Genomic DNA, 111507 nt, shown 5'->3' with positions numbered 1-111507 from the left:
GGTGATGTTCAGGCGTGTTGTGTGCGGAAGTGGCGGTGGAGGTCGCGTGTCTCCGTGACCAGCTCCGGCACCGGGCTTTCCACGGTCACACCGGGTGCGACCTCGTGGACGGCCGGTGGCCGCACCGGTGCCTGCGGGGCGTCCGACGCGTCCTCGGGTGGTCAGTTGTGCGGACGAGGTGATGTGCACGATACGGCCGAGACCCACCCAGGCGTGTGCCGCCGCGCACATGGGGCAGTGCTCACCGGACGGGTAGACGGTCGCCGCCGGCCGCTCCCCGGCATTCAGGTGCGCGGCCGGCCAGCGGGCCGGCTCGAACTCGGGGTGCCGGGTGCGGTCTCCGCCGGCCACCCGGTTGCGGTCCTCCGCGAGCACCGTGCCGTCCGCCCCGACGAGCACCGACCCGAAGGGCTGGTCACCGGCCTCCGGCGCCTCGACCGCCGGCTGCACACAGCGGCGCAGACACCGCAGCTCATCGCCCCTCACCATCGGCCACCGGCCTCCTCGCGTCATGATCTCCGGCCGCGCAGGCCACGGCCACCGGGGCCGGACCGGCCAACGGCCCTGCCGCACGGGCAACGGCGCGCCGGGCCGCCGGGAAGGCGTGCCGGCGGCCCATCGCGACCGTCGCGAGCGCCAGCAGCACCGGGGGCAGCGCCGTCCAGGGCAGGGCCCCCGCGCCCAACGCGTCGAGCGCCACGCCGCCGGTGAGCGAACCGGCGGCGATGCCCGCGTTGTACACCGTGGTCTGCAACGAGGTCGCCACATCGGCGTCGGCCGGTCCTGAGGCGTCGACCAGCGCCGTCTGGATCAGCGTCGGCGCCCCGCCGAAGGCGACACCCCACAGGGCGACGGCACCGACCAGCAGCGGGTGCACCCCGGCGCCCGGGCCCAGCGCCGCCAGCACGCCGGCGAACAGGGCGAGCGCCGCGAGCAGCGTGCGCCGCAGCTGCCGGTCGACCAGCACCCCGGTGACCCAGATCCCGGCCACCGTGGCGGCCCCGAACACCGCGAGCAGCAGGCCCGTACGGCCGTACCCGGCATGCGCGGCGAACGGGGCGACGTACGTGTACATCACCTGGTGCCCCAGCAGCAGGAACAGGGTCACGGACAGCACCGGGCGGATACCGGGGCGGCGGGCGACCCGGGCGAGGGGCACGCGCGCGTGCGCCGGTTCGCCGGGGAAGTCCGGCACCCGCAGCCGTATCCGTAGCGCGAGCAGGACGGCGAACCCGGCCAGCCCCCCGAAGACCGCCCGCCAGCCCACCGCGCCGGCGAGCGCGGTACCGGCGGGCACCCCGAGCGCCAGGGCCAGGGTGATCCCGGCGAGCACGATCGCGATGGCCCGGCCGCGCCGCTCGGCCGGCACCATCCGGGCGGCGTGGCCGACCAGCATCGCCCACAGCGTGCCGCCCGTCGCACCGGCGAGCAGCCGGGCCGCGAACGTCAGCGGGTACGACGACGACAGCGCCACGATCGTGTTGCTGACGGCGAAGCCCAGCAGGGCGCCGCACAGCACCGGGCGCCGTGGCAGCCCGCGCAGGGCGGCGGTGACGGGGACGGCGGCCAGGAAGGAGGCGGCCGCGTACGCGGTGACCAGGAAGCCGATCCGGGACTCGGCGACCCCGAGCGGGTGCGCCATCGCGGGCAGCAGGCCGGCCGGCAGGAGCTCCGTCATGACGGCGGTGAACGCGGCGCAGGACAGGGCCAGCAGCCCCGGCCACGGCAGCGCACCGCCCTTGACCTGGGAAGAGGGGGAGGACACGGTCATGCGACCATGGTCGGAGCCTGACATCAGTGTGAAGGTCAAGCGCGGACGCGGAGGCGGGCATGCGGATCGGAGAACTGTCGCACCGCACGGGCGTCCCGGCCCGGCTGCTGCGCTACTACGAGGAACAGGATCTCCTGCACCCCGAGCGGCGCGACAACGGCTACCGCAGCTACCCCGAGTCCGCGGTCGCGGACGTCCAGCAGATCCGCGGCCTGCTCGACTCCGGCCTGACCACCGAGATGATCCGCGCGATCCTGCCGTACCTCTCCGGCCCGGGCGAGCTGCACCCGCCCGCCGCGTGCGTCTCCCCGGAGACGGCCGCCCTGCTCCAGGGGCACATCGACCGCATCCAGTCCCGGATCGACTGTCTGGCCCGCAACCGCGACCGGCTCAGCGCCTACCTGGCCGCCGTGCGTCCCGAGGCGCGATAATCCCGTTGCCGGCCGGGTGCGTTCCTGCTGAGCTGGGCCCATGGATCACACGGCGGTACTCGCCCGCTACGACCGTGAGATGCGCGAGCACGCGGCTCCCGACGGCCCCGGGGCCCGGATCGAGCGGGCCGGCGCGGTGGTGCGCCAGGTCGCGGACGCCCAGGGCTGGAACGGTGTGCTGTGGTCCGATCTGGACCCGGCGCGCGCGGACGGGGCGATCGCCGAGCAGATCGCCCGTTTCAGCTCCCTCGGCCGCGACTTCGAGTGGAAGCTCTACGGCCACGACCGGCCGGCCGATCTCGGCGCCCGGCTCACCGCCGCCGGATTCCGGGCCGAGCCCGAGGAGACGCTCATGATCGGCGAGGCCGGCCGGCTCGCCCTGGACGCCGGGCCGCCCGCGGGCATCCGTCTTGTGCAGGCCACCGACCCGGCGGGCGTCGACCTCGTGGTGGAGGTGCACGAGCAGGCCTTCGGCACGGACGGCACCCGGCTGCGGCACCGGCTGCTCGCACGCCTCGCCGCCGCCCCCGGCACGGTCGTCGCGGTGGTCGCGCTCGCGGGGGACGAACCCGTCGGAGCCGCCCGGACGGAGCTGGTGCCCGGCGCCGGGTTCGCCGGACTGTGGGGCGGCGGCACCGTCGAGGCCTGGCGGGGCCGGGGGGTCTACCGCGCCCTGGTCGCCCACCGCGCCCGCATCGCCGCCGCCCACGGCCACCGCTACCTCCAGGTCGACGCCTCTCCCCTGAGCCGCCCGATCCTCGAGCGCCTCGGCTTCCATCCGCTGAGCACCACAACCCCCTTTCTCCACGGGAGTTGACCGAGACGTCAGCGGCGTGCCCGGGCCCGGTCCAGCGCCGCGATGCCCAGCGCGGCCAGGGCGATCTGGATGAACCACTCGATCCAGTCGGGCCCCTTGGTGTTCGCGACCCCGAACCCGGCGGCGACGGCCGAGCCGAGCAGGGCGGCCACGATGCCGACCAGGATGGTCCACAGGACGCCGATGTGCTGCCGTCCGGGGACGACCAGCCGGCCGAGCACACCGATGATGAGCCCGATGACAATGGCACTGATGATGCCCGAGATTTCCATGTCCACCCCTTTTCGACAGGATCCCATTCAGCATCTGCCCGCTGTGAGCGGAGGCAGTCCGATCCGCTGGTTGCCGGGAGATTCTGTTCACCCCCCCTTCATGCCATGTACCTTTCAACCAATCGACGCGTGTAGAACTCTCAACCATGCTCTACGCGCGCAGACTTGGCGCCCCCACCGCCTCTCCCCACCCCTCATGGAGGTTCGCCGGATGCTTGGATCCAGGAGATCCCGCCGCAGACTCACCACCGCCCTGGCCGGATTCGGGCTGCTCCTGACCGGAGCCGCCGTCCAGGTCGGCAGCGGCACCGCCGCCCACGCGGCGACGACGCACCGCATCCTGTTCGACAACGCCCATGCCGAGACGGCCGGCAACGCCGACTGGATCATCTCCACCAGCCAGCCCGACCCGCTCGGCCAGGATTCCTCCCCCTCCGCCGAGACCGACTGGACCGGTGCCCTGTCCTCCTGGGGCGTGGCGCTGCAGAAGACCGGCGACTACAGCCTGAAGACGCTGCCGTCCGGCTCCAGCCTCAGCTACGGCGGCTCGTCCTCGACCGACCTGTCGAACTTCGACACGCTCGTCCTGCCGGAGCCCAACACGAAGTTCACGACCGCCGAGAAGACGGCGATCATGAACTTCGTGAAGAACGGCGGCGGTCTGTTCATGATCTCCGACCACACCGGGGCCGACCGCAACAACGACGGCTACGACGCGGTCGAGGTCCTCAACGACCTGATGACCACCAACAGCGTCGACTCCACCGACCCGTTCGGCTTCTCCATCGACTCGCTCGACGTCGGCTCCGGCTACCCGGCCGCGATCAGCGACAGCAGCGACCCGGTGCTGCACGGCTCGTTCGGCACCGTGACCAAGAGCCTGATCGCGGACGGCACCACCGCCACGCTCAAGCCGTCGGACAACTCGAGCGTCAAGGGGCTCGTGTACCGCTCCGGTTACTCCGGCAACACCGGTGCCTTCTTCCTCACCAGCACCTTCGGCAGCGGACGGGTCGCCTTCTGGGGCGACAGCTCGCCGGTCGACGACGGCACCGGCCAGTCCGGCAACACCCTGTACGACGGCTGGAACGACTCCGGCGCCACCAACGCGCCCCTCGCCCTCAACGCCACCGCCTGGCTGGCAGGCGCGGGCACCGGCAGCGGCGGCGGTGGCGGCACCGGCACCTGCACGGCCGGCCAGCTCCTCGGCAACAACGGCTTCGAGTCCGGAAGCACCGTGTGGGGCGGGACCAGCGGGGTCATCACCAACTCGACGGGCGAGGCGGCCCACGCGGGCTCGTACTACGCCTGGCTCGACGGCTACGGCACCGCCACGACCGACACGCTCTCCCAGTCGGTGACCGTCCCCTCCGGCTGCTCGACGGCCAAGCTCAGCTTCTACCTGCACGTCGACACGGCCGAGACCACGACCAGCACGGCCTACGACACGCTCAAGGTCCAGGTCCTGAACAGCTCGGGCACGGTCCTCGGCACCCTGGCGACGTACTCGAACCTCAACGCGGGCTCCGGCTACACCCAGCGCAGCTTCGACCTCAGCGGCTACGCCGGGCAGACCGTCACCCTGAAGTTCACCGGTACCGAGGGCTCGAAGTACCAGACGTCGTTCGTCGTGGACGACACCACGCTCGACGTGAGCTGAACCGGCCGGGGGCGGGCCGCCGGGCCCACCCCCGTACCGTCACGCCGCCGGGAGCGTCCGCTCCGGCGTGTTCCAGCCGGAGACGCGTACCCGGGGCGCCGATCCGCGCAGGTCGGCCGTCCGGTAGGTGGCGGTCAGCGTCACCGACTCGCCCGGCCACAGGCTCACCTCGTTGTCCGACCAGCGCACCGGCAGGACCGGCGCGCCCCGGCCGTCGACGAGGTGCACGTCCGTCAGCAGCGCCGGGGTCCGTGCGCTCCCGGTGTTGCGCAGGGTCACGGTCGTGGTCGACGTACCGTCCGCCGACGTGGTCGCCGCCGTCGCGGACACGGGGACCTGTGCCATCGAGGCGAGCCCTGTGAGGTCGGCGTAGCTCGTCGTCGGCGTGTAGTACCAGGTCGTGCCGCTCCAGTCGAGCATGTCGGGCCGGGTGGACAGCCAGTAGACGTTCCGGCTGACCTCCTGGCCGGCCGGGTCCGTCAGCACCAGGCGGAGCAGGTGGGTCCGCGCCGGCCCGCTCACCGAGGACGGCAGGGTGAGAGCGGTGGTGTGCGCGCCGTCTCCGTCCACCGTCACGGCGGGCACGGCCCTGTCGTACCGCTGCGTGCCGTCGGGGTCGTACAGGGTGGCCCGTGCGGTGAGGCCCTGCGCGGGCGTGTGCCGGCGGTTCACCACGACGACCGAGCGGTCGTCGTAGGAGTACTGGATGTGCAACGGCTCGTTCGCCTTCTTCGCGCCGAAGTAGGAGCCGTTCTGGTCGAGGTAGCGGTCCGTCAGCTGCCAGTGCAGGGACGTCCAGCCACTGTTGAACATCCAGTGGATCACCCCGGTGGCGGGCCGGCTGGCGTCCGTCGCGTTGCGCCCGTACGCCTCGAACTGGGCCCGGACGTTCTCGTACTGGGCCAGCTGGGCCTTGCGCACGTAGTCGGTGAGGCCGGTGGGGGTGCCGTAGCGCCCGGCGAGGGCCTTGTCGTAGATCTTGAGCGTGCCGAAGACGGAGGACGGCGAGCGGTGGTACTGCGGGGCGTCCGGGTCCTTCCAGAGCGAGTCGAGCTCGGCGGGTGTCATCATCCGCCGCAGGGTGTCCAGGGTGGGGATGCTCGGGCCCGCGCTGGTCTCGGAGTTGAAGCCGGTCGCCCCGCCCTCGCGCTTGGCGTACCAGTAGTCGGGCGGCACCCACTCGTAGGGGCCGGTCATCTTCATGCCCGAGCCGCCGAGCTGCGGCGAGGATTCCTCGGAGGCGGCGGGGACCACGGGGGTGGGCCAGTCGGCGGCCTTCAGTGCGTCCAGGTAGTCCTTCTCGATCCGTGCGTCGGGGGCGGCGTCGCTGCCGATCAGGAAGGAGAGCACGCTCGGGTGGTCGCGCAGCCGGGCGGCCTCTGCGGCCATGGACGCCTTCGCGACCACATGGTCGGTCTCGCTCCACTTCTCCCCGGAGCCGTCCGCGTTGACCTCGCCCTCCCACTTGTCGCAGCACTCCCAGCCCGGCAGCGTGAGGACGCCGTGGCGGTCGGCCAGGTCGAAGAACTCGTCGGGCTCCAGGTGGCCTTCCAGGCGGATGGTGTTCAGGCCCAGGTCGACGGCGTACTTCAGCCGGTCCTCGACGTAGGAGCGGTCCCAGCGCAGGAACTCGTCCGGGGACCAGCCGCCGCCCTTGACCAGCAGCGGGCGGCCGTTGATCCGGTACTGACGGGCGCCGTCGGCGTTCAACGGTGCCCGCACGTCCCGGATGCCGAAGGTGGTGTGCGCGGTGTCCGACGTCGTACCGGCGACGGTCGCGGTGAGGTCGAGGTCGTACAGCGGCTGGTCGCCCATGCCGGCCGGCCACCACACCTGCGGCGAGGTGAGATGCAGGCCGGGGACGTCGGCGGGGGAGAAGGTGACGGTCTTCGTCTCGTGGGCGGCCAGCGGCACGGCCTTGGTGAAACGCGTGCCGGCGACCCGGCCGGAGATCTCCGCCGTGACACCGGTGCCGGAGTCGTTCCGGGCCCGGGCCCGCACCGTCAGGTCGGCGGTGGCCAGCGACGGCATGGCCAGGCCGGTGACCACGTGCGCGTCGCGCAGCGCGACCGGGCCGCCCCTGCGGACCACGACGTCACGGACGATGCCCATGTTCCGGTCGGGCGGTGGCTGGAGCCAGTCGAGCCACCCCATGGTGAGGTCCTTGTTCGGATCGTTCGGCCGGATCCGCAGGGCCACCGTGTTGGTGCCGGCCCTGACCAGCGAGGTGATGTCCAGCTCGTGCCGGGTGTAGGCGCCGGTGACGTCCGACGCCCGGGCCACCTGCTGCCCGTTGACGTACACGTCCGCCGCCGAGATCACGCCGCTCACGTCGAGGGAGGTGCGCCGGGCGGTGTCCTCGACGGTGAAGTCGGACCGGTACCACCAGGGCACCTCGAAGTCGGCGCGCGGGATCTTCTGCAGGTTCGTGGAGTGGAACGGGTCGGCGTACACGCCGTCGGCGAGCAGGGCGGCCAGGACCGTGGACCGGGGGCCCGCCGGGTGCCAGTCCGTCGCCGGATAGCCGGGGGAGGAGATGGCCCGAGGGGAGTCGCTCACCTTCGCCGAGGACTGGATCGCGTAGCCGGCGAGCGGGGTGGCGGTGCCGGCGGCGGAGGGGACGGTGGTGATCCGGGCCGGCCGGTGCCGCGGTGCCGTGTCCCAGGCGCCGGCGGTGAGCGGGGCGAGCAGCCCGAAGGTCACGGCGGCCGTGACGAGCCTGCGGCGGTGGGCGGGGCGACGGAACACGGCGGTCTCCAGCCTCGTAAAGTTAGGAAACTTTACTAACCGGCTTCACGCTAGGGCGCGGTACCCAGAGTGTCAACGACCGTGGCCGTCAGGGCCGGTGACCCGCCGCCTGCTCGGCCGTTCGGCGTGCGAAGACCAGCTCCCTGGCCGTGTCCAGGGCCGTGGCGACCGCCCCGAGCAGCACCGCGTCCTCGCCGAGCCGGCTCGGGGCGATCCGCGGACGCAGCGGGGTGAGGGCGCGCAGCCGGTCCTGGACCGGGCCGAGCAGCAGGTCGACGCTGTGGCCGACCCCGCCGCCGAGCACCACGAGGTCCGGGTCGAGCACGGCGGTGGCCGCCGCCACGGTGTGCGCGATCCGCTCGCCCTCCAGCTCGACCGCCCGCACCGCGGCCGGGTCGCCCTGGCGGGCCGCGTCGAAGACGGCCTTCGCCGTGAGCTGCCCGCTCATCCCGAAGTGCCGGGCGGCCTCCACCACGGCCACCCCGGACACCGCGCCCTCCAGATGCTCGGGCTTCCGCCGCCCCGGCCAGGGCAGGAAGCCGATCTCCCCGGCCAGCCCGTGCGCCCCGGTGAACAGGCGGCCCTCGCTGACGACCCCCATGCCGAGACCGGTGCCGATCAGCAGGTACGCGAACAGCCGGCTGCCCGCGCCGACGCCGTACGTGTACTCGCCGAGCGCCGCCAGATTGGCGTCGTTGTGCACCTCCAGGGGCACTCCCAGCTCCTCGCGTATCCGGTCGACGAGTCCGGCGCGCCCCCAGCCCGGCAGGTGCATCGCGTACCGCACCCGCCGCCGCTGCTCGTCGTACACCCCGGGCGTGCCGACCACCCCGTGGACCACCTCCGCCGGGTCCACGCCCGAGTTCGCGATCACCTGGCGGGCGGTGTCCACGACCAGGCCGGCCAGGGCGGCGGAGGCTCGGGCCCGGTTGCGCACGTCGGCCCGGGCGACGACCGTGCCGTCCAGGTCCACCACCGCCACCCGCAGCCAGCCCCGGCCGATGTCCACGCCCAGCGCGTGCCCGGCGGCCGGGTCGGGGGCGTAGAGCACGGCCGTGCGTCCGCGCTCCGGGGCGTGGGTGCCGACCTCGTGCACCAGGCCGGCCGTCTCCAGCGAGGCCAGGGCGCTGGAGACCGTCGGCTTCGACAGGCCGGTCTCCCGGGCCAGTTGGGCGCGGGACGCGGTGCCGAGGGTGCGCAGCCGGTCCAGCAGCAGCCGCTCGTTGGTGCTGCGCAGCCGCCTGCGGCTCCAGGGCTGTTCCTGCTGATCCATGACGTCACCGGCGGCCATCGCACCATTCTCGTGCATTCCCCGCGCATACTTGACGCGTCTAGTAAGGCTCCTTAACTTTATCGGCCAGTCGGCCCCGCCGGGTGCCGCCGAGCGCCCGTCGCGTCAGGAGACCCCATGTCCGGTAGCCCGCCACCCACGGGTGGATTCGTCCGTCGCGTCGGCCTGTTCCAGGCGACGGCCATCAACATGAGCCAGATGTGCGGCATCGGCCCGTTCGTGACCATCCCGCTGATGGTCGCCGCGTTCGGCGGTCCGCAGGCGGTCATCGGCTTCGTCGCCGGCGCGGTCCTCGCCTTGTGCGACGGACTGGTCTGGGCCGAGCTGGGCGCCTCGATGCCCGGCTCCGGCGGCAGTTACCTCTATCTGCGCCAGGCCTTCCAGTACCGCACCGGCCGCCTCATGCCGTTCCTCTTCGTGTGGACGGCGATGCTCTTCATCCCGCTGATCATGTCCACGGGCGTGGTCGGCTTCGTCCAGTACCTGGGCTATCTCGCCCCGGGCCTGGGCCGCACGGAAGGCGACCTGATCGGACTGGGCGTCATCGCCCTGGTCGTCCTCCTGCTCTGGCGCGGCATCGAGCACATCGCCCGGATCACCGCCGTGATGTGGACCGTGATGATCGCCTCCGTGCTGCTGGTGATCGTCGCGGCGGCCACCGACTTCAGCCCGCACCTGGCCTTCACCTACCCCGCCCACGCCTTCGACCTGGCGAGCGACCACTTCTGGCTCGGCTTCGCCGGGGGCCTGACCATCGGCATCTACGACTACCTCGGCTACAACACCACCGCCTACATGGGCGCCGAGATCAAGAACCCGGGCCGTGCGCTGCCCCGCTCGATCCTCTTCTCGATCCTCGGCATCATGGCGATCTACCTGCTGTTGCAGATCGGCACCCTCGGCGTCGTCGACTGGCACCGGATGGCGGACCCGCACGACATCGCCTCCACCTCGGTGGCCTCCGCGGTGCTGGAGGAGACGTGGGGCAAGGGGGCCGCCGACACGGTCACCGTGCTCATCCTGGTCACCGCGTTCGCCTCGGTGTTCACCGGGCTGCTGGGCGGCTCCCGGGTGCCCTACGACGCCGCCCGCGACCGGGTCTTCTTCCGGCCGTACGAGCGGCTGCACCCGAGGCACCGGTTTCCGATGCTGGGCCTGGCCACCATGGGCGTGATCACCGCCGTAGGGTTCCTCATCGGCCGCCACACCGACCTCGCCACCCTGATCCAGCTGCTCACCACGGTGATGGTGATCGTCCAGGCGCTCGCCCAGATCATCGCCCTGACGGTCCTGCGCAGGCGGCAGCCGGACATGCCCCGCCCCTACCGGATGTGGCTGTACCCCCTCCCCGGCATGGTCGCCTTCGCCGGCTGGTGCGTCATCTACGGGTACGCCGACAAGAACTCCCCGGGCCGCCATCCCATCGAGTGGTCCCTGGCCTGGCTCGCCCTCGGCTGTGTGGCGTTCCTGGTCTGGGCACGGCTGGAGAAAGTGTGGCCGTTCGGCGCGAAGGAGGTCAGCGAGGAGTACAACGTCGTCGCGGTGAGCTAGAGTGACGCCTGTACGTGCGATCCTCCCCGGCCCGGAACCTGTCCGCCGGGGAGGATCCGTTTCATGACCGACATACGCACTCCCGACGTCTCCGTCCGCCTCGCGACCGCCGAGGACCGGCCCACCGTGGAACGGTTGTGGCTGATGTTCCGGCACGACCTGTCCGAGTTCTACGGCGTGCTGCCCGGCGCCGACGGCACCTTCCGCAGCGACCGCCTCGAGCACGCCTTCACCGCGCCTGGCTGGCTGCCGTACCTGCTGGTCTGCGGCGAGCGCCCCGCCGGACTCGCCTTCGTGCGCGGGCTGGACGGCCCGGTGCGCGTGCTGAACAGCTTCTTCGTGGTGCGCGGGGCGCGGCGCCGGGGCATCGGGCTGCACGCGGTGCGCGAGGTGCTCGGGCGGCACCCCGGGCCCTGGGAGATCGCCTTCCAGGAGGACAACCGGGCGGCCGTGCGCTTCTGGCAGCGCGTCGCCGATGACGTCGCCCAGGACGCCTGGACGCGCGAGCTGCGACCGGTGCCGGAGCGCCCGGAACTGCCGCCGGACGCGTGGATCTCCTTCGTCGTGACGGGCTGAGCCGATCCCCCGAGTGGCAGGTGGTCGCGCAGCCGCGGTTCGACGTGCAGGCGGCCCGGCTCGCGCTGGGAGCACGTCCGCACCGACGGCTCCGGCCTCGCCGACGTGGTCGGCCGGGTCGTCACGAGCGAGCCGCCGACCCGGCTGGTCACCACCTGGGCCGCGCCCGACCGGGAGGGGCAGGAGGACCGGCACTCCCGGGTCACCTTCGCCATCCGGCAGCACGAGGACATCGTCCGGCCCGCCGTCACCCATGAGGACCTCGACGACGGGGGCGAGCGCTCGTACCTCGCCTCCGGCTCGCCGGCCGTGCCGTCGAACCCGAAGTCGTCGCTGGAGACCGGCCGGGCGCTGCCGCAGGAGCCGTGGACGGTGCCGGGCCGCGGAGGGCGGGGAGGGCCGTCCGCCGGGCGGGCGCGGGGAAGGGCCGGTCCGCCCAGGCGGACCGGCCCTTTCCGTCGTTCCTGTGTCCGGTGCTTCCTGTGCTTCCTTCCTCGCGTCTCCTCCTAGGGCCTGGGTGCGCTCCTCGCCGCCGTGCCGGCGCATACGAGTCCGAGGACGATCGCCAGTCCGCCGATGACGACGTTGTTGACGACGACGCCCACGTCGGGGCTGCTGCCCACGATCCAAGGAGCGATGATCATCCAGATGCCCAGGGCGCACATGGCCCAGCTGAGGCCGTACATCCGCTCGGGTGCCCTGGTGAATCCCAGCGCCAGCAGGCCTATCGCGATTCCCATGATCAGGTTGTGGGTCGCGAGGGCCGGCTGGCTCGCCGCGTAGTGAACGATCCACGGCGATGCCGCGCAGTACAGGCCGAGCAGGAACACCGGCCCGTCCACGAGCGCCACGTCGCGCCCGCCGAGCATGCGGGCGTAACGGTCGCGCATTTCGGAGACATCAGGGTGGCTGGAGATGTCACCCCTGTGGAGGTTGGCCATGACTCGTCTCCTTTGACTGTGCAGGCCAGACCGCGTCTGGTGCGGAGTGCGGTAAGCGCCGCTTCATTCAGTTTGCTCTTATTTCTTCTTTATGTGTAGAGGTGTGCGCGGGTGCGGACGCCTTCACGGCGTGCCGTGCATCGTTCGTGCAGCGTCTGTGCGTCCGCGGTCCGCTCAGAGGGTCTCGTCGTCGGCGGCGCACAGGTTGCGCCGCAGTCGGCGCAGGCCCCGGCGGGTGTGGCTCTTGACCGTGCCCAGCGGCCACCCGGTGCGCTCGGCGATCTGGCTCTGGGTCAGATCCTCGAAGTAGGCGAGGCGCAGCACGCGCTGTTGGTCCGCCGGGAGCCGCGCCAGCTCGTCGCGCACGAGCACACGGTCCAGGACGGCCTCGGGCCGGTCGGCGTCCCGCTCGGTCCGCGCCAGCACCTCGGTGGCAGCGGCGGCCAGCTCGCCGCGGCGGGTCCGCGCGGACAGGGCGTCGGCGATCCGGTGCCGGGCGATGCCGACGATCCACCCGGCCGGTGCGCCGCGCTCGGGCCGGTAGCCGGCGTGCCCGCGCCAGGCGCCGAGGAACACCTGCTGGGTGACGTCCTCGGCCTCCCCGGCGTCGCCGAGCGAGCGACGGGCCAGTGTGTGCACCAGGCCCGACCAGCGTTGATAGGCCGCGGTGAGACAGGCGTCGTCGCCGGCCGCCAGGCCCCGGGCCAGTTCCTCGTCGCCGACGGTCGTCAGCGGGCTCATGACGACGGCTCCTTCCCGCGGGGGCGTGGGTGCGGACGGGGCGACGTGACGGGTCTCGCCCCGGTCCCTTCCTTGGGCCCCATCGTCGGAGCTGGTCCGTCATGCCCTCAACCCGCATCGGTTGTGCGTCGTATAGTCGTCGCATGGGCACGTCCGAGAGGGCCGGGGAGCCGGGGCTGACCACGGGTGCGCTCGCCCGCAGGCTCGGCGTCTCGCCCACCACGCTGCGGTCCTGGGACCGCCGTTACGGCATCGGCCCGGCCGCCCGCACCGACCGCCGGCACCGCCGCTGGGCGCCGGGCGACGTGGCCGTGCTGGAGGCGATGTGCCGGCTGACCGCGTCCGGCGTGCCGCCCGCGGAGGCCGCCCGCGCCGCGCGGGAGCGCACGAACCAGGGAACTGTGGGGGGTGACACCGCCGGACCCCTGCCGGCCGCGCGACCGCGCACGACCGGCACCGGCACCCCTTCCCCGGCCTCCCCGGGCCGGCACGGCCGAGGCCTGGCCCGTGCGGCCGTGCGGCTGGACGCACCCGCCCTCGAGGAGGGGCTGGAGGCCGTCGTCACCGCGTACGGGGTGGTGGCCGCCTGGCAGGACGTGATGGCGCCGGCACTGCACGCCGTGGGCCGCAAGTGGGCCTCGTCGGGCGATCGGTACGTCGAGGTGGAGCACCTGCTGTCCTGGCACGTCTCCACGACCCTGCGCCGGCACACCCGCCGGCCCGGGCCGGCCGACGACCTCGGCGGCCCGGCACCCGTCGTCCTGGCCTGTGTCCCCGGCGAGCAGCACACCCTCCCGCTGGAGGCGCTCAACGCCGCGCTGAGCCATGTCCCCGTCCCGACGCGCATGTTCGGCGCCGCCGTCCCGGCGGAGGCGCTCGTGGCGGCGGTACGGCGCCTGGGGCCGGCCGCCGTGCTGCTGTGGGCGCAGGCACGCTCCACGGCGAGCCTGCCGCTGGCCGAGCACATCGCGGCCATGGAGTGGGGAGTCAAGGGCGCCCGCACGGGGCCACTGGTGCTGCTCGCCGGCCCGGGCTGGGCCGGCCGGCTCACTCGCGGCATGCCCCGCCCGTCCGGACTGCGCGAGGCACTCGACCTCCTGACGGCGGCACAGCACTCCCGGACCGCCCCGAGCCCGGGACCGGCACACCCCTGACGCCGGGAGACGGCCGTCGGCCCAGCACCGGGGGTGGGCATCGTTCCGCCGTCCGCCGGGGGAGGGTGGCGCGCCGCGGGCGCGCCGTCGTGGTCGTTCGGTCAGTCCCGGCCCCGGGCGTGTCTGAAGCGGGCCAGGCACTCGGTGAGGTCGACGATCGGGTCCGGGTAGCCGGTGAGGCGCTCCCGGGCCGGGGCCGGGAGCTTCCACGGCTCGTGCACCGCGCCGCCCGCCACCCCTTCCAGCTCGGGCACCCAGCGCCGTACGTACGCACCGTCGGGGTCGTACCGCCTGGCCTGGGCGAGGGGGTTCAGGACCCGGTGCGGGCGGGTGTCCGTGCCGGTGCCCGCCACCCACTGCCAGTTCAGCTGGTTGTTGGCCACGTCCCCGTCCACCAGCCAGTCCAGGAAGTGGCGGGCGCCGACACGCCAGTCGACGTACAGCGTCTTGGCCAGGAAGCTCGCGGTCAGCAGGCGCCCGCGGTTGTGCATCCAGCCCTCGTGCCGCAGCTGGCGCATCGCCGCGTCGACCACCGGATAGCCGGTACGGCCCTCCCGCCACGCCTCGATGTCCGCACGGGCGGTCTGCTCGGACCGCCAGCGGTCGTGCCGGGTGCGGTAGTCGGCGCGGGCGGCGGCGGGCCGGGCCGCGAGGACCTGCCGGTGGAAGTCGCGCCAGGCGAGCTGTCGCACGAACGCCTCCGCGCCCGGGCCACCCGTCCGGCGCGCCCGGTGGACGAGTTCGACCGGGGACAGGGTGCCGAAGTGCAGATGCGGCGAGAGCCGGGAGGTCGCGTCCCCGGCCAGGTCGTCGTGCCCGTCCGCGTAGCCGGCCGCGCCCGAGCGGAGCCAGGCGGTGAGCCGCTTCCTGCCCTCCCGCTCGCCGCCCACGGCCAGCCCCGGCGAGACCCCCGACGGCGCGGTACGGGACGGCAGGTCCTCCGAGCCGATGCCGTCCGGCACGCGCACCGCACGGGGGGCCGCGAGCGGGTCCCGCAGCCGCTGCTCCGACCACCTGCGGAAGTACGGGGTGAACACGGCGAAGTGATCGGAGGCGGCCGGGGTCACCGCGCCGGGCGCCACCGCGGTGGTCACCGTGTCGTGGACGTGCAGCCGCCGCCCGTCCGTCTCCAGCGCGCGCCGCAGCCGCCGTTCCCGTCGCCCGGCGTAGGCGCTGACGTCGGCCGCCAGGTGCACCTCGTCGGCATCGGCCTCCGCGGCCACCTTGCACACCTCCTCCACCACGTCACCGGAGCGCACCACGAGCCGCCCGCCGCACTCGCGCAGCTCCGCGTCCAGATCCCGCAGACAGTCGGCGAGGAAGGCCAGCCGGTTGGGCGCGGCGAACCCCGCTTCCGCCACGGCACGGTCACGCACGAAGAGGGGGACCACCTCGCGGGCCCCGCCCAGCGCGGCCCGCAGGGGCGGGTGGTCGTGCAGACGGAGGTCGGCGGTGAACAGGACGACCGAGACGTACATGGTGCGGCTCCGGGAGCGGGAGGTGGACGGCGGACGACGGCGGCTCAAGGGCTCCGCGAATGCCGACTTCAACCGTTCCGGCCCGGCGCGCCCGGCGGATGCAGGCGTCAGCCGTTCCGGCCCGGCGGGGCCCCGCGGACGGGGTGTCATCGGGCGGACGCGGTGTCCGGGGTGCGCCGGGCCGCCGCCCGCGCGATGTTGCGGGCCATCCCGCCGAACACGACGGCGTGGAAGGGCGAGACGCCCCACCAGTAGGCCTGCCCGAGCAGGCCGTGCGGGTGGAACAGGGCGCGCTGGCGATAGCGGCTGCGCCCGTCGCCGTCCGGCTCGGCGTACATCTCCAGCCAGGCGAGGCCGGGCAGCCGCATCTCGGCCCGCAGCCGCAGCAGCCGGCCCCGCTCGATCTCCTCGACCCGCCAGAAGTCCAGGGAGTCGCCGACCCGCAGCCGCTGCTCGTCCCGGCGGCCCCGGCGCAGGCCGACCCCGCCGACGAGCCGGTCCAGCCAGCCGCGCAGGCTCCAGGCGAGCGGGAAGGAGTACCAGCCGTTCTCACCGCCGACGCCCTCGATCACCCGCCACAGCTCGCCCACCGGGGCGTCCACGGCCGCCCCCCGGTGGTCGGTGTAGAGGCTGCCGCCGGCCCAGTCGGGGTCGGTGGGCAGCGGATCGCTCGGCGTCCCGGGCACCGCCGCCGACGACCAGCGAGTGATCACCTGTGCCTCGCGGACCCGCCGCAGGGCCAGCCGTACCGCCTCCTCGAAGCCGAGCGGATGCCCCGGCGGGTCCGGCACGTACCGGGTGATGTCCCGCTCGTGGCAGACCACCTCGTGCCGCAGCGACTCGGTCAGCGGCCGGGCGAGGGACGCCGGGACCGGGGTGACCAGGCCCACCCAGAGGCTGGACAGGCCCGGCGTGAGGACCGGCACGGGCAGGATCACCCGGGGCGGCAGGCCCGCCACGCGCGCGTAGCGGAGCATCATCTCCCGGTACGTCAGGACCTCCGGGCCGCCGATGTCGAAGGCCCGGTTGACGTCACCGGGCAGCCGCGCGCAGCCCGCGAGCAGGCGCAGCACGTCGCGTACGGCGATGGGCTGGATCCGGGTGTGCACCCAGCTCGGCGTGATCATCACCGGCAGCCGTTCGGTGAGGTGGCGCAGCATCTCGAAGGAGGCGGAGCCGGAGCCGATGACGACCGCGGCCCGCAGCACGGCGGTCGGTACGCCCGACGCCAGGAGGACGCGGCCGACCTCCGCGCGGGAGCTCAGGTGCGGGGAGAGATCCTCCTCGGGAACACCGGCCGGGGTGAGACCGCCCAGATAGACGATGCGGCGCACGCCGGCCGCCCGCGCCCGGTCGCCGAAGATCCGGGCCGCCCGGCGGTCGGCCGCCTCGAAGTCCTTGCCGGTGCCGAGCGCGTGCACCAGGTAGTAGGCGACGTCGACGTCGCGCATCGCCTCGGCGACCGAGCCCGCGTCGGTCACGTCGCCCCGGACGGTCTCCACCTCGTTCGCCCACGGATGGTCGCGGAGCTTGCCCGGGGAGCGGGCCAGGCAGCGCACCCGGTGTCCGGCGGCCAGCAGCTCCGGCACCAGCCGCCCGCCGATGTAGCCGGTCGCGCCCGTGACCAGACAGCGCAGTCGTTCCGTCGGCTCGTGGTCGTTCATCGCTCAGGTCCTCCGCGTCGGTGGTTCCGCCAAGCCCTTCCCGCCGCGCACCCCGGGCGGATGCACGGCCGCCGTGTCTCCCTCTCCGGGGGCCTCCGCAGGCCCGGCCGGGTGACATGTCCGCCGCTGTCCGGGGCAGGCGAGAGGTACAGGACGTACCTTCCGTACGACGAGATCGGTGGAGGTGACCGGCAGTCATGGCTGCGAAGGTGTTGGAGCGGTTCCCCGCCGGGGCGCCGCGTGGGTCCTGGCCGGCCGAGGAGTACGCGGCGGCCCGCCGTGCCGAGGGACAACCCGCGACCGTGGTGATGGACCTGAGGTCCGACGCCTTCCTCGTCGTGGTCGACCGGCAGGACGACGACGGCCGTGCCTGACCTCGCGGGCCTCAGCGGTCCGCCGGCTCCCGCGTCCGGCGGACGAAAGCCGCGTGGAGATCGCCGCCGGCCCGCGGCACCGACTCCGCCCGCCGCCGCTGGAGCGCCGGCAGCACCCGGGGCGACCCGTCGGCGAGCGGGCGGCACGTGAGGGTGCCGGACCGCTCGGGCGGGTCGCCGACGATGCTGAAGTCGGGCAGGACGGTCGCCTCCAGCCCCTCGGCCACCATCGGCTCGCCCGTCTCCGCGCCGTCGGCGGGGTACGAGAAGACCGGGATGCGGCCGGCCGGCAGCCGGTGCACGTAGCGGTGCACCCCATACCCGGTCCGGGTGGTGTGCGTGCGCCGCCTGGTCGGCGTGCCCGCGATGCCGTGGTGGCGGCCGAGGGAGCGGACTGCCGGGGCCGCCCGCGCAGCAGTTCGGCCGGAGTCCAGGCCCGCGGGCACGTCGTCGCCGTCGAGACGGTTGATCAGCCCCAGGTCCCACCCGCCCTCCGCCGGTGAGCGTGGGATGTCCGCCTCCACTTCCACCCGGTTGACTGGGTGCGCGGCCCGGAACGCCCGCAGCACAGGGGTTTCGCCGGGGCGCTCACCCCGACCGGCGCCCGGAGGAGGCGTACTGGTTCGGCGAGGGCGTCTCGCCGCGGCTCGCGGCACAGGGGCTGTGGACGCACCCCGACGGTACGGCGGCCGCTCCCTCGGGACAGGTGCCGTCCGCGTGATGCGCAACCTGCCCTGGCAGACTGCGGGTTCATGGAACGAGAGTCGAACGAGCTGCCCGGGGCCGTCACTTGGGGCCTGCTGGCCGCGTGGGCCGTGCACGACACGGAGGAACTGGTCATGCTGCCGCGCTGGCTGCGAACCCATGTGCCGGAGCTGCGCAAGCGGTTCCCCCGGGTGCCCGGGACGGTGTGGCGGCAGATGGAGGCCGTGGACGGCCGCGAGTTCAGCACCGCGGTCGCCGCGATGGGCGTCGTGGTGGCCGCGGCGGCTGCCGACGGCCGGCGCACCGGGGGCCGCTCCGCCGCCTACCGGACGGCACTCAACGGCTTCGGCCTGCACGGCCTGGTCCACCTGGCCCAGGCCGCGACCGTGCGCGGATACACCCCGGGATCCGTGACCACGCCCCTGGTGGTGCTCCCCTTCACGGTGTGGGCCCGCGCCCGCCTGCGCCGGGCCGGCGCCCTGCCTCCCGCACGCCCCCGCGACCTGACCGAGGGCCTCGCCTTCGCCGCGGTGGCGGCGGTGGGCACCCACACCCTGGCCCGCGCTCTACTGCGGCGGCGCTGAGCGCGACGCCTCGCCGTGCGCCAGCGCCCGCAGATGCGCCTCGCGCGACTCGGCGGTCTGCCCCTGCACCAGCAGGAACAACCCCTCCCGGGCCAGCCGCTGCGCCCGGCTGGTCAGGGCCATCGAGCGGCCGCCCCCGGCCACCACCGCCGCGGTGGTGGCCGTCCGCAGCATCTCGTACGCCTCCGCGCGCACCGCCAGCCGCTCGTCGGCCCGCTCCTGCGGCACCGGATGGTCGGCCAGGGCGTAGGCCCGGCGGCGGACGTCCGCGAGCCGGGACCGCAGCGGGCCGGCGGTCTCCTCGTCCAGCAGCGACAGGGCGGCCTCCGCGATCCCGAAGACCGCCGGGCCGGCGTTCAGCGTCCGGGCCCGGTCCCCGGGTGCCCAGGCCGCGTACGGTGCCCGCAGTGCCACGGCCTCCTCGGGCAGCCAGAGCCCGTCCAGGTCCAGCGACACCGTACGCGCGGCGGTGAGGGCCGCCAGCCGCAGCGGCGTCGACGCCCGCAGCCCCGGCTGGTCGCGCGCCTCGGTGAAGGCGAACAGCACCTCACCGGCGGCGGTCATGCCCGCCAGCATCATCACGTCGTTCAGTCCCCACCCCGTGTACCAGGGCACCGTCCCGTCGAACCGCCAGCCGTCCGCCTCCCGGTGCACCCGCACCGGGACGTGCGGATACGCCCGCAGGTGCGCGTAGGCCACCCCGGACAGCAGCTCGCCGCGGGACAAGGGGCCCAGCAGCCGTTCCCTCACCGGCAGTTCGCTCTGCGCCAGGGTCTGCACCGGCGTGTGGTGCTGGGTCTGCACGAACCACGTCGCACAGCACGCCCCGGCCAGGATCTCCGCCGTCTCCCGCAGCACGGCGGGCGGCGCCCCGGAGCCGCCGTACGCGACCGGCGCGACCACCCCGAGCAGCCCTGACCGCTTCACCGCCTCGATGTGGCTGCCGGGCACGCCCTCCTGGTCGACCCACTCGGCCTGGGGGGCGAGCAGCTCCGTGGCGAGCCGGCGGGCGCGGACGACGAGCGGATGCGCGGTGGTGGTCATGCCGAAGATTCTTCCGAAGATTTCCCGGGGCGCGGTGTCGATCCGGGGGCGCGCCGTTCGTGTAGGAGGTGACAGGCACCCGAGAGACCCTGAAGACACCAAGGAGGACGTCATGAAGCACTATCTGCTCAGCGTGGTCCAGCCGGCCGACGGCACGCCGCCCGCCGCGGACGCGCTCGCCGAGATCATGCACAACGTCGAGGCCTTCAACGACGAACTGCGCGCCGCCGGCGCCTGGGTCTTCGCGGGCGGCCTGCACGGCCCGGAGACCGCGACCGTGCTCCGCCCCAAGGACGGCGACGTGCTCATCACCGACGGCCCCTACGCCGAGGGCAAGGAGTACCTGGGCGGGCTGTGCCTGATCCGCGCCGCCGACCTGGACGAGGCCCTGGAGTGGGGCCGCAAGGCCGCCCTGGCGACCACGCTGCCCATCGAGGTACGGCCCTTCGTGGACCAGCACTGAGGGTCGGCACCGTGCACGACAGCGCCGGCGTCGAGGCCGTGTTCCGCGCCGAGTACGGGCGCGCGGTCTCCGTCCTCGTCCGCTTCCTCGGCGACATCGACCTCGCCGAGGAAGCGGTGCAGGACGCATTCACCGCCGCAGTCCGCAGCTGGCCGGAGACCGGCGTGCCGCCGGGGCCGGCCGGCTGGATCATCACCACCGCCCGCAACCGGGCCATCGACCGGCTGCGCCGCGAGTCCACCCGGGACGCCCGGCACGCCGAGGCCGCCCGGCTGCACGCGCCCGCCGCACCGCCCGAGGAGGGCCCCGTGCGCGACGACCGGCTCCGCCTGATCTTCACCTGCTGCCATCCCGCGCTCGCCCCGCAGTCCCGGGTCGCCCTCACCCTGCGTCTGCTCGGCGGCCTGAGCACCGCCCGGATCGCCCGCGCCTTCCTGGTGCCGGAGGCCACCCTCGCCCAGCGGCTGGTGCGGGCCAAGGCCAAGATCCGGGACGCGGGGATCCCGTACCGCGTGCCCCGCGACGCCGATCTGCCCGACCGGCTCGGCGGTGTCCTCGCCGTCGTCTACCTGATCTTCAACGAGGGCTTCACCGGCGACGCCGCCCTGTGCGCGGAGGCCCTGCGCCTCGGCCGGCTGCTCGCCGACCTGATGCCCGACGAACCCGAGGTCACCGGACTGCTCGCGCTGATGCTGCTGACCGAGTCCCGCCGCCCCGCGCGGCAGGCGACGGACGGCGAACTGGTCCCGCTGCCCGCGCAGGACCGGGGGCTGTGGGACCGGGCGCTGATCGCCGAGGGCCAGGACCTGGTACGCCGCTGTCTGCGCCGGGGCCGGCCGGGGCCGTACCAGATCCAGGCCGCGATCCACGCGGTGCACAGCGACGCGCCCACGGCCGAGGCCACCGACTGGCGTCAGATCCTGACCCTCTACGACCAGCTCATGGCCGTGGCCCCGTCCCCGGTCGTCGCCCTGAACCGGGCTGTCGCCGTGGCGGAACTCGAAGGACCGGCCGTGGCCCTCGCCCTGGTCGACGCCCTCACCCTCATGAACTACCACGTGCTCCACGCCGTCCGCGCCGATCTGCTGCGCCGGCTGGGCCGGACCGCGGAGGCGGCCGGGGAGTACGGCCGGGCCGCCGAGCTGGCCGGGAGCGAGGCCGAGCGGGCCCTCCTGGAGCGGCACCGCCGGGAGGTCGCCCCGGGGACGCCCTGACCGCCGTCACCGCGTCTCGCTCCAGGTCCGACCGGCGACAGCGGACGTCACCCATGCGTGACCCACGTCACGCAAAGCGGCCGGAATTAACTTGAGGACCTGAAAGGTTGGCATTTACATCCGACGTATCGAGACCTAGGCTCGGGCCGAACCGCCCGTGCGCCATCAGCGAGGCCCCCGTGATGCACCCCGCCCCCGAGCAGCCCGCCGACACCGTGACCCGGCTGCGCGCCACGTTCCGCACCGGCCGCACCAAGTCGGTCGCCTGGCGCACCGACCAGTTGCTCCGCCTGCGCTCGCTGCTCACGGAACGCGGCGCCGACCTCGCCGCCGCCCTGCACGCCGACCTCGGCAAGAGCAGCACCGAGGCCTACCGCACCGAGATCGACTTCACGATCCGCGAGATCGACCACACGTCGGCGCACCTGGCGGACTGGCTGCGGCCCGAGCCCGCGCCCGTCCCGGCCCACCTCGGCGCCGACGCGACGGCCTGGACGCAGTACGACCCCCTCGGCGTCGTCCTCGTCATCGCGCCCTGGAACTACCCGGCGCAGCTCCTGCTCGCCCCCATGGTCGGCGCACTGGCCTCCGGCAATGCGGTCGTCGCCAAGCCGAGCGAACTGGCCCCGGCGACCTCGGCCGCGCTGGCCGAGCTGATCCCGGCCTACCTCGACACCGACGCGGTCGCCGTGGTCGAGGGCGGTGTCCCGGAGACCACGGCCCTGCTGGCCGAGCGCTTCGACCACATCTTCTACACCGGCAACGGCACCGTGGGCCGCATCGTGATGCGCGCCGCCGCCGAGCACCTCACCCCGGTCACGCTCGAACTGGGCGGCAAGTCGCCGGTGTTCGTGGACCGGGGCACCGACCTGGACGTCGTGGCGGACCGGCTCGCGCGCGGCAAGTTCCTCAACGCCGGCCAGACCTGTGTCGCCCCCGACTACGTCCTCACCGACCCGGAGACCGCCGCCGCGCTGGAGGCCGCGCTGGTCCGCGCGGTCGATGCGCTGTTCGGCACCGACCCCGCGGCCTCGGCCGAGTACGGCCGGATCATCAACGAACGGCACTTCGACCGGCTCTCCGGACTGCTCGGCTCCGGCCGGATCGTGGTCGGCGGCGCGAGCGACCGCGCGGCCAAGTACATCGCCCCCACCGTCCTCGCCGACGTCGACCCCGCTTCGCCCGTCATGCAGGAGGAGATCTTCGGCCCCATCCTGCCGATCGTCACGGTCGCCGGCCCGGACGAGGCGATCGGTTTCATCAACGACCGTGACAAGCCCCTCGCGCTGTACGTCTTCTCCGAGTCCGAGCAGACCCGGGCGCGGATCGCCGCCGAGACCTCCTCCGGCGGCCTCGGCCACGGCCTTCCCCTCGCCCATCTCACCGTCTCCGACCTGCCGTTCGGCGGCGTCGGGGAGAGCGGCACGGGCAGCTACCACGGCCGGTACTCCATCGAGACGTTCAGCCACCGCAAGGCGGTGCTGCACAAGCCGCTGAGCTGACCCCCCTGTCCTGGAGCCGTATGTGCGACACTCCGCTGAATGACCGCCGAAACGATCACCGCGGACGCCTCCGGCACCTGGAAACTCGGCGACCTGCCCGTCCACCGCATGGGCTTCGGCGCGATGCGGCTGACGGGCAGCGCCGCCTTCCACCACGGCACCCCGAGCGACCGCACCCGCTCGATCGCCGTGCTGCGCAGGGCCGTCGAACTCGGTGTGAACCACATCGACACCGCCGCCTTCTACTTCTCCTCCCTGCGCTCCGCCAATGAACTGATCAACACCGCCCTCGCGCCGTACCCGGACGACCTCGTCATCGCCACCAAAGTGGGCCCCGTCCGCGACCACGACGGCGAGTGGGGGACTCCGGCCCGGCCCGACCAGCTGCGCGGCCACGTCGAGGAGAACCTGCGTCAGCTCGGCCGCGATCACCTCGACGTCGTCCATCTGCGACGGATGGACCAGGACTCGATCGCCGAGCACTTCGGCGCCCTCGCCGAACTGCGCGAGGCCGGCCTGATCCGGCACCTGGGCGTCTCCGGCGTCGCGCCCCGCCATCTCGCCGAGGCGCTGGAGATCGCCCCGGTGGTGTCCGTGCAGAACCGGTACGCCGTCGACCGGACCGCTCCCGTCGACGACGAGGTGGTGCGCATCTGCGGCGAACGCGGCATCGCGTTCGTGCCGTTCTTCGCCGTCGCCGGTGCGGGCGGAGCACGGGCGGCGACCGCCACCCACGACGACGCGGTGCTCGCCGTCGCCCGCGCACACGGCGCGAGCCCCGCGCAGATCCGCCTCGCCTGGACCCTGCACCAGGGCCCGCACGTCCTCGCCATCCCCGGCACCGGCAACCCCGACCACCTGACGGAGAACGTCGCGGCGGGCGCCCTGCGGCTCACCGACGAGGACCTGAGGCGACTGAACGCGGCGCGCGGCGGCCCGAGCTGACGACGGCCCCCACGTCCGCGGCGTGGGACCGTGCCCGTCGGACCTCGCCGCCGCCCGCCCCGTCGGCGTCGTCTTCTGCTGCCCGCACCGGCGCTGCTCGTGCACGTCACCGCGTGGCGCGGAGCGAGAGCCGCCACCGGCGGATACGGCCCGCTGCCGGAAGCCCCCGCATGTCTGCCCACCTCGGGGTCGCGTACCGGCTCGGCCCGCGGACCGACGCCCTGCCGAGACGCCGGACCGGCCGGGCTTTGCTGCCTGGTCCAGGGCCGCAGTGGGCCGATCCCGCCGACGGACGGCACCACGGGGCCTGTGCCCCTCCTACGAGGCCCTCCCGTCATGGACGTGCGGCCGCACAGCCGTACGAGCGCCCGTTGACTACTATCGTGTAGACGGTTGCCCTGACCGCAGACCACCTCGGGGGTGAGGAACGTACCCATGACCGACGCGAAGGACGAACGCCGGCCTGCCGGCGAACTCGAAGCGAGCGTCCTGGCCGCCCTCTGGGCCGCCGACGCGCCCCGGACGGCCGGGCAGGTCCAGCAGAACCTCGGCGCGGACCTCGCCCGCACGACCGTGACCACGATCCTCACCCGGCTGCACGACAAGGGAGTCGTCGAGCGCCGGCGCCAGGGCCGCGGCTACGCCTACTTCCCGGTCCGGGACGTCCAGGACGCCCAGGGTCTCACCGCACGCCGGATGCACAGCGAACTCGACCGGGACGGCGACCGCGAGACCGTCCTCGCCCGGTTCGTCGCCCAGCTCAGCCCGGACGACGAACGCATCCTGCGCGACCTGCTCGAGTCCGACGACCGATGACCGCCCTGCTCCTGCTGCCCCTGCTGCTGCCGTTCGCCCTGCCGGCCCTGGCCCGCCGGACGCTGGCCCGGCTGACCCCGGTCGCCGCGCTGTGGGCCGTCACCGTCTGCACGGTCGTACTGGCCGGGTGCTCGCTGGCCGCGCTCGGCGCGTTCGTCCTCATCGGGCTGCTCAAGCTCCCGCTCTTCGCCGCGTTCGGCGAGCTGGTCCACCCGCTGCACACCGCCTCCGACCTGGTCGTCCTGCCCGCCGCCGCGACCTCCGTCGGCGCCCTGGCCGTCTGCTGCTGGACGCTCGTCCGCTCGGTGCTGCACCAGACCCGCGCCTTCCGCGCGGCCCGTACCGTGGCCGGACGCGGGCCCGCCGCCGGCGACCTGTGCGTGGTGGACTCGCCCCGCCCCGACGCGTACGCCCTGCCCGGCCGCCCGCACCGCATCGTCGTCACCACCGCGATGCTCCGCAGCCTGGACGCCCCCGAGCGAGAGGCCCTGTTCGCGCACGAGCGGGCGCACAACGAGGGCGGCCACCACTACTTCCTCGCCGCCGCCGAACTCGCCGCGCACTGCCACCCCGCGCTGCGCCCGGTCCGCGACACCATCCGCCTCGCCGCCGAGCGCGCCGCCGACGAAGCCGCCGCGACCTCGGTCGGCGACCGCCGGCTGACCGCCCGGGCCATCGCCCGCGCGGCCCTCGCCGGCCGGTCGGCCGCCTCCGAACGCCCCGGCTTCGCCGCCGCGGCGACCACGGGCCCCGTCCCGATGCGCGTCCAGGCCCTGCTCGCCGCCCCCCGCTCCCGGCGCACCGGCCGGCCCGTCGCCGCCCTGCTCATCACCTGCACCGCCGTCTCGTGCGTGGCCTCCGTCACCGGCATGGCCGACTTCCACCACCGGGTCGAGGTCGCGCAGGGCGACGAGCGACCCTGACCGCCGGGCACTCGCCGCCACCGCAGGACAACGCGCGTAGAACGGGACTGGCGCCGACCGGGTTTTACGTATAACCTCACCCGCTAACCACCCCCACCGGAAGGTCCCGATGCGACGCGTCGCCCTGGTCGCCCTCGTCGTCGACGACTACGACGAGGCCATCCGCTTCTACACCGAGGCCCTCGGTTTCCGCCTGGCCGAGGACGCCCCGCGTCCCGACGGCTCCCGCTGGGTCGTCGTGGAACCCGGCGGCGACGCCACCGGCACCGGCCTGCTGCTGGCCCGCGCCAAGAACGAGGAGCAGAGGGCCCGCGTCGGCGACCAGACCGGCGGGCGCGTCGGGTTCTTCCTGCACACCGACGACTTCGCCCGCGATCACGCCCGCATGGCCGCCGCCGGCGTGACCTTCCTGGAGGAGCCGCGCCACGAGCCGTACGGCACCGTCGCGGTCTTCCGGGACCTGTACGGCAACCGCTGGGACCTGCTGCAGCCCGCCGACTGAGCGCTCCCTCCCGCCGTACGCCCCCTCTCGACGCCCGCTTCTCCCGCCGTTTCGAACCGCCTGTTCAAGGAAAGACACGCCATGACTGCTACGCGCGTAGACGCCGAAGTGATCCGCCGCCTCCCCAAGGCCGTGCTGCACGACCACCTCGACGGCGGCCTGCGCCCCGCCACCGTCGTCGAACTCGCGGCGGCGATCGGCCACACCCTGCCCACCACCGACCCCGACGAGCTGGCCGCCTGGTACTTCGAGGCCGCCAACTCCGGCGACCTGGTCCGCTACATAGCCACCTTCGAGCACACCCTCGCCGTCATGCAGAACCGTGAGGGCCTGCTGCGCGTCGCCGAGGAGTACGTGCTCGACCTCGCCGCCGACGGTGTCGTCTACGCCGAGGTGCGCTACGCCCCCGAGCTGAACACCCAGGGCGGGCTGTCCCTGAGCGAGGTCGTGGAGACCGTGCAGGAGGGCCTCGCCGCCGGCATGGCCAAGGCGGCCGCCGCCGGCACCCCCGTCCGCGTCGGCACCCTGCTGTGCGGCATGCGGATGTTCGACCGGGTCCGCGAAGCCGCCGACCTGGCCGTCGCCTACCGGGACGCCGGTGTCGTCGGCTTCGACATCGCCGGCGCCGAGGACGGCTTCCCGCCCGCCGACCACCTGGACGCCTTCGAGCACCTGCGCCGCGAGAGCGTGCCCTTCACCATCCACGCCGGTGAGGCGCACGGCCTGCCCAGCATCCACCAGGCCCTGCAGGTGTGCGGCGCGCAGCGCATCGGCCACGGTGTCCGCCTCACCGAGGACATCGTCGACGGCAAGCTCGGCCGGCTCGCCTCCTGGGTGCGCGACCGCCGGATCGCCCTGGAGATGTGCCCCACCTCCAACCTGCAGACAGGCTGCGCCACCTCGATCGCCGAGCACCCCATCACCGCCCTGAAGGACCTGGGCTTCCGGGTCACCCTCAACACCGACAACCGGCTGGTCTCGGGGACGACGATGACCCGGGAGATGTCCCTGCTGGTCGAGGAGGCGGGCTGGACGGTCGAGGACCTGCGCACGGTCACGGTGAACGCCCTCAAGAGCGCGTTCATCCCGTTCGACGAGCGCAAGGCCCTCATCGAGGACGTGGTCCTGCCGGGCTACGCGGCAGCGCTCTGAACCAGCCCCCTGAGGTAGGCGGCCTGTCCGACGTGCTGAAGGTCGTCGGACAGGACGCTCACCAGGCGGACGCCCAGGGTGACCGGGGGGTCCCAGCGCTCGTCCACGATCCGCTCGAGATCCTTGGCGGCGAGAGCGCGCAGGGCGCCGAGCGTCTGCTCGTGGACGGCGTCGTGGTAGCCGGTCAGCAGGTCGGCCGACTCCACCCGCACCTTCGCGACCTTGGCCGGGCTGTGCCCGTAGCCGGTGTCGTGCCTGGGCAGGTCGAGGCCGAAGCGCTTCTCCCAGTCCTGGGAGAGCCACACCTGGTCGAGGTCGAAGGCGTCGGCGATGTGGTCGTCCTGCACCCGGGTGAGGTGCCAGACGAGCCAGGCGACGGAGTTGGCGTCGGGGGCCGGGCGGTGGTGCAGTGCGTCCGGTCCGAGGCCGTCGAGGGCGGCATGGACTTCTTCCTGGATGCGGCCGAAGCCGTCGATGAGGATGTCCTTTGCATGCATACCGTCCACGATCCCAAAGAGTCGGCGCTCACGCGTCCGCAATCCAGCTGCCGTGGAAACCGAGCGGCACCCGCCCCGGCAGATGCACCCGGGCGACCGGCTCGCCGGTGAAGTCCTGCGCGGCGAGGATCACCAGGTCCGCCGCGCCCCGGCCGGGGTCGTGGACGTACGCCAGCGCGTACCCGTCGTCCTCGGCGGCCCGCGCGTCCCCCGGATCCCGCGGCACGAAGACGGCCTCGCCCGCCGCCGCCCCTGCGGGCAGCCGGTGCACCTGGGCCGTCCCGCGCGACAGGTCGTGCTTGATGAGGGCGTCAGCGAAGGCGCGTTCGGGCGGCGTGGCGTCCGGGGGCAGATACGCGCGCGTCATCTCGGCCGCCGCCGCGGCATACCCGTACCGGTGGCGCCGGGACACCGACGACTCGTTCACGCGTGGGAACTCCTGCGGCCGGTCGTCCAGGACCCGCTGCCGCACGTGCCCGTGCCGCAGGTCGACCGTCCAGCGTTCGAGCCGGGGCGTCCCCACGGCCCGTGGGTCGTCGGTCCCCGGCCCGGCGACCTGGAAGGGCGCCGGGTAGGCCGTCAGGTCGACCACCACGCGGTCGCCCTCGTCGTAGGCGTTGAGCGTGTGGGAGTAGAACACCGGCTCGATCCCGAACCAGCGCACCGGGCCTCGCCCGGAGCGGGGCATGACGCCCACGCGCGTCGGGTGCCTCCGGTTCCAGACGTACGGCACCGGCGCACCGCGCCCGGCGGCCTCCGGGTCGAAGGTGACGGGGAGGTCGAAGACGACGACATACCGTTCGGTGAGCGCGAAGTCGTGCATCATCGGCGCGTCGGCGACCGGGATCCGTGTCGTGCGCGCGATGCGTCCCGCCGGGTCCACGACCAGGTGCCGCACATGGTCCCAGGCGGGATAGTAGGCGATCGCGTGCAGCTCGCCGGCGTGCGCGTCGAACTTGGTGTGCGCGGTGAAGGCGCCCTCCAGGGTGCCCCCGAAGTCGTGGGTCCCCCGGGTGTTCAGCTCACCGTCGAGTTCGTACGGCAGCGGGCCGCTCTCCTGCAGGGCGAGGATCCGCCCGCGGTACGCGATCACATGCGTGTTGCACGCGAAGTCGTCCGGCGGGACCGGACCCGGGCGGGACTCGCCCAGCTTCCGCGCCACCTGCGAGGAACGCACCCAGCGGTTGCGGTACCACTCGGCCCTGCCGTCGCGCAGCCGGACGCCGTGCACCATGCCCTCGCCGAGCATCCAGTGGTGGGCCCGGGGGTCCTCCAGCCCGAGCACGTTGGGTCCGTTGCGCAGGAAGCGGCCGTTCAGCTCCCGCGGGACACGGCCGGTGACCGGCAGGTCGAATGCGGTCAGTTCCTCGGTGACGGGCTCGAACGCCCCTTCCAGGAAGGGGAAGTGACGGGGCGTCGGGTGATCGGCCCGGGCCGCCGTGGCCCGGGGTGAGGAGGCGCCCGCCAGTGCGCCCGCCGCCGCGAGCCCGGCCGCGCCGCGCAGCACGGTCCGCCGTGTGTGTTCCGCCATGTCGCCTGCTCCTGACCGTCGTTGTGGTGGCCGACGGTCATGAGTCTGCGGCGGCGGACGGCCGGAATCAGGAGGGCTGGGCCCCGTACGGGGGTGGTGCCAGGCCCCCGGTCTCCAGGAGGGTGACGAGAGCGCGGGCGGCGGGACTGGTGGCCCGGTCCGGCGGCAGCAGCGCCACGGTCTCGTACTCCGTCGCGCCCGCGCCCTTCACCGGCAGCGCCGTGAGCGAGGGCCGCTTGTGCCGGAAGTGCCGGGGTACGACCGCGATCCCCAGGTTCTCGTCGACCAGGTCCAGCAGGCTGTGCACGTCGTTGACCTCGAGCGCGACCGTGCGCCGGACACCGGCCGCGGCGAAGGCGGCGTCGGTGGTGCGGCGCGGGCCCCAGTCCGGGTGGAAGTCGACGAAGACCTCCCCGGCGAGGTCGTCCGGGGAGAGCACGGCCGCGGCCGGGGCGAGGCGGTGGCTCGGATGGCACAGCACGGTCATCGGCTCGCTGGTCAGCGCCACCGACCGAAGCTGGTCGCTGTCGGCCTGGGTGCGGTACGCGAAGGCCAGGTCGAGCCGCCCGGCCGCGACCTCCTCGGCCAGCGCGAGGGAGCCCGCCTGCCGCAGCCGGATCTCCACGTCCGGATGCCGGCCCCGGAACGCGGCCAGCAGCCGGGCCACGTGCACCCCGGCGATGCACTGCTCGGTACCGAGCGCCAGCGTGCCGCGCAGCACGCCCTGCACCGCCGCCACCGCCTCGTGCGCCGAACGCACCTGCGCCAGGATCCGCTCCGCCTCCACCAGCAGTGCCCGGCCCGCCTCGGTGAGCGTCACCCGCCGGGTGGTGCGGACGAACAGCGGTGCCCGCAGCTCCCGCTCCAGCGCCCGGATGGACGCCGACAGGCCCGACTGGGACACCATCAGGCGTTCCGCGGCCCGGGTGAAATGCTGGTCCTCGGCGACCGCGACGAAGTGCTGGAGATGGCGCAGTTCCATGATTGAGAAGCCTAACCGCACAATTCCATCGGATTCTTCTGTTGGACCACTGCCCGCGCTCCGGGGAAGAGTGGAAGCGGTAGATCGTCTGCCCACCCCTCTGGAGTCGCGTTGTACACCGCACACCCCGACCGCTACGCCGACATGCCCTACCGGCGCACCGGCCGCAGCGGACTGAAGCTGCCCGCACTGTCGCTCGGCCTGTGGCACAACTTCGGACCGGACCGGCCCGTCGAGACCCAGCGGGCCATCCTGCGCCGCGCCTTCGACCTCGGCATCACCCACTTCGACCTGGCGAACAACTACGGCCCGCCGCCCGGCGCCGCCGAGTCGGCCCTCGGCGAGGCACTCAAGGCGGACCTCGCGCCGTACCGCGACGAGCTGGTCGTCTCCACCAAGGCCGGCTACCTGATGTGGCCGGGCCCGTACGGCGAGTGGGGCTCGCGCAAGTACCTGCTGTCCTCGCTGGACCAGAGCCTCGCCCGGATGGGCCTGGACCACGTCGACATCTTCTACTCGCACCGCCCCGACCCGGACACTCCGCTGGAGGAGACGATGGGCGCGCTGCACTCGGCGGTGCAGCAGGGCAAGGCGCTGTACGTCGGCGTCTCCAACTACTCGCCGGAGCAGACCCGCGAGGCCGCGCGCATCCTCGCCGACCTCGGCACCCCGCTCCTCGTCCACCAGCCGCGCTACTCGATGCTCGACCGCCGGCCCGAGGAGCAGGACCTCCTCACCACCCTGGACGAGCTGCAGGTCGGCTCCATCGTCTACTCCCCGCTGGAGCAGGGCCTGCTCACCGGGCGCTACCTCGACGGCATCCCGGAGGACTCCCGGGCGGCGAGCGACAGCCCCTTCCTGAACTCGGAGGCGGTCACCGAGGACCTGGTCGCCCGCCTCCGCGCCCTCGACGAGGTCGCAAAGTCCCGCGGTCAGACCCTGGCCCAGCTGGCGCTGGCCTGGGTGCTGCGCGGCGGCCGGGTCACCTCCGCGCTGATCGGCGCGAGCAGCCCGCAGCAGGTCGAGGACAGCGTCGGCGCCATCCGGAACCTCGACTTCGACGCCGAGGAGCTGGCCCGGATCGACGCGATCGTGCGGCCGTAGGACCGGCCCCCGGGGCAGACCCCGAGGAGGGCCCTAGGAACGGAGCCGTTGCCGCAGGTGCACGGTCACCGTGTCCCCCTCCTCCTTGCCGATCGCCCAGCGGATCTCGGTCCGCACCGGCAGCTTGTGGGTGCCGTCACCCAGGGCCATGAAGGAGCTGCGGAACGGATGGCCGTCGATCGTTCCGCGGACCTTGACCACTCCCCGGGTGCCGAAGAACTCGGCGGACCGCGGCCAGACGACGTAGGTCCAGCCGCCGTGCTGGTGGCTCTTGCACAGGACGGCGGTGAACTTCACGTCCACCCGTTCGCTCGTCCGTTGGGTGTCACTCATCTCGTCCCTCCGCGCGCGGTGCTCTCGGCCGGTGCTCTCCGCACTCACCGGAAGAGACCGCCGCGCGCGGCGAAACTCATCGCGGATGCCGGATCTCAGGCGCCCGCCGGCACCCGGTCCAGGAAGCCCAGCACCTGACGGATCCGGCCCTCCTCGTCCAGCGTGACGACGTCGAAGCCCGCCACGGGTGCCGTACCGTCGGCCTCGTTCACCAGCTCCCAGCCGAACCGGGCGGTGTCGTGGTGCCCGTCCACCGCTCCGAGCGGGCGGAAGACGAATCCCGGGAACTGCTCGTGGGCCGCGGCGATCACGGCAGCGATGCCCTCGTGCCCGCGGACGTCGGCGAGCGGGTCGGTGTAGCCGCCGTCCACGGTCCACGCGGCGGCGACCGCCTTCTTCAGCGCCTCCGGCTCGGTGGCGTTCCAGGCCTCGAAGTAACGGGCGGCGGCGGTCTCGTGACGGTCGGTGTTCGCGGACATGGTGAATCAGCCTCCATCGGGGTCGTCTCAGCTGGTCAGGGCCCGGATCCTGGCGTTCGCCGATCCGGTGTGACCACCATGCCGGAAGGCTGTGGGGCGGGTCGATTACCTCCCTGGTCATGCCCGGACGGTCCTGCGTCCCGGTGCATTCCGGCCAGAACGGGCGGTGAATATGCCAACAGACTGGCCGGAAAGTCATGGTGACAGTGTTTCGGGAGTGGCGATACTCGAACATCAGGGGCACTTCACCGCACAGGAGCCGCACGGAGAGCGAGGTACCGCCCGGCACACCGGCGAGGCGACGGGGGAGTGAGACGTGCACGACGAATTCCTGTGCCATGTCACGGCGTACGGCATGTGCGACGGCCGGCGCATCGGCGTACCGCTCGGCACCTATCGCGCGCCGACGCTGGCCCTGGCCCTGTGGTGGCTGCGGGACCGGGCGTCCTGGATCGCCGAGCGGCTCGACCCGAGCCCGGAGGATCCCGCCTTCCCGGCGGGTGCGCTGGCGCCGGTCGCGGAGACGGTGGCCGACGTGCCCGCCCTGCTGCGCGCCTGGTGCGCCGACGACGTCCGGCAGGAGCTGGTCGCCGAGAAGCTGGCGGACGGACGGCTGGTGCGGATCGCGGCGAGCGACGACACCACCGAGTACGAACTGCTCGCCGAGTCGGTCGACGCCCTCCGTATGCAGCGCACGCTCCCCGTCCTCGTCGTACCCGTCGCCTGACACGTGTCGATGTGCGCCCGCACGTCCGCACGCAAAGGACTGAGCGGGCGCACATGTGAACGAATCGGTACAATTTTGACCATGGCGGAGCGGCCGGTCGCCCCGACGGCACCCGAACTCGTCCTGGAGACCGACTCGGGCTCCACGGTGATGAGCCCGGGGCACGACTACCACGTCGGACGCGATCCGTTGAGCGACATCGTCCTCGACGATGACCGGGTCTCGTGGCACCACGCCGTGCTGCGCTGCGACCACGACCGCTGGACCCTGACGGACCGGGACAGCACCAACGGCACCTACGCCGACGGCCGCCGGATCGCGGAGTGGGGCGTGCGTCCGGGCAGCGTGATCCGGTTCGGCAATCCGGCCGACGGCCCCCGGGCCGTGCTGGTCGGCGCCCCGAGGCCGGCCCCGGACCGCCCCGCCGCGGTGTCGCTGCCCGAACTGACCGGCGCCTTCCGGTGTCCCAGCAGCGTCCGCCCGCTGCCCGCACGCACCGTTCGCATCGGCCGGGCCGCCGACAACGACCTCGTCGTGGACGACCTGTCCGTCTCCCGCCGGCACGCCGAACTGCGCGCCCGCGCGGACGGCACGTACGAGATCGTCGACCTCGGCAGCCACAACGGCACGTACCTCAACGGCCGGCCCGTCACCCGTGCCCCCGTCGGCCCCGGCGACATCGTCGGCATCGGCCACTCCGCCTTCTGCCTGGCCGGAGACGAACTCCAGGAGTACGTCGACACCGGCGAGGTCTCCCTCGACGTCCAGGACCTCACCGTCGCCGTCGACCGGGGCCGCACCGTGCTCCTCGACCACGTCTCCTTCCCGGTGGGGGAGAAGTGCCTGCTCGCGGTGGTCGGACCCAGCGGCGCCGGCAAGTCCACCCTGCTGAACGCCCTGACCGGACAGCGGCCCGCCGACCGCGGCACCGTGCTGTACGACGGCCGCGACCTCTACCACGACTACGCCGAGCTGCGCCGGCGCCTCGGCCTCGTCCCGCAGGAGGACATCCTGCACCCCCAGCTCACCGTCCGCGCCGCCCTCACCTACGCCGCCGAACTGCGCTTCCCGGAGGACACCGCCCCGGCCGAGCGGCGCGCGCGGGTGGACGAGGTGATCCAGGAACTGGGCCTGGAGCAGCGCGCCGGCCAGCCCGTGCACAGCCTCTCCGGCGGCCAGCGCAAACGGGTCAGCGTGGCCCTGGAACTGCTCACCAAACCCTCGCTGCTCTTCCTGGACGAGCCGACCTCAGGACTGGACCCCGGCATGGACCGGTCCGTGATGCACATGCTGCGCGGCCTTGCCGACGACGGCCACACGGTCATCGTGGTCACGCACAGCGTCCTCAGCCTCGGCGTCTGCGACCGCCTCCTGGTCCTGGCCCCCGGCGGCAAGGTCGCCTACTACGGCCCGCCCGGCGACGCCCTGCCCTTCTTCGGCCAGGAGCACTGGCCGGAGGCCTTCGAGGCCTTCGAGCGCGACCAGGGACGCGACTGGGCCCGGGAGTACCACGAGTCACCGTTCCACCGGCACTACATCGCCCAGGCCACCAGTCGGCCCCAGCACCCCGGCCCGGCCCCCGTCGCCCCCGTGCCCCCGCCCCGTCCGCGCCGGACGCGCGCCCAGCTCACCACCCTGGTCCGCCGCTACACCGCCGTGCTGAGCGCCGACCGGACCTTCCTGCTCGTCATGGTCGCCCTGCCGTTCGTGATGGGCGCCATGGCCCGGGCCCTGGCGGGCGGTCGGCTCACCCGCGACACCACGCTGAACGCGCTGCTCATCCTGTGCGTCGGCGCCGTGCTCACCGGCGCCGCCAACGCGGTCCGCGAACTGGTCAAGGAACGCACCGTCTACCGGCGCGAGCGCGCCGTCGGCCTGCCCAGATCCGCGTACCTGATGTCCAAGGTGGTGGTGCTCGGCACGGTCACGGTCGTCCAGGCCGTCGTCCTCACCCTGGTCGCCCTGCTCGGTGTCGACCTGAACGCCCCCGGCGGCAACGGCGTCCTGCTGCCGCCGCTCGCCGAGATCACCCTGGCCGTGGCCCTGCTGGCGTTCACGGCGATGATGCTCGGCCTGCTCGTCTCCGCCCTGGTGCGCAAGGAGGAGGTGACGATGCCGCTGCTGGTGCTCCTCGCCATCGTCCAGGTCGTCTTCTGCGGCGCCCTGCTCAAGCTGAACGGCGTCCCCGGCCTCGAGCAGCTGTCCTGGCTCGTGCCCTCCCGCTGGGCCTTCGGCGCCATGGCCGGCACCGTCGGGCTGTCCCGCACCGTGCCCGGCACGCTGACCGCCGACCCCCTGTTCCGCCACACGACGGGCGTCTGGCTGCTGAACCTGGCCATGCTGCTGGTGCTGTCCGCCGGTTACGGATTCGCGGTCGCCCGGCTGCTGCGCCGGCAGGAGCCGGCCGTGATGCGGAACTAGGCGGCGCCGTGAAGAACTCCGAGTTCCGCCCCACCCACGTGGTCCCGCCGCAGGGGATGCCCGCCTGGGAGGCCCCCGACCCGGACCGGCCCACCGTGCCCCTCGATCCGCTGCTGCCGGTGCAGCTCGTGGAGCGGCGCGGTGACTGGGGGCACATCCGCTGCTCCAACGGCTGGACCGCCTGGGTGGACGGCCGCCGGCTGGTCGCCGTACCCGAGGACCCGCCCGCCGCCGACGGCCCGGACGCCACCGCCGATCCACGCCCGCTGCTGGCCCGCGCCGAACAGGCCCTGGCCGCCTACCGGGCCGCCGTGGAGGAACTGGCCGCCGGCACGCTGGACGGCGAGGACTTCGCGGACCGCACCCGCGACCTGCGGATCGGGCTCGTCGTCGACGGCGAGTCGATGTGGCTGTACGACCCCGAGGAAGGCCGGTGGGTGTACGGCGACGGACGGCGCCTGACCACGTACGCCACCGACCGGACCGTCACCGGCACCCAGGAGACCGGCCACGCCCCGACGCGGCAGGTCGTGCCCGAGAGCGAACGCCGATGACGGGCGGGAGCGGCCTCTTCTCCGGCCGCACCTCGGAACCCATCGGCCGCCGCGTGGCCAACTACCTGCTCCAGAGCGAGGTGGGGCGCGGCGGTATGGCCGTGGTCTACCGTGCCCGAGACCTGCGGCTGGACCGTACGGTCGCGCTCAAGCTGCTGGCCCCGGAACTGGCCCGCAACGACACCTTCCGCCGGCGCTTCATCCACGAGTCCCGGGTGGCCGCGGCGATCGACCATCCGCACATCGTGCCGGTATTCGACGCCGGCGAGACGGACGGCGTGCTCTACATCGCCATGCGCTACGTCTCCGGGAGCGACCTGCGCCACCTTCTCGACCTGTACGGAGCGCTGCCCCTGCCGGACGCGGTGCGGATCGCCGCACAGGTGGCCTCCGCCCTCGACGCCGCCCACGAGCACGGGCTGGTCCACCGGGACGTGAAGCCCGGCAACATCCTGGTCGCCGAGGGCATCGACAGCGACCACCCCGAGCACGTGTACCTCACCGATTTCGGGCTCACCAAGAAGTCGCTGTCGCTGACCGGCTTCACCAGTGTCGGCCAGTTCGTCGGCACCCTCGACTACGTGGCCCCCGAGCAGATCTCCGGCCGCCCGGTCGACGGCCGCTGCGACGTCTACGGCCTCGCCTGCGTCGTCTACGAGGCCCTCACCGGCCGCCCGCCGTTCCGGCGCGAGGACGACATGGCCCTGCTGTGGGCCCACCAGTTCGACGAGCCGCCCCCGCCGAGCGCGGCACGACCCGGTCTCACCGCGGCCGTGGACGCCGTCTTCGCCAAGGCCCTCGCCAAGCGCCCGGACGCCCGCTACGACACCTGCCTGGCCTTCGTCACCGCCTTGCGCACCGCCGTACCCACGGCCCCCGGCCCACCCCCCGCAACCAGCCCGACGACGGCGGCCCCGGGTCCTCCGCGCTGGGCCCGGCCGGTGATCCACGGCGGCCGTTGAGAGGCGAGGAGTTCCGGGGGCCGCTCATGTCGCCCCGGCGGAGCGCCGGGCGGGCCAGCAGGCCGCCCAGGAAGCCGGCGACCAGCCCCCACAGCGCGCCGAGGCCCACCGCCTGCCACAGCTGCGGCGTGAGGAGCACCTCGCCGGACAGCCCGCCGCCGAGATCGCCGATGCCGAGCAGGGACAGCCCGTAGTGGGCCGAGACGCGGCCCAGCAGACCGATCATCAGCACCGTCAGGGCCAGCGCGACGGCCAGCTGCACGGCGTGCTGCCAGGGCCGGACCCGGGCGGGCGAGCGGGCAGCCATCCGGACGGCCACGGCGAGCAGCAGGACGGCGTCCACGACCACCAGCCACCACCAGCGGCCGTCGTACGCGGTGAGGGTGCGCAGGTTCAGCTCCGAGACGTCCGGGGTGCGCAGGATCGCGTCCAGGACGTGCGGCAGCGGCAGCCCGAACGGACCGTCGACGCGACCGTTCCAGGTCGCCCCGAGGCCGACGGTGAGGCTCAGCCAGGCCAGATTGGGCAGACCCAGCAGGATCAGCGCGAAGACCGCGCGCGCGTTTCCGCGGACGGCCGCCGTGATCAGCGCGGTGACGAGACCGATGACGACGTAGGCGAGGAGCAGCACCACCATCGCGTGCGCCGCCGGCCGTACCGACTCCTGGCGGCGCAGCAGCCGCCCCGGCAGCGGCGCGCCGCGCGCGACCAGCAGGGCGAGCACCAGCACTCCGGCCAGCCACAACAGTCCGAACAGCACGGTCAGCGGCACGTCCGTGGTGAACCCGACCCGCGGGGAGACGTCGAACAGTCCGGTGAGGTCGCTGAGGATGCCGTTGCCCACGTCGACGGCGAAGGTCTGCCGGGCGACGAGGGCCAGACCGATCAGCACGAGCAGCCACAGCACCGCGATCCGGGCGGCCCAGCCGGCCAGTTCCCGGGCCGACGCGACCGCCCGGTGCCGCAGCGGACGCAGGAACCCCGCGCCGATCAGCAGGGCCCCGGCGAGCGTCACCGAGAGCGGGACGACGGTGAGGCCGGCCCGGCTCTCCGCCAGGGCGCCCGCGTTCCCGGCGAGCTCCACGCTGCCGCCGACCGCCGCGACCACGGTCGCCGCCACCACCCTCGGGAACGCGCCGTCCGGCAGATCCGCCGCTCCGGCCGCCCACAGCCCCAGCGCTGCCACCAGCACCATGACGGCCACCCCGGTCAGCACGGTGGACACGGCCCGCGCCCAGCCGTGGCGGGCGACGGGCCGCGCGGAGACGGGGGGAGGGCTCACGCCTGCCACGCTAAGCAGAGCCGGGGCACCGCGCCCGCCGGGAGGGCCGTCCGCGTCGGCTTGCGGGCCCGTTCACCCTGCGGCACACAATGGGATCAATGTGTATCTCTATGAAGCAAACGGGACTTGACTGAGCAAAGCCGCGCATCGCGACGATCGCGACGGGAAGAAGTGCTCGTGAGCGTCGAACCTCCGTTCCCCGGCCGCCCCACGGGGCCGCCCTCCGGTCCGCTGTCGGGGTCGTCCCGCCCGCCGGCCGGACCGCCGCCCGCGCAGCCGCCGGGCGGCAGCCCCGGAGCGCAGGGGCCGCAGGGGCCGTGGTGGAGGTCGGTACCGCGCATGGCGGCCCTCACCGTCGCCGTGGTCGCCGCCGTCGTCCTCGCGATCGTCTTCACCCGTCCGGGTGGTGGCGGCTCAGCCGGGGGCGGCGAGGTCTTCCTGCAGCCGGCCGGCAGTGCCGGCCGGGATCCCTTCACGGAGTCGACCGCGCGACGAAGTTCGGTCCCGCCGCCGCCCTCCGCCTCGGCCGTTCCCTCGGGGCCGGCCAACGCGCTGCAGGGGGTGCAGGGCGGTGCCCCCGGCCTGTACGGCGGAGTCCAGGACACCCCCGCCTGCGATGTGGAGAAGCAGGTCGAGGCCCTGCAGGGTGATGCGGCGAAGACCCGCGCGTTCGCCTCCGTGGCCGGCGTCCAGCCGTCCGGGGTGCCGGCCTATCTGCGCTCGCTGACGCCGGTCCAGTTGCGGGTCGACACCCGCGTCACCAACCACGGCTACCGCGACGGGACCGTCACCGCCTACCAGTCCGTCCTGCAGGCGGGCACCGCCGTCCTGGTCGACGGGCACGGCATGCCGCGGGTGCGCTGCGCCTCCGGCAGCCCGCTGACCCCGCCGGTGGCCCGGCGGACCGCGCCGAAGCCGGTCGGCCCCCGCTGGTCGGCGTACCGGCCCTCGAACGTGGTCGTGGTGACCCCCGCGCCGACGGTCGTCGACGTCTTCGTGCTCTACGACCCCCACCACCAGGCCTGGTTCCACCGCCACCGCGGCGACGCCACCGGCCACCGAGACCAGCACGCCCGGCCGCCGGCGAACCCGCACCCCTGGACCCGCCCGACGGCGTCGCCGTCCTTCGACGGGACGAGTCCTTCCGCGCCCACCGCCAGGACGAGCCCGTCCTCACCCCCCTCGCCGGCCACGTCCCCGCCGGCCTCACCGTCCGGTTCGCCCTCTACGCCCCCTTCGTCGTCTCCCTCTTCTCCGTCCTCCCCGTCCTCGGAGGAGCCGAGGACGCCGTCGAGTCAGTCGTCCCCCGCCGGGCCGTCCTCGCCGGCGCCGGGCTCGCCGTCGGGGGAGACGTCCGGCTCGGCTCCGCGGTCCTCGGCCGGCTCCTCGCCCGGGTCCGCACCCGGTCCCGCCACCTCCGGGACGCCCCAGCAGTCCCCTCGGACCTCGTGACTCTCGCCACTGTGCGCGGTGGGCGAACGCTCCGGGGGACTGGCGGGCCCAGCTCTGGGTACGAGGACTGGTGCAACTGGCGACCGGCCGCACCGGGCTTTCCGAGAGAGACAGCATGACCGAGTACCTGGGCGGGGCAGTGATACCGACTGGTTTCGACGTACCCGTGGAGCCGCTACGACGCGCGGCGCACTACACCGGCGAGCCCGGCTGCATCGCGGAGGCGCGCACCTTCGCGGCGCGGTTCCTGGAGCAGCTGCGCACCGAGTGGTGCGCGGCCGCCGACAGTCGCGCCGACGGCGAGCTGCTCCTGCTCGTGAGCGAGCTGGTCACCAACGCCGACCGGCACAGCAACGGCCCCTACATCCTGGAGCTCGAGGGCACCGACAGCGCCGTCACGGTGTCCGTGTACGACAGCAGTTGCGCCCTGCCCCGCCGCTATCCGAAGAACCCCGAGCGCGTGGGCCGGCACGGCCTGGAGATCGTGCACGCGCTGGCCTCCGAGGTCACGGTGGAACGCGTCCCCGTCGGCAAGCGGGTGCGGGCCCGCTTCGCACTGAAGCACTGAGCGGCGGGCCCGAGCACTGGGGCCCGCCGCTCCGTTGCCGTCAGGCGCAGCCCAGCTCGCCGAGCATCCCCTGGCGCAGCCGGGAGATGATCCGCTTGATCAGCCGGGAGACGTGCATCTGGGAGCAGCCCAGCCGCTCCCCGATCTCCGCCTGGGTGGCCTCCTCGACGAACCGCAGGTGGATGATCTGCCGGTCGCGCGCGCTCAGCTCGGCCATCAGCGGCGCCAGCGCGTGGAAGTCCTCGACGAGCCGCAGCCCCTCCTCCTCCACGCCGATGAAGTCGGCGAGCACCGCCTCGCCGTCCTCGGGCCCGTCGCCGGTGAGCGCGGCGTCCAGGGACGAGGAGTTGTAGCCGTTGGAGGCGAGCTGGGCCTCGACGACCTGGTCCTCGGAGATGTTCATCAAGGTGGCCAGCTCGGCGACCGTCGGGTTCCGGTCCAGCCGGCTGGACAGTTCCTCGCGCGCCCTTGCCAGCTCCACCCGCAGCTCCTGCAGCCGGCGCGGCACGTGCACGGCCCAGGTGGTGTCCCGGAAGAACCGCTTGATCTCGCCGACGATGTACGGCAGCGCGAAGGAGGTGAACTCGACCTCCCGCGACAGCTCGAACCGGTCGATGGCCTTGATCAGGCCGATCATGCCCGTCTGGACGATGTCCTCCATGTCGTCGCCGCGGCCCCGGAACCGACCGGCCGCGAACCGCACCAGCGACATGTTCATCTCGATGAGGGTGTTGCGCGCGTACTGGTGCTCGGGCGTGCCCTCCTCCAGCTCGGTGAGCCGGCGGAAGAACTGGCGGGACAGCTCGCGTGCGTCACGCGGCGCGACGGACGTGGGGTCCGCGATGCCAGGCAGTGATCCCTCGCCCGTCCTGCCCTGCTCGGCCCTCTCGACGACCTCTGCTTCCGACCGGATCCCGGCGGTGTTCATTGCCTCTCCCACGAAAGTCACGGTTCGACGTCTGCCGCCTCTCCCTCTCGCGGCAGCTCCTTGTCCGTTCCTTGCTGTTCTGTGCGCTCCGCCGGGTACCCGGCATCCGGTGTTTCATGCGCCCGCACGGAGCCGCTCACCGGGCGGGTACCCCTCGTCACGGGCCGCATGCACGCACGGACGCGGCCTGGCGGGAAACAGCCGCTCCCCTCGATGCGGCCCGCTGACCTGCCTCGGCCTCCGATTTCCCTCAGGGCGCAACGCCGGCCCCTTGTCCCACCGCACCCGGCTCCTAGGCTGACGGGGATGAGCAACCAGGTGAGCAACGAAGCCCGAGTGGTCCCCCTGCGACCCGCGCCCGCCCGCACGGACGGGCGGCAGTCCGAGCCCGGGGAACCCCTGTGGCGCGATCTGGTCGGCGAGGTGCTGCGCCGCGAGCGGCAGGCGCAGGAACGCACGCTCAAGGACGTCGCCGACGCGGCCCGGATCTCGCTGCCCTATCTGTCCGAGATCGAACGCGGCCGCAAGGAGGCCTCCTCGGAGCTCCTCGCGGCCGCCGCCCACGCCCTCGGCCTGGGCCTGGGCGATCTGCTGTCGCTGGCGCACGGCGAGCTGACCCGGCGTACGACGGCGACGACCGCCGTACGCCGTCCGGCCGTCGTGCGCCGCCCGGCCGCCCGGCCGCACAACGGCCTCTGCCTGGCCGCCTGACCCCCGGCGGTCAGCCCGCGCCCGGCTCCCGCAGCTGCCGGAAGAACGCCCGGACGTCGCCGACCAGCAGATCCGGTTCCTCCATGGCCGCGAAGTGCCCGCCCCGGTCGAACTCCGTCCAGCGCACGAGGTTCTCGGTCCGCTCCGCCTTGTGCCGCAACGCGATCTGGGGCTCTGCCGGGAACAGGGCGAGGGCGGTCGGCACCGAAGACGGCTCGGCGGGCCGGGCGGTACGGCCGGTGGCGTGCGCCCGCTCGTAGTAGATACGGCCGGACGAACCCGCCGTACCGGTCAGCCAGTACAGCATCACGTTGGTCAGCAGCCGGTCCCGGTCCACCGCCTCCTCCGGCAGCTCCGCGGAGTCGGTCCACTCCCGGAACTTCTCGACGATCCAGGCGAGCTGGCCGACGGGCGAGTCCGTCAGGGCGTAGGCCAGGGTGTGCGGGCGGGTGGACTGCAGGACGGCGTACCCGGTGCCTTCGCGCGACCAGTCCGCCCAGCCGCGCCAGGACCGCAGCGTCCGCTCCCGCTCCTCGGGGTCCAGCGCGGCCAGCTCCTGTGCGGTCGGCTCGGTGGCCGCCTGCGCGCCGGGCAGCAGATTGAGGTGGACGCCGATCACCCGGTCCGGGTGGGCCCGGCCCAGCTCGCGGGAGATCGCCGCACCCCAGTCGCCGCCCTGCACACCGAACCGCTCGTAACCGAGCCGCCGCATCAGCTCGGCCCAGGCGTCGGCGACCCGGCCCGCCTCCCAGCCCGGCTCCGCGGTGGGCCCGGACAGCCCGAAGCCGGGGATGCTGGGCACGACGACGTGGAAGGCGTCCGCCGCGTCCCCGCCGTGCGCCACCGGGTCGGCGAGCGGCCCCACCACGTCCAGGAACTCCACGATCGAGCCCGGCCAGCCATGGGTCAGCACCAGCGGGGTGGCGTCCGGCTCGGGGGAGCGCACATGCGCGAAGTGGACGTTCGCTCCGTCGACCGTGGTGGTGAACTGCGGCCACGCGTTCAGCCGCGCCTCGGCGGCTCGCCAGTCGTACGTGTGCCGCCAGTACCGCGTCAGTTCCCGCAGATAGCCGGCCGGGACGCCGTACTCCCAGCCGGCCCCGGGCAGTTCGGCGGGCCAGCGGGTGCGGTCCAGGCGGTCGTGGAGGTCGTCCAGGTCGCTCTGCGGGACCGACAGCCGGAAGGGCTCGATGCGTTCAGCGGGTGTGGAAGCCATGATCGGGATGCTAGGCGGGGCCGCCGTTCACCCGTGGGGATTATTCGGCGGTCCGGCCGATGAGTTTCGCCGCGAGGATCGGTCGACAGAGGAGACCGCGCTCCCCGCCCCAGGAGGTACTCATGACCACCGACGGATTCATCACGTGCCTGTGGTTCGACGGCCAGGCCGAGGAGGCCGCGGAGTTCTACGTGTCCGTCTTCAAGAACTCCAGCATCGGCCGCGTCAGCCGCTACACCGACGCGGGGCCCGGCCGGACCGGTTCCGTGCTGACCGTCGAGTTCACGGCCGACGGCCAGAAGTTCGTCGCGCTCAACGGCGGCCCCCAGTTCACGTTCAACGAGGCCATCTCCTTCCAGGTCCCGTGTGCCGACCAGGCGGAGATCGACCACTACTGGACGAAGCTCACCGAGAACGGCGGCGAGGGCGGCCCCTGCGGGTGGCTCAAGGACCGGTACGGCGTCTCCTGGCAGGTCGTCTACGACCGGCTGCCCGAGATGATCAACGACCCCGACGGGGCGAAGGCCGACCGTGCCATGAAGGCCATGATGGGCATGGGCAAGCTGGAGGTCGCCGCGCTGGAGAGGGCGTACGCGGGGGAGTAGCGCACCCTCGGCCCGCACCGGCCCCCGCACCCTGCGCCCTGCGCTCCGGACCCTGCTTCCCTGACCCGGACCCCCACCGGCGCACCCGTGTGCACCGGCGCGCACGGGCCGGCTCCCGGGCGGCCGGGACCGCGTCGGCCGGGTCCCGGCCGACGCGGTCCCGGCAACGGCCGCACGGGTGGGCTCGTCCCGGTCCCGCAGGGTGCCGCCCCGGTGACCGGGCGGAGCCCCCTGCCCCTGCGGGCCGGTCCGGCGCAGCGCGCGCACGAACGCGCCGGGGTCCCCGGCGAGCCGCTCCGGTGGCGCCACGGTCCCCGCCACCGGGAAGCCCCCCAGCCGGCGGCGGACGGACCACGGCCACGGTCAGCCCTCGCCGGGCTCGCCCACCCCGGCCGGCACGGTCACCGGCAACAGGGGCGAGCCGGGGCAGCCGGCGCCGCTCATGGGCCGGGGCTCGTCACAGCGCCTCGACGCCCCCGCCGTCGACGGATTCTCCGCCGCCGCTCAGACCCGGTCGGCCGCGATCAGCAGGTACTGGAAGCTGCCGTTGCGGTAGGCGCTCAGGAACGTGTCCTCGATGCCGGTGACCAGGTGGTCGGCCTCCCTGCGCAGGTCCCAGTACGGGATCGTGGCCTCGGTCAGATCCTCGACGTGCACCGGCACCAGGCGGTTGCGGGCCATCGCCTTGAAGTACTCCGAGCGCGGGTGGATGTCGCAGATGTAATGGGCGTTGATCAGGGACACCTCGCGCGAGGCCTGCCCGTAGGTGTCGTTGTAGCAGCCGGTGATCACCACATAGCGTCCGCCCCGGCGCAGCAGCCGGGCGTGCTCGGCGAACAGCAGGTCCAGCTCGACGTACATGGTGGACTCGTTGTTCCAGGACGCCGCGTACGCGCCGGTCTCGAAGCCGGTCTCGAGCATGTTGCGGTGGTGGTAGCGCACCTTGTCGTCGATGCCCCGCGAGCGGGCCTGCTCGTTCGCGAAGTCGGCCTGCTTGGTGGAGAGGGTGACACCGTCGGCGTGGCAGCCGTAGCGCAGATGCGCCACCACACTGCCGCCGCCCCGGCCGCAGCCGGCGTCGAAGACGCGATCGGTGGGGGAGAGCGGACCGAGGTGCGAGGCGAGCAGCTCGGCCTGTGCGTGCTCCAGGCGGTGCAGTTCGGCGGTGACGCGCTCCCGGCGCAGTTCCGGATCGGGCTCGTCGAGCACCGAGCGGTCGGCCGCTCCGATGCCGTAGTGGTGGTGGTACAGGTTGTCGATCCTGCCGAGTTCGAGGTTGACCGGGTTCTCCTCGGCGTTCCAGTAGTCCGCGATCCGGCTCTGGTAGGTCGACTGGGCCGGGACCGGCAGAGGCGTGGTCCGGGCGACGGGGGCGGTGGTCAACGGTGGCTCCTCGCGGTGCATGTGAACGGCGTTTCCATGGAGGGCGGTTACCAGTAGTCGGGCAGGTGGTAGCGGTGGGTGTTGGTGGCGTGCCACTCGTGGTTGCCGGACACCCAGGCGGCAAGTCCCCGGGCGTAGCGCTCCACGAGCGGCGAGCCGGCGGACAGCCGGGCCGACTCCTCCTCGAAGGCCTGCATGACCCGGTTGTGGATCTCGACGGACTTCAGATACGCGGCCTTCAGCCCGCACCGCTCGTTGGCGGCGACGACCTGCGGCAGGTTGAGGTGGTCCGGGTCGCTGGCCAGCTCCTTGGTGAAGGAGTACAGGTCGTTGACGATCGTCGTGGCGTTGCAGGCCAGGGCGGTGATCCGCTGGATCTCGGGGCGGGCGTAGATCTGCTCGGGCAGTTCGTAGCCGTCCACGGCGTCGACGAGCGACAGGCACGGCCGGAAGTTGTTGAACTGCCGCATCACCAGGTACTCCCAGACCCGCGGCACGTACTTGGTCTCCATCCAGGCGGCCTCGCCCAGGTAGCCCAGGTGCAGCCGGGCGACGTCATGGACGAACCGGTCGGTCTGGCTGGGCGTGGCGAAGGTCGCGTAGTCCGCGAGGGCGAAGTGGTACGAGCGCAGGGGGCCGTCGGCCTGGATGCCCTGCCGCCACTCCACCTCCAGCTCCGGGATGCCGTGATAGGGGTCGAGCGCCGACTGGGCGATGATCAGCGGACCGCCCAGACCGCGCCGCGACCCGCCCCTGCCTTCGTCCTCCTCGCAGTAGCAGGAGTCGACGATGTTCTCGGCGAGCAGCAGCTTCCCGGCGGCGGTGAGCCGGTCCAGGTCGAGGCCGCCCGGGTGCTGGAGCACGACGGCCCGGCCGAACTGGAAACCGGAGAAGTCGCCTTTCCAGGCCGTGGGGAACAGGTCCAGCTCCCGGGCCCACTCCTCCAGCCGGCGGTCGATCTCGGCCGCCTTCTCCGGGTCGGCGGGCACGGCGGGCCGGTGGTGCAGCCCGGGGACCGCCCCGGTCCGCCGGGGCCGGCGCAGGCTCTTGGCGATGTCGGGCGGTCCGGGCAGCGTGTACGAGGGTGTGGATGTGCTCATGGCGCGCTCCAGGCCGTCAGTCGGCGGTCCGGCCGAGCTGGACGTTCTCCAGGACTCCCGCCGCGTCCGGGACCAGGATGGCCAGCGAGTAGTAGGCGGTGACCAGGTAGTTGATGATCGCGGCCGTGTCGATGCCCATGAACCTCACGTTCAGGCCCGGCTGGTACTCGTCGGGGATCCCGGTCTGGTGGAGGCCGATGACGCCCTGGTCGGCCTCACCGGTGCGCAGCGCGATGATGCTGGTGGTGTGATCGTCGCTGATCGGGATCTTGCTGCACGGGAAGATCGGCACGTTCCGCCACGCCGGTACCTCGTGGCCGTCGACGCTCGCGGTGCCGGGCACCAGTCCCTGCCTGTTGCACTGCCGGAAGAACGCGGCGATCGCCTTCGGATGGGCCAGGAAGACCTTCGTCCTGCGCCGCATCGACAGCAGTTCGTCCATGTCGTCCGGGGTCGGCGGGCCGGTGAAGGTGCTGATGCGCTGGCCGTAGTCGATGTTGTGCAGGAGCCCGAACTCCCGGTTGTTGACCAGCTCCCACTCCTGGCGCTCGCGGACCTCCTCGACCGTGAGCCTGAGCTGCTGCTGGGTCTGGTCCATCGGGTCGTTGTAGAGATCGGCGACCCGGGTGTGCACCCGCAGCACGGTCTGGGTGAGGGACAGCTCGTACTCGCGCGGGGCGAGGTCGTAGTCCACGAAGCCGCCGGCCAGCGTCGGCTCGCCCACGTGACCGGCCTGCACCGGCACCTCGGCCTCGCCCTTGCGGTTCATCGGCCGGCGCTGCCGCTCGACGTACGCCTGGAGATGCGCGGCGAGGGACGGCACCCGATCGGTGAACTCCTGCACCACGGTCCAGGGCAGCGCGAGCACCACCCCGGCGGTCTCGGCGCGCACCGAGGTCAGCCACAGCGGGTCGGACTGGCCGACCGCCTCGTCGCCCATCTGGTCGCCGGCGGTGACGACCCCGATGATCTCCTCCTCGCCGTACTTGCCGGAGGTGTAACGGGTGAACCGGCCGTGCACGACCAGGTACGCCTCCGTCACGGGCTGCCCGGCCTCGTACAGCACCTGCCCGGCGCGCACCTCCCGCGGCTGGAACCGGCCGGCGATCTCCCGCAGCACGTCGGTGTCGGGGTAGCCGCGCAGGATCGGCAGTTCCGTCAGCGTCTCGGGGACGACCCGGATGTCGTCGGCGCCGTTGTGCTCGAAGTGCACCCGGCCGCGTCCGGTGCGCAGCGTCAGGCGCCGGTTGACGCGGTAGGCGCCGCCCTTGACGTCCACCCACGGCAGGGTCTTCAGCAGCCATCGCGAGGTGATGGCCTGCATCTGCGGTTCGGACTTGGTGGTGGTGGCGAGCCGGCGTGCCGCCCGGGTGCTCAGACTGGTGAGCTGGCCGTCGGCCGAGGGATCGGGGACGGGTTCGTCGACGACGGAACCAGTGGCGCTGTCCGGTGTGGACACATTCCCTCCAGCAGAGAGGAACGGGGGTGACGGGAACGATCGGTGATGTGCCAGGTGGTGGTGCGCACAGACAGCCAAACAGGCTGCATGATCACCGGGAAAGGCGCGAAGAGGGGCGCTTTCCTCCCAGGTGGTGCAAACCCCTCCATCGCGTCAGCGGGGCAGCGTGCGGATGCGGAGTGCGCCGGTCGCATGCCTCCGGAGCCCGGTTTGCGAGGGATTCGCCCCTTCGGCGCGCGGCCCGGGGGCGGGATGGCTAGCGTGAGGTCCGGGACTGAACGCCTGTGCGGCGCAGCGCGTCCGGTAGAGACCGCAGAGACCAGGAGGGCCGTGATCATGGCCGTGCAACCCGAGGGAACGCCCTGTTGGGCCGATGCGATGTTCGGCGACGTCGAGGGGGCCAAGCGGTTCTACGGCGACGTGCTCGGCTGGACCTTCGGCGAGTCGTCGTCGGAGTACGGCAACTACACACAGGCCTATGCGGACGGCAGGTCGGTGGCCGCCGTCGTCCCGCCCATGCCCGGGCAGGAGGGCCAGTCGCAGTGGTGCCTGTACTTCGCCTCGCCGGACGCGGCCGCCACCGCCGAGCGGATCCGGGAGAACGGCGGCGAGGTGCTGATGGAGCCGATGCAGGTCGGCGAGTTCGGCACCATGTGTCTGGCCCGTGAGCCCAGCGGGGCGGTGTTCGGGATCTGGCAGGCGGGCGTCCACGAGGGCTTCGAGGCGACGGCGACCCCCGGCGCCTACTGCTGGGCCGAGGTCTTCACCCGTGAGCCGGAGAAGGCCGACAGCTTCCTCTCATCCGTCTTCCCGTACCGCATGAAGGAGATCGAGGACGACGCCGTCGACTTCCGGATGTTCGACATCGGCGAGGACACCGTCCTCGGCCGGATGCGGATGACCGACGACTTCCCGCCCGAGGTGCCGTCGTACATCAACGTCTACTTCACCGTGGACGACTGCGACGAGGCCGTGTCCCGGGCCGTCGAACTCGGCGGGGTCCTCCGCTTCGGGCCGATGAGCAGCCCCTTCGGCCGGTTCGCGGCACTGAGCGACCCGCAGGGCGCCAACTTCTCCGTGATCGACATCACGACCACCGAGGGCGAGATGCCGAAGGTCAGGGACGTCTGACCGGTCCCGGACCGGGGGCCGCCGCACCCATGGCATGATCGAGCGTATGCGTGAACGTGTGGTGGCCGCGTGCGACGGGGCTTCGAAGGGAAACCCCGGACCGGCCGGATGGGCGTGGGTGGTCTCGGACGACGACGAGCGGACCCCGGCCCGCTGGGAGGCGGGCCCGCTCGGCCGGGCCACCAACAACGTCGCGGAGCTCACCGCACTGGAGCGGCTGCTCACCGCCGTCGACCCGGACGTGCCGCTGGAGATCCGGATGGACTCCCAGTACGCGATGAAGGCCGTCACCACCTGGCTGCCCGGCTGGAAGCGCAACGGCTGGCGGACCGCCGCAGGCAAGCCGGTCGCCAATCAGGAGCTGGTGGTCCGCATCGACGCCCTCCTCGACGGCCGCACCGTCGACTTCCGCTACGTCCCGGCCCATCAGGTCGACGGCGACCCGCTGAACGACTTCGCCGACCGCGCGGCCAGCCAGGCCGCCTCCGTCCAGGAGGCGGCGGGCAGCGCCCTCGGCTCCCCGACGCCGCCGCCCTCGCCGGACACCGCGAAGACGGCTGCCCCGCGCCGCAAGGCGACGTCCCGCCGCTCCGGCGGCGCGGCCTCCGCCCGCACCCTCAAGGCCAAGTTCCCCGGCCGCTGCCTGTGCGGCCGCTCCTACGCGGCCGGCGAGTCCATCGCCAAGAACGCGCAGGGCTGGGGCCACCCGGAGTGCCGGACCGCCGAGGCCTGACCGGGACCCGGCGCGCTCAGCTGTCGAAGGTGTAGAACCTCGTGTGGTCCAGCAGGTCGGCCGGGCGCACGTCGTTCCACGGCTTCATCGTCTCGTCCAGGTCCACGACGTCCGGTGTGCCGCCGGTCGGCACGTAGCCCGCGTCCGGGTGCCGGCGCTGCCACTCCGCCCAGAGCTTGTCGACGAAGGCGTGGTGCAGCCAGAACACCGGGTCGTTGGGGGACACCCCGGTGGCCATCTGCCCGCCGACCCAGACGTGGACCCGGTTGTGCAGATTGACCCCGCGCCACCCCTCCAGGTTGTTGCGGAAGCCGTCCGAGGCGCTGTTGTACGGCGCCGTGTCGTACGTCGGGATGGACAGCACCGACTCGACCTCCGCGCGCGTGGGCAGCTCGCGCACGGCCGTCCCGAGCGAGCGGCGCAGGAAGGTGCGGCCGTCGACGCGTATGTTCATCGGCCAGTTGCCGGCGGAGGCGGCGAACGGGCCGTCCGTCACCCGGCCGTCGCTGCTGCGCCCGGTGCCGCCGAGGAAGTCCGGTGCCCACAGCGCGGCACGCACCGTGCGGTCGGTGCTCCAGTCCCAGTAGGGCAGCGCGACCGAGGAGTCCACGGACTGCAGCGCCTGCTCGAAGTCGAGCAGGAATCTGCGGTGCCAGGGCAGGAAGGACGGGGAGCGGTGGCCGGTCCGCTCGCCGCTGTCGGTGTCCGACATGATGAAGGCGTTGTGCGTGCGGACGAACGCGTCGTAGCGCCCGTCGCGCTTGAGCTCGAGGACGGCGGCGACGAAGCGGCGCTTCTCGTCGGCGGTCAGGGCGGCCTGGTTCTTGCGTACGGTCATGGTGCGGGGTGCTCCGGAAGTCCTTGCGGGGGCGGTCAGTTGGCGGGGAACGGCAGCAGCGGGGCGCCCTGCAGCTCGTCGACCGCGGTACGGGCGGCGGCGCGCGGGGTGGGCACCGGGTCGTAGTGGCTAACGACGCTGATCCAGCTGCCGTCGGCGTTGCGCATCAGGTGCAGCTGCACGCCGTCGACGAACACCTCGTAGCCGCCGCCGTGTTCGTGGTGGTGGCCACCGTCCATCGCCGCGCGGCCCTGTATCCGGCGGCCCTTGTAGACCTCGTCGAAGGACTCCGGCATGGAGTGGTCGTGGCCGCCGGCGGCGAGGGCGCCGGGTGCGGCGAGGGCGGCGGCCGAGGCGGTCGCGGCGAGGGCTGCCGTCGCGGTGAGCGCGCGGCGACGGGTGATGCCGGGCATGCGTGTCCTCCTGGAGGGGGAATCGGTGGTGACGAGGCATGCCTATCGGGCGGTCCCGGAGCGCGGGAAATCGCCGCGAGTTGGTTGGCTGCGATCCGGACAATTGGCTACATGTCGTACAGGGTTGAACGAAGATGATCTTGCTCCGGCGGGCGGCCGATCTGCTACGGAACGGGGAATTCCTTGCCGGGCCGCCCCGGTTCCGGGTGGACCTTCTCGCCCGCCGCCCGTCCGGGTGGCGCGGCTCACCGCGCGATACTGACGCGATCGGGCGGCTGCTCACGGCTGCTACCCTGCGGTGCCGTTCGGACACTACGGGTGACTGTCAGGGGTGTGTGTGAAGGTCGTCTGCGTCGGAGGCGGGCCCGCGGGCCTGTATCTCGCCATCCTGCTCAAGCGGCAGAACCCCTCCCACGACATCAGCGTCCACGAGCGCAACCCCGAAGGCTCGACCTACGGTTGGGGCGTCACGTACTGGCGCGGCCTCCTCGACAAGCTCCGGGCGTACGACCTCGCCTCGGCGCGCGCGATCGAGGAGCACTCCGTGCGCTGGACCGACGGAGTGGCCCACGTCGGTGATCTGACGACCCGGCACCACGGCGACGAGGGCTTCGGCATCGGCCGCCACCGGCTCCTCGGCCTGCTCACCGACCGGGCCCGCACCCTCGGCGTGCGCCTGGAGCACGAGAGCGAGCTCACCGAGCCGCCCGCCGGCGCGGACCTCGTCGTCGCCGCCGACGGAGTGCACAGCGCCCTGCGCACCCGGCACGCCGGACACTTCGGCACCCGGATCGCCGCGGGCCGCAACCACTACATCTGGCTCGGCACCACCAAGGTGTTCGACGCCTTCACCTTCGCCTTCGCCGAGAACGGCCACGGCTGGATCTGGGCCTACGGCTACGGCTACAGCGGCGAGCACAGCACCTGCGTCGTGGAGTGCTCACCGGAGACCTTCACCGGCCTCGGCCTGGACCGGGCGGACGAGAGCGAGGGGCTCGCCCTCCTGGAGAAGCTCTTAGCTCCCGTCCTCGACGGCCACCCCCTCATCGGCCGCCCCGGCGCCGGCTGGCTCAACTTCCGCACCGTGACCAACCGCAGCCGGCACCACGGAACCCTCGTCCTGCTCGGCGACGCCGCCCACACCACCCACTACTCCATCGGCGCCGGCACCACCCTCGCCCTGGAGGACGCCATGTGCCTCGCCGACGCCCTGCACGAGCACACCACCCTCCCCCCGGCCCTCGCCGCCTACGAGAGCCGGCGCCAGGCCGAACTGCTCAGCGTGCAGAGCGCGGCCCGCTACAGCGCCCAGTGGTACGAGAACCTGCCCCGCTACATCCACCTGCCCCCGCACCGCATGTTCGCCCTGCTGGGCCGGCGCCACTCGCCGCTGCTGCCGTACGTCCCGCCCCAGCTGTACTACGGCCTGGACAAGGCCGCCGGGCAGCTGGACGTGCTGCGCCGGTTCAAGCGGTGGCTCGGCCCCAGGGCGGCGCGGGCTCTGCACGCCCGCTCCTCGGGCCGCTGAGCCGCCCGCCCCCCGTTCTTCTCCCCCCGCCTCGAAGGATCCCGTTCATGGCCGTGCCCGTCGCGTTCGACCAGACCTCGTCCGGCTACAGCCTGGAGCGCGCCTACTGGCTGGCCCGCGCGGCCGACCTGGCCTACCAGGACCGCTCCGTCATCGAGGAGCAGGCCGCCCAGTGGGGCTTCGGCCGGGTACGGCACCACGAGACCCGCTTCACCCCGCCCTTCCCGCTCCAGGACACCCAGGCCTGCACCCTGGTGAGCGACCGGATGATCGTCACAGCGTTCCGGGGCACCGAACCCGGCCGGATCGAGGACTGGCTCTCCGACACCACCACCCCGCCCACCCCGGGCCCCGGCGGCAACGGCTACGTCCACCACGGCTTCGCCGAGGCCCTGGACTCGGTCTACCCGGCGGTCCACGACGCCCTCACCGAGCTGCGCACCTGCGGCCAGAGCGTGTACTTCACCGGGCACAGCCTCGGCGGCGCCCTCGCCATGCTGGCCGGCGCCCGGCTGTACCTGGAGGAGCCGCACCTGGCGGCGGACGGCGTCTACACCTTCGGGCAGCCGCGCACCTGCGACCGGCTGCTCGCCGAGGCGTTCCACCAGGGGTTCGGCGGACGCATGTACCGCTTCGTCAACAACAACGACATTGTCGCGCAGCTCCCGCCCGAGCCCGCCTTCACCCACGTCCGCGCGCTGCGCTACATCGACTCCCGCGGCAAGCTGCACGAGAGCATGCCGACGTTCTCGGTGCTCGCCGACCGGGCGAAAGGCGTGACCGCGGACGCCTTCGCGCCGGCCTCCGACGGCATTCGCGACCATTCCATGCGCAGCTACCTCACGGCCCTGGAGAGGAACCTGGCCTGACGGAACGACGGCTGCCCGCCGGGCGTGGTCAGCGCAGCAGACGGTCCAGGAAGGCGTTGCCGAACACCCGGTGCGGGTCCAGGCGGTCCAGGATGGCGACCGCCTCCGCCCACACCTGCGTTCCGAAGGAGGCGGGCACGGTCGTGTCCAGCACCTCCGGGTCGCTCCACACGGCGTCGCCCGTGTACGCCCATCCCTTGGACCACTCCACGCGGGCCAGGGCGTCCCCGCCGTCGTAGGCGGTGAAGAGGAACCGCTCCAGCTCGCGCAGGAACGCCTCCGCGTACGGTGTGCCGGGCAGGGTCAGCACGTCCAGCCACACCGCGGTGTCCCACTCGGGACGGGCCGCGCTCGGCCGCAGCGCCGACAGCAGCGGGGCCCGGGCGCCCGGGACGCCGGTGCCGGCGGGGTCGTCCAGGCCGGTGACCCGGATCTCCACCGAGCCGTTGACCGGGAAGCGGCCCCGTGCCGCGTACGCCTCCAGCAGGGTGCGGTAGCGGCTGGTGAACTCGTGCACGACACGCTGCACCCCGGCCCGCGAGGTGAGCACCGCGTACCCGTTCGCGGTCACCCGCAGCGTGGTCGGCCGGAGATACAGCAGTGTGTTCTTCGACGGCCCCCACAGGTCGGCCGAGGCCGTGGCCGCGAGCCCGGCGGAGGCCGCCTCCAGCTGCGCCGCGCCGAGCACCGGTGCCAGGTACCAGGCCGCGCCCCCCACGATGCGCCCCAGCAGGTCGGCCACCGGCGTCGGCACGCTGTCGGAGAAGGGGTAGTTGTACGGCGAGGTGACATGCCGTGAACCGGGCGGCCGGACCGGGGCGACGCTCCACTCCTTCAGCCATGGGTGCTCGGTGAAGGCGAACCAGATCGCCTCGACGCGGCCCGAGCGGCGCAGGAAGCTCTCCAGCGTGCGCCCGCCCGCGCCGGGCCGCGCGAACAGTTCGCGGGCCGGGACGTCGGTGCGGCTGACACAGCGCAGACCGGTGTCCGGCCCGACCCGCAGGACCACTTCGGTGACCAGGGCCCGCCCGAGATGGGTCAGCAGCGCCGCGGCCTCCGGGTCCTCGCGACGGAACGTCCGCAGGACGTACCCCTCGCTGCCCGCGTCCCACACCACCGCCGTCAGCTCCAGCACCCGGTTGCTCAGCGAGCCGTACAGGGCTCCCGGCGCGGGACGTTCGCCGTCCGCCGGTACGGCGGTGCCGTGGGCGTCGATCGCCAGGGCGCCGCCCAGCGTCAGATCGCCGGGCGCGGGCGTCGTGGTCAGACCCAGGCCGTGCCCCTCCAGGAAGGTGAGCAGGGCTTCCAGCGTGACCCCGGCGCCGGCCCGGACCGCCGTGGCGGACTCCAGTCGCAGCCCGGTCAGATGAGGTGCCGTGTCGAGCAGCAGGACCGGGGTGGCCGCCGTCGTCCCCTCGGTGACCGTGAGCGGCGACCAGCCGTGCGAGCAACCCCGCGCCCGCACCCGCCGGCCGCTGCGCCAGGCCCAGTCGACGACGGCGAGCACCTCTTCCGGCCCGGCCGGGGCGCAGGCCCACAATCCGTCGGCGGTGATCTCACCCACCCAGTTGCGGTACGCCGAACGGTAGAGCGCCACCTGCTCCGGAAACCCGGGGAGTTCGGCCGCGGCCACCGCCGGGTCGGCCGCGAGCGACACCGGTACGGCGGCCAGCGCGGCGGCCGCCCGCAGGAAGGCGCGACGGTCCGGCCCCGAAGAGCGCGGCGCGGAAGGGAAGTTGTCCGTCGAACGATCGATCACGTGAGCACGCTAGGCGCATGCTCCGCACCGTGGCTCCCCCGCCGGTCGCTGTCACCCGTGTGGGTGAGAGAACCACAGGCCGCCCACCGGAGCGGCCCGTTCCGCGGGACGCGGCGCCGGATGACAGACTGACGCCATGGACGAACGCGTAATCGGCAGGTCGGGGCAGTGGGCGTCGGTGGTCGGTCTCGGCACGTGGCAGCTGGGTGCCGACTGGGGTGACGTGGACGACAAGGAGGCACTGTCCGTCCTGGAGGCGGCGGCCGAGGCGGGAGTCACCTTCTTCGACACGGCGGACGTGTACGGCGACGGGCGCAGCGAGGAGACCATCGCCTCCTTCCTGCGCGGCCGGCCCGATCTGCACGTGCTGGTCGCCACGAAGATGGGCCGCCGGGTCGAACAGATCCCGGAGAACTACGTCCTGGACAACTTCCGCGCATGGAACGACCGCTCCCGCCGCAACCTCGGCGTCGACCGCGTCGACCTGGTGCAGCTGCACTGCCCGCCCACCGCCGTCTACTCCTCCGACGCGGTGTTCGACGCCCTGGACACCCTGGTCGAGGAGGAGCGGATCGCGGCGTACGGGGTGAGCGTGGAGACCTGCGCACAGGCGCTGACCGCGATCGCCCGGCCGCACGTGGCCAGTGTGCAGATCATCCTCAACCCGTTCCGCATGAAGCCCCTGCGCGAGGTGCTGCCCGCCGCCCGCGAGGCCGGCGTCGGCATCATCGCGCGCGTGCCGCTCGCCTCCGGGCTGCTGTCGGGCAAGTACACCAAGGACACGGTGTTCGCCGCCAACGACCACCGCACCTTCAACCGGCACGGCGAGGCCTTCGACCAGGGCGAGACCTTCTCCGGCGTGGACTACGAGGCGGGTCTCGCGGCGGCCGCCGAGTTCGCCGCGCTCGCTCCCGAGGGCTACACCCCGGCCCAGCTGGCGCTGCGCTGGATCATCGAACAGGACGGCGTCACCACGGTGATCCCCGGGGCGCGCAACCCGGAGCAGGCCCGGGCCAACGCGGCAGCCGCGAAGCTGCCGCCGCTGCCCGGGGAGACGCTCACCGCGATCCAGGACCTGTACGACCGCCGGATCAGGGAGCAGGTCGAACACCGGTGGTAGCGGTCACGGCGCACACCGTTTGAAGGCACGGGCGGGCGGTTACACGCACCGCATGACGCAGGAAGGACCGCGCAGAGGGCGGAACGAGACCGAGGAGGAGCGGGCCGACCGGATGTGGGTCGAGCTCATCCAGGAGGTCCGGGTGGCCCAGACGGGTGTGCAGATCCTGTTCGGCTTCCTGCTGACCGTCGTCTTCCAGCCGAAGTACGTCACGCTGCCCGACACCGACCACGTCATCTACATCGTCACCGTCGTCCTGGGCGCCTGTGCGACCGGCGCCCTCATCGGACCGGTGTCCCTGCACCGCCTGGTCGCCGGGCGCCGGGTCAAGCCGCAGGCGGTCCGGCTGGCGTCCTGGATGACGTTCGTCGGGCTGGTGCTGCTGCTCGCGACGATGACGTCCTCCCTGGTGCTCATCCTCCGGGTGGCCACCCATGGCAGCGCGACGGCCTGGCTGGCGGCGGCCGTCGTCGCCTGGTACCTGGTCTGCTGGTACGGCCTGCCCCTGTGGGCCCGCCGCAGGCACAGCACCCGGCCTGGCGACTAGACGCGCCCGCGGCGGCCGGCCGGCCGGGCACCCTCCAGCGCGGCGAGCTGACGGTCATGGACCCGGCTGAGCAGGAGCACGCCGAGCACGGCGCCGATCAGGGCACAGAACATGTCCCACTGGGTGTCCCACACATCGCCCTGGGTGGCGAGGAACGCGTCCGCGCCGTGGCCGCCGATCTCCGCCGCCAGCCACTCCAGCAGTTCGAAGCAGGCGCTGAAGGCTAGGCACACGCACACGGTGAGCGGCGCCAGCCAGCGGCTGCCGCGCAGCGGTGAGGTGCGGCTGAGCAGTTCCCGGACCAGCACGGCCGGGACGAAGCCCTGCATCAGATGACCGAAGCGGTCGTAGGGATTGCGGGACAGGCCGAAGACGTCCCTCACCCAGTCGCCCACCGGGACCTGTGCGTACGTGTAGTGGCCGCCGACCGCGAGCACCAGCGCGTGCACGGTGAGCAGCCCGCACAGCAGTCCCGTGAGCGGGAAGCGCCGCCACGTCAGCACAGCCAGGGGCAGCCCGGCCAGCGCCCACACCGTCTCCAGGAACCAGGTGGTGCGGTCGCGGGCGCCCCACGCCGAGGCGGCCAGCCCGACGGCCACCACACCGGCGAACACGGCGGGCGGCACACGGCGCGGCGCGGGGCGCAGGGCGGGGTGCACTGCGGTCACGGCGGGGCTCCTTGCCTCGAGGTGTCGTGGAGGCCCATCGTGCTGCCCGCCCGGGGGAGCGGGCATGAGTACGGCTACTCAGCCCCGGAGAGGATCTCCGCCAGCAACTCGTCGACAGGGACGCGCTCCTGGCCCGGCGCGACGATCCGGTGCGTCTCGCGCAGGAACGCGGCGATCGCGGGCGCCCACGCGAACACCACCGCGTGGTGCCTGCCGCCGTCCGGCCGGACGTCCCCGAGGAACTCCATGCGCAGCTCGTGCCACATGCCGGTCGCCGCCGGACGCAGTCGTACGTCCCCGAGGCCGACCGGCTCGACCAGGCCGTCGGAGAGCATCTCCCGGTCCAGCCGCCACCGGGCCAGCACATGGCCGTCGTGACCGAAGACGGCGGTGACGGCGAACGGGTCGTCCGCGTCGTAGCTCAGATGCACGAGCACGGGACACCGGTCGGTGTCTCCCGCTCGGAGCTCGACCACCAGCGTCGTGTGCACGAACGAGTTCACGCGAGGGCCTCCCGGAAAACGGCGTAGGGCCCTCTAGTACCCCGAGAACGCCCGGGATGCTCACCCGTGCGGCTGATTCCCGCCGGCTCCGCGCAGCGCGGCCAGACAGGTGCCGATGGCCTGCTGGAGCTCCTCGAGCCGCTGGACCATGTCGTCCTCGTAGAAGTCCTGCGCGTCGTCGAAGGTCAGCTCCTCGAACGCCCGGGTCGCCTTGTGCAGGCTGTTGTAGAACCTGGTCCGCCGCTCCTGCACGCGCAAGGACGGGTCGGCCTCGACCGCCTCGACGACGAGCGACTTCATGGTGTCGTAGGCCTCGGTGGCCCACTCGCCGGTGTCCTCGCCCTCGTCCAGCTCGTCGATCAGCGACAGATGCCGCTCGGCCTCCTCACGCAGCTCGGCGGGGGCTTCGACGGTCTGCCCCGCGGGGGTCCTGATCTGCCCGGACTCGGCGATCTGACGGACGTAGCCGATCCGGTCGGCGGCCCGGCTCTCGGTGGCCACGGCCTTCTTCAGCTCGTCGGTGCGGACGACGTCTCGGGCCAGCTCCGCCTGCAGGTCCGGGTCCTGGCCGAGCCGGTCCAGCAGGGCGGCGCGGGCCGCACGGGCGGTGGAGGGGTCGGCGAGGATCGCGGCGCGCAGGGCGGTCGGGTTCTCGGCGACCTCCAGGGCCTTGGTGGGGCGGATGCCCTCGGCCTCGGCGGCCTCGGCGATCGCGGTTCCGCGCTCGGAGGTCGCGCTGTTGCGGGAGACGTAGTAGCTCAGCCACACGTCCGCGTCCGGGAGGTCCACCTGCTGTCCCGGCTCCAGGACCTCGAAGTGCGGCACGAGCCCGTCGTCGGCGGCCCGGTCCCAGGCCTTGTAGTAGCGCATGACCCGCTCCGGGGAGCAGCCGGCCAGCTGCGCGAACTCCTTCGCCGAGACCTTCGGGGTCTCGGCCGCGGCCTGGCCTCCCGGCCGCACGCTGCGGGCCACCATCAGCGCGAAGGCCCAGCCCCCGGTGCGTGCGTACACGCCGAATTCCCGGGCGTCGCGCGCCACGAGGTCGGACAGCGGCGGCACCGTGGGGGCGGACGACTCGGACGGCTCGATGACCACGGTCACGGATGGCTCTCCTGCACAGACGGCTCGAGGGACCGCGCCCGGGGCCGGGCGCGGACAGGACAGCCTATATCGGTCCATTGGCCGTCTTTGCCGGGCCCGCTCCCGGGCCCGGCACCCGCAGGGTCCGTCTCCCGGATCCCTCTCCGAACGGCCGGGGCGGGTCAGCCGAACGCCTCCCGCAGCGCGGGCAGCAGGGTCTTCCCCGACCAGTCCAGGAACTCCGGCTGCGAGTCCCCGCCGATCTGCACCAGGGCGACCTCCCCGAACCCGGCCTCGGCGTAGGGCCGTACGGCCTCCACGAAGGCGTCCGGGTCGTCGCCGCACGGGATCGCGGAGGCGACGTCGTCCGGGGTCACGAACTGGGTGGCGGCCTCGAAGGAGTCCGGGTGCGGCAGTTCGGCGTTCACCTTCCAGCCGAGCCCGAACCAGCGGAACTGGGAGTGGGCCCGTTTGACCGCCGTGTCCCGGTCGGGGTCGTAGCACACCGGAAGCTGGCCGACCCGGGGCTTGCCGTTCCCGCCGTGCCGGTCGAAGGCCTCCAGCAGGCCCGCCTTCGGCTCGGTCGCGATCACCAGGTCGGCGTGGTGCCCGGCGAGCTTGCAGGACTGCTCGCCGGAGACGGCGATGCCGATCGGCGGCGGCTGGTCCGGCAGGTCCCACAGCCGGGCGGACTCCACGTCGAAGTGCCGGCCGTGGTGGGTGACGTGGCCGCCCGCGAACAGCGCGCGGATGACCTGCACGGCTTCCTCGAGCATCTCGTGGCGCACGTCCACCGGCGGCCAGCCGCCGCCCACGACGTGCTCGTTGAGGTTTTCGCCCGCGCCGAGCCCGAGGCGGAACCTGCCCTCGGACAGCAGCTGCACGGTGGCCGCCTTCTGCGCCACGATCGCCGGGTGGTAGCGGACGATCGGGCAGGTCACGTACGTCATCAGCGGAATCCGCGAGGTGGCCTGGGCAGCGGCGCCCAGCACGCTCCACGCGTACGAGGAGTGCCCCTGTGCCCGTAGCCACGGAAAGTAGTGGTCCGAGATCACCGAGAAGTCGAACCCGGACTTCTCGGCCTGCACCAGGTGGTCCACCAGGTCCCGGGGGCCTGTCTGCTCGGTCATCATCGTGTATCCGATTTGCACCATACGGGGCGAGTCCCCGGGGCGGCGGACCGAAAACGGCCGACGGGGTCCGGGTCAGTCCTTCGGCGCCCGGAAGGTCCGCAGGAAGGTTTGCAGTGCCAGCCGGTCGGCGGAGTCGTCCCACTCCCCGGCCGGGGTGGTGAAGCGCAGCGAGAAGCCGTGCCCGCCGTCCAGCAGGAATCCGCGCCCGAAGGTGTGCACCCGGGCGTCCCCCGTTCCGGCGAGCCACTCCAGGTCGGCGGCCCGGTGTCCCTGGTAGGTGGTGGCCCGGACGGTACCGAGCCGGCGGTAGCCGGGCAGCCGCTGCAGGGACGGCTCGACGTCCTGCTGCCAGACGGCGACCGGGTCGTCCGGGCCGACGTGTTCGCTGTGGGTGACGGCGAGGGTGGGGGAGGCGCCGTCCGTGCCGAAGGTGACGCGGTAGGCGTCGCTCGCCCGCGACGTGGTCAGCCGCTTCCAGCCCTCCGGCAGCGCGACGGAGAAGCCCTCGGGGGCGGTGTAGCGGTGGTATCCGGCCGGCAGGGCGGCCGGGGCGCTCGGGGTGGGGCTGGGCCTGGCGGTGCCGCCGGTGTGCCCGTCGGTGGAGGTGGAGGTGGCGGAGGCGGAGGCGGAGGCGGCCGGGCGGGCCGGTGCGTCGGCGGTAGTGGTGCTCAGCAGGTGGGTCGCGAGCAGGGCGGCGGCGACGGTGAGCACGGTCAGCGCGGTACCCGCGGCCAGGACCCGGTTGCTTCGCCCGCGCCCGGCATGCCGGACGCCGGCGTACGCCCCGCGCAACCGGGGCACGGGGGCCGGCTGCCGGTCAGCGTCGGTGTCCTCCCGCAGGGCGCGGGTCAGCGCCTCGCGGACCACGGGCCGGGTCAGCCGCTCGCGGGAGTTCTTCCGCAGCAGCCCCTGCACGGCCTGGGTGAGCGGCCCCGTGCGCAACGGGGTGCGCAGCGGCAGCCGGTCCACGGCCTTCAGAGTGGCGTCGGGCCGCCCGCGGTCCCGGAACGGCGGCCGGCCCTCGACCGTCGTGTACAGCAGCGCGCCGAGCGCCCACAGATCGGCGGCCGGGCCGATGCGCTCGTCGCGGGCCTGCTCCGGGGAGGCGTACGACGGTGCGGTGAGCCGCGGCACGAGGGTCGCGCCCGCCAGCCCGAACCCGGTGACGACGACCGGTCCGCCGTCGCGTACGAAGACCTGGCCGGGGCTCAGCTCGCCATGGGTGATGCCCTCGTCGTGCGCGGCACCGAGCACGTCGAGCAGTTCCAGGCCGAGCCGGGCCGCCCGCACCGGGTTGAACGTGCCCTCCTGGTCCAGGAGGCGGCACAGGGGCGTGCCGTCGATCCACTCGGTGACCGTCCACAGCGTGCCCCCCTCGACCACGGCGTCGACGACCGTGGCGACCTGCCCGGGGCGCAGCAGCCGCATGGTCTCGGAGGTCCGGACGACACGGGCCGTGACGAGGCGCGCGGTGTCCTCGGCGGTGGGTTCCGGCAGGACGGTCTGCGCGATCAGCCGGGGCTGCTCCACGGTGACGTCCTCGGCGTACCACCACAGGCGGTTCGTCTCGCGGGCGAAGACCTCCAGCAGCCGGTACCGCCCGGCGACCAGCTCGTGTGCGGAGACGTGCGCCTTGACCATGGTCATCCTTCGCTGGAACCCCTGCCTGGTGTTTCCCTGAGGTACGCGGGGCGCGCGGGGGAGCGTTCAAAGGAACCGTGACTCGGGCGCCGTTCCTGCCTTTCGTTCAACCAGTGGAAAGGGCTTGTGAGTTGGGGATGGATGCTCCCGGAGGGGTTCGACCTGTGGGTAACCGACGGTAAAGGGCCGCCTGCGGCCCTGCCTCACAGCAGTCCGAAGTCCGCGGCCCAGCCCGTCAGTTCCCGTGGTGTCGTATTGCCCCCGCACACCACGAGTCCGAGGCGGGCGCCGTCGCCGACCCGGGCCAGCACCTGCCGGGCGGCCGGGAGCAGACAGCCCGCGGCCGGCTCGGCCCACACCTTGGCGTGCTCGGCCAGCTCCAGGCAGCCCTGCACGGCGTCCCGGTCGGGGACCACCAGGACCTCCTCGACCAGCGCGTCGACATGCTCGTACGTCAGCCGCGACACGGAGGGCGCGCTGAGCGTGGTGACCAGCGACGACAGCGGTACCGGCACCGGGCCGCCCGCCTTCAGCGCGCCCGACATGGCCTCCGCGCCCCCGGTCTCCACGCCCCACACCCGCACCCCCGGCCGCAGGGCGTGCAGAGCCGTTGCGACGCCGGCGATCAGCCCGCCGCCCCCGATGCTGACGAGCACGTCCGTGACGTCACCGGCGTCCTCGGCGAGCTCCAGTCCCACGGTGCCCTGTCCGGCGATCACGACCGGGTCGTCGAACGGGTGGACAAGGGTCAGCCCCTCGTCCCTCAGCCGCGTCACCAGCTGGAACGCGCTGTCCATGTCGTCGGTCAGCCGCACCGACGCTCCGGCCTCCTCGGCGAGCGCGAGGGAGCGCGCGGGCGCGGTCCGGGGCATCACCACGGTCGCCTTCACATCCAGGGCCGCCGCCGTCACCGCGAGGGCGATGCCGTGGTTGCCGCCGCTGACCGCGACCACGCCCGCCGCCCGCTCGGCCTCGCTGAGCGACAGCAGCTTCGCCGTGGCCCCGCGGGCCTTGAACGAGCCGGTGCGCTGCAGCAGTTCGAGCTTGGCGGTGACCGGGACGCCGAACCGCGCGGTCAGGCCGGGGCTCGGGACGGTCGGCGTGCGCACGACGTGTCCGGCGATCCGTGCCGCGGCGGCTTCGATGTCCGTGATGCCGATCAAGGTGCTTCACCCCTCCGGCGCGGGGAGTCGAAAACCGCGCCGCTCGCACCTTCACCCGCCGGGACACGGGAGGTCAACGCCGTTTCGGAGCGTGGCTACAGCTCACGGTCCACCAGGAAGTCCAGCAGCCGCAGCAGTTCCCCGCCGGCTCCCTCGGCCAGGGGCGCGCCCGCGAGCAGCGCCCGCGCGGCGGCCGTGTGCGTCCGGGCCTCGGCGAGCGCAGCCGTACGGCCCCCGGCCGCCTCGATCAGCGCCGCGGCCTCCGCGCGCCGGCCCGGCGAGTCGAGCAGCGCGGGCAGCTCGCGGGCCGCCGCCGGGTCGCCGAGCGCGACCAGCACCGGGAACGTCTTCTTGCCCTCCCGGAGGTCGCCGCCGACCGGCTTGCCGGTGACCGCCGGATCGCCCCAGATGCCCAGCACGTCGTCGACCAGCTGGAAGGCGACGCCGAGATGGCGCCCGGCCCGGTCCAGCGCGTCGACCGTGCGTGCGGGCGCCCCGCCGAGCACGGCCCCCAACGCGGCGGCACAGCCGAGCAGCGCCCCGGTCTTGCCCTCGGCCATCGCCCGGTACTCCTGCGGCGTCACCCGCTCGGGTCCACCGCACGGCCGGGAGGTGAACAGCAGGTCGTCGGCCTGTCCGCGCACCAGGTCGGCGAGGGCCGCCGACAGCAGCCGGACCGCGCCGGGGCCCTGCGGCACGGCGGCGAGGGTCTCCACGGCCAACGCGAACAGGGCGTCCCCGGCGAGCACCGCCGGGCCGGTGCCGTACGCCTTCCACACGGCCGGGCGGCGGCGCCGGGTCGCGTCTTCGTCCATGATGTCGTCGTGCAGCAGCGAGAAGGCGTGCACCAGCTCCACCGCGACGGCGGCCGGGATCCCGGCCCGTCCGTCGGCGCCCGCCGCCTCGGCGCCGAGCACGGCCAGCGCCTGCCGTACGCCCTTGCCGCCCGGCGCGGCGGCCGGTGCTCCGCCGACCTCGCACCAGCCGAAGGAATAGGCGGCCATCTCGGCCACCCACGGGTGCAGCCGCCCCACCGCCTCCTCCAGCGCGGGCCGTACCGACTCACGGCAGCGGGCCAGGACTTCGGGAGCGGAGAGCGGCGCCCGCACCGGCGCCGGGAGCGCGGTCATCGCACGGCCTCCGGGTGCACACCGAACTCCTCCTGGGCCCGGGCCACCATCTCCCGCGCGTGCTTCAGTCCGCTGCGCTCCAACGTCTTTGCCAGATCCTCCAGTTCGGCCGCCGTCTCGGCCCGGTCCCGGCCCAGCCGGGCCAGCGACTTGGCCAGACCGAGCCGGGACAGCGCCTCGCCGCGCGGCTCGCTCATCGTGCGGAACTCCCGCAACGCCAGCTCGTACAGTCCCCGGGCCTCGGCGTAGCGGCCCGCGCGGTACAGGACGTTGCCGCGCATCTTGTGGTTGTAGGCGAGCGCGCTGGAGAGGTCCATCGCACGGCAGCCGGCCTCCGCCCGGGACAGCAGCTCCAGGGCCCGCTCGGTGTCCTGGTCGCGCACCGAGAGGATGTCGGCGAGTCCGCGCAGCGCCCAGGCGTGCCCGCGCCGGTCCTCGGCCCGCTCGGCTATCTCCGCCGCCTCCTCGAACAGCGCGTACGCCGTGTCGTAGTCCCCGGTGTTGCGGTGCATCTGCGCGATGCCCTCCAGGGCCCACACCGTGTGCCGGGCCTCCCCGCGCCTGCGGGCCTCGGCGAGCAGCTGTTCGTGCAGCCGGCCGACCGCCGCGTAGTCGCCCTGGATCCGGCCGGTCTCCGCGAGGCCCGCCAGCGAGTAGCCGCGGACGACGATGTCACCGCCCCGCTCGCCGAACTCGGCCGCGAGGCCCAGCAGGCGCCAGGCCAGCGGGAACGCACCCCGCTGCCGGGCCAGGGTGCCGCCGCTCCACAGCGCCCAGGCCATGGCTGCGGTGTCACCGGCCTCCCGGGCGGCGCGGTAACTCGCCTTCCAGGCCCGGTCGGCCTCCTGGACATGGCCGAGCCTGCGGTGCGCCTCGGCGACGGCGAGCCCGCAGCGGGCCGCCTCACCGGGGCTCCCGGATCGCTCGGCCTCGCGCAGCCGCTCGGTGCCCTCGGCCAGCACGTCGACCAGCGAGGAGTTCACGGACAGGGTGGTCAGGGAGCCCTGGTACTCCGGGGCGAAAGCCTTGCCGTACATGCGTACCCTTCTATACACGGAGCGTATACATGTGGCGTATACATGACGTGTATAGCGTCTTGGAAACACGCCCTGGCCCGAGGGGCCAGGGCTCGGTCTGTTGTCGATCAAGACGCGGGTACGGCGACCCGGGTTGCCCGCGCGGCGCGGATCAGCGTGTGAAGATTCAGTGCTGCTGGTTCTTCTGCGGGGTCAGCTCGCTCGGCCGCACCACGACGTACCCCTCGCCCTGCAGCATCAGCTGGACGGCCTCGCCGGAACCGCCGCGCAGCATCGAGCCGATGGACTGGGAGCGGTGCAGCGAGGTCTGCAGACGCGCGGTCCAGCCGACCACCGCGTCCGTGTCGACGTACACCGGGGCCTGCGGCGACACCGGTATGACCAGCGGGTTGCCCTCGCAGACCAGGCCGAGCCGGCCGTGCCCGCTGAACACGCTGTTGAACAGGCCGCCGCCCGCGATGCCGGACCCCTTCACGGTCTTGATCTCGTACGACAGCGAGGCGTCGAAACACAGGACGTTGCGGCCGTTGACGGTGAACTGGTCGCCGGCCTCGACCTCCACGACGAAGCAGTTCTGCGCCTCGTGCGCGAACCAGGCCTCGCCCTGCCCGCGCACCACCATGAGGGGCAGCCCCTCCCCGGTGACCGCGCGCTTGAGCATCCCGCCGACGCCCTGCCCCTTGCGCTCGAACGCCAGGTTCCCGCGATAGGCGACCATCGCGCCCTGGCGAGCGTACATCTCGCTGTCGACCGTGTACTTGATGCACTTGGCGTTCTCGACGGACATGCCCGGCTCCACGGCCGGCTGCACCATGTGCTGACTTGAGAAAAGATCACCCTTCATGTGGGGCATGGTGTCCCGGAGGATGTCGTTCCGCCAAGATCACGGACAGTGCCCGGTCAGCCACCGAACAGCTGCGCCCAGTACGTGCCCGCCCTGCCGCCGCCCGTGAAGCCGATGCCGAGGTGGCTGAACTCCCGCTTGAGGATGTTGGCGCGGTGACCGGGGCTGCGCATCCAGCCGTCCACGACCTCGGCGGGGGAGCGCCCGCCGCAGGCGATGTTCTCGCCGACCGTGCGCCTGCGGGAGCCCGCGGCGGCGGCCCGGTCCCACGGCTGGCAGCCGTCGGGGGAGGTGTGGTCGTAGAAGTCGCGGGCCACCATGTCCGCGCAGTGTGCCTGCGCGGCCGCCGTGAGCAGCGGGTCGAGCGCCAGCGGGCGCAGCCCGGCCCGGCCGCGCTCTGCGTTGGTGAGCGCGACGACCTCGGCGGTCGTGCGCGACAGCTCCGCCGGGGTGAGCGGACTGGCCCACAGCGCGGTCCAGTAGTGGTCGCCCGCGTCGGCGTGTCCCAGTGCTGCATGGCGGAACGCGGGGTCGAGCAGGGTGGCCCGGGCCCGGTCCGACCGCAGGCAGTGGTCCACGAACTCGGCGTGGCCGCGCGGACCGGAGACGAGGTGCTCGCCGACGGTGACGTACGCGTATCCGGCGGCCGTGATCCGCTGGTGCACGGAGGTGCCGTCCCGCCCCTCGCCGGTCGGCCGGCCCACCTCGGCCATGGCCCGGGCATGGTCCCGCGCGGCGGACAGCAGCCGCCGGTCGAGGGCGACGGGAGGGCAGCCGACGCGGGCGCGGGCGGAGTTGACCAGGGCGAGGAAGGCGTCGGGGGTGGTGCGGCCGGTGTCGGCGGGAGGAGTGGCCGTCAGGACGGGTGGTGCGGCGGGGACGCCCGTCCGGCCGGAGGGACGGGGAAGTGGGGGCCTGCGGCGGGGGCCCGAGGGAGGTGCGGGCGTGCGGCCGGGGGCCGCGGTCGTCGTCCGTCCGCCGCCGTCGGCGACCCGTACGCCGAAGTCCCGGGCCAGTCCGGCCAGCCCGTCGGCGTACCCCTGCCCGATCGCCCGCAGCTTCCAGCCGGTATCCGGACGCAGGTACAGCTCGGCCAGGAGCAGCACCGTCTCCGGGCCGGGGTGCGGTGGTGCGAACCGGGCCACCGTGCGCCCCGCGTGGTCGGCGACCTCGAGCCGGGGAACGGGCAGCCGGCCGAGCGGAGTGCCGGGCGCGGCCGCGCTGACCGCGACCGTGACCCGGCAGGCGCCGGGGCGCAGCCGGGCGGGATCGACGGCCAGGGTGTCCGCGCGCAGCCGGACGCCGGGCGCCTCCGGCTGGTTGTAGAACACGAAGTCGGCGTCGGAGCCCACCTTGCCGTCCGCACCGACGACCAGGGCGGACACATCGAACGCCCCGGGCACCCGCAACCGCACCGCGCCGCCCGGCAGGGCGACATTGCCCCCGGGAACCAGCTCGCTCGTCACGCCATGGACGACGCGGGCCGGGTGCGAGGAGGTTCCCGGCGACCCACCCGCTACCTCTTGGCCGTCTTCCCGCAGAAGGCGGACTCCAGCACACCCCCCAGCGTGTCGAGAACCGCCCCGTTGTTGGACGTGTTGGCCACGGCGGTGACGCTCCTCGCCCCGTCCTTCGTGGCGAAGGCGTAGGTGTAGTAGCCCTGCACCGCTCCCGTGTGCCCGTACACGGAGATCCCGCAGGACAGGTCACGGCGCCGCAGGCCCAGCCCGTACGCCGTGGTGCTGTTGACCGGGGTGAAACGCTCCATCTCCGCTAGTCGTGCGCGGGACAGCAGCCGGCCCTCGAGCAGGGCGGAGTAGAAAATGTTCAGGTCCCGCGCGCTGGAGATGATCGCGCCCGCGCTCTGCGCCCACGAAACGGTCTGGTCGGTGGCGTCGACCAGCGGCTCGCCGGCCCGGTCGGGGGTGAGGTAGCCGCGTGCGAACGGACCGGGGATCGTGGTGTCCGGGTGGACGTAGAAGGTGTCGCGCAGGTTCAGCGGCTTGAAGATGCGCTCCTGGTACGCGGTCCGCACCGACTGCCCGGTGAGCTTCTCGATGAGGAGGCCCGCGACCACGAAGTTGGTGTTGGAGTACGCGTACGCGGCGCCGGGGGCGTTGGTGCGAGGTTTGCGCAGGGAGAGCGCGACCAGCTCGCGGTAGGTGAAGACCTTGTTCCGCACCGCCTCGAAGCCGGAGACGCTGTCGGCGAACAGGTCGTTGGTGTAGTCGTACAGGCCGCTGCGGTGGCTCAGCACCTGGCGCACCGTGATGCGGTCGTCGGGCAGCAGGCCGGGCAGATAGAGGTTGACCGGTGCGTCGAGCGAGAGCCGGTGCTCGTCGGCCAGTTGGAGCAGCACCACGGCCGAGAAGGACTTGGTGACACTTCCGATGCGGAACCGGTCCTCGGTCGCGAGGGGCCGCAGGGTGCTCCGGTCGGCGAAGCCGTCGGTGGCCCGGTAGCTCGCGTTGCGGTCGTCGATCCGGGCCAGTGCGCCCGGTGCGCCCCGGTCCACGGTCGCCCGCAGCGCCGCGGCCAGGCCGGCGGTGTCGGGCGCCGGAAGCGCCGTCGTGGCGGGGGCGTTCGCCGCCGCGGTCGCGGCCCGGGCCGGGACCGCCAGGAGCGACAGTACGACCGCTCCGAGGACCGCACCCCGCCCCACCGTTGCTGAGACCATCCGGCATCCACTCCCATGTGTTCGACGCATGATGCGATTTCGGTCACATTCCGGCCCTGGAACCTAGGCGATGGAGGCAACGTCTCCACAGTCGACACACAGTTGGTCACTCGCGATCACTCTCTGGCACGCATTCGTAAAGGATTGCCATAGAAGGTCGCGAAATGGATCATTCCGTCTTTACGTGCACATGACTGATCCGTAAGGGTTACCCCCCGGGGCCCGACCAGCCCCCGTGGCGCCCAACTGCGCCATGCCTCAAGGCGGTTGGTGATCCCGGCCGCCTTTGAACGAAGGAACCCTGATCAGTGCGTAGACCGCACATACGCAGCGTGGCCGTCGCCGTCGCGGTGACGACCGCTGCCACGGGCCTGGCCGGTACGGCCTTCGCGGGTCCCTCCACGGGGGTGGAGCGGTCCGCCGCCTCCACCACGGACGCCACGGCGGTGGTGGAGGCGGCGCGCACCGCGGCCTTCGCCCACGCCTCGGCGACCGGCGTCTCCAAGGGCGACGAACTCCACGCCCAGGACGTGATGATCGACCCCGAGGGTGCCCGTCACGTCCGCTTCGTCCGGACGCACGACGGTATGCCGGTCCTCGGCGGTGACCTCGTCGTCCACCTCGACCACAAGCTCGCCTACACCGGCGCGACCAGCGCGGCCGACCACGCCGTCAAGCCCGAGGCCACCCAGGCCAAGCTGACCGCCGGTCAGGCCGCGGCCAAGGCCGCCGAGGCCGCCAAGGGCGACGCGGGCACCGCCCGGCTCGTCGTCGACGTCCGCGGCGGTTCCGCGGCCCTCGCCTACCAGGTGACGGTGACCGAACAGGGCACCTCCAGCACCGTCGTCATCGACGCCGTCACCGGCAAGGTGCGCAGCAACACCCCGAACAGCGACGAGTTCCTCTCGCCGAAGCTGATCGACACCCTGCGCAAGCGCGGCGAGACCATCGACCCGGCGACCGGCACCGCCACCGCCGCGCCCTCGGGTCTGCTCGGTTCGGGCCTCTCCGGCGTCACGCACTACCCGACGTCCGCCAAGGGCACCGGCAAGACCCTCTTCGTGGGCAGCGTCGGCCTGACCACCACGGCCACCTCGAAGGGCCACTACCAGCTCAAGGACCCGAGCCGGTACGGCACCGAGACGCGTGACGCGAAGGGCTCGAAGTCGGAGAAGTTCAGCTCCGGCGCGAAGTTCACCAACACGACCAACGTGTGGGGCAACGGCAAGACCACGAGCCGTGCCAGCGCCGCCGCGGACGCCCAGTACGGCATCACCAAGACGCTGGACTTCTACAAGGGCACCTTCGGGCGCAAGGGCATCGCGAACAACAGCAAGCCCGCCCAGGGCATGGTCCACTGGGGCAGGAAGGTCGCCAACGCCTTCTGGGACCCGGACTGCAACTGCATGCTGTACGGCGACGGCGACGGCCGGATGTTCAAGAAGCCGCTCGTCGTCCTCGACGTCACCGGTCACGAGCTGACGCACGGCGTGGTCGAGGCGACCGCCGACCTGCAGCCGAGCTACGTCGACCCGGACGGCAACCAGTACGGCGAGGCCGGCGCGCTGAACGAGTCGCTCGCGGACATCTTCGGCTCGAACGTCGAGTTCTACGCCAAGAACGCCAAGGACACGCCGGACTACCTGATCGGCGAGAAGCTCGGCCTCGCCCAGAAGTTCCTGCGCCGCCTGGACCACCCCTCGCTCGACAAGCTCGAGGGCACGATCGACTACTGGTCGCCGGAGACCGAGATCACCGAGGTCCACGCCGGCTCCGGCGTCTCCTCGCACGCCTACTACCTCCTCGCCGAGGGCAGCGGCAAGAAGAAGATCGGCAGCGTCACCTACAACTCGCCGACCTACCACAACGTCTCGGTCAAGGGCATCGGCCGTACCAAGGCCACCGCCATCTTCTACCGTGCGCTCACCCGCTACATGGTCTCCACCACCTCCTTCCACGACGCGCGCGTCGCGACGCTGAAGGCGGCCAAGGACCTGTACGGCGCGAACAGCACCGAGTACAAGACGGTCGACAAGGCGTGGGCCGCGGTCAACGTCACCGTCGCCAACACGCCGGCCGCCCACCACTGACGGACGCCGACGCACACCGCACCACCGGATGCCCCGCGCCCCGCGCGGGGCATCCGCCCGTCCGGGGCCGGACGCCGCTTCGGCAACTGCCGTACCCCTGCGGCACAGTGGGAGAGGGACGCCGAGGACAGCGCCGGCCGTCGGCGACCCCGCGCGCGGCCGTACCCGGCCGTGCCGAGCCCGACGACCGGCCGGCTGGAGGAGCGGATGTCCCCCGACGACCCCCGTCGCCGTTCTCGGCGGCCCGAGCCGGCAGGGCGGAACGCCGCCGCAGGTGCGGAACCGCGGCATCGGCGGGATCATGACGACCGTGGGGTACGCAGTCACGTCCCGGACGGCGGGCGGACGGCCCGGGAGGTCCGTCACACGCCGGGATCCCGCCTCATGACCGGTCGGCTCGGACGCGGCTGCCGCGTCGCCGCCGCCCTGGTGACGGCCGTCGCCTGTCACTCGGGGCCCGCGCGGGCCGCCACCCACCCGCCGCCGTCCGCCTCCCGGCCCTCCGGCGTCGTCACCTGGGCGGCGAGCGCGGACCGTATCGGGGAGGGCACCGCGGACCAGGGCTACCGGATGATCGTCCACACCAGCGTCGGAGGCAGCGACCTGCGGGTGCGCCTGACCAACGCCTTCGGCGACCGCCCGCTGACCCTGGACGGCGTCCACGCCGGCCTGCGCCGCCGGGGCCCCGCGCTGCGACCGGGCAGCAACCGGCCGCTGACCTTCAAGGGCGCCCGCACGGTGACCGTCCCGGCGGGCGCCGTCGCCTGGAGCGACCCGCTGCCCGGCAGGATCCCGGCCGGCACCGACCTCGTCGTCAGCCTCCGCACCCCCGACGCGGCAGGCCCGGCGAGCGGCCACGGGATGGCGCTGCAGACGTCGTACACCGCGCAGGGCGGCCACACCGCCGAGGAGGGCGGCGCCGGCTGGACGCGGACGACCGACTCCTGGTGGTACCTCGACGCCGTCGCCGTACGACCGTCGAGCGCGGCCACCGGAGCCGTGGCCGCGCTCGGCGACTCCCTGACCGACGGCCGGCAGTCCACCCCCGACCTCGACCACCGCTGGCCCGATTACCTGGCCCGGCGTCTCGACGGCTCCGGCACGGACGTCAAGGGGGTCGCCGACGAGGGCATCGCGGGCAACAAGGTCCTCGCGGACGGCGCCGGACAGAGCGCCCTGCACCGCCTGGACCGGGACGTCCTCTCCCAGCCCGGTGTGCGGACCCTCTTCCTCTTCGAGGGGGTGAACGACCTCAAGGCCCACACCGGCGTCACCGCGGCCGACCTGATCGCCGGGTACCGGAAGATCATCCGGCGGGCGCACGCGGCCGGCATCTGCGTGGTCGCCGCCACCGTCGGGCCGTTCAAGGGGTGGCCGGAATGGGACCCGGCCGCCGAATCCGTCCGACAGGAGGTCAACCACTTCCTCCGCACCGGCCGGGACGCCGACGCCGTCACCGACTTCGACCGGACCCTGCGCAGCCCGCACGACCCCGAGCGCCTGTCACCGGCCTTCGACGGCGGCGACCACATCCACCCGAACGACCGGGGCATGCGCGCCCTGGCCGACGCCGTGAACCCGAACACCCTGCACTGCGCCCGCTGACCTCGCCCCGCCGGGCTCCCCGTGCCTCAGCCGACCTCGTCCGGCCCTGGGGCGCGTGGCTCGTGTCACGGTCGGTCTCGTCCTGCCCTGCCGGGGCTCCTTGCACCGCGGCGGGCTTTCTCGGCCGCGACCGGGTTCCTGGGCCTCGCCGGGCCCATGCCCACCTCGTCCGGCCCTGGGGCGCGTGGCTCGTGTCACGGTCGGTCTCGTCCTGCCCTGCCGGGGCTCCCTGCACCCCGGCAGGCTTTCTCGGCCGCGACCGGACCCATCGGGCCTCAGTCCGGCCAGCTGGCCTCGCGCGACTCGTCCCCGCCCTGCCTGACTCCCCGCGCCCCGGCCGCCGCCCCTCCACCCGGCCGGCTTCCTCCACCCGGCCCCGCTCCCCGCGTCCCGCCCGGCCCATCCCGCCTCGTCCGGCCAGCGGGCCCGCCCAGTTCGTCCCACCCCGGCTGGCTCCCCGCGCCCCGGCTGGCTCCCTCCGCCCGGCACGGCCCGTCCGGCCTCGTCCGGCTCACCCCGCTCTGCGGTCTCCCTCGTGGCTCACCCCGGTCTGCGGTCTCTCGCGTGGCTCACCCCGCCCTGCCGTCTCCCCGCGCCCCGGTCGGCCTCGGACCCGCCCGCGTCACCCCGAGCCGGGTGTCTCCGGTGCGATCAGCCCCGTGCGGTGGGCGATCGCCACCGCCTCCGTACGGCTCGCGGCGCCGAGCTTGGCGAGGATGTGGGACACGTGCACGCTGGCCGTCTTGCCGGTGATGAACAGCTCCTCGCCGATCTGCCGGTTGCTGCGGCCCCGCGCCAGGAGCCGCAGGACGTCCCGCTCCCGCGCGGTGAGCGATACGGCGGGGGAGGCCGTGAGGCGGCCCTGCCGGGTCAGCTCCTCGATCCGCTCCAGCAGCGGGGCCGCACCCAGCCGGACCGCCGTCTCCCGGGCCAGCCGCGCCTGCTCCGTCGCCTCCGTACGCCGCTCCGTGGCCAGCAGCGCCTGCGCGTACCGCACCCGGCACCGCGCCAGCTCGTACACGTCGCCGTACTCGAACGCGGCGACCGCCTTCTCCCACGCGGCCGGATCCGGACCGGAGACGACCGTCGCCCACTCCGCCTCCGCGCGGGCCAGCCACGCCTGCCCCTCCGGGCCCTGCACCCGCCCCTCATGGTCCTGCCCGGCGGTGGCCCGCGCCAGCTCCACCAGCTCCGCCGCGGTGTCCGTCCAGCGGGCGAGGTCACCGTCGCCGCCGGGGTGCCGGCCGGCCGTCCGGTCGGCTATCCCCGCCAGGCACAGCGCGGCGAGCCGGACCGTCACGCCCGGCTGCCGCGCCGTACCGTCGGCCAGCGCCCCGGTCGTCGCCCGCAGATGCCCGAGGGCCCGGTCCGGATCCCCCTGCCGCGAGGCGATGTCGGTGAGGACGACCCCGGCGACGAGCGTGCCCATCCAGTCGAAGGGGCCGTCCAGCAGGGCCCGGGCCCGCGCCCCCGCGCTGTCGTCACCGCGGCCCAGCGCCACGTACAGGACGGGACCCGTCGCACAGCCCGCGCCCGCAGGAGGGAGCGTGGCCGCCGCCTCCGCCGCGGCACGCAGACACTCCTCCCAGTGGCCCAGCGAGTACAGCACCAGCAGCTGCAGATAGCGCATCCCCAGCGGATACGCCGAGGACAGCAGGCCGGCCCGGCGTGCCCGCTCCAGGCCCTCGGCCAGCACCGGCAGGCACCCCTGCCGGTCGCCCGCCTCGAAGGCACCCATGGCCAGGTTGAACAGCGCCCGCATCTCCACCGGCGCGTCCTCGGCGGCACGGGCCAGTTCCCGGGCCCGGCGCAGCAGCTCCAGGCCCTCCCGACTGCGCCGGCCACCGCCCTCCAGCCCGGCCAGCGAGATCAGCACATCGGCCCGGGCGGCGCGCAGACCCAGCTCCTCGGCGACGGCCAGGGCCCGGCGGGCCACGCGCAACGCCGTCTCGTCCTGGCCGACCTGACGGGCCGCCATCACATGCGTGGCCGCCGCCCACACCCAGGTCCGCGAGGGCGGCTCGGCGGGAATCATCTCCAACGCCTCGCTGCTGTGCCGGAACGCAGCCGTCAGGCTGTCCACGGTCAGCAGGTTCCCGGCGAGCGTGTACCGCACCCGGGCCGCCAGCTCCGAGTCGGAGTCCGGGCCGATCCCGGCGAGCGCCGCGCGGGTCAGCGCCACCGCCCGGTGGCCGTCCCCGGCGTGCGCGGCCGCCGCCGAGGCGCGCAGGGTCAGCGTGATCCGGTCCAGCCCCTCCGACTCGGGCCGCACCGGCACCGGCACCGACGGCCACAGGTCCAGGGCGGTCTCCAGATGGCGCAGCTCCTCGGCGGGGGCGCCGAGCCGCCGGGCGTGGTCGGCGGCCTCCAGGCAGGCCGCGAGCGCCTCGGGCAGGTCATGGCTCTCGCGGGAGTGATGGGCGCGCTCCGCCGCGGTCTCGGGAACACGGCCGCGGGCGGTGAGCAGCCGGGCGTACGCGCCGTGCAGCCGGGACCGCTCACCGGGCAGCAGGTCGGCGTAGACCGCCTCGCGGGTCAGGGCGTGCCGGAAGGCGTACGTCCCGCCGTCCCCGGGGACGAGCAGCTGCCGCCCGACAGCCTCCCGCAGCGCCGCCTCCAGCCCGTCCTCGGGCAGTCCTGCCGCGTCGCGCAGCAGATCGTGCTCCACCCGGCGTCCGGCCACCGCGGCGGTCCGCAGCACCTGCTGGGCGGTCTCCGGCAGCTGCTCGACCCGGATGAGCAGCAGCTCGGCGAGCCCGCTGGGCACCCCGCGGGCGTACTCGCCCGCACTCTCCGCTCCGCTCGCACCGGAGGCGTCCCCGTCGGCCGCGGCGAGCAGCTCCTGCGCGTAGAACGCGTTGCCCTCCGCGCGGGCCACGATGCCGCGCACGACGGCTTCCGGCAGGGGCTGGTCCTCCAGGGCCCGCACCAGCCGGGCGACCTGCGGATCCGGCAGCGGGCGCAGCTCCAGCCGCTCCACGGCCGGCAACCGCACCAGTTCGGCCAGGAGGGGCCGCAACGGGTGGCGGCGGTGCAGGTCGTCGGCGCGGTAGGAGGCGAGGATCGCGAGCCGCCGGTCCGGTGTGCCGGCGCCCGGCCGGTGCGGCACGCCGCGGCTGAGCAGGAACCGCAACAGATCACGGGAGGACTGGTCGGCCCAGTGCAGGTCCTCCAGGACGAGCAGCAGCGGTGCCACGGCTGCCAGATCGGCCAGCAGTCCGGCCACGTCCTCGAAGAGCCGGAGCCGCGCGTCGGGTCCGCCCACGGCGTCCGCGCCCCCGCCGAGCAGCCGGTCCACCGCGGGGTGCGCGGCCAGGACGCCCGTGAAGCGCTCGTCGGCGGCGAGCACGCCAAGTATCTCGGTGAACGGCAGGTACGGCAGGCCGACATCGCCGAGGTCCACACAGTGGCCGGTGACCACGGTGGTCCCGGTCCGCGTCGCCCGCACGGCGACCTCGTCCAGCAGCCGCGTCTTGCCGACCCCCGCGTCCCCGGCGAGCAGCACCGCTCGCGCCTCGCCGCCCCGGGCCCGTTCCAGCACGCCCGTCAGCCGGGCCAGTTCCTCGTCCCGGCCGATCAACGGCGATGTGGTGAAGGCGGTCTGCGACACGCCTCCATCCTGGCACGCGCCACCGACAGCCCCGGCCCGAGCCTGCGCGGACGGTTCAGCGCAGGATCTCGGCCCAGTTCGCCGGCACCCGTCCCGCCGGACCGGGGACCGGCTGGTCGGCGGGATGGCCGGCCGGAGCGGCGAGTTCGGGACCGGAGGCGTACATCTCGTCGGTGGCGTAGTTCCAGAACCAGCCCTCGCCCGGCTCGAAGCTGCGGATGACCGGGTGCCCGGTCGCCCGGTAGTGGGCGGTGGCGTGCTTGGCGGGGGAGTCGTCGCAGCATCCGATGTGCCCGCACTGGGCGCAGCGGCGCAGATGGAACCACCAGCCGCCCGCCTCGTCGCACTCGACGCAGCCGGTACCGCTGGGCGGGACGCTGGGGTCGATTCCGTCGGCGGTGCTCATACGGTCTCCTCCGGTTGCTCTTCGGGCGAGCGGGGCGAGCCGGGCGTCTCGGCCGACTCGAGTGCCTCAGCCGTCTCGGGTGTCTCGGGCGTCTCGGCGGTCAGTGGCAGCAGCACCTGGAAGCGGGTGTCGCCGGGCACCGACTCGAGCCGCAGGGTGCCGTGGTGCTTGTTGACGACGATCCGCCAGGAGATGTCCAGGCCGAGCCCGGTGCCCTCGCCGACCGGTTTGGTGGTGAAGAACGGGTCGAAGATCCGGTCCTTGATCTCCGGGGGCACGCCGGGACCGGTGTCCCGGAACTCCACCAGCGCCCGCTCGTGGTCGATCGCGGTCCGGACCGTCACCGTGCCCTGTCCGCCGGCGCTGCCGATGGCGGAGACCGCGTTGTCGATGAGGTTGGTCCACACCTGGTTCAGCTCCGCCGGGTAGCCGGGCACCGGCGGCAGCGCGCGGTCGTACTCCTTCACGACCTCGATGCCGGGCCCGATCTTCCCGGACAGCATCAGCAGGGTGCTGTCGAGGAGTTCGTGCACGTCCACCACCTGGTAGGGCGCCCGGTCCAGTTGCGAGTACTGCTTGGCCGCGTCGACGAGGTGCGAGATACGGGTGGTGGAGTCCTCGATCTCGGTCATCAGCAGCTCGGTCTCGACGGTGTAGTTGAGCCACCCGACCGCCCCCGGCAGGATCTCCTCGCCCACGGCCGCGGCGACCTGCTCCAGCCAGTCGACGTCGAGTCCGGCCTGCACGAAGGTGGGGGAGATCTGCCAGCCGTGGTCGATGCCGTGGTCCTCCAGCCAGTCGGTGAGCAGGTCCTCCCGGTCGGCGGCCTCCAGCGGACTGAGCACCGGTGCCTTGGCGACCCGCTCGGCGGTCCGCTCCTGGATCTCGACCAGGTTCGCCAGGACGTCCCGGGTGAACGGCCCCTCGGCGATCACGGCCAGCTTGTGCCGCATCTTGGCCACCCGCTCGCGCAGCGTCGCGGTGGCCCGGACGGCAGCCGCCGCGGGGTTGTTGAGCTCGTGCGTGAGCCCGGCCGACAACGAGCCGAGCGCCAGCAGCCGTTCCCGCTGCCCGACGGCGGCCTGGGTGTTCTTCACGCCGAAGAACAGGCCCTCCAGCAGGTGTACGGCCATCGGGAACCACTCGCTCATCACGTCCGCGAAGATGTCCGCCGGCAGCACGAAGAAGCGCGTCGGCTCCGTCACCCGCATCGAGTTGGTGTACACCTGCCGCACCCGGTCGCCGAGGTACGCCTGCATCGCCCCCGCGTACGCCCCCCGCTGCGAGGTGCGGGACACCTCCACGTCGTCGCCGCCGACCCGGCGGGAGAGCACGACGGAGCCCTCGATCATCACGAAGAAACAGGTGGCGGGGTCGCCCTCGGTGTACACCGGACCGGGCTGGAACAGCTCCACCCGCCCCTCGCAGCACAGCCGCCCGAGCTGCTCGGGGCTCAGCTTCTCGAAGAGGAACAGCGAGCCGATCTCCTTCGGGCTGCACGGCACGACCTGCCCGCTCATGACTGCTCCAGGTACCGGTGGACGAGCATGACGGCCATGGCTCCCTCTCCGACGGCGGACGCGACACGCTTGGCGGACTCGGCGCGGGCGTCGCCCGCCACGAACACGCCGGGGACGCTGGTCTCCAGGTGGTACGGGGGACGGTCCAGCTCCCAGCCGGCCGGCGGCCGCCCGTCGGTGGTCAGGTCGGGTCCGGCCAGGATGAACCCGCGCTCGTCACGCAGCACGCTGTCGCCGAGCCAGTCGGTCAGCGGGGCGGCGCCGATGAACACGAACACCCACTGGGCGTCGACCACTTCGCTCTCTCCGGTCACGGTGTGGCGCAGCGTCAGCCGCTCCAGGCGGTCCGTACCGTGGGCCGCGTCCACGACCGTACGGCTGCGCACGGAGATGTTCGGGGCCTCGGCGATCTGCTGGATCAGGTAGTACGACATGGACGCCGACAGGTCCGGTCCGCGCACCAGCAGCGTCACCGACTTGGCGCCCCGGGACAGGTACATCGCCGCCTGGCCCGCCGAGTTGGCGCCGCCGACGATGTAGACGTCCTGCCCCTGGCAGGAGGCCGCCTCGGTCAGTGCCGAGCCGTAGAACACCCCGCAGCCGGTGAGGTCCCTGCAGCCCTGCGCCTCCAGCTGCCGGTACTGCACTCCGGTCGCCAGGATGATGCTGTGCGCGGCGATCGCCGAGCCGTCCGCGAACCGTACGATCCGGGCGGCGCCGTTGACCTCCAGACCGGTCACCTCGCGCGCGGTCAGGATCTCGGCGCCGAACTTCGCCGCCTGCCGCCGTGCCCGGTCGGTGAGCTGGGCGCCGGAGACACCGTCGGGGAAGCCGAGGTAGTTCTCGATCCGGGAGCTCTGCCCGGCCTGCCCGCCGGTCGCCGACCGCTCCACCAGCACGGTCCTGAGGCCTTCCGAGGCGCCGTACACGGCGGCGCCGAGTCCGGCGGGGCCGCCGCCGATCACGACGAGGTCGTAGAAGTCGGCCGTCGGTGTCGTCGCGAGCCCCACCCGCGCGGCCAGCTCCGGCGCCTCGGGCTCGACCAGCGCCGCGCCGTCCGGGGTGACCACCACCGGCAGCCGCTGCCCGTCCTGCCCGGCGGCGGCCAGCAGCCGCCGGCCCTCCGGCTCGTCCACCGAGTACCAGCGGTACGGCACCTGGTTGCGGGCCAGGAACTCCCGGACGTCCGAGGACCGCGCCGACCACCGGTGCCCCACGACCTTGGTGCTGGGCACGGGCTTGTAGGCGCTGCTGCGCCACGCCTGGAGCAGGTCGTCCACGACCGGGTAGAGCTTCTCCTCCGGCGGGTCCCAGGGCTTGAGCAGGTAGTGGTCGAGATCGACCACGTTGATCGCGTCGATCGCCGCGTTGGTGTCCGCGTACGCGGTCAGCAGCACTCGTCGGGCCCCCGGGTACACGTCGAGCGCCTGCTCCAGGAATTCGATGCCGTTCATCTGCGGCATCCGGTAGTCGGCCAGGATCACCGCCACCAGGTCGCCGCGCAGCTTCAGCTCGCGCAGCGCGTCCAGTGCCGACTCCCCGGACTCCGCGCGCACGATCCGGTACGACTCGCCGTAGCGCCGCCTGAGATCCCGGGCGACGGCGCGGGAGACCCCCGGGTCGTCGTCCACGGTCAGAATGACGGTCCGCGCTGTGTCGGCGGCCTGTGCCATGCCTCTCCCACCCCGAGCGGTTGGATCCACGGGACGGTGCCGCCGGCACCGCACCGGTTCGAAGCCATCGTATGTTCGATCGCCGGGCTTCGCTCTCCGCTCGAAAGATCGTCGTGCCCGTGCGCGACGTGCTCGAAAGTGGGCATGAGCACCACGAGCGAGCGATGACGAGGAGGCCCGCGCATGACACGCCCGATCACGGCAGGGGTGGACGGTACGGAGGAGAGTGTGGCCGCGCTGGACTGGGCGGCGCGCGAGGCCGTGCGCCGGGGGCTGCCCCTGCGGGTCGTGCACGCCTGGCGCTACGCCGAGTCGCCGGCCGCCGCCGACCGGGAGACCCAGCACGGGTGGGTGTCCGAAGGCGTGGCGGAGGCCGTGCGCAAGGTCTCCGGGCTCCATCCGGAGCTGACGGTGAGTGTGGACGTCGTCGAGGGCCAGGCCACGGAGGCGCTGGCCGGGGCGGCGGCGGAGGCCGAGATGCTGGTGCTCGGCTCGCGCGGCCACGGGCGCGTCCTGGGCTTCCTGCTGGGCTCGGTCGGCCAGCAGGTGATCGCCGAGACGACCCGGCCCGTGGTCCTGGTCCGCGCCGAGGACCGGCCGGCGGCCGAGGCGGCCGGGCGGGACGTGGTCGTGGGCCAGCACGGCGGACCCGAGGACAGCGCGGAGGCGCTGAGGTTCGCGTTCGAGACCGCGGCGGCCCGCCGCGCGACCGTCCGGGCCGTGCGGGCCTGGACCCTGCCGCCGGTCTTCGCCTACAGCCCCGGCTCGCTGAAGCTGCTGGACGACGTGGGCGGCCTCGAGCCGTACGAGCGCCAGGCGCTGGCCGAGGCCCTGCAGCCGTGGCGGGAGCGGTTCCCGGACGTGCCCGTCGCCGAGCACGTCGAGATGGGCAGTGCGGCGCAGGTGCTGCTCTCGGTGGCGGGGCACGCCCAGCTCATGGTCGTCGGACGCCGGGCGCACCGTACGGCGGTCGGCGCCCGGATCGGCTCGGTCGCGCACGGGGTGCTGCACCACGCCGAGTGCCCGGTGGCCGTGGTCCCGCACGAGTGAGTCAGTCGGGGGTGGTGGGCTCCAGGGTGGCCCGGGCCTTGGGCAGGACGTTCTCGATGTAGTCGGTGACGGCGGTGTCGAGGCCTGTGTCGTGCTGCGCGCGCTCGGACAGGTACCAGCGGTGTTCGAGGAGTTCGTGGTAGATCTCGGCCGGGTCCATGGAGCCGCGCAGTTCCGGGGGGACGGCGCGCACGGTGGGCCGGAAGACGTCCCGGACCCAGCGGTGGGCCAGCACCTCGGGCCGGGCGGCCAGGGGGTCGCCGGGCGCGTGGTCGTCCTGGGTGGCCATCCAGCTCTCCAGGTCGTTCAGCAGCCGCCGCGCCTGGTTCTCCTCGGCGTCCAGGCCGGTCAGCCGCAGCAGCTGGCGCTGGTGGTGCCCGGCGTCGACCACCTTGGGCACGAAGGTGACCGAGTCGCCGCCCGAGGAGTGCTCGATCTGCATCTCGGCGACGTCGAAGCCGAGTTCGTTCAGGCGGCGGATCCGGCGTTCGATGTAGTGGTACTTGCCCGCCGGATACACCGACGTGCGGGTCAGCTCCTGCCACAGTCCCTGGTAGCGGGTGCAGATCTCGTGCCCGAACTCCACGGGGTCGACGGACGGGTGCAGCGCGCCGGACGCCTCCAGGTCCAGCAGCTCCCCGCTGATGTTCACCCGGGCCAGCTCGAGGTCGTACTCCCGCTGCCCCGGGCTCAGCCGGGGATGCAGATCACCGGTCTCGGCGTCCACCAGATAGGCGGCGTAGGCGCCCGCGTCCCGCCGGAACAGGGTGTTGGACAGCGAGCAGTCGCCCCAGGCGAACCCGGCCAGGTGCAGCCGCACCAGCAGCACGGCGAGGGCGTCCATGAGCCGGTGCATGGTCGCCGGGCGCATGGTCGTCTCGAACATCGACCGGTACGGCATCGAGCCGCGCAGATGCCGGGTGACCAGCACCGGCTCCAGCGGCGCGCCGGAGCCGTCGGTGCGGCCGGTGATCACCGCGAGCGGGTCGACGGCCGGGATGCCGAGCCGGTCCAGATCGCGCAGCAGCCCGTACTCGCGCAGCGCGGGCCGTTCGGCCAGCTCCTTGACGGCGATCACCTCGTCGCCGGCGTGCGCGTACCGCACGACATGGCGGGAGATGCCACGGGGCAGGGGCACGAGGTACTCCTCGGGCCACTCCTCCAGAGGGACGTCCCAGGGCAGGGCGAGCAGGAGCGCGGGGTGCTCCGGGTTCGTGGCGCTGATCTGCAAGGCCATGGCACGAACCCTAAGGCCCCGCGCGCCCGTTCTAGGAGGCCCGGTCCCGGGCCTGCTCCGCCGCCGCCCGTACCGGGCCCCGGTGGACCGGCCCGTGCCCGGGCAGCAGCGTGTCGCCCTCGAGTGCGCCGATCACGTCCAGGGAGGCCACGACCTGGGCACGCTCGTGGTGGAAGAAGTCGAGGAGGATCTGCGGGCCCTTGACCCGTGCGGTCGCGTGCCCGCTGACCAGGGCGTCGCCCGAGATCACGATGCCCGACCCGGGCAGGTGGTAGACGCAGTGGCCGTCCGTGTGGCCGGGCGTGTGCACCGGGACCGGACGGCCCGGCAGGTCGAGCGGGCCCTCGCCGGGGAACGGCTCGGGAGCGGTGACCGGGTTGTGCTGCGTACCGCCCACCTGGACGACATGCCGCGCCCACGACACGACACCGGGCCGCCAGGCGTTGCGCACCACGTCACCGATGGTGGCCTGATGGAGGAAATCCCTTCGCGCGTGCGGGACTTCGGCCGGGTGCAGATACACCGGGGTGCCGTGGGCCGAGCGCAGGTACTCGGCCGAGCCCAGGTGGTCGTTGTGCGCGTGGGTGATCAGCACGGCGGCCACCGCGTCCGGTGAACTCCCCACCGCCGCCAGGGATTCGAGGAGCCCCTGCCGGTCTCCGGGGTACCCGGTGTCGATCAGCGTGACGGCGTCGCCGTCCTTGAGGATGACCCAGTTGGTGTGGTGACCGTGCACCAGGTAGGTGTCTTCGGCGACTTGGCGTACGTCTGCGGTCATGATCTCTCCGGGGCCCCTGGGCGGCTGATCGTCGCGGGACAGCCAACCAGATGTCGCACCGCCCTGCGCAAGAGGGTGGGCGCGGCCGTCAGCGCACACCGTGCGGCCGGAACTGGATGCTGATGCGGGGCCCGGTGGCCCGGCTGGTCTTCGGCACGCAGTGCTCCCAGGTGCGCTGACAGGAGCCGCCCATCACGATGAGGTCGCCGTGTCCCAGCGGGCGCCGCACCGTCGAGCCGCCGCCCGCCGGGCGCAGCAGCAGGTCCCGCGGCGCGCCGACGGAGAGGATCGCGACCATCGTGTCCTCGCGGGCGCCCCGCCCGATCCGGTCCCCGTGCCAGGCGACGCTGTCCCGGCCGTCGCGGTAGAAGCACAGTCCGGCGGTGGTGAACGGCTCGCCCAGCTCGCCCGCGTAGCGCGCGCAGAGCGCGTCGCGGGCCTCGTCCAGCACCGGGTCGGGCAGCGGGTCGAGCGCGCCGTAGAAGGCCAGCAGGCGCGGCACGGCCACCACGTTGTCGTACATCTTCCGCCGTTCCGCCCGCCACGGGACGTCCGCCGCGAGCTTCTCGAACAGGGCGTCGGCCCCGCTCAGCCAGCCGGGCAGGACGTCGATCCAGGCGCCGGCGCCCAGCTGGGTCCGGCGCAGACCGTCCAGCGGGCCGAGCCGCATCTCGTCGGTCTGGTCGAACAAGGAGCCCTGGAGGTGCGTGGACATGGGTCCAGCGTACTCCTGAATCGAAAATACGTTCCCATTGAGCCGTGCGGGCCTCACCGGGCCGTGCGGGCCGCGAGCGATCCGGCCTCGTGCACGCTCTTTCGATACATCGATGTATCGGATACATTCGCGTATCGAATCGCCGAAGGAGCACGCCGCCGATGGAAGACACACCGAAACGCGTCACCCGGCGCCGGGTCCGCACTCGTGCCAGGCTGCTCGACGCCGCGTTCCAGGTGTTCGCCGCCAAGGGCTTCGGACGGGTGTCCATCGAGGAGGTCTGCGAGGCCGCCGGGTTCAGCCGCGGTGCCTTCTACTCCAACTTCGCCACCCTGGACGAGCTGTTCTTCGCCCTCTACCAGGAGCGCGCCGACCTCATCGCCGCCCAGGTGGCCGACGCCTTCGCCCAGGAGGGCCCCGACCTCGACGTCCGCGCCTCCGTGGACCGGGTCACCGAGGTGCTGCTGCTCGACGTGGACTGGCTGCTGGTCAAGACGGACTTCCTGGTGCACGCCGCCCGTGACGCCGCCGTCGCCCGCGCCCTGCTCGACCACCGCGCCCGGCTCCGCCGGGCCATCGCCGACCGGCTCTCCCGGGCCCGCGGCCACACCGATCTCCCCGCCGTCCTCGGCGACCCCGACGGCGCCGCACACGCCGTGGTCGCCGCCTACGACGGGGTCACCACCCAACTGCTGCTGGACAAGGACGTCGAAGCCGCCCGGGTCTGGCTGAAACAGCTGCTCACCGCGCTGCTCACGGACGGCAGCGGCTCCCCATCGAGGATCTGAGGAAGGACACGGACGCCATGGACGCGGACGTCATCGTCGTCGGAGCGGGTCTCGCCGGCCTGGTCGCGGCGCACGAACTCACCAGCCGGGGCCGCAGGGTGGCCCTGGTCGACCAGGAGAACGCCGCCAACCTCGGCGGCCAGGCGTTCTGGTCCTTCGGCGGGCTCTTCCTCGTCGACTCGCCCGAGCAGCGCCGGCTCGGCATCAAGGACTCCTTCGACCTGGCCTGGAACGACTGGCAGGGCAGCGCGCAGTTCGACCGGCTGGACGACGAGGACTCCTGGGCGGTGCGCTGGGCGCGCGCCTACGTCGGGTTCGCGGCCGGCGAGAAGCGCTCCTGGCTGCAGGGACACGGCATCGAGCTGCTGCCGACCGTCGGCTGGGCCGAGCGCGGCGACCTGAGGGCGGACGGGCACGGCAACTCCGTCCCGCGCTTCCACATCGCCTGGGGCACCGGCACCGGCGTGGTCGAGCCGTTCGTGCGGTACGCCCGCCAGGCCGCCCGGGACGGGCTGCTCGCCTTCCACCACCGTCACCGGGTGGACGAGCTGGTCATCGAGGACGGCACGGCGCGCGGGGTGCGCGGCACGGTCCTCGCCGACGACTCCTCGCCGCGCGGTGTCGCCTCCAACCGCGACCGGACCGGCGACTTCGAACTGACCGCCCAGGCCGTGATCGTCACCACCGGCGGCATCGGCGCCGACCACGACATCGTGCGCCGCTACTGGCCCGAGCGGCTCGGCACGCCCCCCGCCGAGATGGTCACCGGCGTCCCGGCCTACGTCGACGGCCGGATGCTCGACATCAGCGCCGGGGCAGGCGTGCGCCTGGTCAACCGGGACCGCATGTGGCACTACACCGAGGGCTTGCAGAACTGGGACCCCGTCTGGCCCGGCCACGGCATCCGCATCCTGCCCGGCCCGTCCTCCATCTGGCTCGACGCCCTCGGCCGCCGGCTGCCCGACCCCTGCCTGCCCGGCTACGACACCCTGAGCACGCTCAAGTACCTGCGCACCACCGAGGACATCGCCGGGTACGACCACTCCTGGTTCGTCCTCACCCGGAAGATCATCGAGAAGGAGTTCGCGCTCTCCGGCTCCGAGCAGAACCCGGACATCACCGCCAAGGAACCGCAAGGCCGTGCTGCGGGACCGGCTGCTCGGCAAGGGCGCTCCCGCGCCGGTGCGGGCCTTCCTCGACAAGGGCGCGGACTTCGTGACCGCGGGCACCCTGGAGCAGCTGGTCGGGAAGATGAACGACCTCACCGACAAACCGCTGCTGGACGCGGCCCAGGTGCGCCGCCAGATCGAGGCCCGCGATCTGCAGATGGCCAACCCCTACAGCAAGGACTCCCAGGTCCAGGGCATCCGCAACGCCCGCCGCTACCTCGGGGACCGGCTCGGCCGGGTCGCCGGCCCGCACCGCATCCTCGACCCGGCGGCCGGCCCGCTCATCGGCGTCCGGCTGCACGTACTGACCCGCAAGACCCTCGGCGGCATCCAGACCGACCTCGACTCGCGCGCCCTCGCCGCCGACGGCACGCCGATCGAGGGGCTGTACGCGGCGGGCGAGGTGGCCGGCTTCGGCGGTGGCGGCGTGCACGGCTACAACGCGCTGGAGGGCACCTTCCTCGGCGGCTGCCTGTTCTCGGGGCGGGCCGCGGGCCGGCACGCGGCCCGGCAGACGGGCTGACCCCGGCGGCCCGACTCACCTGGGGGCGACCTCGCCCGGGATCGACCTCAGCCCTTGATCAGCTCCGCCAGCACGGAGGCGTGGCTCTGCTCCGGTGCCTTCGACGCCGTCAGCAGGGTCACGCTCCCTTCGCGGGCAGCCGAGCGCAGGCCGTCGAGGAGCTCGGCGGCCTCGGGGGCGTCCAGCTCCGCCTCGTAACGGCTGCGGAACTCGTCGTGGGAGCCCCCGGCGTGGTACCAGGTGCGCAGCTCGGTCGACGGGGTGAGCCCCTTGGGCCACTCGTCCACGTGCGCCGCGTCCTTCGCGAGCCCCCGCGGCCACAGCCGGTCGACCAGCACCCGCAGTCCGTCGTCGGGCTCGGGCGGTTCGTAGATACGGCGCACACGCACGCTCACGGTCGGGGCCTTTCCGTCGCGGACTCCGTCGCGAGCCTACTGCGGCGGGCCGCGGCCGCCCGGGCGCGACACTTGACCTGAAGGAGGGGTGAGCCCGACCCGTACCGCGCCTAGTCTGTCGGCCAGCCGATCATCAGCCACCCCCCGAGGAGCGCATGTGACGCCACCCCGCAGACAGCCCGTACGCCGCCGCACCGCCGTCCTCCCTCGCGAGGCGGTCCTCGCCACCCTCCCCGTCGCCCTGGCCGCCCTCATCGGCGCCGCCGGCCCCGCTGCGGCGGGCACGACCGGCACCGCCGGCGCCGGCGACCCCTACTTCCCGCTCAGCGGCAACGGCGGCTACCACGTCCGCCACTACGACCTGACCCTGCGATACGACACCGCGTCCCGGCGCCTCGACGGCAGGGCCGTCCTCACGGCCCGCACCACGCAGCCGCTCACCCGCTTCGACCTCGACCTCTCCGGCCTGACGGTCACCGGCGTCAGGGTCGACCGCGCCGCGGCGGCCTTCCGGCAGGGCGGCCAGGAACTCGTCGTCACCCCGCGCCGCGCCCTGCGGGCGGGCCGGGAGTTCCGCGTCACCGTCGCCTACCACGGCATCCCGAAGCCGGTCACCGACCCCGACGGTTCCGCGGACGGCTGGATCCCCACCGACGACGGCGCGTTCGTCGCGGGCGAGCCACAGGGCGCCATGACCTGGTTCCCGGCGAACAGCCACCCCAAGGACAAGTCGTCGTACGACTTCACGATCACCGTCCCCGAGGGACGCACCGCCGTCGCCAACGGCGTCCTGCTCGGCCGGCGCACCGCGCACGGCCGTACCACCTTCCGCTGGCGCGAGACCCGGCCGATGGCCGCCTACCTGGCCACCGCCACCGTCGGGAAGTTCAGGACCGAGCGGTACACCACCCCCGACGGCGTCCAGGTCTACAACGCCGTCGATCCCCGGGAGGCGAGCGCCGCCGCGCCCGTGCTGAAGAAGCTCCCCTCCGTGCTCGCCTGGGAGAGCAAGCTGTTCGGGCCGTACCCCTTCCGGGCAGCCGGGGCCGTCGTCGACCACGCCCCCGGCGTCGGCTACGCACTGGAGACCCAGACCCGGCCGCTGTACGACTCCGCACCCGACCTCGGCACCCTCGTCCACGAGAGCGCCCACCAGTGGTTCGGCGACTCCGTCTCGCTCACCGCCTGGAAGGACATCTGGCTCAACGAGGGCTTCGCCACCTACGCCGAGTGGCTCTACGCCGAGCAGCACGGCGGGGACAGCGCCCAGAAGGCCTTCGACGGGCTCTACGCCCGCCCCGCCGGCGACCCGCTGTGGGCCTACCCGCCCGGCGACCCGGGCAGCGGCGGGAGCATCTTCGGCACACCCGTCTACGCCCGCGGCGCCATGGCCCTGCACGAGCTGCGACGGGCCGTCGGCGACCGGGACTTCTTCCGGATCCTGCGCGCGTGGGCGGCCGGACACCAGGGCGGCCACGGCACCACGGCCCAGTTCGTGCGGCTCGCCGGGCAGCTGTCCGGGAAGCGGCTCGAACCGCTGCTGCACGCCTGGCTGTACGGCAAAGGCAAGCCGAACCTCCCCTGAACCCTGACCGGTTCCAAACAACTGTCGGTCAGTCTCGACTTCATGATCCATCGCAGAACCGCCGTCGCACTCCTCGCCTCCCCGCTGCTGCTCACCGGCTGCGGCGGCGGAGCCGAGGCGACCGAGCGGCGGACTCCCCCCACCCCTCCGGTGCCCACCCCCACCGGCCGGATCGAGGCCCCGCAGGCCCCCCAGGGCATACCCGGCCTCGGGACCGCGAGGTCGGCGGCGATACCCGAGCGCTGCGAGCAGGCGGTCGTCGTCACCGGCCGCGGGAAGGACTCCGACCGGTGCACGGTCGTCCTGCACCGGCGCACCGCCACCGGCTGGCAGGCCGGCGCCGCCTGGCCCGGCCACAACGCGCTGCGCGGCTGGAGCCCCCACCACATGGGCGGCGACCTGCGTTCCCCGCTCGGCGTCTACACCCTCTCCGACGCCGGGGGCCTGCTCCCCGACCCCGGCAGCAGGCTCCCGTACCACCGGTCCCGCGGCTTCCACTCGCCCGGCACCGGCTTCGAGGGCGAACCCCTTGACGGGGCCTTCGACTACGTCATCGCCATCGACTACAACCGCAGGCCCGGCACCTCACCCCTGGACTGGACCCGGCCCCTCGGCCCGAGCCGGGGCGGGGGAGTGTGGCTGCACGTCGACCACGGCGGCCCCACGCACGGCTGCGTCAGCGTCGCCAAGGCCCACATGAGGGACCTCCTGCGCACCCTCGACCCGGCCCGGCACCCGGTCGTCGTCATGGGGTACGCCGACTGGCTCGCCCGCTGAGCCGCCTAGGATCCGAACTCGTGTGCGCACATGTGCTGGTCGCCGAGGACGACGAGAAGCAGGCCGAACTGATCCGCCGCACCCTGCTGGCGGAGGGACACACCGCCACGGTGGTGCACGACGGCGCGGCGGCGCTCGACGCCGCCCGCCGACTCGGGCCCGACCTCGTCGTCCTGGACCTGATGCTCCCGGTCATCGACGGTTTCGGCGTGTGCCGGGCGCTGCGCGCCGGTGCGCAGGACCCGGAGATCCCCGTGGTCATGCTCACCGCCCGCTCCGCCGAGGACGACGTCCTGCTCGGCCTCGAACTCGGCGCCGACGACTACATGACCAAGCCGTACAGCCCGCGCGAGCTGATGGCCCGCATCCGCACGGTCCTCAGACGCAGCGGACGGGGCGTCGGCGCCCGGGACGACGACCCGGCCGTGCGGGCCGCAGGGATCAGCGTCGACCCCGTACGGTACGAGGTGCGCTGCGACGGCGTACCCGTGGAGTGCACTCCGGCCGAATTCCAGATCCTGCTGACCATGGCAGGGGAGCCGGACCGGGTGTTCACCCGGCGCCAGCTGCTGCAGTGCACCCGCGGACTCGACCGGGCCTCCACCGAACGGGCCGTCGACGTGCACATCATGAACCTGCGCCGCAAGATCGAGGCCGATCCGAGACGGCCGAAACGGCTGCTGACCGTCTTCGGCGTCGGGTACAAGCTGAGCGGCGCCCGGCCGTGAAGCGCCGGATACCGCTGCGCAAACGACTCCTCGTCCGGCTGCTGTTCGTCTCCGCCCTGATCGCCGTCTGCTCGGTGGCGGCCACCGCCTGGCTCGCGGTGACCACCACCACCAGCGCCCTGAAGGAGGAGCAGGGCCAGGACCTCGCCGCCGACAACAGCATCCTGGCCCGGCTCAGCGGCTACGCCGCCACCCACTCCGACTGGTCGGGCGTCCGCGGCACCGTCCGTGAGCTGGCCGCCCGGACCGGCCGCCGGATCGCCCTGACCACCGCCGACCGCACCCTGGTCGCCGACTCCGCGCCGCGCGGCACCCCGCTGCCACCCCGGGCCGCCGCCGCCGTCGACCCGCTGCGCACCGACACCTACACCGAGACGGGCGCCCAGCTCAGCGGCATCGACCCGCGCGTGGTGGGCCCCTACCGGCTCCCGGCGAAGGAACGCGTCACGCTGGACGCGCTCGCCGCCAGGCGCACGCGCTGCTACGAGCGCCACGGCCTCCGGAGCACCGTCGTACGGACCGCGAGCGGACGGCCCGTCGTCAGCACCCCGGACGGCTCCGACCCCGCCTCGTACGGTGCCGAGGCGTGCGAGGACGGCGAGCTCAACACCCCCACCCCGACCGAGCGCACGGCCCTGGCCACCCTCACCGACCTCGCCCGGCCCTGTCTGCGGCAGGCCGGAGTGGACGTCGGCGGGCCGCTGTTCCTCACCTTCGACCCCAGCGGCAAGGACCCCTTCGACGGGCGCTACCTCCTCGCCAAGTACGCCGAACGGGGAGACGGCGCCACCGAGCGCGCCGTCCAGCACTGCGTCCTGACCGCCCGCCGCACCCAACTGGAGCCGTACGTCGCCCCGGTGGCCGACCTGTTCCTCGGCATCGGCGACCAGAACCCCTCCCGCTTCGACATGTCCCCGGCCAACAAGGCCAAGGTGGTCGGCGCGGCCGGCCTGGTTCTCGCCGTCACCGTCGCCGTGACCGCCGTCGTCGCGATGAGGCTGGTACGGCCCCTGCGCGCGCTGACCGCCGCCGCGCAGCAGCCGCCCGAGCTGCATGTGCGCGTGCCCGTGACCACCCGGGACGAGACCGGCATCCTCGCCGAGGCCTTCAACGACCTGACCGAACGCCGGAAACGACTGGAGGCCCAGCGCAAGGCGATGGTCAGCGACATCGCGCACGAGCTGCGCAGCCCGCTCACCAACATCCGCGGCTGGCTCGAGGTCGTCCGGGACGGCGTCGTCGACCCCGACCCGGCCCTGCTCGCCTCCCTGCACGACGAGTCGCTGGTGCTCCAGCGCATCATCGACGACCTCCAGGACCTCGCCGCGGCCGACGCCGGAACCCTGCGCCTGCACCGCGAGCCGCTGCGCGCCGGCGACCTGCTCGACCAGGTGGCCGCCGCGCACCGTGTCGCCGCCGACGCGGCCGGGGTCGCGCTGCGCACCGGGGCCGACCCCGCCGTCTGGCTGGACGCCGACCCGGTGCGGATGCGGCAGGCCCTCGGGAACCTGGTCTCCAACGCGCTGCGGCACACCCCCGCGGACGGCACGGTCACCCTCGAGGCCCGCCGGGACGGCGACGACGTCGTCCTCACCGTCGCCGACACGGGGGCGGGCATCGCCGCCGAGGACCTGCCGCACGTCTTCGACCGGTTCTGGCGCGCGGAGAAGTCCCGTAGCCGCCGCACCGGCGGCAGCGGCCTCGGTCTGCCCATCGTGCGCCACCTGCTCGCCGCCCACGGCGGCAGCGCCGAGGCGGCGAGCGAGCCCGGCGCGGGCGCGGTCTTCACGCTGCTGCTCCCGGCGGCCGAGCGGCCCGCCGACGCCGGCTGAGGGGGGTGGCGGCGGCCCCGCCGACGCCGACCGGATTCCCGTCGCGCGCAGTGGGGTACTCCGGTCGCCCGTGGGGAGCAGCCGAGGGAGGTCGTGCCATGAGGACGGCGGAGGACCTGCCGCTCGTGTCCACGCTCGCCGCCGTCGCCGGCCTGGTGCGACGGCGCAGGGGGCTGTACGTGCGCTGGTCCAAGGGGCCCCGCACCGACCTTGACGCAGTGTCGAGCACCGACGAGCTCACCGGGGTGCCGATGCCCGGGCTGTCGGCGAACCCGCTCGACGTCGAGGGCTGGTGGGAGGACCGGTCCGTGGAGCTGTGGGTGGCGCGCCGGTTGTACGACTACGCACACCTGCCGCACGACAAGGGCCCCGGCGTCCGCCCCTGGGTCCTCACGGGCCGGGAGACGGGCCGGGGCCCCGACAACGAACCGCTCGTGGCCGACGTCGAGCCCCTGTGCTGGATCGCCGACGAGGTGATCGACGCGGCCAGGGCCGAGATGGCCCGGCAGGAGCGGAGGTGGGGGACCCTGCGCCGCGGGGGCCGCTGAGCCCCCGCCACGCGATCGCGGTCACCCGGAGCGCGGCCGGGAACGCATGCGGCGTCGCAGCGCACGGCGCTCCAGCTCGGTCGTGCCACCCCAGATGCCGATGGTCTGGCCCGTGTCCAGCGCCCAGTCCAGACACTGCTCCCGGACGGGGCAGCGTCCGCACACCGCCTTGGCGTGCTGGGCCTGTACCTGCGCGGGTCCGGTGGTGCCGATGGGGAAGAACAGATCGGGGTCCTCGCTGCGGCACGCGGCATGGTCGCGCCAGTTGTGCATGGAAGTCTCCTGGGTCGGATCGAGTCGTCCGTGCCTGTCGAATGCGTTCTTCGGTTTCGGGTGACCGATGGGGACGGCGTGAAACAACGCAACCGCACAGGGATCGGGCGACCACCGCGATCCGGTCACGCTCGGCGCGGGCCCCGCGGCAGGGCCGTACGCGCTCAACAGGCCGGGGACGCAAGGCCGCTGGGACGCGGACGCCCGTGCCCGGCCGGGCACCGGCGGCGGGGAGTCCGGGCGCGCACCTGCCGCCCGCGGGTGCCGCCGCCGCGGGCCCACCGTACTGCGCCGGGGTCGTCCGGGAGCCGGGCCGGCGCGGGCTCAGGTGCGCAGCGCCCGCGCCGCCGTCGCCGTCACCGCGTCGGCGAGCGCCGCCAGCGCGGGGGAGTCGAGCCTCCACTGCTGCCAGTACAGCGTGACGTCCATCCACTGCCCGTCGGCGAGCAGCACCAGCCGGCCCTGCGCCAGCAGCGGACCGGCCTGGGCCTCCGGGATCATGCCCCAGCCGAGTCCCGCGGCGACCGCGTCGAGGAACCCCTCCGAGGTGGGCACGGAGTGCCGGAACGGACCGGCGGAGGAACGGCCCAGCCGGCGCACGAAGCCGTCCTGGAAGTCGTCCTTGCGGTCGAAGACGACGACCGGGACCTGCGTCAGGGCGTCGGCGAGCGGCCGTCCCCCCACCTGGGCGCGGGCGAACTCCGGTGCGGCGGCGGGCAGATAGCGCATCCGGCCGAGCGGGCGGACCGTGCAGCCCGGCACCGGATCGGGCGAGGAGGTCACCGCCGCCATCACCAGGCCCTCGCGCAGCAGCGCCGCCGTGTGGTCCTCGTCCTCCCGGTGCAGCTCGAAGCAGAGCCCCGCGACGCGGGTCAGCGCCGGCAGGAACCAGGTCGCCAGCGAGTCCGCGTTCACCGCCACCGGCACGCGCGTCGGCTCTCCGGCGCCGCTCAGCCCCAGCTCGCCCCAGGCGTCCCGCTCCAGCTGCGCCAGTTGCCGGGCGTACCGCACCAGCACCGCGCCCGACTCGGTGGGCCGCACCGGTTTGGTCCGCTGCAGCAGCACCCGGCCGGTGCGCTGTTCGAGCGCCTTGACCCGCTGGCTGACCGCCGAGGGAGTCACGTGCAGGGCGGCCGCGGCGGCGTCGAAGGTGCCCTCGTCCACGACGGCGAGCAGGGTCCGCACCTGCTCCAGGGGAAGTTCCGTCATCACGACTGCTAAAGATACGTAAGAAACTTTAGCTGTACTTGCGGAAGCGGGCTTTTTAGGTTCGAGGCATGAACCACGCCCTTACCGCCGCGGTCGCCGGATTCGGCACCGGCCTCTCCCTGATCGTCGCCATCGGCGCCCAGAACGCCTTCGTCCTGCGGCAGGGGGTGCGCCGCGACGCCGTCCTCGCCGTCGTCGGCATCTGCGCCCTGTCCGACGCGGTGCTCATCGCGCTCGGCGTCGGCGGGGTCGGCGCGGTCGTGGTGGCCTGGCCGGGCACGGTGCGGGCGGTCGGGATCGTCGGCGGCGCCTTCCTGCTCTGCTACGGAGCCCTCGCCGCCCGCCGGGTCCTGCGGCCCGGTGCCACCGGCCTGGCCACCGACGGGGAGGCCACGGGCTCGCGCAGGCGGGCCGTGCTGACCTGCCTGGCGATGACCTGGCTCAACCCGCACGTCTATCTGGACACCGTGTTCCTGCTCGGCTCCCTCGCCGCCGACCGGGGCCCGTTGCGCTGGACCTTCGGGCTCGGTGCCGCGCTCGCCAGCCTGTGCTGGTTCGCCGCCCTCGGCTTCGGCGCCCGGCTCCTCGGCCGGCACCTGGCCCGGCCCGGTGCCTGGCGCGTGCTCGACGGCCTGGTCGCCGTCACCATGCTGGCGCTGGGTGCCTCGCTGGTCGCCGGATCCTGAGACGACGGCTCGGCGTGCACGGGAAATGCTGAGATAGTTAGGCTCTCGAATCGAAAAGATGTAGCGAGCAACCTCTATCGGCAACAGGACACCCGTGGACACGAGCGAGAGCAGCACCACCCGGCCCGAGGCCGCCGAGCCGGCGGCCTCGGACCCGCCCCGGCGCGGCTGGCGCCGCTGGGCGATGGACACCCGCCCCCTGCGCATCCCCGCCTACCGGCGCCTGTGGTCGTCGACCATCGTCACCTCCGTCGGCAGCCAGCTCACCGCCGTCGCCGTACCCAAGCAGATCTACGACATCACGCACTCCTCGGCCTGGGTCGGCTACGCCAGCCTGGCCGGCCTCGTGCCCATGGTGGCGTTCGCACTGTGGGGCGGGGCGGTCGCCGACACCATGGACCGCCGCAAGCTGCTGCTGCTCACCAACACCGGCATCGCGGTGACCTCGTTGCTGTTCTTCGCGCAGGCGGTCGCCGGGCTCGCCTCGGTCGTCGTCCTGATGCTGCTGCTCGCGCTCCAGCAGGCGTTCTTCGGCCTCAACGCCCCGGCGCGCAACGCCTCCATCGCCCGCCTCGTGCCTGCCGAGGAGCTGCCCGCGGCCAACGCGCTCGGCTCCACGGTGATGCAGACCGGGCTGGTGGCGGGCCCGCTGCTGGCCGGTGCGCTCATCCCGGTCATCGGGCTGCCCGAGCTGTACCTCATCGACGCCGTGGCGCTGTGCGTGACGGTGTGGGCCGTCTTCCGGCTGCCGGCGCTGCCGCCGCTCGGCGACGGGCCCGCACGCCGGGCCGGGATCCGGGAGATAGCCGCCGGCTTCGCCTACATGTCCCGGCACAAGGTGCTGCTGCTGTCCTTCCTCGCCGACATCGTCGCCATGGTGTTCGGCATGCCCCGCGCGCTCTTCCCGCAGCTGGCCGCGCAGACGTACTCCTCCTGGGGCGAGGGGCTCGCGCTCGGCGTGCTGTTCGCCGGCATCCCGGTCGGCGCGGTGCTCGGAGGGCTGTTCTCCGGCGTGTTCTCACGGGCCCGCCGGCACGGCTGGATGGTCATCGGGGCCGTCGTCGCCTGGGGCGTGGCCGTCGCCGGGTTCGGGCTGAGCGGCAACCTCTGGCTCGCCCTCGCCTTCCTCGCCGCGGCCGGTGTCGCCGACATGGTGTCGATGGTCTTCCGGGGCGCGATCCTGCTGTCGGCCGCGACCGACGAGATGCGCGGCCGGATGCAGGGCGTGTTCACGGTGGTGGTCGCGGGCGGGCCGCGCCTGGCCGACGTGCTGCACGGCACGGCCGGTTCGGCGTTCGGGCCGCGGGCCGCGGTGGCGGGCGGCGGCGCGCTGGTCGTCGTCGTGATGCTGGCCCTGGCCGGGGCCGTGCCGGCGTTGCGCCGCTACCGCGTCTGACCGCCTACAGCGGGGTGCGCCGGCGCAGCGTGTACTGGTCCATCAGTTTGCCGCGGGTGGTCTCCAGCCGGTGGGCGAGGACCTCCGCCACCGTCCGCACCAGCGACAGCCCGAGCAGCGGATCCTCCACACACAGCGCGAGCACGGACGGCCCGTCGAACTCGTAGGCCCGTACGTTGCTGAAGGCGACCGCGCCGAAGTCCCACTGGTAGGGCGGGAAGAGCCAGGACCAGCCCAGCAGGTCGCCCGCGCCGAGGGTGGCCACGGTCACCCGCTGCCGGGCGGTGACCTGCTGGTCCAGGTGGACGGCGCCGGAGCGGATCACCCAGAACCGGTCCGCGGCGCCGCCCGCCTCGAAGATGCGGCTGTCCTCCGGGAAGGAGATCTCCTTGGCCAGCTCCATCAGCCGCTCGCGCTGGGCTTGCGGCAGGGCGGTGAGCAGTTTGATCGCTTTGGTCATGGCGCGGGGCTCCTCGCCGGCGGGGGTGCGGGTGCTTTCCCTAAGCCCATTTCAGCCCCTGGCGCCGTGCCGAGCACCTCGAAGGACACGGGTTTCTGCCCTGTCTCACCTGATCCGACCTGTCTGCGGGCAGGAAAAAGCCCTGGCTGGACGGGGGAAGCCAGCCAGGGCCGTTCGCGGTGATGCGGGCGGGAGGAAGGACGGTTCCGGGCCGCTCTCGCACCACGTGTGTATGAACGATAAATCATCTGCCGCGCTATCCGGTACCCAGAACCGGGTCACGTGACCTGTTTCACCCCGCCCGCGGTCCCCGGCCGCCCGCCCGGATCGACGATCTCCTCCAGAACCCGCAGCACCGCTTCGTAGGCCTGCGCCCGGACCGCCGCCTCCCGCGCGCCGTCCGGATCCGTCGCCGTCAGGCTCTGGGCGCGCTCCCGCCAGGACCGCTCCGCCTCGGCCGCGTGCTCCCGGCCCCGCTGCATGCGCCGCAACAACTCGTCCGCGTCCACCACATCCGTCATGGCTCACGGGTACCCGGCCTGCCCGACGTGATGACAGCGGCACCGAGTGTGTTTGACCGCGCCGCCATAGGTCAGCCGGACAGTGAGAGACATCACCGTTCCGGGCACCGCTCAGGGGAGGAAGAGGATGCTCGACAGCAAGCACCAAACCAGTTCCTCCGCGGCACCGCGGCCACCGCGCCGACTGCCGGGCCGGCCTGCCGACGCCCGCAGAGCGGTGCGGCGCGCGGTGAACGAGGGGTGCCGGGCCCGCTCCCTGTGCTGCGATGCCGAGGCCATGGAGGACATCCTCCTCGTCACCTCGGAACTCACCACCAACGCGATCCTGCACGGCGGCGGCATCACCGGCTTCGACGTCGACGTCGACTCCGGTGGCGTGCGGGTGTCGGTGAGCGACCGCAGCGACGAGGTCCCCGTGACGGCTCCGCCCGTGGACGAGCGCGGACGGTTCCGGCCGCACGGCCGTGGCTGGCCCATCGTGTGCCGGCTGGCGCGGGACGTCAGGGTGGCGGAACTGCCGTGCGGCGGCAAGCGCATCACGGCCGTCGTGCCGCTGCACTGAAGCGGGTGCGTAAGTTCCGCCGTACCGGCGTTTGCCCACAGGGTCGGGGGGCAGACGGAATCTCGTGCTTCGGACCGGAGGCGCGCGCCCAGCGGGGACACCCCGACTGCCTGGGCCCCTCTGACGGGCCGGGCGTCTGACCCGCGGCGAACCCTGACACCACCGTTCGGGCCCAGGTCGGAACGCCCATTCCCGGCCATGCCCTGAAACCTCGTTCAGGAGCGATTCCGCATGCTGACCGACATGTCGACAAGCCGTCCCGGCACGCAGGCCTCCGCCGCCGGCGGACCGACCCGGCGGGCCCACGACGACGCCCCCGAGACCGCGGAGCTCTTCGCCCGGCTGGCGGAGCTCGACGAGGGCCCCGAGCGCGACGCCGTGCGGGACGAACTCGTTACCGCCTGGCTGCCGATGGCCCACCGGATCGCCGGCCGCTTCCGCGACCGCGGCGAGTCCGTCGAGGACCTGCGCCAGGTGGCGGCCCTCGGGCTGGTGAAGGCCATCGACCGGTTCGACCCGTCCCGGGGGGCCTTCGAGAGCTATGCAGTGCCCACCATCACCGGCGAGGTCAAGCGGCACTTCCGGGACCGGATGTGGGCCCTGAGGGTGCCCCGCCGGGTCCAGGAACTGCGCAACCGGGTGCGGGTGGCCCGCCGGGAGCTCACCCAGCACCCGGGCAGCCCCGAACCCACCGTCGCCGCCGTCGCCGCCCACACCGGCCTGTCGGAGGAGGACGTCACCGCGGGCATGGAGGCGCTGGAGAGCTTCAGCACCCTGTCCCTGGACGCCGAACTGTCCAGCGGCGACGACGGCTACAGCCTCGCCGACACGCTCGGCGCGGCCGACGCCTCCTTCGACGTCGTGGTGGACCGCGAGGCCGCCAAGGAGGGGCTGCGCCGGCTGCCCGAGCGGGAGCGGGCCATTCTCTACATGCGGTTCTTCGAGGACATGACGCAGAGCCGCATCGCCGACCAGCTGGGCATCTCCCAGATGCACGTCTCCCGGCTGATCAGCCGCAGCTGCGCCCGCGTCCGCGAGGAGGTCCTCGGCCGCCGCCCCACCGGCAACGGCCCGGCCTGACCCCGCGCCGTCACCGCTTCGGCTGCGCCGGCCCGCCGGCCACCCCCAGCGGCGGGGCCAGGCCGGAGACCGCCTCGTCCAGGCGCTGCAGATGACGCAGCACCCGGTCGGTGACCCGGCCGTAGCGCGGGGTGCGCAGGGTTCCCGGCTCCAGCATCGAGGCGATGCTGGAGCCGGACTCGATCTCCGCCTCGGACCTCGGGTCGGCGACGTGCGCGGCGATCGCGTCGATGTTGTGCACGATCCGCCCGCAGACGCCGCGCAGCCGCGGGTCCGCCGCGATCGCCGGATGCGTGGGCAGCAGCTCGGCCGTGGCCGCGAGGGACCGCGCGTGGTACGCGCACGTCTCCAGCAGCGCCACCACGTACCGGGCGGTGTCCCGCCGTGAGCGCAGCGGGGTGATCGGATGGGTCAGCGGCTGGGTGGCCCCGCGCAGATCGGCCAGTGCCTGGTCCAGATCGCGCGCCCGCTCCATCAGATCGGCGCCCGCACCACCGCTCAACTGGTCGACCGCGCCCCGGGTGACGTCCGCGAGCCGGCCGAGGGTGGCGACCAGCAGGTCGTTGGTACGGCGGTCGGTGTGGATCGGCAGCACCACCGCCGCCGCGATCACCCCGCAGGCCGCGCCGAGCGCCGTCTCCTCCACCCGCAGCACCAGCACATCCATGCTGTAGGTGTTCAGCAGCGTGTACAGCAGCCCGAGCATCGCCGTCACGAAGAAGGACATCAGCGTGTACGACAGGGGCGCGGTGTAGAACATCGCGAAGATGAGCACGAGCACCAGGCCGAACGCCGTCCACGTGTGGTGCCCGACCAGCCCGGCGAGCCCGATGCCGGCCACGACACCGAGCACCGTGCCCAGCAGCCGGCGGTAGCCCTTCACCAGGATCTCGCCGGTGGAGGCGGTGTTGAGGAAAACGATCCAGCAGGTCAGCACCGCCCAGTACCAGCGCTGGCTGGACAGCAGCTCGCCGCCGGCGATGGCCAGCGAGGAGCCGACGGCCACCTGGACGGCGGCCCGAGTGGTGGGCCGGCGCAGTCCGGACGGCTCCGGCTGCTCCGGCTCGCTCTCCTCACCCGCCTCGATCGCGGCGTCCTCCGCGTCCAGCTCCTCGCGCGAGCGGGTGGTCGCCGGGCTGTCCGCGGACTCGTCCTGCGGCCCGTCGAGCGCGAGCCGCAGCCCCAGCGCCGCCCGGGCGGCCTCGCCGAGGCCACGGAAGACGTCCTGCACGGCCGGGGACGCCTCGGGCAGGTTCTCCTCGTCGCGGTAGCCCAGCAGCCGGTTGCGGACGTGGGCGAGCGCGGTCCCCGGCGCCTCCCGGGACGGCCGCAGCGCCAGCAGCCGCAGCGCCCGCAGGTCCCGGCGCAGCGCGGCCGTCGCGTCGTCCCGCACCGGCAGCTCACCGCCCGAGGGCAGCGGCGCGCCGGGCAGGTGCAGGGTGAGGGTGTCGGTCCGCTGGGCGCTGCGCGCGGTGAGCAGCAGCAGGCCCAGCCGCTCCGCGGTGATCTCGGCGTCCGCGATCCGGCGCTGCAGCAGGCGGGCCACCGCCTCGTCGGAGGTGCCGTCCTCCAGCCGGCCCTGGATCATCAGCGCCGTCTCGTGCAGCCGCGCGGTACCGGTGCGCAGCTCCTCGAGGACCTTCTCCACGTCGTCCGGCCCGGCGTCCAGCAGCTCGGCCTGCGTGGCGATCAGCTGCCCGAGGCGGGCACGGAAGGCCCGCCGCAGCCGGTCCAGGGTGCCCGCCGGGGTCTGCGGAAGCAGCACGAAACGGGCGGCGGCGCTGCACGCGAAGGCCACGCACAGGACGCCGTACAGGGCGGGCAGCGTGCCGGTCGTCGCGTGCACGAACAGGGAGAGGAAGTAGATCTGGAATCCGATCAGCCCCAGCGCCGTACCGCGGTCCCCGAACCGGCGGCCGTAGACGGCGCAGGAGATGAGGGCGACGAAGAACAGGTCCCCGGCGACGACCCGCTGGTTGAGCAACGCCCCCAGCGACAGCGAGGCCAGCGCCACGGGCAGACCGAGGGCCAGCGTGACGGCCTGCCGCGAGCGCTGCTTCTCCCGGACGGCGAAGGTGGCGACCATCGCCGCCATGGCGCCGGCGACCAGCTGGGGCACCGGCACCCGCAGGACGGCCAGGACGGCGAGGGTCAGGGCGATGGCGGTGACCGTGCGCAGTCCCGCCGTGAGCCGGAGCAGCCCGGGATCGGACGCCGCGAGCCGGTCCCACATCCAAACCCGTCCCGACCGTCCCGCTGCCCTCACGCCGCCGTGCTCTCTCCCGTGCCAGAAATCGATCTACGACCCAGCATCGCACGCCGGCTGCGTGCACCGGTCACGGCAGAAGACCGCCGATCCGCTGGACAGCGATCGGCGGTCCTCGGCGATCCGGGTCAGCTCACGAGCTCTCGATCGCCTTCCCCTCCACGTGGGACCGCACCTGTTCCGGCGTCAGGTACGAGTCGGTGTACTCGAAGTCCTTCAGCCGGGCCGGCTTGCGGGCCTGGAAGCCGGTGCGGACGAAATCGTCGCCCGCCACCGCGTTCAGCAGCCAGTTGGTCATCACCCGCGCCTTGGCCACGTTGGTGCGCAGCGCCGACCAGTGGTAGCCGCGGGCCACCGCCTGGGCGGCCAGCCCGCGCAGCTCGACGCCGAGCGGCTTGGACACCGCGTCCTTGCCGCCGAGGTCGACGACGAGCCCGAGGTCCTTGTGCACGTAGCGCTGCATCGACTGGCCCCGCAGGGTCGCGATGACGTTCTCGGCGACGTGCCTGCCCTGGCGCATGGCGTGCTGGGCGGTGGGCGGGCAGACCGCGCCGTCGCCCTTGGCCAGATCCGGCACGGCGGCCGAGTCGCCGAGCGCGAACACCCCGTCGTGGCCCGGCAGGCACATCTCGGCGGTGACGGCCAGCCGGCCCCGTACGGTCTCCGCGCCGAGCGTGGCGATCAGCGGGCTGGCGACCACACCGGCCGTCCAGATCAGGGTGTGCGTCGGCACCACCCGGCCGTCGGTGAAGGTGACCTCCTCCGCACCTGCCTTGTCGATCGACACCCCGAGCGAGACGTCGACCCCGCGCCGCTTCAGGATCTCCTGCGCACTGCGGCCGAGCTTCTCGCCCAGCTCCGGCATGAGCTTGGGCGCGATGTCGATCAGGTGCCACTTGATCAGGCCCGGGTCCAGCCGCGGATAGCGCCGGACGGCGGCGTGCGTGAGCCGCTGCAGGCAGGCCGCGGTCTCGGTGCCGGCGTACCCGCCGCCGACCACCACGAACTGCAGCCGCGCGGCCCGCTCGGCCGGGTCGTCACTGGCGTCCGCCAGGTCGAGCTGCGAGATGACGTGGTCGCGGATGTAGGCGGCCTCGGCGAGGGTCTTCATCCCGAAGGCGTGCTCGGTCAGCCCCGGGATGTCGAAGGTGCGGGTCACACTGCCGGGCGCCAGCACGATGTAGTCGTACGACTCGTTGACGATCTTGTCGGTGATGGTGCGGATGACGCACACCTTGGCCTTCAGGTCCACCCCGATCGCGCCGCCCGGGATGATCCGGGTGCGGTACTTGCTGCTGCGGCGCAGGGACAGGGCGATCGACTGCGGCGTGAGCACGCCGGAGGCGACCTGGGGCAGCAGTGGCAGGTAGAGCTGGTAGGAGAACGGCGTCACCAGGGTGACGTCGGCCTCGTCGGGGGCGAGTTTGCGCTCCAGGCGGCGGACGCACTCGACTCCGGCGAAGCCTGCGCCTACCACCAGGATCCTGGGTCGTGTCACGGTGTCCATCCCTTTCTGCGGCTCCAGGCGGTCCGACTCGGACGCCGTTCGCATGCCCTGGATCGCTGCGCACCAACGCCGATCCCAGCGTGCCCCGTGCCGTCCCGCCAGCTGGGTGCGGCAGGCAGACGAACGCGTGAGCACCAGCATGCCCCCCGCTGGGAGGGAGTAACCGGTTGTCGCACGGATACACGTCGTACCCGCGCAGCGGTCCGCGCCCCGGCGCGTCGTCACCAGGGCAGGAAGACGTGGATGTCCTTGCCGTTGTCGTGGACCACGACGCTGACCTGGGTGCACAGCGTGTGCACCAGGTGCCAGCCGATGCCGCCACCGCCCGTGCGCGGATGGAAGGGGCGCGGCTCCGGCTTGGCCGTGTTCGTGTCCCGCATCGTCACGTGCACCCCGTCGAAGGTGCGGCGCATCCGCAGGTCGAACGGCCCGGGCGCGTACTGGATCACATTGGCGGCCAGTTCCGTCACCACCAGCAGGATGTCGTCCCAGTACTCGTGCGCACCCGGCGGCGCGACCCGGGCGAGGTCGCACAGGAAGTCCTCCGCGGCGAGCCGCGCCTCCGTGACGTTGCGCAGCTCACCCGGGAAGGAGAACGTCCGCTCGTTCCTGTCCTCCGCGGGCGGTGTGTCGTCCCAACGCGGCTCCGTCGCCATCTCGCTTCCCCGGTTCCGGCCGGCCGGAGGCCCGGTGCGGCCCCTGCCGGCGGAACGGTCGTAGTCGCCGGTCTCTCCCTGCGCTGCGGGTTCCCACCGCCGGGCAGGCTATCCGTCCGCCCCTGCCCGGGCCTCGGTGCGAGTACACCTCCTCAGCGGAAGACGTCGTCCGGCTCATCCCAGTCGGCCGGCTCCTGCGGACCCCGCCCCGCCCGGGAACGCGCCAGATACATGGCGTCGATCTCCGCGGCGTAGTGCCGCACGATCGCGTCCCGGCGCAGCTTCATCGACGGCGTGAGCAGTCCGTTGTGCGGCGCGAAGGATTCCTGGAGGACACGGTAGACCCTGATCGACTCCGCGCGGGACACGGCGCTGTTGGCGGAGGCCACGGCCCGCGCGATCTCCTCCCGCAGGGCGTACTCCTCGCGCGTCTCCCGGCCGGGGATGTCGCCCTGCACGGTGAGGGCGGCCCGCCAGTGCGCGAGGAACTCCGGGTCCAGCGTGATCAGCGCGCCGACACAGGGCCGGTCGTCGCCGATGACGACCGCCTGGTGGACCAGCGGGTGCAGGCGCAGCCGCTGCTCCAGCGGGGCCGGGGCGACGCTCTTGCCGCCGCTGGTGACGATGATGTCCTTCTTCCGGCCGGTGATCGTCAGATAGCCCTCGGAGTCCAGCCGCCCGATGTCCCCGGTGGCCAGCCAGCCGCCGCGCAGCGCGGCCCGGGTCGCCGGCTCGTCACCGACGTAGCCCTGGAACACCGACGGCCCGCGCACCAGGATCTCCCCGTCGTCGGCCACCAGCACCTCGGTGCCCGGCAGCGGGCGGCCCACGGTCCCGGACTTCTCCCGGCCGAGCGGCTGCATGGTGATCCCGCCGGAGGTCTCGGTGAGGCCGTACCCGTCGTGGATGTACAGCCCGATGCCCTCGTAGAACAGGCTCAGTTCACGGCTGAGCGAGGAACCGCCGGAGGTGCCGCGCACCACCCGGCCGCCGAGCGCCGCCCGCAGCCTGCGGTACACCGTCCGCTCGTACAGGGCGTGCTGCAGCCTGAGCTCCAGCCCCGGCCCAGGCCCGGCGCCCAGCCGCCGGCGCTCCTCGGCCCCGGCGAAGTCCCGCGCGGTCTGCGCGGCCCGCTCGAACAGGGCGCCCCGGCCCGCCTCGTCCGCGGTGCGCCAGAACTTCTTGTAGAGCTTCTCGAACACCGAGGGAACGCCGTACAGATACGTCGGCCGGAACGTGCTCAGCGCCGACGCCAGCGACGCCTCGGTCAGCTCCGGCTCGTGCCCCATCAGGACCCCGCCGCGCACACACGTCAGCATGATCATCAAACCGTAGACGTGGGAGAACGGCAGACAGGCCAGCACGGACGGGCGCTCGCCGGGGGGCGCCGCCGTGTGGCCCCAGCCCGCGAGCAGGGTGTCGCAGGGATAGGCCAGGCCCCGGTGGCTCAGGGCGCAGCCCTGGGGGCGGCCCGAGGTGCCGGAGGTGTAGACGACGGCCGCCGTGGCGTCCGGCAGCACGATCCGGCGCAGCGACTCCACGGTGGTGTACGGCACGTCCGCGCCCCGCGCCGCGAGCTCGGACAGCGCGTCCGCGTCCAGCTGCCAGACGTGGCGCAGCCGCGGCAGCCCGGCGCACACCGTGCCGACGGTCATGGCGCCCTGCTCGTCCTCGACGACGACGGCCACGCAGCCGGCGTCCCGCAGGATCCACTCGACCTGGTCGCGCGAGGCGGCCGGATGGATGGGGACGACCTCGGCGCCCACGGCCCACAGCGCGTGGGCGAGCACCGTCCACTCGTAGCGGGTGCGGGCCATCAGGGCCACCCGGTGGCCGGGCGAGATCCCGGCGGCGACCAACCCCTTGGCCAGGTCGACCACCTCGTCCCGCACCTCGACCGCCGTCACCTCCTCCCACCGGGCGGCGGCGGGATCGGCGCGGCGTGCGAGAAGGGGCAGGGTGGGGCTCAGGTCCGCCGTGTCGAAGACACTGTCGGCGAGGCCGCCGGTGAGCGGCGGGGTAACGGCTGGAGCGAGGGCGACGTCCCGCATGCACTGCTCCCGGGGTGTACGGAGGGTCACTCCGCCGACCGGCTCGGTGTCGGCGGTGCTCGAATCTAGCCCAGGAGGCAGCGTTCGGTGCCCGTTACGGTGAAGTCGTGATCGGCTGATGATGTGGGCGTGTCCTGGGGACTCGGCAGACATGAGTCATGTGAACCCCGATCCGGAACCCGAACGCACCACAGGGCTGGAGCCCGGAGGTGGAGTCCCGCCCGGCGAGACCCCGCCGGCCGAGAGCAGCATGCCCGAGGCAGGGCCCCGGGAGCCGCACGTCCAGCGCAGAGGCTGGGCCAAGGCGCCGCTGACGCTGATCCTGGTCCTCGTCGTGCTGATCGCGGCCTTTTTCCTGGCCTACGCCCTGGCCCTGATCCTGTGACGCCGTCGCTCACCCCTGCGTGCGGTGCACGCACTCGGTGACGACCTCCCGCAGGCTGCCGGTGCGCTCCCGCATCGTGCGCTGCTCCCGTGCGCCGTTGCCCCGGCTCAGCAGGGTGGCGAGGCCCTGTTCGGCCTGGGTCGCGTCGCCGGTGTCGGTGAGCGCGTCCCCGGCGTGTTCCAGCAGCGACCACAGGACCTCCCGGGCGGGCCTCGGCTGCATCGTCACGGGGTCCAGCAGGTCCTCGTCCACACCGGAGCGCGCGGCCTGCCAGGCGGCCAGGCGGAGCATGCTGACGCCGTGGTCCAGCGGCGGCCGGCCGGCCCGCCAGTCGCGCGCGGCGGTCTCCACCAGGGCGCGCGTCAGTGTGGCGATCAGCACGGCGGTCTCCGCGCACAGGCACACGTCCGACACCCGCACCTCGACCGTCGGATAGGTGGCGGACAGGCGCGCGTCGAAGTAGACCATCGCCTCGTCGAGGATGACGCCGGTGGCCACCATGTCCTTCACCCGGCGGTGGTACCTCTCGGGCGACTCGAACAGTTCTGTCGGTCCGGCCGAGGGCCAGCGTTCCCACACCCGGGTGCGGTAGCTGGCGTAACCGGTGTCACCGCCCTGCCAGAACGGTGAGTTGGCGCTGATCGCGACCAGCACGGGCAGCCACGGGCGGAGCCGGTCGAGGACCGCGACGCCCTCCTCGTCGGACTCCACCGAAACATGCACATGACAGCCGCAGACGAGCTGGTCCCGGGTGCCGACGCCGTAGCGGTCGGCCAGCCACAGATACCGGTCGTTCACGGTCAGGGAGGGGCTGACGGGCAGCGGGGACGTGGCGAGCGCCGCGACCGCGCAGCCGAACCGGCCGGCGTACCCGGCCGCCTCCTTGCGGCAGCGCACGATCTCCGCGCCGAGGTCCGCCATGTCCGACTGCGGATGCGTGGCGAACTCCAGCATCTGCCCGAACAGCTCCTTCTCGAACACGTCCTGCCCGGGATCCTCATGGGCGGCACGGGCGAGCACGGCCGCGGCCAGCGCCTTCGGGTCGCCACTGGCCGGGTCGACCAGAAGGAGTTCCTCCTCCACTCCGACGGTGCGCACGGGAAGCCGCCCTTCTTCTGTCCGTGCCTCGGGGGCAGTCGTGGTCCTGTACGACCCCGACTGCCCCCGGGACGGCCGCCGACACCTGCGGCTTTCAGTGCTCAGGGGTCAGGAACAGCGTGGCGAGCGGCGGCAGGGTGAGACTCAGGAACCCGTCCTCGGGCTCGGCCGGCCCCTCGGTGGTGACCCCGCTGCCGCCGTAGCGGACGTCGTCCGTGTTCAGCGCCTCCTGCCAGGCCGGCACGCCGTCCGGCACCCACAGCCGGTAGTCGTGCCGCACCACGGGGGAGAAGTTGGACACCGCCAGCAGCGGCGAACCGTCCGCGGCGAACCGCAGGAACGCGAAGACGTTGTCGTCCGCCGCGTCGCACAGCACCCACCGGAAACCGCCCGGGTCGGTGTCCCGCTGCCACAGGGCCGGGGTCGCCCGGTACAGGACGTTCAGGTCCCGCACCAGACGCTGCACACCACGGTGATCACCGGCGGAGGCGTAGTCGTCGTCGAGCAGCCACCACTCGGGGCCGTGCGCCTCGGACCACTCGGCACCCTGGGCGATCTCCTGCCCCATGAAGAGGAGCTGCTTGCCCGGGTGGGCCCACATGAAGCCCAGATAGGCACGGTGGTTCGCACGCCGCTGCCACCAGTCGCCCGGCATCTTCGACACCAGCGCCTGCTTGCCGTGCACCACCTCGTCGTGCGAGATCGGCAGGACGAAGTTCTCGCTGTAGGCGTACACCATCGAGAAGGTCATCTCGTTGTGGTGGTACTTGCGGTGCACCGGCTCCTTCTGGATGTACTGCAGCGAGTCGTGCATCCAGCCCATGTTCCACTTCAGCCCGAAGCCGAGCCCGCCGCTGTCCGTCGGCCGGGTCACCCCGTCCCAGGCGGTGGACTCCTCGGCGATGGTGACCACGCCCGGGCAGCGCCGGTAGACGGTGGCGTTCATCTCCTGCAGGAAGGCCACCGCGTCCAGGTCCTCCCGCCCGCCGAACACGTTCGGCTCCCACTGGCCGGAGTCGCGCGAGTAGTCGAGGTAGAGCATCGAGGCGACGGCGTCCACGCGCAGCCCGTCGATGTGGAACTCCTCGCACCAGTAGACGGCGTTGGCCACCAGGAAGTTGCGTACCTCGGTCCGCCCGAAGTCGAACTCGTACGTCCCCCAGTCCGGATGCTCCGCCCGCCGGTCGTCCCCGGGCTCGTACAGCGGATCCCCGTCGAACCGGGCCAGCGCCCAGTCGTCCTTGGGGAAGTGCGCCGGCACCCAGTCCATGATCACGCCGAGGCCGGCCCGGTGGCAGGCGTCCACGAAGTACCGGAAGTCGTCCGGCGAGCCGAGCCGGGGCGTGGGCGCGTAGTAGGAGGTGACCTGATAACCCCAGGAACCGCTGAACGGGTGCCCGGCGACCGGCATCAGCTCGATGTGCGTGAAGCCCATCTCCTTGACGTACGCGGGCAGTTCCTCCGCCAGCATGCGGTAGGACAGGCCCGGCCTCCAGGACGGCAGATGCACCTCGTACACGGAGAACGGCGCCTGGTGCACGGGCGTGTCACCGCGGTGCGCCATCCACTCCGCGTCGTCCCACTCGTACGCCGACGCCGTGACGACCGACGCCGTGTCCGGCGGCGTCTCCGTGCGCCGCGCCATCGGGTCGGCCTTGAGGAACCGGTGGCCGTACCGGGACGTGATCTCGAACTTGTACCGGGTGCCCTCGCCGATCCCGGGCAGGAACAGCTCCCACACCCCCGAGGCGCCCAGCGAGCGCATCGGGTACTGGGTGCCGTCCCAGAACGTGAAGTCCCCGGCCACCCGCACCCCCTGGGCGTTCGGTGCCCAGACGGTGAAGCGGGTGCCGGCCACGCCCTGGTGGGTCATCGGCTCGGATCCGAGCGCCCGCCACAGCTGCTCGTGCCGGCCCTCCCGGACCAGATGCAGGTCCAGCTCGCCCAGCGCGGGCAGGAAGCGGTACGGATCGTGCACCTCCTGCTCCCCGTCGTCGTACGCCACCAGCAGCGTGTACGACGGGATCTCCGGGTACGGCAGGACGGCGGCGAAGAGACCGCCGCCCTCCGACCGGAGCGGCGTGCGCACGCCCTCGACCACGACGCTCACCGCACGGGCGTTGGGGCGCAGCGCCCTGAACAGCGTGCCGCCCGGCACCGGATGGGCGCCCAGCAGGGCATGCGGATCGTGGTGCGCGCCGCCGAGCAGGCGGTCGCGGTCGGCGGGGTCCAGCGGCACGGCCGTGGCCGGCGCGGGACCCGCGGACTCCGGAATCGTGGTGTCGCGCAGTGCCATCGTCAGCCTCCCCACACGGCGAGCCGCTTGATCGCGGCCATCGGAACAGGCAGCCAGTCCGGCCGGTGTCTCGCCTCGTACAGCACCTCGTACACCGCCCTGTCGGTTTCGTGCGCGCGCAGCAGCGCGTGCTTCTTACGGGGATCCCAGCCCGCGCGGGCCGCGTAGCCCGCGCAGAACGCCTCCCGGCAGCGGCGCGCCCACTCGGGTCGCCAGGGGCGGCGCTGCCGGGCCGCGTAGTCGAAGGAGCGCAGCATGCCCGCCACGTCCCGCACCGGGGACTGCGGGGCCCGCCGCTCGGCGAGCGGCCGGGACGGCTCGCCCTCGAAGTCGATGACGAACCAGTCACGGCCGGCCCGCAGCACCTGCCCGAGGTGCAGATCGCCGTGGATGCGCTGGGCGGGCGGCCCGGCGTCGCACGTGGCGAGCGCCGCGTACGCCGCCCGGAGCCCCGGCACGTAGGGCCGCAGCCCCGGCACGGCGTGCGCGGCGGCCTCCAGCCGTGCGCACATCTCCTGCGCGGTACGGCCGTGTTCGCCCGGCCCGGCCGACGGAAGCGCCTCGGCCAGCGCCAGGTGCACCTCGGCCATGGCCCGGCCCAGCTCACGGGCCTCGGCGGTGAAGTCGTCGCCCGCCGCGAGAGCCCGCTGCGCCAGCGTCCAGCCGTCGGTCGCGTCCGGCAGGAACGGCTGCAGCACTCCGAGCGTGGCCGGGCGCGGAGCGGTCGTACCGAACCAGGCCACCGGTGCGGGCACCCGGGTGCACCCCTGCTCGGCCAGTGCCGCGGACACCTCCAGGTCCGGATTGACCCCCGGCTGGATCCGGCGGAACAGCTTCAGGATGTACGCGTCGCCGTACACGATCGAGGTGTTGGACTGCTCGGCGTCCAGCAGCCGTGGCGGCAGCCCCCCGGGCACCTGCGCGGCCGGGTCCGCCTCGAACCGCAGCGGCCCCGACGCGCCCGGTTGGCGCAGCCGCTCCAGCAGCAGATGGGCCGAGCGCGGGTCGTGCAACGCGTCGTAGACCATGAGCCCGGCCAGTGGCCCCTCCACGGCACGTCCGATGAACGCCCGCTCCAGGCGCGGGGCGTGATGCGCGCGCAGGCCCAGCAGCAGCTGGTAGCAGTCGCCGGGCAGGGAGGTGCCGCCGGGGGTGGGCACCGGCGCGTGCGAGGCGTGCACCAGCAGGTGCAGACACCCCGGGAACAGCTCGGTCACGGACAGCACCGACAGATCGGTGACGGGCCGGTCCTTGCCCGCGAACCAGCGTTGCCTCGGCAGCCATTCGCGCAGCAGCCCGCCCAGGGACGTCAGTGGCCCGTCGAGGCCGGCCGCCGTTCTGGGTCGGACCGTGATGGTCTTCGGCATGGTGACGCGTCCTTTCCTCGGCGCCGTGTGCTCAGCGGCGGCGGCCGATGCGGGATGCGACTCGGGTGAGCCGGAACCAGTAGAAGCCGTGGCCCTGCAGGGTCAGCAAGTAGGGCAGTTCACCGATGGCGGGGAAGCGGACCCCGCCGATCAGCTCGACCGGATGCCGCCCGTCGTAGGCCCGCAGGTCCAGTTCGGTGGGCTGGGCGAAGCGGGAGAAGTTGTTCACGCACAGCACCAGGTCGTCGCCGTACTCGCGCAGGAAGGCGAGCACCGCCGGGTTGGAGGACTGCAGTTCCGTGAACGAGCCCAGTCCGAAGGCGGGGTTCTGCTTACGGATCTCGATCATGCGGCGCGTCCAGTGCAGCAGGCTGGACGGGGAGGACATCGAGGCCTCGACGTTGGTGACCTGGTAGCCGTAGACCGGGTCCATGATCGTGGGGAGGTAGAGCCGTCCCGGATCGCACGTCGAGAACCCCGCGTTGCGGTCGGGGGTCCACTGCATGGGGGTGCGTACGGCGTCGCGGTCGCCGAGCCAGATGTTGTCACCCATGCCGATCTCGTCGCCGTAGTAGAGGATCGGCGAGCCGGGCAGGGAGAGCAGCAGGGCGGTGAACAGCTCGATCTGGTTGCGGTCGTTGTCGAGCAGGGGCGCCAGCCGGCGGCGGATGCCGATGTTGGCGCGCATCCGCGGGTCCTTCGCGTACTCGGCCCACATGTAGTCGCGCTCTTCGTCGGTGACCATCTCGAGGGTCAGCTCGTCGTGGTTGCGCAGGAAGATGCCCCACTGGCAGTTCGAGGGGATGGCCGGCGTCTTGGCGAGGATCTCCGAGACCGGGTAGCGGGATTCCCGCCGTACGGCCATGAAGATGCGCGGCATGACGGGGAAGTGGAACGCCATGTGGCACTCGTCGCCGCCCGAGGCGTAGTCGCCGAAGTAGTCGACGACGTCCTCCGGCCACTGGTTGGCCTCCGCCAGCAGCACGGTGTCCGGGTACATCGCGTCGATCTCCTTGCGCACCCGCTTCAGGAACTCGTGGGTCGCCGGCAGGTTCTCGCAGTTGGTGCCCTCCTCCGCGTAGAGGTAGGGGACCGCGTCCAGGCGGTAGCCGTCGATGCCCAGGTCCAGCCAGAAGCGCAGGGCGGCCAGGATCTCCTCCTGCACGGCCGGGTTCTCGTAGTTGAGGTCCGGCTGGTGCGAGAAGAAACGGTGGAAGTAGTACTGGCCCCGCACGGGGTCGAAGGTCCAGTTGGACGCCTCGGTGTCGACGAAGATGATCCGCGCGTCCTCGTACTGCTTGTCGTCGTCGGCCCACATGTAGTAGTCCCCGTACGGGCCGTCGGGGTTCTTGCGGGACTCCTGGAACCACGGGTGCTGGTCGCTGGTGTGGTTCATGACGAAGTCGATGATCACGCGCATGCCGCGCTGGTGGGCGGCGTCGACGAACTCCACGAAGTCGGCGAGGTCGCCGAACTCGGGCAGTACGGCGGTGTAGTCGGAGACGTCGTACCCGCCGTCCCGCAGCGGTGACTTGAAGAACGGTGGCAGCCACAGACAGTCCACGCCGAGCCACTGCAGATAGTCGAGCTTGGCGGTCAGGCCCTTCAGGTCGCCGACGCCGTCGCCGTTGCTGTCCTGGAAGGAGCGGACGAGCACCTCGTAGAAGACGGCGCGTTTGAACCACTCCGGGTCCCGGTCCTTGACGGGAGTGTCCTCGAAGGTGTCCAGTACGGGTTCGTTCACGGTCATGAGGCTGCGGGCCCTCCGTTCTGGGGCGTCGATCGCCCGACGTGGAGCACGTGCGCCGGCGCGCTGCCGGGCGTCAGACGCACGTAGTTGGTCCTGCCCCAGTGGTACGTCTCACCCGTCAGTTCGTCGTGCACGGACAGGGTGGCGTTCCAGTCCAGGCCGAGTTGCGGCATGTCCAACGAGACCGTGGCCTCCTGGGTGTGGTGCGGGTCGAGGTTGACGACCACGACGACCGTGTCCGCTCCCGTGCTCTTGCTGTAGGCGAGCACGGCATCGTTGTCGGTCTGGTGGAAGCGGAGATTCCGCAGGCGCTGTAGCGCAGGGTGCCGGCGGCGGACGGTGTTGAGCCGGGTGATGAGAGGGGTGATCGTCCGCCCCTCGCGCTCGGCCTTGTCCCAGTCGCGTGGGCGGAGTTGGTACTTCTCGGAGTCGAGGTACTCCTCGCTGCCCTCGCGCAGCGGGGTGTTCTCGCACAGCTCGTAGCCGCT

102 protein-coding genes and 3 pseudogenes (1 of these 105 only partly in view) are annotated in these 111507 nt (G+C 73.1%); 48 read left to right on the top strand and 57 right to left on the bottom strand.

The features are described from left to right. A protein-coding gene (locus tag ACIHEJ_RS04160; protein WP_400132026.1) for a GNAT family N-acetyltransferase crosses the window boundary here: on the top strand, positions 1–5 show its final stretch. 850 nt of this gene lie to the left of the window's left edge; 5 of the gene's 855 nt are visible here — the last part of the coding sequence; its start codon lies beyond the left edge, outside the window; the stop codon is at positions 3–5. Between the two features lie 3 nt (positions 6–8). Here ACIHEJ_RS04160 and ACIHEJ_RS04155 read toward each other — a convergent pair. Both ACIHEJ_RS04155 and ACIHEJ_RS04150 read right to left on the bottom strand, forming a co-directional pair. Next, positions 9–489: pseudogene (locus ACIHEJ_RS04155) on the bottom strand (nucleoside deaminase). Further along, the gene (locus tag ACIHEJ_RS04150; RefSeq protein ID WP_400132023.1) at positions 473–1771 is read right to left on the bottom strand and encodes an MFS transporter; all 1299 of its coding nucleotides are present in this window, start codon (positions 1769–1771) and stop codon (positions 473–475) included. The pseudogene ACIHEJ_RS04155 and the gene ACIHEJ_RS04150 overlap by 17 nt, the downstream one beginning before the upstream one ends. A 59-nt stretch (positions 1772–1830) precedes the next feature. Between ACIHEJ_RS04150 and ACIHEJ_RS04145 the strand changes: the two genes are divergently transcribed. Both ACIHEJ_RS04145 and ACIHEJ_RS04140 read left to right on the top strand, forming a co-directional pair. Continuing rightward, positions 1831–2202, top strand: a complete 372-nt coding sequence (locus ACIHEJ_RS04145) for a MerR family transcriptional regulator (RefSeq protein WP_400132021.1) — start codon at positions 1831–1833, stop codon at positions 2200–2202. Between the two features lie 40 nt (positions 2203–2242). Beyond that, complete coding sequence (locus ACIHEJ_RS04140; RefSeq protein ID WP_400132019.1) at positions 2243–3019, top strand: GNAT family N-acetyltransferase; 777 nt, start codon at positions 2243–2245, stop codon at positions 3017–3019. An 8-nt stretch (positions 3020–3027) separates the two neighbouring features. Here the strand turns inward: ACIHEJ_RS04140 and ACIHEJ_RS04135 are convergent, their stop codons facing one another. After that, positions 3028–3291: a GlsB/YeaQ/YmgE family stress response membrane protein gene (locus ACIHEJ_RS04135; RefSeq protein WP_400132017.1), complete on the bottom strand. Its 264-nt coding sequence runs from the start codon at positions 3289–3291 to the stop codon at positions 3028–3030. 211 nt (positions 3292–3502) lie between these two features. On the opposite strand from ACIHEJ_RS04135, the gene ACIHEJ_RS04130 reads away from it, so the two are divergent. Continuing rightward, complete coding sequence (locus ACIHEJ_RS04130) at positions 3503–4951, top strand: hydrolase (RefSeq protein WP_400132015.1); 1449 nt, start codon at positions 3503–3505, stop codon at positions 4949–4951. A 39-nt stretch (positions 4952–4990) separates the two neighbouring features. Here the strand turns inward: ACIHEJ_RS04130 and ACIHEJ_RS04125 are convergent, their stop codons facing one another. Further along, positions 4991–7699 carry a glycosyl hydrolase 2 galactose-binding domain-containing protein gene (locus ACIHEJ_RS04125; RefSeq protein WP_400132013.1) on the bottom strand — a complete coding sequence of 903 codons (2709 nt, stop codon included), beginning with the start codon at positions 7697–7699 and terminating at the stop codon, positions 4991–4993. Positions 7700–7787: 88 nt separating this feature from the next. Further along, positions 7788–8990 (bottom strand): ROK family protein, encoded by a 1203-nt coding sequence (locus ACIHEJ_RS04120; RefSeq protein WP_400132835.1) that lies wholly within the window; start codon positions 8988–8990, stop codon positions 7788–7790. Positions 8991–9107: 117 nt separating this feature from the next. On the opposite strand from ACIHEJ_RS04120, the gene ACIHEJ_RS04115 reads away from it, so the two are divergent. The 3 genes and pseudogenes from ACIHEJ_RS04115 to ACIHEJ_RS04105 all read left to right on the top strand — a co-directional run. Then, positions 9108–10541 carry an APC family permease gene (locus ACIHEJ_RS04115; RefSeq protein WP_400132011.1) on the top strand — a complete coding sequence of 478 codons (1434 nt, stop codon included), beginning with the start codon at positions 9108–9110 and terminating at the stop codon, positions 10539–10541. Between the two features lie 63 nt (positions 10542–10604). Further along, on the top strand, positions 10605–11117 hold the full coding sequence (locus ACIHEJ_RS04110; protein WP_400132009.1) for a GNAT family N-acetyltransferase: 513 nt from the start codon (positions 10605–10607) through the stop codon (positions 11115–11117). A gap of 30 nt (positions 11118–11147) precedes the next feature. Then, a pseudogene (locus tag ACIHEJ_RS04105) lies at positions 11148–11627 on the top strand (SRPBCC domain-containing protein); the annotation flags it as partial. On the opposite strand, the gene ACIHEJ_RS04100 reads toward ACIHEJ_RS04105, so the two are convergent. Continuing rightward, complete coding sequence (locus ACIHEJ_RS04100) at positions 11624–12058, bottom strand: SPW repeat protein (protein ID WP_400132008.1); 435 nt, start codon at positions 12056–12058, stop codon at positions 11624–11626. The pseudogene ACIHEJ_RS04105 and the gene ACIHEJ_RS04100 sit on opposite strands and share 4 nt — an antisense overlap. Before the next feature lie 174 nt (positions 12059–12232). Continuing rightward, entirely contained in the window at positions 12233–12799 is a 567-nt protein-coding gene (locus tag ACIHEJ_RS04095) for a sigma-70 family RNA polymerase sigma factor (RefSeq protein WP_400132006.1), read from the bottom strand. A gap of 143 nt (positions 12800–12942) precedes the next feature. Between ACIHEJ_RS04095 and ACIHEJ_RS04090 the strand changes: the two genes are divergently transcribed. After that, positions 12943–13953, top strand: a complete 1011-nt coding sequence (locus tag ACIHEJ_RS04090) for a MerR family transcriptional regulator (RefSeq protein ID WP_400132004.1) — start codon at positions 12943–12945, stop codon at positions 13951–13953. A 101-nt stretch (positions 13954–14054) separates the two neighbouring features. Here the strand turns inward: ACIHEJ_RS04090 and ACIHEJ_RS04085 are convergent, their stop codons facing one another. Beyond that, entirely contained in the window at positions 14055–15431 is a 1377-nt protein-coding gene (locus ACIHEJ_RS04085) for a cryptochrome/photolyase family protein (protein WP_400132001.1), read from the bottom strand. Between the two features lie 146 nt (positions 15432–15577). Next, complete coding sequence (locus ACIHEJ_RS04080) at positions 15578–17095, bottom strand: SDR family oxidoreductase (protein ID WP_400131999.1); 1518 nt, start codon at positions 17093–17095, stop codon at positions 15578–15580. Between the two features lie 197 nt (positions 17096–17292). On the opposite strand from ACIHEJ_RS04080, the gene ACIHEJ_RS04075 reads away from it, so the two are divergent. Beyond that, positions 17293–17469 carry a hypothetical protein gene (locus ACIHEJ_RS04075; RefSeq protein WP_400131997.1) on the top strand — a complete coding sequence of 59 codons (177 nt, stop codon included), beginning with the start codon at positions 17293–17295 and terminating at the stop codon, positions 17467–17469. An 11-nt stretch (positions 17470–17480) separates the two neighbouring features. Here ACIHEJ_RS04075 and ACIHEJ_RS04070 read toward each other — a convergent pair whose 3' ends face one another. Beyond that, the gene (locus tag ACIHEJ_RS04070) at positions 17481–17999 is read right to left on the bottom strand and encodes a hypothetical protein (protein WP_400131995.1); all 519 of its coding nucleotides are present in this window, start codon (positions 17997–17999) and stop codon (positions 17481–17483) included. A 222-nt stretch (positions 18000–18221) separates the two neighbouring features. On the opposite strand from ACIHEJ_RS04070, the gene ACIHEJ_RS04065 reads away from it, so the two are divergent. Then, positions 18222–18758, top strand: coding sequence for an HXXEE domain-containing protein (locus ACIHEJ_RS04065; protein ID WP_400131993.1), 537 nt, complete (start codon positions 18222–18224; stop codon positions 18756–18758). Here ACIHEJ_RS04065 and ACIHEJ_RS04060 read toward each other — a convergent pair. Beyond that, positions 18741–19802 (bottom strand): acyl-CoA dehydrogenase family protein, encoded by a 1062-nt coding sequence (locus ACIHEJ_RS04060; protein ID WP_400131991.1) that lies wholly within the window; start codon positions 19800–19802, stop codon positions 18741–18743. The genes ACIHEJ_RS04065 and ACIHEJ_RS04060 overlap by 18 nt on opposite strands. Positions 19803–19914: 112 nt before the next feature. On the opposite strand from ACIHEJ_RS04060, the gene ACIHEJ_RS04055 reads away from it, so the two are divergent. The 8 genes from ACIHEJ_RS04055 to ACIHEJ_RS04020 all read left to right on the top strand — a co-directional run bounded on the left by ACIHEJ_RS04055 (position 19915) and on the right by ACIHEJ_RS04020 (position 27319). Beyond that, on the top strand, positions 19915–20265 hold the full coding sequence (locus tag ACIHEJ_RS04055; RefSeq protein ID WP_400131990.1) for a YciI family protein: 351 nt from the start codon (positions 19915–19917) through the stop codon (positions 20263–20265). An 11-nt stretch (positions 20266–20276) separates the two neighbouring features. Further along, on the top strand, positions 20277–21479 hold the full coding sequence (locus ACIHEJ_RS04050) for an RNA polymerase sigma factor (protein WP_400131988.1): 1203 nt from the start codon (positions 20277–20279) through the stop codon (positions 21477–21479). A 179-nt stretch (positions 21480–21658) separates the two neighbouring features. Further along, the gene (locus ACIHEJ_RS04045) at positions 21659–22981 is read left to right on the top strand and encodes an aldehyde dehydrogenase family protein (protein ID WP_400131986.1); all 1323 of its coding nucleotides are present in this window, start codon (positions 21659–21661) and stop codon (positions 22979–22981) included. Between the two features lie 39 nt (positions 22982–23020). Next, entirely contained in the window at positions 23021–23926 is a 906-nt protein-coding gene (locus tag ACIHEJ_RS04040; RefSeq protein ID WP_400131984.1) for an aldo/keto reductase, read from the top strand. A gap of 435 nt (positions 23927–24361) precedes the next feature. Then, a complete protein-coding gene (locus ACIHEJ_RS04035; protein WP_400131982.1) occupies positions 24362–24742 on the top strand; it encodes a BlaI/MecI/CopY family transcriptional regulator in 381 nt (126 codons plus the stop codon). Further along, positions 24739–25665 carry a M48 family metalloprotease gene (locus ACIHEJ_RS04030; RefSeq protein ID WP_400131980.1) on the top strand — a complete coding sequence of 309 codons (927 nt, stop codon included), beginning with the start codon at positions 24739–24741 and terminating at the stop codon, positions 25663–25665. The genes ACIHEJ_RS04035 and ACIHEJ_RS04030 overlap by 4 nt, the downstream gene beginning before the upstream one ends. 109 nt (positions 25666–25774) lie before the next feature. Further along, on the top strand, positions 25775–26167 hold the full coding sequence (locus ACIHEJ_RS04025; RefSeq protein WP_400131978.1) for a VOC family protein: 393 nt from the start codon (positions 25775–25777) through the stop codon (positions 26165–26167). Positions 26168–26248: 81 nt separating this feature from the next. Beyond that, on the top strand, positions 26249–27319 hold the full coding sequence (locus ACIHEJ_RS04020) for an adenosine deaminase (protein ID WP_400131976.1): 1071 nt from the start codon (positions 26249–26251) through the stop codon (positions 27317–27319). Here the strand turns inward: ACIHEJ_RS04020 and ACIHEJ_RS04015 are convergent. From ACIHEJ_RS04015 to ACIHEJ_RS04005, 3 genes are all read right to left on the bottom strand, one after another. After that, positions 27301–27816 (bottom strand): DUF664 domain-containing protein, encoded by a 516-nt coding sequence (locus tag ACIHEJ_RS04015; RefSeq protein WP_400131974.1) that lies wholly within the window; start codon positions 27814–27816, stop codon positions 27301–27303. The genes ACIHEJ_RS04020 and ACIHEJ_RS04015 overlap by 19 nt on opposite strands. Before the next feature lie 28 nt (positions 27817–27844). Then, positions 27845–29347 (bottom strand): carotenoid oxygenase family protein, encoded by a 1503-nt coding sequence (locus ACIHEJ_RS04010; protein WP_400131972.1) that lies wholly within the window; start codon positions 29345–29347, stop codon positions 27845–27847. A gap of 67 nt (positions 29348–29414) precedes the next feature. Then, positions 29415–30329: a LysR family transcriptional regulator gene (locus tag ACIHEJ_RS04005; RefSeq protein ID WP_400131970.1), complete on the bottom strand. Its 915-nt coding sequence runs from the start codon at positions 30327–30329 to the stop codon at positions 29415–29417. Between the two features lie 111 nt (positions 30330–30440). Here ACIHEJ_RS04005 and mgrA point away from each other — a divergent pair, with 111 nt between their 5' ends. Beyond that, on the top strand, positions 30441–31433 hold the full coding sequence (gene mgrA / locus ACIHEJ_RS04000; protein ID WP_400131968.1) for an L-glyceraldehyde 3-phosphate reductase: 993 nt from the start codon (positions 30441–30443) through the stop codon (positions 31431–31433). 33 nt (positions 31434–31466) lie between these two features. Here mgrA and ACIHEJ_RS03995 read toward each other — a convergent pair whose 3' ends face one another. Both ACIHEJ_RS03995 and ACIHEJ_RS03990 read right to left on the bottom strand, forming a co-directional pair. Next, positions 31467–31766: a DUF1905 domain-containing protein gene (locus ACIHEJ_RS03995; RefSeq protein ID WP_400131966.1), complete on the bottom strand. Its 300-nt coding sequence runs from the start codon at positions 31764–31766 to the stop codon at positions 31467–31469. A 95-nt stretch (positions 31767–31861) separates the two neighbouring features. Continuing rightward, positions 31862–32245 (bottom strand): nuclear transport factor 2 family protein, encoded by a 384-nt coding sequence (locus ACIHEJ_RS03990; RefSeq protein ID WP_400131964.1) that lies wholly within the window; start codon positions 32243–32245, stop codon positions 31862–31864. 316 nt (positions 32246–32561) lie between these two features. On the opposite strand from ACIHEJ_RS03990, the gene ACIHEJ_RS03985 reads away from it, so the two are divergent. The 4 genes from ACIHEJ_RS03985 (at position 32562) to ACIHEJ_RS03970 (ending at position 36909) form a co-directional block, all read left to right on the top strand. Then, positions 32562–32972: a hypothetical protein gene (locus ACIHEJ_RS03985; RefSeq protein WP_400131962.1), complete on the top strand. Its 411-nt coding sequence runs from the start codon at positions 32562–32564 to the stop codon at positions 32970–32972. A gap of 81 nt (positions 32973–33053) precedes the next feature. Further along, complete coding sequence (locus ACIHEJ_RS03980) at positions 33054–35393, top strand: FHA domain-containing protein (RefSeq protein WP_400131960.1); 2340 nt, start codon at positions 33054–33056, stop codon at positions 35391–35393. 8 nt (positions 35394–35401) lie between these two features. Continuing rightward, positions 35402–35947 (top strand): hypothetical protein, encoded by a 546-nt coding sequence (locus tag ACIHEJ_RS03975; RefSeq protein ID WP_400131958.1) that lies wholly within the window; start codon positions 35402–35404, stop codon positions 35945–35947. Further along, positions 35944–36909, top strand: coding sequence for a serine/threonine-protein kinase (locus tag ACIHEJ_RS03970; protein ID WP_400131956.1), 966 nt, complete (start codon positions 35944–35946; stop codon positions 36907–36909). Before ACIHEJ_RS03975 ends, ACIHEJ_RS03970 begins: the two co-directional genes overlap by 4 nt. On the opposite strand, the gene ACIHEJ_RS03965 is transcribed toward ACIHEJ_RS03970, so the two are convergent. Further along, the gene (locus tag ACIHEJ_RS03965; RefSeq protein WP_400131954.1) at positions 36791–38191 is read right to left on the bottom strand and encodes a streptophobe family protein; all 1401 of its coding nucleotides are present in this window, start codon (positions 38189–38191) and stop codon (positions 36791–36793) included. The genes ACIHEJ_RS03970 and ACIHEJ_RS03965 overlap by 119 nt on opposite strands. Before the next feature lie 177 nt (positions 38192–38368). Between ACIHEJ_RS03965 and ACIHEJ_RS03960 the strand changes: the two genes are divergently transcribed. Together ACIHEJ_RS03960 and ACIHEJ_RS03955 are read left to right on the top strand one after the other, a co-directional pair. After that, positions 38369–39643, top strand: a complete 1275-nt coding sequence (locus tag ACIHEJ_RS03960) for a DUF6777 domain-containing protein (protein WP_400131952.1) — start codon at positions 38369–38371, stop codon at positions 39641–39643. A gap of 115 nt (positions 39644–39758) precedes the next feature. After that, on the top strand, positions 39759–40211 hold the full coding sequence (locus ACIHEJ_RS03955; RefSeq protein WP_400131950.1) for an ATP-binding protein: 453 nt from the start codon (positions 39759–39761) through the stop codon (positions 40209–40211). A 40-nt stretch (positions 40212–40251) separates the two neighbouring features. On the opposite strand, the gene ACIHEJ_RS03950 is transcribed toward ACIHEJ_RS03955, so the two are convergent. Further along, a complete protein-coding gene (locus ACIHEJ_RS03950; protein WP_400132833.1) occupies positions 40252–41139 on the bottom strand; it encodes an RNA polymerase sigma factor SigF in 888 nt (295 codons plus the stop codon). 306 nt (positions 41140–41445) lie between these two features. Between ACIHEJ_RS03950 and ACIHEJ_RS03945 the strand changes: the two genes are divergently transcribed. Further along, positions 41446–41850 carry a helix-turn-helix domain-containing protein gene (locus ACIHEJ_RS03945; RefSeq protein WP_400131948.1) on the top strand — a complete coding sequence of 135 codons (405 nt, stop codon included), beginning with the start codon at positions 41446–41448 and terminating at the stop codon, positions 41848–41850. 10 nt (positions 41851–41860) lie between these two features. Here ACIHEJ_RS03945 and ACIHEJ_RS03940 read toward each other — a convergent pair whose 3' ends face one another. Then, positions 41861–43066 (bottom strand): epoxide hydrolase family protein, encoded by a 1206-nt coding sequence (locus ACIHEJ_RS03940; RefSeq protein WP_400131946.1) that lies wholly within the window; start codon positions 43064–43066, stop codon positions 41861–41863. Between the two features lie 122 nt (positions 43067–43188). Here ACIHEJ_RS03940 and ACIHEJ_RS03935 point away from each other — a divergent pair, with 122 nt between their 5' ends. After that, positions 43189–43671, top strand: coding sequence for a VOC family protein (locus ACIHEJ_RS03935; RefSeq protein ID WP_400131945.1), 483 nt, complete (start codon positions 43189–43191; stop codon positions 43669–43671). Positions 43672–44175: 504 nt separating this feature from the next. On the opposite strand, the gene ACIHEJ_RS03930 is transcribed toward ACIHEJ_RS03935, so the two are convergent. The 3 genes from ACIHEJ_RS03930 to ACIHEJ_RS03920 are packed head-to-tail and all read right to left on the bottom strand — an operon-like array spanning position 44176 to position 47613. Further along, complete coding sequence (locus ACIHEJ_RS03930) at positions 44176–45054, bottom strand: geranyl diphosphate 2-C-methyltransferase (RefSeq protein WP_400131943.1); 879 nt, start codon at positions 45052–45054, stop codon at positions 44176–44178. A gap of 47 nt (positions 45055–45101) precedes the next feature. Next, entirely contained in the window at positions 45102–46154 is a 1053-nt protein-coding gene (locus ACIHEJ_RS03925; protein WP_400131941.1) for a family 2 encapsulin nanocompartment cargo protein terpene cyclase, read from the bottom strand. A 16-nt stretch (positions 46155–46170) separates the two neighbouring features. Beyond that, positions 46171–47613: a family 2B encapsulin nanocompartment shell protein gene (locus ACIHEJ_RS03920; protein ID WP_400131939.1), complete on the bottom strand. Its 1443-nt coding sequence runs from the start codon at positions 47611–47613 to the stop codon at positions 46171–46173. Between the two features lie 336 nt (positions 47614–47949). On the opposite strand from ACIHEJ_RS03920, the gene ACIHEJ_RS03915 reads away from it, so the two are divergent. Beyond that, entirely contained in the window at positions 47950–48744 is a 795-nt protein-coding gene (locus ACIHEJ_RS03915; protein ID WP_400131937.1) for a VOC family protein, read from the top strand. Between the two features lie 34 nt (positions 48745–48778). Next, entirely contained in the window at positions 48779–49477 is a 699-nt protein-coding gene (locus tag ACIHEJ_RS03910; protein WP_400131935.1) for a ribonuclease H, read from the top strand. 16 nt (positions 49478–49493) lie between these two features. Here the strand turns inward: ACIHEJ_RS03910 and ACIHEJ_RS03905 are convergent, their stop codons facing one another. Both ACIHEJ_RS03905 and ACIHEJ_RS03900 read right to left on the bottom strand, forming a co-directional pair. Then, the gene (locus ACIHEJ_RS03905; RefSeq protein WP_400131933.1) at positions 49494–50315 is read right to left on the bottom strand and encodes a tyrosinase family protein; all 822 of its coding nucleotides are present in this window, start codon (positions 50313–50315) and stop codon (positions 49494–49496) included. 35 nt (positions 50316–50350) lie between these two features. Next, positions 50351–50728, bottom strand: coding sequence for a tyrosinase cofactor (locus ACIHEJ_RS03900; RefSeq protein WP_400131931.1), 378 nt, complete (start codon positions 50726–50728; stop codon positions 50351–50353). Between the two features lie 331 nt (positions 50729–51059). On the opposite strand from ACIHEJ_RS03900, the gene ACIHEJ_RS03895 reads away from it, so the two are divergent. Continuing rightward, positions 51060–52256 (top strand): FAD-dependent monooxygenase, encoded by a 1197-nt coding sequence (locus tag ACIHEJ_RS03895; RefSeq protein WP_400131929.1) that lies wholly within the window; start codon positions 51060–51062, stop codon positions 52254–52256. Positions 52257–52303: 47 nt separating this feature from the next. After that, positions 52304–53125 carry a lipase family protein gene (locus ACIHEJ_RS03890; protein ID WP_400131927.1) on the top strand — a complete coding sequence of 274 codons (822 nt, stop codon included), beginning with the start codon at positions 52304–52306 and terminating at the stop codon, positions 53123–53125. Positions 53126–53153: 28 nt separating this feature from the next. On the opposite strand, the gene ACIHEJ_RS03885 is transcribed toward ACIHEJ_RS03890, so the two are convergent. After that, positions 53154–54884 carry a cholesterol oxidase substrate-binding domain-containing protein gene (locus ACIHEJ_RS03885; protein ID WP_400131925.1) on the bottom strand — a complete coding sequence of 577 codons (1731 nt, stop codon included), beginning with the start codon at positions 54882–54884 and terminating at the stop codon, positions 53154–53156. A 136-nt stretch (positions 54885–55020) separates the two neighbouring features. Between ACIHEJ_RS03885 and ACIHEJ_RS03880 the strand changes: the two genes are divergently transcribed. Next, the gene (locus tag ACIHEJ_RS03880; RefSeq protein ID WP_400131923.1) at positions 55021–56004 is read left to right on the top strand and encodes an aldo/keto reductase; all 984 of its coding nucleotides are present in this window, start codon (positions 55021–55023) and stop codon (positions 56002–56004) included. Between the two features lie 52 nt (positions 56005–56056). After that, a complete protein-coding gene (locus tag ACIHEJ_RS03875) occupies positions 56057–56551 on the top strand; it encodes a DUF6328 family protein (protein ID WP_400131921.1) in 495 nt (164 codons plus the stop codon). Here ACIHEJ_RS03875 and ACIHEJ_RS03870 read toward each other — a convergent pair. The 11 genes from ACIHEJ_RS03870 to ACIHEJ_RS03820 form a co-directional block, all read right to left on the bottom strand. Beyond that, positions 56548–57177: a DUF2238 domain-containing protein gene (locus ACIHEJ_RS03870; protein ID WP_400132831.1), complete on the bottom strand. Its 630-nt coding sequence runs from the start codon at positions 57175–57177 to the stop codon at positions 56548–56550. The genes ACIHEJ_RS03875 and ACIHEJ_RS03870 overlap by 4 nt on opposite strands. A gap of 116 nt (positions 57178–57293) precedes the next feature. After that, on the bottom strand, positions 57294–57722 hold the full coding sequence (locus tag ACIHEJ_RS03865) for an SsgA family sporulation/cell division regulator (RefSeq protein WP_400131919.1): 429 nt from the start codon (positions 57720–57722) through the stop codon (positions 57294–57296). Positions 57723–57782: 60 nt separating this feature from the next. Continuing rightward, positions 57783–58823: a hypothetical protein gene (locus ACIHEJ_RS03860; RefSeq protein WP_400131917.1), complete on the bottom strand. Its 1041-nt coding sequence runs from the start codon at positions 58821–58823 to the stop codon at positions 57783–57785. A gap of 161 nt (positions 58824–58984) precedes the next feature. Beyond that, positions 58985–59956: an LLM class F420-dependent oxidoreductase gene (locus ACIHEJ_RS03855; protein ID WP_400131915.1), complete on the bottom strand. Its 972-nt coding sequence runs from the start codon at positions 59954–59956 to the stop codon at positions 58985–58987. 51 nt (positions 59957–60007) lie between these two features. Beyond that, positions 60008–61582 carry a serine/threonine protein kinase gene (locus ACIHEJ_RS03850; RefSeq protein ID WP_400131913.1) on the bottom strand — a complete coding sequence of 525 codons (1575 nt, stop codon included), beginning with the start codon at positions 61580–61582 and terminating at the stop codon, positions 60008–60010. Between the two features lie 197 nt (positions 61583–61779). Continuing rightward, positions 61780–62739, bottom strand: coding sequence for a threonine/serine dehydratase (locus ACIHEJ_RS03845; protein ID WP_400131911.1), 960 nt, complete (start codon positions 62737–62739; stop codon positions 61780–61782). A 95-nt stretch (positions 62740–62834) separates the two neighbouring features. Beyond that, positions 62835–63869, bottom strand: coding sequence for a polyprenyl synthetase family protein (locus tag ACIHEJ_RS03840; protein ID WP_400131908.1), 1035 nt, complete (start codon positions 63867–63869; stop codon positions 62835–62837). Beyond that, positions 63866–64906, bottom strand: a complete 1041-nt coding sequence (locus tag ACIHEJ_RS03835) for a tetratricopeptide repeat protein (protein WP_400131906.1) — start codon at positions 64904–64906, stop codon at positions 63866–63868. The genes ACIHEJ_RS03840 and ACIHEJ_RS03835 overlap by 4 nt, the downstream gene beginning before the upstream one ends. Positions 64907–65072: 166 nt before the next feature. Next, complete coding sequence (locus ACIHEJ_RS03830; RefSeq protein WP_400131904.1) at positions 65073–65750, bottom strand: AIM24 family protein; 678 nt, start codon at positions 65748–65750, stop codon at positions 65073–65075. Positions 65751–65806: 56 nt separating this feature from the next. Then, positions 65807–67216 (bottom strand): CAP domain-containing protein, encoded by a 1410-nt coding sequence (locus ACIHEJ_RS03825; protein WP_400131903.1) that lies wholly within the window; start codon positions 67214–67216, stop codon positions 65807–65809. 50 nt (positions 67217–67266) lie between these two features. Next, positions 67267–68427: a serine hydrolase domain-containing protein gene (locus ACIHEJ_RS03820; RefSeq protein WP_400131901.1), complete on the bottom strand. Its 1161-nt coding sequence runs from the start codon at positions 68425–68427 to the stop codon at positions 67267–67269. A 308-nt stretch (positions 68428–68735) separates the two neighbouring features. Here ACIHEJ_RS03820 and ACIHEJ_RS03815 point away from each other — a divergent pair, with 308 nt between their 5' ends. Continuing rightward, the gene (locus tag ACIHEJ_RS03815) at positions 68736–70517 is read left to right on the top strand and encodes a M4 family metallopeptidase (protein ID WP_400131900.1); all 1782 of its coding nucleotides are present in this window, start codon (positions 68736–68738) and stop codon (positions 70515–70517) included. Between the two features lie 384 nt (positions 70518–70901). Continuing rightward, the gene (locus ACIHEJ_RS03810) at positions 70902–72122 is read left to right on the top strand and encodes an SGNH/GDSL hydrolase family protein (RefSeq protein ID WP_400131898.1); all 1221 of its coding nucleotides are present in this window, start codon (positions 70902–70904) and stop codon (positions 72120–72122) included. 622 nt (positions 72123–72744) lie between these two features. On the opposite strand, the gene ACIHEJ_RS03805 is transcribed toward ACIHEJ_RS03810, so the two are convergent. From ACIHEJ_RS03805 to ACIHEJ_RS03790, 4 genes are read right to left on the bottom strand one after another with little or no spacing between them, the layout of a single operon-like run. Continuing rightward, a complete protein-coding gene (locus tag ACIHEJ_RS03805; RefSeq protein ID WP_400131896.1) occupies positions 72745–75732 on the bottom strand; it encodes a helix-turn-helix transcriptional regulator in 2988 nt (995 codons plus the stop codon). Positions 75733–75787: 55 nt separating this feature from the next. After that, entirely contained in the window at positions 75788–76138 is a 351-nt protein-coding gene (locus ACIHEJ_RS03800) for a UBP-type zinc finger domain-containing protein (RefSeq protein ID WP_400131894.1), read from the bottom strand. Next, entirely contained in the window at positions 76135–77658 is a 1524-nt protein-coding gene (locus ACIHEJ_RS03795; protein WP_400131893.1) for an ATP-binding protein, read from the bottom strand. Before ACIHEJ_RS03795 ends, ACIHEJ_RS03800 begins: the two co-directional genes overlap by 4 nt. Next, positions 77655–79331, bottom strand: coding sequence for an FAD-dependent oxidoreductase (locus tag ACIHEJ_RS03790; RefSeq protein ID WP_400131891.1), 1677 nt, complete (start codon positions 79329–79331; stop codon positions 77655–77657). The genes ACIHEJ_RS03795 and ACIHEJ_RS03790 overlap by 4 nt, the downstream gene beginning before the upstream one ends. A gap of 183 nt (positions 79332–79514) precedes the next feature. On the opposite strand from ACIHEJ_RS03790, the gene ACIHEJ_RS03785 reads away from it, so the two are divergent. Beyond that, entirely contained in the window at positions 79515–80381 is an 867-nt protein-coding gene (locus ACIHEJ_RS03785; protein ID WP_400131889.1) for a universal stress protein, read from the top strand. 1 nt (position 80382) lies between these two features. On the opposite strand, the gene ACIHEJ_RS03780 is transcribed toward ACIHEJ_RS03785, so the two are convergent. The 3 genes from ACIHEJ_RS03780 to ACIHEJ_RS03770 form a co-directional block, all read right to left on the bottom strand. Further along, a complete protein-coding gene (locus ACIHEJ_RS03780; protein WP_400131887.1) occupies positions 80383–81618 on the bottom strand; it encodes a DUF4032 domain-containing protein in 1236 nt (411 codons plus the stop codon). Between the two features lie 31 nt (positions 81619–81649). Next, on the bottom strand, positions 81650–82396 hold the full coding sequence (locus ACIHEJ_RS03775) for an MBL fold metallo-hydrolase (protein WP_400131885.1): 747 nt from the start codon (positions 82394–82396) through the stop codon (positions 81650–81652). Between the two features lie 88 nt (positions 82397–82484). Next, a complete protein-coding gene (locus ACIHEJ_RS03770) occupies positions 82485–83111 on the bottom strand; it encodes an alpha-ketoglutarate-dependent dioxygenase AlkB (protein ID WP_400131883.1) in 627 nt (208 codons plus the stop codon). Between the two features lie 161 nt (positions 83112–83272). Between ACIHEJ_RS03770 and ACIHEJ_RS03765 the strand changes: the two genes are divergently transcribed. Together ACIHEJ_RS03765 and ACIHEJ_RS03760 are read left to right on the top strand one after the other, a co-directional pair. After that, positions 83273–83899 carry a TetR/AcrR family transcriptional regulator gene (locus ACIHEJ_RS03765; protein WP_400131881.1) on the top strand — a complete coding sequence of 209 codons (627 nt, stop codon included), beginning with the start codon at positions 83273–83275 and terminating at the stop codon, positions 83897–83899. Positions 83900–83916: 17 nt separating this feature from the next. Beyond that, positions 83917–85591: pseudogene (locus ACIHEJ_RS03760) on the top strand (FAD-binding dehydrogenase). A gap of 47 nt (positions 85592–85638) precedes the next feature. On the opposite strand, the gene ACIHEJ_RS03755 reads toward ACIHEJ_RS03760, so the two are convergent. Continuing rightward, positions 85639–85986, bottom strand: coding sequence for a DUF488 domain-containing protein (locus ACIHEJ_RS03755; protein ID WP_400131879.1), 348 nt, complete (start codon positions 85984–85986; stop codon positions 85639–85641). 157 nt (positions 85987–86143) lie between these two features. On the opposite strand from ACIHEJ_RS03755, the gene ACIHEJ_RS03750 reads away from it, so the two are divergent. From ACIHEJ_RS03750 to ACIHEJ_RS03730, 5 genes are all read left to right on the top strand, one after another. After that, positions 86144–87571, top strand: a complete 1428-nt coding sequence (locus tag ACIHEJ_RS03750; RefSeq protein WP_400131877.1) for a M1 family metallopeptidase — start codon at positions 86144–86146, stop codon at positions 87569–87571. 42 nt (positions 87572–87613) lie between these two features. Then, positions 87614–88348, top strand: a complete 735-nt coding sequence (locus tag ACIHEJ_RS03745) for a L,D-transpeptidase family protein (protein WP_400131875.1) — start codon at positions 87614–87616, stop codon at positions 88346–88348. 20 nt (positions 88349–88368) lie between these two features. Next, positions 88369–89076, top strand: coding sequence for a response regulator transcription factor (locus ACIHEJ_RS03740; RefSeq protein ID WP_400131873.1), 708 nt, complete (start codon positions 88369–88371; stop codon positions 89074–89076). Next, positions 89073–90908, top strand: coding sequence for a sensor histidine kinase (locus ACIHEJ_RS03735; protein WP_400131871.1), 1836 nt, complete (start codon positions 89073–89075; stop codon positions 90906–90908). The genes ACIHEJ_RS03740 and ACIHEJ_RS03735 overlap by 4 nt, the downstream gene beginning before the upstream one ends. Positions 90909–91006: 98 nt before the next feature. Further along, on the top strand, positions 91007–91456 hold the full coding sequence (locus tag ACIHEJ_RS03730; protein WP_400131869.1) for a DUF6098 family protein: 450 nt from the start codon (positions 91007–91009) through the stop codon (positions 91454–91456). A gap of 21 nt (positions 91457–91477) precedes the next feature. Here ACIHEJ_RS03730 and ACIHEJ_RS03725 read toward each other — a convergent pair whose 3' ends face one another. Beyond that, positions 91478–91729, bottom strand: a complete 252-nt coding sequence (locus ACIHEJ_RS03725; RefSeq protein WP_400131867.1) for a WhiB family transcriptional regulator — start codon at positions 91727–91729, stop codon at positions 91478–91480. 324 nt (positions 91730–92053) lie between these two features. Beyond that, complete coding sequence (locus tag ACIHEJ_RS03720; RefSeq protein WP_400131865.1) at positions 92054–92941, bottom strand: LysR family transcriptional regulator ArgP; 888 nt, start codon at positions 92939–92941, stop codon at positions 92054–92056. Between the two features lie 65 nt (positions 92942–93006). Between ACIHEJ_RS03720 and ACIHEJ_RS03715 the strand changes: the two genes are divergently transcribed. Next, positions 93007–93624 (top strand): LysE/ArgO family amino acid transporter, encoded by a 618-nt coding sequence (locus ACIHEJ_RS03715; protein ID WP_400131863.1) that lies wholly within the window; start codon positions 93007–93009, stop codon positions 93622–93624. A 94-nt stretch (positions 93625–93718) separates the two neighbouring features. Continuing rightward, on the top strand, positions 93719–95020 hold the full coding sequence (locus tag ACIHEJ_RS03710; RefSeq protein WP_400131861.1) for an MFS transporter: 1302 nt from the start codon (positions 93719–93721) through the stop codon (positions 95018–95020). 4 nt (positions 95021–95024) lie between these two features. Here the strand turns inward: ACIHEJ_RS03710 and ACIHEJ_RS03705 are convergent, their stop codons facing one another. After that, entirely contained in the window at positions 95025–95480 is a 456-nt protein-coding gene (locus ACIHEJ_RS03705) for a cyclic nucleotide-binding domain-containing protein (RefSeq protein ID WP_400131859.1), read from the bottom strand. Between the two features lie 278 nt (positions 95481–95758). Further along, a complete protein-coding gene (locus ACIHEJ_RS03700) occupies positions 95759–96001 on the bottom strand; it encodes a hypothetical protein (RefSeq protein ID WP_400131857.1) in 243 nt (80 codons plus the stop codon). Between the two features lie 127 nt (positions 96002–96128). Here ACIHEJ_RS03700 and ACIHEJ_RS03695 point away from each other — a divergent pair, with 127 nt between their 5' ends. Continuing rightward, positions 96129–96563, top strand: coding sequence for an ATP-binding protein (locus ACIHEJ_RS03695; RefSeq protein WP_400131855.1), 435 nt, complete (start codon positions 96129–96131; stop codon positions 96561–96563). A gap of 231 nt (positions 96564–96794) precedes the next feature. Then, the gene (locus ACIHEJ_RS03690; RefSeq protein ID WP_400131853.1) at positions 96795–97643 is read left to right on the top strand and encodes a SigB/SigF/SigG family RNA polymerase sigma factor; all 849 of its coding nucleotides are present in this window, start codon (positions 96795–96797) and stop codon (positions 97641–97643) included. Between the two features lie 10 nt (positions 97644–97653). On the opposite strand, the gene ACIHEJ_RS03685 is transcribed toward ACIHEJ_RS03690, so the two are convergent. From ACIHEJ_RS03685 to ACIHEJ_RS03670, 4 genes are all read right to left on the bottom strand, one after another. Then, the gene (locus tag ACIHEJ_RS03685) at positions 97654–99876 is read right to left on the bottom strand and encodes an FUSC family protein (RefSeq protein WP_400131851.1); all 2223 of its coding nucleotides are present in this window, start codon (positions 99874–99876) and stop codon (positions 97654–97656) included. A gap of 166 nt (positions 99877–100042) precedes the next feature. Continuing rightward, the gene (locus ACIHEJ_RS03680) at positions 100043–101416 is read right to left on the bottom strand and encodes an NAD(P)/FAD-dependent oxidoreductase (protein WP_400131849.1); all 1374 of its coding nucleotides are present in this window, start codon (positions 101414–101416) and stop codon (positions 100043–100045) included. 221 nt (positions 101417–101637) lie between these two features. Next, positions 101638–102072 carry an ATP-binding protein gene (locus ACIHEJ_RS03675; RefSeq protein ID WP_400131847.1) on the bottom strand — a complete coding sequence of 145 codons (435 nt, stop codon included), beginning with the start codon at positions 102070–102072 and terminating at the stop codon, positions 101638–101640. 152 nt (positions 102073–102224) lie between these two features. Beyond that, a complete protein-coding gene (locus ACIHEJ_RS03670; RefSeq protein ID WP_400131845.1) occupies positions 102225–104123 on the bottom strand; it encodes an AMP-dependent synthetase/ligase in 1899 nt (632 codons plus the stop codon). A gap of 151 nt (positions 104124–104274) precedes the next feature. On the opposite strand from ACIHEJ_RS03670, the gene ACIHEJ_RS03665 reads away from it, so the two are divergent. Further along, on the top strand, positions 104275–104508 hold the full coding sequence (locus ACIHEJ_RS03665) for a DUF6480 family protein (protein ID WP_400131843.1): 234 nt from the start codon (positions 104275–104277) through the stop codon (positions 104506–104508). Between the two features lie 9 nt (positions 104509–104517). Here the strand turns inward: ACIHEJ_RS03665 and ACIHEJ_RS03660 are convergent, their stop codons facing one another. The 5 genes from ACIHEJ_RS03660 to ACIHEJ_RS03640 form a co-directional block, all read right to left on the bottom strand. Beyond that, positions 104518–105606, bottom strand: coding sequence for a glutamate--cysteine ligase (locus ACIHEJ_RS03660; protein WP_400131841.1), 1089 nt, complete (start codon positions 105604–105606; stop codon positions 104518–104520). A gap of 94 nt (positions 105607–105700) precedes the next feature. Continuing rightward, complete coding sequence (gene glgB, locus ACIHEJ_RS03655) at positions 105701–107902, bottom strand: 1,4-alpha-glucan branching enzyme (RefSeq protein ID WP_400131839.1); 2202 nt, start codon at positions 107900–107902, stop codon at positions 105701–105703. A gap of 2 nt (positions 107903–107904) precedes the next feature. Further along, positions 107905–109269, bottom strand: a complete 1365-nt coding sequence (locus ACIHEJ_RS03650; RefSeq protein ID WP_400131837.1) for a maltokinase — start codon at positions 109267–109269, stop codon at positions 107905–107907. A 31-nt stretch (positions 109270–109300) separates the two neighbouring features. Beyond that, the gene (gene treS / locus ACIHEJ_RS03645; protein ID WP_400131835.1) at positions 109301–111019 is read right to left on the bottom strand and encodes a maltose alpha-D-glucosyltransferase; all 1719 of its coding nucleotides are present in this window, start codon (positions 111017–111019) and stop codon (positions 109301–109303) included. Further along, a partial coding sequence (locus ACIHEJ_RS03640) for an alpha-glucosidase C-terminal domain-containing protein (RefSeq protein ID WP_400131833.1) occupies positions 111016–111507 on the bottom strand: 492 nt, incomplete at its 5' end. The genes treS and ACIHEJ_RS03640, both read right to left, overlap by 4 nt.

Source organism: Streptomyces sp. NPDC052301, from assembly GCF_044593395.1.
Taxonomy (GTDB): Bacteria; Actinomycetota; Actinomycetes; order Streptomycetales; family Streptomycetaceae; genus Streptomyces.
This window is presented reverse-complemented; position numbering and strand designations above follow the sequence as displayed.

Bases quoted from the DNA above. Each gene is read 5' to 3' on its own strand.
- ACIHEJ_RS04150 (WP_400132023.1), bottom strand. From the start codon at position 1,771: ATGACCGTGTCCTCCCCCTCTTCCCAGGTCAAGGGCGGTGCGCTGCCG.
- ACIHEJ_RS03730 (WP_400131869.1), top strand. From the start codon at position 91,007: ATGAGGACGGCGGAGGACCTGCCGCTCGTGTCCACGCTCGCCGCCGTC.
- ACIHEJ_RS03940 (WP_400131946.1), bottom strand. From the start codon at position 43,066: ATGGCTTCCACACCCGCTGAACGCATCGAGCCCTTCCGGCTGTCGGTC.
- ACIHEJ_RS03705 (WP_400131859.1), bottom strand. From the start codon at position 95,480: ATGACCAAAGCGATCAAACTGCTCACCGCCCTGCCGCAAGCCCAGCGC.
- ACIHEJ_RS03680 (WP_400131849.1), bottom strand. From the start codon at position 101,416: ATGGACACCGTGACACGACCCAGGATCCTGGTGGTAGGCGCAGGCTTC.
- ACIHEJ_RS04085 (WP_400132001.1), bottom strand. From the start codon at position 15,431: ATGTACGTCTCGGTCGTCCTGTTCACCGCCGACCTCCGTCTGCACGAC.
- ACIHEJ_RS03995 (WP_400131966.1), bottom strand. From the start codon at position 31,766: ATGAGTGACACCCAACGGACGAGCGAACGGGTGGACGTGAAGTTCACC.
- ACIHEJ_RS04130 (WP_400132015.1), top strand. From the start codon at position 3,503: ATGCTTGGATCCAGGAGATCCCGCCGCAGACTCACCACCGCCCTGGCC.
- ACIHEJ_RS03905 (WP_400131933.1), bottom strand. From the start codon at position 50,315: ATGACCGTACGCAAGAACCAGGCCGCCCTGACCGCCGACGAGAAGCGC.
- ACIHEJ_RS03935 (WP_400131945.1), top strand. From the start codon at position 43,189: ATGACCACCGACGGATTCATCACGTGCCTGTGGTTCGACGGCCAGGCC.
- ACIHEJ_RS03715 (WP_400131863.1), top strand. From the start codon at position 93,007: ATGAACCACGCCCTTACCGCCGCGGTCGCCGGATTCGGCACCGGCCTC.
- treS (WP_400131835.1), bottom strand. From the start codon at position 111,019: ATGACCGTGAACGAACCCGTACTGGACACCTTCGAGGACACTCCCGTC.
- ACIHEJ_RS04100 (WP_400132008.1), bottom strand. From the start codon at position 12,058: ATGGCCAACCTCCACAGGGGTGACATCTCCAGCCACCCTGATGTCTCC.
- ACIHEJ_RS03790 (WP_400131891.1), bottom strand. From the start codon at position 79,331: ATGGCACAGGCCGCCGACACAGCGCGGACCGTCATTCTGACCGTGGAC.
- ACIHEJ_RS03685 (WP_400131851.1), bottom strand. From the start codon at position 99,876: ATGTGGGACCGGCTCGCGGCGTCCGATCCCGGGCTGCTCCGGCTCACG.
- ACIHEJ_RS03910 (WP_400131935.1), top strand. From the start codon at position 48,779: ATGATCGAGCGTATGCGTGAACGTGTGGTGGCCGCGTGCGACGGGGCT.
- ACIHEJ_RS03810 (WP_400131898.1), top strand. From the start codon at position 70,902: ATGACCGGTCGGCTCGGACGCGGCTGCCGCGTCGCCGCCGCCCTGGTG.
- ACIHEJ_RS03880 (WP_400131923.1), top strand. From the start codon at position 55,021: ATGGACGAACGCGTAATCGGCAGGTCGGGGCAGTGGGCGTCGGTGGTC.
- ACIHEJ_RS04025 (WP_400131978.1), top strand. From the start codon at position 25,775: ATGCGACGCGTCGCCCTGGTCGCCCTCGTCGTCGACGACTACGACGAG.
- ACIHEJ_RS03980 (WP_400131960.1), top strand. From the start codon at position 33,054: ATGGCGGAGCGGCCGGTCGCCCCGACGGCACCCGAACTCGTCCTGGAG.
- ACIHEJ_RS03850 (WP_400131913.1), bottom strand. From the start codon at position 61,582: ATGACCATGGTCAAGGCGCACGTCTCCGCACACGAGCTGGTCGCCGGG.
- ACIHEJ_RS03945 (WP_400131948.1), top strand. From the start codon at position 41,446: ATGAGCAACCAGGTGAGCAACGAAGCCCGAGTGGTCCCCCTGCGACCC.
- ACIHEJ_RS04135 (WP_400132017.1), bottom strand. From the start codon at position 3,291: ATGGAAATCTCGGGCATCATCAGTGCCATTGTCATCGGGCTCATCATC.
- glgB (WP_400131839.1), bottom strand. From the start codon at position 107,902: ATGGCACTGCGCGACACCACGATTCCGGAGTCCGCGGGTCCCGCGCCG.
- ACIHEJ_RS03780 (WP_400131887.1), bottom strand. From the start codon at position 81,618: ATGGCCTTGCAGATCAGCGCCACGAACCCGGAGCACCCCGCGCTCCTG.
- ACIHEJ_RS03840 (WP_400131908.1), bottom strand. From the start codon at position 63,869: ATGACCGCGCTCCCGGCGCCGGTGCGGGCGCCGCTCTCCGCTCCCGAA.
- ACIHEJ_RS04080 (WP_400131999.1), bottom strand. From the start codon at position 17,095: ATGAACGACCACGAGCCGACGGAACGACTGCGCTGTCTGGTCACGGGC.
- ACIHEJ_RS03830 (WP_400131904.1), bottom strand. From the start codon at position 65,750: ATGAAGGGTGATCTTTTCTCAAGTCAGCACATGGTGCAGCCGGCCGTG.
- ACIHEJ_RS03670 (WP_400131845.1), bottom strand. From the start codon at position 104,123: ATGCGGGACGTCGCCCTCGCTCCAGCCGTTACCCCGCCGCTCACCGGC.
- ACIHEJ_RS04140 (WP_400132019.1), top strand. From the start codon at position 2,243: ATGGATCACACGGCGGTACTCGCCCGCTACGACCGTGAGATGCGCGAG.
- ACIHEJ_RS03875 (WP_400131921.1), top strand. From the start codon at position 56,057: ATGACGCAGGAAGGACCGCGCAGAGGGCGGAACGAGACCGAGGAGGAG.
- ACIHEJ_RS03725 (WP_400131867.1), bottom strand. From the start codon at position 91,729: ATGCACAACTGGCGCGACCATGCCGCGTGCCGCAGCGAGGACCCCGAT.
- ACIHEJ_RS03800 (WP_400131894.1), bottom strand. From the start codon at position 76,138: ATGAGCACCGCCGACGGAATCGACCCCAGCGTCCCGCCCAGCGGTACC.
- ACIHEJ_RS03765 (WP_400131881.1), top strand. From the start codon at position 83,273: ATGGAAGACACACCGAAACGCGTCACCCGGCGCCGGGTCCGCACTCGT.
- ACIHEJ_RS03970 (WP_400131956.1), top strand. From the start codon at position 35,944: ATGACGGGCGGGAGCGGCCTCTTCTCCGGCCGCACCTCGGAACCCATC.
- ACIHEJ_RS04030 (WP_400131980.1), top strand. From the start codon at position 24,739: ATGACCGCCCTGCTCCTGCTGCCCCTGCTGCTGCCGTTCGCCCTGCCG.
- ACIHEJ_RS03915 (WP_400131937.1), top strand. From the start codon at position 47,950: ATGGCCGTGCAACCCGAGGGAACGCCCTGTTGGGCCGATGCGATGTTC.
- ACIHEJ_RS03990 (WP_400131964.1), bottom strand. From the start codon at position 32,245: ATGTCCGCGAACACCGACCGTCACGAGACCGCCGCCGCCCGTTACTTC.
- ACIHEJ_RS04065 (WP_400131993.1), top strand. From the start codon at position 18,222: ATGGAACGAGAGTCGAACGAGCTGCCCGGGGCCGTCACTTGGGGCCTG.
- ACIHEJ_RS04005 (WP_400131970.1), bottom strand. From the start codon at position 30,329: ATGGAACTGCGCCATCTCCAGCACTTCGTCGCGGTCGCCGAGGACCAG.
- ACIHEJ_RS04060 (WP_400131991.1), bottom strand. From the start codon at position 19,802: ATGACCACCACCGCGCATCCGCTCGTCGTCCGCGCCCGCCGGCTCGCC.
- ACIHEJ_RS03700 (WP_400131857.1), bottom strand. From the start codon at position 96,001: ATGACGGATGTGGTGGACGCGGACGAGTTGTTGCGGCGCATGCAGCGG.
- ACIHEJ_RS04115 (WP_400132011.1), top strand. From the start codon at position 9,108: ATGTCCGGTAGCCCGCCACCCACGGGTGGATTCGTCCGTCGCGTCGGC.
- ACIHEJ_RS03890 (WP_400131927.1), top strand. From the start codon at position 52,304: ATGGCCGTGCCCGTCGCGTTCGACCAGACCTCGTCCGGCTACAGCCTG.
- ACIHEJ_RS03665 (WP_400131843.1), top strand. From the start codon at position 104,275: ATGAGTCATGTGAACCCCGATCCGGAACCCGAACGCACCACAGGGCTG.
- ACIHEJ_RS03855 (WP_400131915.1), bottom strand. From the start codon at position 59,956: ATGGTGCAAATCGGATACACGATGATGACCGAGCAGACAGGCCCCCGG.
- ACIHEJ_RS03900 (WP_400131931.1), bottom strand. From the start codon at position 50,728: ATGCCCGGCATCACCCGTCGCCGCGCGCTCACCGCGACGGCAGCCCTC.
- ACIHEJ_RS04145 (WP_400132021.1), top strand. From the start codon at position 1,831: ATGCGGATCGGAGAACTGTCGCACCGCACGGGCGTCCCGGCCCGGCTG.
- ACIHEJ_RS03770 (WP_400131883.1), bottom strand. From the start codon at position 83,111: ATGTCCACGCACCTCCAGGGCTCCTTGTTCGACCAGACCGACGAGATG.
- ACIHEJ_RS04020 (WP_400131976.1), top strand. From the start codon at position 26,249: ATGACTGCTACGCGCGTAGACGCCGAAGTGATCCGCCGCCTCCCCAAG.
- ACIHEJ_RS03955 (WP_400131950.1), top strand. From the start codon at position 39,759: ATGACCGAGTACCTGGGCGGGGCAGTGATACCGACTGGTTTCGACGTA.
- ACIHEJ_RS04075 (WP_400131997.1), top strand. From the start codon at position 17,293: ATGGCTGCGAAGGTGTTGGAGCGGTTCCCCGCCGGGGCGCCGCGTGGG.
- ACIHEJ_RS04040 (WP_400131984.1), top strand. From the start codon at position 23,021: ATGACCGCCGAAACGATCACCGCGGACGCCTCCGGCACCTGGAAACTC.
- ACIHEJ_RS04010 (WP_400131972.1), bottom strand. From the start codon at position 29,347: ATGGCGGAACACACACGGCGGACCGTGCTGCGCGGCGCGGCCGGGCTC.
- ACIHEJ_RS04120 (WP_400132835.1), bottom strand. From the start codon at position 8,990: ATGGCCGCCGGTGACGTCATGGATCAGCAGGAACAGCCCTGGAGCCGC.
- ACIHEJ_RS03950 (WP_400132833.1), bottom strand. From the start codon at position 41,139: ATGAACACCGCCGGGATCCGGTCGGAAGCAGAGGTCGTCGAGAGGGCC.
- ACIHEJ_RS03775 (WP_400131885.1), bottom strand. From the start codon at position 82,396: ATGACCGCAGACGTACGCCAAGTCGCCGAAGACACCTACCTGGTGCAC.
- ACIHEJ_RS04110 (WP_400132009.1), top strand. From the start codon at position 10,605: ATGACCGACATACGCACTCCCGACGTCTCCGTCCGCCTCGCGACCGCC.
- ACIHEJ_RS04055 (WP_400131990.1), top strand. From the start codon at position 19,915: ATGAAGCACTATCTGCTCAGCGTGGTCCAGCCGGCCGACGGCACGCCG.
- ACIHEJ_RS03675 (WP_400131847.1), bottom strand. From the start codon at position 102,072: ATGGCGACGGAGCCGCGTTGGGACGACACACCGCCCGCGGAGGACAGG.
- ACIHEJ_RS03650 (WP_400131837.1), bottom strand. From the start codon at position 109,269: ATGCCGAAGACCATCACGGTCCGACCCAGAACGGCGGCCGGCCTCGAC.
- ACIHEJ_RS04015 (WP_400131974.1), bottom strand. From the start codon at position 27,816: ATGCATGCAAAGGACATCCTCATCGACGGCTTCGGCCGCATCCAGGAA.
- ACIHEJ_RS03795 (WP_400131893.1), bottom strand. From the start codon at position 77,658: ATGAGCGGGCAGGTCGTGCCGTGCAGCCCGAAGGAGATCGGCTCGCTG.
- ACIHEJ_RS04090 (WP_400132004.1), top strand. From the start codon at position 12,943: ATGGGCACGTCCGAGAGGGCCGGGGAGCCGGGGCTGACCACGGGTGCG.
- ACIHEJ_RS03745 (WP_400131875.1), top strand. From the start codon at position 87,614: ATGATCCATCGCAGAACCGCCGTCGCACTCCTCGCCTCCCCGCTGCTG.
- ACIHEJ_RS04035 (WP_400131982.1), top strand. From the start codon at position 24,362: ATGACCGACGCGAAGGACGAACGCCGGCCTGCCGGCGAACTCGAAGCG.
- ACIHEJ_RS03690 (WP_400131853.1), top strand. From the start codon at position 96,795: ATGCTGACCGACATGTCGACAAGCCGTCCCGGCACGCAGGCCTCCGCC.
- ACIHEJ_RS03835 (WP_400131906.1), bottom strand. From the start codon at position 64,906: ATGTACGGCAAGGCTTTCGCCCCGGAGTACCAGGGCTCCCTGACCACC.
- ACIHEJ_RS03695 (WP_400131855.1), top strand. From the start codon at position 96,129: ATGCTCGACAGCAAGCACCAAACCAGTTCCTCCGCGGCACCGCGGCCA.
- ACIHEJ_RS04095 (WP_400132006.1), bottom strand. From the start codon at position 12,799: ATGAGCCCGCTGACGACCGTCGGCGACGAGGAACTGGCCCGGGGCCTG.
- ACIHEJ_RS03785 (WP_400131889.1), top strand. From the start codon at position 79,515: ATGACACGCCCGATCACGGCAGGGGTGGACGGTACGGAGGAGAGTGTG.
- ACIHEJ_RS03820 (WP_400131901.1), bottom strand. From the start codon at position 68,427: ATGGTCTCAGCAACGGTGGGGCGGGGTGCGGTCCTCGGAGCGGTCGTA.
- ACIHEJ_RS03925 (WP_400131941.1), bottom strand. From the start codon at position 46,154: ATGAGCACATCCACACCCTCGTACACGCTGCCCGGACCGCCCGACATC.